This is a genomic window from Mobiluncus mulieris ATCC 35243, from assembly GCF_000160615.1.
GTDB classification, from domain to species: domain Bacteria; phylum Actinomycetota; class Actinomycetes; order Actinomycetales; family Actinomycetaceae; genus Mobiluncus; species Mobiluncus mulieris.
Window position 1 is genome coordinate 322737 of record NZ_GG668519.1, and the last position, 96248, is coordinate 418984.

At 53.9% G+C, this 96248-nt stretch carries 77 protein-coding genes and 3 pseudogenes; 28 read left to right on the top strand and 52 right to left on the bottom strand.

Features of this window, described 5'->3' with window-relative positions; genetic code table 11:
* The first annotated feature begins 155 nt into the window (after positions 1-155).
* Both HMPREF0577_RS06435 and HMPREF0577_RS06440 read left to right on the top strand, forming a co-directional pair.
* Positions 156-374 carry a low molecular weight phosphatase family protein gene (locus tag HMPREF0577_RS06435; RefSeq protein ID WP_036342551.1) on the top strand — a complete coding sequence of 73 codons (219 nt, stop codon included), beginning with the start codon at positions 156-158 and terminating at the stop codon, positions 372-374.
* Between the two features lie 159 nt (positions 375-533).
* Positions 534-1880: a sodium-dependent transporter gene (locus tag HMPREF0577_RS06440; RefSeq protein ID WP_004017134.1), complete on the top strand. Its 1347-nt coding sequence runs from the start codon at positions 534-536 to the stop codon at positions 1878-1880.
* Between the two features lie 149 nt (positions 1881-2029).
* Here HMPREF0577_RS06440 and HMPREF0577_RS06445 read toward each other — a convergent pair whose 3' ends face one another.
* Positions 2030-2278: a cation transporter dimerization domain-containing protein gene (locus HMPREF0577_RS06445; protein ID WP_004012968.1), complete on the bottom strand. Its 249-nt coding sequence runs from the start codon at positions 2276-2278 to the stop codon at positions 2030-2032.
* 61 nt (positions 2279-2339) lie between these two features.
* Positions 2340-4559 (bottom strand): YcaO-like family protein, encoded by a 2220-nt coding sequence (locus HMPREF0577_RS06450; RefSeq protein WP_004012969.1) that lies wholly within the window; start codon positions 4557-4559, stop codon positions 2340-2342.
* Positions 4560-4883: 324 nt separating this feature from the next.
* Between HMPREF0577_RS06450 and HMPREF0577_RS11870 the strand changes: the two genes are divergently transcribed.
* The 3 genes from HMPREF0577_RS11870 (at position 4884) to HMPREF0577_RS06465 (ending at position 8164) form a co-directional block, all read left to right on the top strand.
* Complete coding sequence (locus HMPREF0577_RS11870; RefSeq protein WP_244854484.1) at positions 4884-6038, top strand: prolyl oligopeptidase family serine peptidase; 1155 nt, start codon at positions 4884-4886, stop codon at positions 6036-6038.
* Positions 6039-6366: 328 nt separating this feature from the next.
* Entirely contained in the window at positions 6367-7380 is a 1014-nt protein-coding gene (locus HMPREF0577_RS06460; protein WP_036342554.1) for an ABC transporter substrate-binding protein, read from the top strand.
* Positions 7381-7390: 10 nt separating this feature from the next.
* Positions 7391-8164 (top strand): ABC transporter ATP-binding protein, encoded by a 774-nt coding sequence (locus HMPREF0577_RS06465; protein WP_004012972.1) that lies wholly within the window; start codon positions 7391-7393, stop codon positions 8162-8164.
* Positions 8165-8175: 11 nt separating this feature from the next.
* Here HMPREF0577_RS06465 and HMPREF0577_RS06470 read toward each other — a convergent pair whose 3' ends face one another.
* Genes HMPREF0577_RS06470 through HMPREF0577_RS06480 form a run of 3 tightly spaced genes read right to left on the bottom strand, consistent with a single transcriptional unit; the run spans position 8176 to position 10736 of the window.
* On the bottom strand, positions 8176-8922 hold the full coding sequence (locus HMPREF0577_RS06470; RefSeq protein ID WP_004017488.1) for a methyltransferase domain-containing protein: 747 nt from the start codon (positions 8920-8922) through the stop codon (positions 8176-8178).
* A gap of 8 nt (positions 8923-8930) precedes the next feature.
* Positions 8931-9689, bottom strand: a complete 759-nt coding sequence (locus HMPREF0577_RS06475; RefSeq protein ID WP_004012975.1) for a class I SAM-dependent methyltransferase — start codon at positions 9687-9689, stop codon at positions 8931-8933.
* Between the two features lie 12 nt (positions 9690-9701).
* Positions 9702-10736 carry a FecCD family ABC transporter permease gene (locus HMPREF0577_RS06480; protein WP_036342557.1) on the bottom strand — a complete coding sequence of 345 codons (1035 nt, stop codon included), beginning with the start codon at positions 10734-10736 and terminating at the stop codon, positions 9702-9704.
* Between the two features lie 160 nt (positions 10737-10896).
* On the opposite strand from HMPREF0577_RS06480, the gene HMPREF0577_RS06485 reads away from it, so the two are divergent.
* Both HMPREF0577_RS06485 and HMPREF0577_RS06490 read left to right on the top strand, forming a co-directional pair.
* Positions 10897-12633, top strand: a complete 1737-nt coding sequence (locus HMPREF0577_RS06485; RefSeq protein WP_004014795.1) for an ABC transporter ATP-binding protein/permease — start codon at positions 10897-10899, stop codon at positions 12631-12633.
* A 4-nt stretch (positions 12634-12637) separates the two neighbouring features.
* A complete protein-coding gene (locus HMPREF0577_RS06490) occupies positions 12638-14365 on the top strand; it encodes an ABC transporter ATP-binding protein (protein WP_004012978.1) in 1728 nt (575 codons plus the stop codon).
* A gap of 151 nt (positions 14366-14516) precedes the next feature.
* On the opposite strand, the gene HMPREF0577_RS06495 is transcribed toward HMPREF0577_RS06490, so the two are convergent.
* The 4 genes from HMPREF0577_RS06495 to HMPREF0577_RS06510 form a co-directional block, all read right to left on the bottom strand.
* Entirely contained in the window at positions 14517-15653 is a 1137-nt protein-coding gene (locus HMPREF0577_RS06495; RefSeq protein WP_169765528.1) for a cation diffusion facilitator family transporter, read from the bottom strand.
* A gap of 179 nt (positions 15654-15832) precedes the next feature.
* Positions 15833-17419 (bottom strand): ABC transporter ATP-binding protein, encoded by a 1587-nt coding sequence (locus HMPREF0577_RS06500; protein WP_004012980.1) that lies wholly within the window; start codon positions 17417-17419, stop codon positions 15833-15835.
* Entirely contained in the window at positions 17416-18138 is a 723-nt protein-coding gene (locus tag HMPREF0577_RS06505; protein WP_004012981.1) for an energy-coupling factor transporter transmembrane component T family protein, read from the bottom strand. The genes HMPREF0577_RS06500 and HMPREF0577_RS06505 overlap by 4 nt, the downstream gene beginning before the upstream one ends.
* A complete protein-coding gene (locus HMPREF0577_RS06510) occupies positions 18139-18705 on the bottom strand; it encodes an MptD family putative ECF transporter S component (RefSeq protein ID WP_004012982.1) in 567 nt (188 codons plus the stop codon).
* Between the two features lie 469 nt (positions 18706-19174).
* Between HMPREF0577_RS06510 and HMPREF0577_RS06515 the strand changes: the two genes are divergently transcribed.
* Positions 19175-21019 carry a phosphoenolpyruvate carboxykinase (GTP) gene (locus tag HMPREF0577_RS06515; RefSeq protein ID WP_004012984.1) on the top strand — a complete coding sequence of 615 codons (1845 nt, stop codon included), beginning with the start codon at positions 19175-19177 and terminating at the stop codon, positions 21017-21019.
* A gap of 125 nt (positions 21020-21144) precedes the next feature.
* On the opposite strand, the gene HMPREF0577_RS06520 is transcribed toward HMPREF0577_RS06515, so the two are convergent.
* The 5 genes from HMPREF0577_RS06520 to HMPREF0577_RS06540 all read right to left on the bottom strand — a co-directional run bounded on the left by HMPREF0577_RS06520 (position 21145) and on the right by HMPREF0577_RS06540 (position 27032).
* A complete protein-coding gene (locus HMPREF0577_RS06520; RefSeq protein WP_004012985.1) occupies positions 21145-22371 on the bottom strand; it encodes a MalY/PatB family protein in 1227 nt (408 codons plus the stop codon).
* 171 nt (positions 22372-22542) lie between these two features.
* The gene (locus tag HMPREF0577_RS06525) at positions 22543-22896 is read right to left on the bottom strand and encodes a hypothetical protein (RefSeq protein WP_004012986.1); all 354 of its coding nucleotides are present in this window, start codon (positions 22894-22896) and stop codon (positions 22543-22545) included.
* Positions 22897-22943: 47 nt separating this feature from the next.
* The gene (locus HMPREF0577_RS06530; protein WP_004012987.1) at positions 22944-24824 is read right to left on the bottom strand and encodes a glycerol-3-phosphate dehydrogenase/oxidase; all 1881 of its coding nucleotides are present in this window, start codon (positions 24822-24824) and stop codon (positions 22944-22946) included.
* Positions 24821-25396 (bottom strand): TetR/AcrR family transcriptional regulator, encoded by a 576-nt coding sequence (locus HMPREF0577_RS06535; RefSeq protein ID WP_004012988.1) that lies wholly within the window; start codon positions 25394-25396, stop codon positions 24821-24823. The genes HMPREF0577_RS06530 and HMPREF0577_RS06535 overlap by 4 nt, the downstream gene beginning before the upstream one ends.
* Positions 25397-25427: 31 nt before the next feature.
* Complete coding sequence (locus HMPREF0577_RS06540) at positions 25428-27032, bottom strand: FAD-binding oxidoreductase (RefSeq protein WP_248613729.1); 1605 nt, start codon at positions 27030-27032, stop codon at positions 25428-25430.
* A gap of 170 nt (positions 27033-27202) precedes the next feature.
* Between HMPREF0577_RS06540 and HMPREF0577_RS06545 the strand changes: the two genes are divergently transcribed.
* Together HMPREF0577_RS06545 and HMPREF0577_RS06550 are read left to right on the top strand one after the other, a co-directional pair.
* On the top strand, positions 27203-28267 hold the full coding sequence (locus HMPREF0577_RS06545; protein WP_248613732.1) for a diacylglycerol/lipid kinase family protein: 1065 nt from the start codon (positions 27203-27205) through the stop codon (positions 28265-28267).
* Between the two features lie 244 nt (positions 28268-28511).
* Positions 28512-29552: a lipid II:glycine glycyltransferase FemX gene (locus HMPREF0577_RS06550; RefSeq protein ID WP_004014781.1), complete on the top strand. Its 1041-nt coding sequence runs from the start codon at positions 28512-28514 to the stop codon at positions 29550-29552.
* A gap of 115 nt (positions 29553-29667) precedes the next feature.
* On the opposite strand, the gene HMPREF0577_RS06555 is transcribed toward HMPREF0577_RS06550, so the two are convergent.
* Positions 29668-31233 carry a L,D-transpeptidase family protein gene (locus HMPREF0577_RS06555; RefSeq protein WP_248613734.1) on the bottom strand — a complete coding sequence of 522 codons (1566 nt, stop codon included), beginning with the start codon at positions 31231-31233 and terminating at the stop codon, positions 29668-29670.
* A 2-nt stretch (positions 31234-31235) separates the two neighbouring features.
* Positions 31236-32822, bottom strand: coding sequence for a glutamine-hydrolyzing GMP synthase (guaA, locus tag HMPREF0577_RS06560; protein ID WP_004012993.1), 1587 nt, complete (start codon positions 32820-32822; stop codon positions 31236-31238).
* Between the two features lie 176 nt (positions 32823-32998).
* Here guaA and HMPREF0577_RS06565 point away from each other — a divergent pair, with 176 nt between their 5' ends.
* From HMPREF0577_RS06565 to HMPREF0577_RS06585, 5 genes are all read left to right on the top strand, one after another.
* A complete protein-coding gene (locus HMPREF0577_RS06565; protein WP_004014777.1) occupies positions 32999-33751 on the top strand; it encodes a GntR family transcriptional regulator in 753 nt (250 codons plus the stop codon).
* Between the two features lie 146 nt (positions 33752-33897).
* Positions 33898-34887, top strand: coding sequence for a phosphate acetyltransferase (gene pta, locus HMPREF0577_RS06570; protein ID WP_004012995.1), 990 nt, complete (start codon positions 33898-33900; stop codon positions 34885-34887).
* A gap of 54 nt (positions 34888-34941) precedes the next feature.
* Positions 34942-36129, top strand: a complete 1188-nt coding sequence (locus HMPREF0577_RS06575; protein ID WP_004012996.1) for an acetate/propionate family kinase — start codon at positions 34942-34944, stop codon at positions 36127-36129.
* A 141-nt stretch (positions 36130-36270) separates the two neighbouring features.
* Positions 36271-36837, top strand: coding sequence for a MarR family winged helix-turn-helix transcriptional regulator (locus HMPREF0577_RS06580; protein ID WP_004012997.1), 567 nt, complete (start codon positions 36271-36273; stop codon positions 36835-36837).
* Positions 36834-38414: an MFS transporter gene (locus HMPREF0577_RS06585; RefSeq protein ID WP_004012998.1), complete on the top strand. Its 1581-nt coding sequence runs from the start codon at positions 36834-36836 to the stop codon at positions 38412-38414. Before HMPREF0577_RS06580 ends, HMPREF0577_RS06585 begins: the two co-directional genes overlap by 4 nt.
* Before the next feature lie 193 nt (positions 38415-38607).
* Here the strand turns inward: HMPREF0577_RS06585 and HMPREF0577_RS06590 are convergent, their stop codons facing one another.
* From HMPREF0577_RS06590 to HMPREF0577_RS06640, 11 genes are all read right to left on the bottom strand, one after another.
* Positions 38608-39099: a transcriptional regulator gene (locus HMPREF0577_RS06590; protein ID WP_004012999.1), complete on the bottom strand. Its 492-nt coding sequence runs from the start codon at positions 39097-39099 to the stop codon at positions 38608-38610.
* Complete coding sequence (locus HMPREF0577_RS06595; protein WP_248613736.1) at positions 39099-39830, bottom strand: hypothetical protein; 732 nt, start codon at positions 39828-39830, stop codon at positions 39099-39101. The genes HMPREF0577_RS06590 and HMPREF0577_RS06595 overlap by 1 nt, the downstream gene beginning before the upstream one ends.
* A 1101-nt stretch (positions 39831-40931) precedes the next feature.
* A complete protein-coding gene (locus HMPREF0577_RS06600; RefSeq protein WP_050750053.1) occupies positions 40932-41795 on the bottom strand; it encodes a carbohydrate ABC transporter permease in 864 nt (287 codons plus the stop codon).
* A gap of 26 nt (positions 41796-41821) precedes the next feature.
* Positions 41822-42787, bottom strand: a complete 966-nt coding sequence (locus HMPREF0577_RS06605; protein WP_004013003.1) for a carbohydrate ABC transporter permease — start codon at positions 42785-42787, stop codon at positions 41822-41824.
* Between the two features lie 184 nt (positions 42788-42971).
* Complete coding sequence (locus HMPREF0577_RS06610; protein WP_004013004.1) at positions 42972-44276, bottom strand: ABC transporter substrate-binding protein; 1305 nt, start codon at positions 44274-44276, stop codon at positions 42972-42974.
* A gap of 386 nt (positions 44277-44662) precedes the next feature.
* The gene (locus tag HMPREF0577_RS06615; RefSeq protein ID WP_004013005.1) at positions 44663-47635 is read right to left on the bottom strand and encodes a type III restriction-modification system endonuclease; all 2973 of its coding nucleotides are present in this window, start codon (positions 47633-47635) and stop codon (positions 44663-44665) included.
* 3 nt (positions 47636-47638) lie between these two features.
* Entirely contained in the window at positions 47639-49486 is a 1848-nt protein-coding gene (locus HMPREF0577_RS06620) for a site-specific DNA-methyltransferase (RefSeq protein WP_248613738.1), read from the bottom strand.
* 145 nt (positions 49487-49631) lie between these two features.
* Positions 49632-50435: a TraX family protein gene (locus HMPREF0577_RS06625; RefSeq protein WP_004013007.1), complete on the bottom strand. Its 804-nt coding sequence runs from the start codon at positions 50433-50435 to the stop codon at positions 49632-49634.
* Positions 50436-51347, bottom strand: a complete 912-nt coding sequence (locus HMPREF0577_RS06630; protein ID WP_004014770.1) for a sugar ABC transporter permease — start codon at positions 51345-51347, stop codon at positions 50436-50438.
* Positions 51344-52747: a carbohydrate ABC transporter permease gene (locus HMPREF0577_RS06635; protein ID WP_004013009.1), complete on the bottom strand. Its 1404-nt coding sequence runs from the start codon at positions 52745-52747 to the stop codon at positions 51344-51346. The genes HMPREF0577_RS06630 and HMPREF0577_RS06635 overlap by 4 nt, the downstream gene beginning before the upstream one ends.
* A gap of 111 nt (positions 52748-52858) precedes the next feature.
* A complete protein-coding gene (locus HMPREF0577_RS06640; RefSeq protein ID WP_231282772.1) occupies positions 52859-54118 on the bottom strand; it encodes an extracellular solute-binding protein in 1260 nt (419 codons plus the stop codon).
* A 352-nt stretch (positions 54119-54470) separates the two neighbouring features.
* Here HMPREF0577_RS06640 and HMPREF0577_RS06650 point away from each other — a divergent pair, with 352 nt between their 5' ends.
* Positions 54471-56060: an alpha-amylase family glycosyl hydrolase gene (locus tag HMPREF0577_RS06650; protein WP_004013012.1), complete on the top strand. Its 1590-nt coding sequence runs from the start codon at positions 54471-54473 to the stop codon at positions 56058-56060.
* Positions 56061-56205: 145 nt separating this feature from the next.
* On the opposite strand, the gene HMPREF0577_RS06655 is transcribed toward HMPREF0577_RS06650, so the two are convergent.
* The 7 genes from HMPREF0577_RS06655 to HMPREF0577_RS06685 all read right to left on the bottom strand — a co-directional run bounded on the left by HMPREF0577_RS06655 (position 56206) and on the right by HMPREF0577_RS06685 (position 64190).
* Positions 56206-56631 (bottom strand): RbsD/FucU family protein, encoded by a 426-nt coding sequence (locus tag HMPREF0577_RS06655; RefSeq protein WP_004013013.1) that lies wholly within the window; start codon positions 56629-56631, stop codon positions 56206-56208.
* A gap of 16 nt (positions 56632-56647) precedes the next feature.
* The gene (locus tag HMPREF0577_RS06660; RefSeq protein ID WP_004013014.1) at positions 56648-57301 is read right to left on the bottom strand and encodes a class II aldolase/adducin family protein; all 654 of its coding nucleotides are present in this window, start codon (positions 57299-57301) and stop codon (positions 56648-56650) included.
* 53 nt (positions 57302-57354) lie between these two features.
* Positions 57355-58770, bottom strand: a complete 1416-nt coding sequence (locus HMPREF0577_RS06665) for a rhamnulokinase (protein WP_036342562.1) — start codon at positions 58768-58770, stop codon at positions 57355-57357.
* A gap of 18 nt (positions 58771-58788) precedes the next feature.
* Positions 58789-60567: an L-fucose isomerase gene (locus HMPREF0577_RS06670; protein WP_004013016.1), complete on the bottom strand. Its 1779-nt coding sequence runs from the start codon at positions 60565-60567 to the stop codon at positions 58789-58791.
* 61 nt (positions 60568-60628) lie between these two features.
* A complete protein-coding gene (locus tag HMPREF0577_RS06675) occupies positions 60629-61609 on the bottom strand; it encodes an ABC transporter substrate-binding protein (protein ID WP_004013017.1) in 981 nt (326 codons plus the stop codon).
* A gap of 65 nt (positions 61610-61674) precedes the next feature.
* Entirely contained in the window at positions 61675-62685 is a 1011-nt protein-coding gene (locus HMPREF0577_RS06680; RefSeq protein WP_004013018.1) for an ABC transporter permease, read from the bottom strand.
* A complete protein-coding gene (locus HMPREF0577_RS06685) occupies positions 62682-64190 on the bottom strand; it encodes a sugar ABC transporter ATP-binding protein (RefSeq protein ID WP_169765535.1) in 1509 nt (502 codons plus the stop codon). The genes HMPREF0577_RS06680 and HMPREF0577_RS06685 overlap by 4 nt, the downstream gene beginning before the upstream one ends.
* A gap of 280 nt (positions 64191-64470) precedes the next feature.
* On the opposite strand from HMPREF0577_RS06685, the gene HMPREF0577_RS06690 reads away from it, so the two are divergent.
* The 5 genes and pseudogenes from HMPREF0577_RS06690 to HMPREF0577_RS06710 all read left to right on the top strand — a co-directional run.
* On the top strand, positions 64471-65460 hold the full coding sequence (locus HMPREF0577_RS06690; RefSeq protein ID WP_004013020.1) for a LacI family DNA-binding transcriptional regulator: 990 nt from the start codon (positions 64471-64473) through the stop codon (positions 65458-65460).
* A 269-nt stretch (positions 65461-65729) separates the two neighbouring features.
* On the top strand, positions 65730-67055 hold the full coding sequence (locus tag HMPREF0577_RS06695) for an ATP-binding protein (protein WP_248613740.1): 1326 nt from the start codon (positions 65730-65732) through the stop codon (positions 67053-67055).
* Between the two features lie 345 nt (positions 67056-67400).
* The gene (locus HMPREF0577_RS06700; RefSeq protein ID WP_004013024.1) at positions 67401-67991 is read left to right on the top strand and encodes a type IV toxin-antitoxin system AbiEi family antitoxin domain-containing protein; all 591 of its coding nucleotides are present in this window, start codon (positions 67401-67403) and stop codon (positions 67989-67991) included.
* Positions 67988-68836: a nucleotidyl transferase AbiEii/AbiGii toxin family protein gene (locus HMPREF0577_RS06705; protein ID WP_004013025.1), complete on the top strand. Its 849-nt coding sequence runs from the start codon at positions 67988-67990 to the stop codon at positions 68834-68836. Before HMPREF0577_RS06700 ends, HMPREF0577_RS06705 begins: the two co-directional genes overlap by 4 nt.
* Before the next feature lie 112 nt (positions 68837-68948).
* Positions 68949-69068, top strand: a pseudogene (locus HMPREF0577_RS06710) (integrase); the annotation flags it as partial.
* Between the two features lie 178 nt (positions 69069-69246).
* Here the strand turns inward: HMPREF0577_RS06710 and HMPREF0577_RS06715 are convergent.
* A complete protein-coding gene (locus tag HMPREF0577_RS06715; RefSeq protein ID WP_036342652.1) occupies positions 69247-70017 on the bottom strand; it encodes a nucleoside/nucleotide kinase family protein in 771 nt (256 codons plus the stop codon).
* Positions 70018-70244: 227 nt separating this feature from the next.
* Positions 70245-71231, bottom strand: coding sequence for a malate dehydrogenase (locus HMPREF0577_RS06720; protein WP_004013028.1), 987 nt, complete (start codon positions 71229-71231; stop codon positions 70245-70247).
* A gap of 14 nt (positions 71232-71245) precedes the next feature.
* Here HMPREF0577_RS06720 and HMPREF0577_RS11420 point away from each other — a divergent pair, with 14 nt between their 5' ends.
* Positions 71246-71440 (top strand): hypothetical protein, encoded by a 195-nt coding sequence (locus tag HMPREF0577_RS11420; protein WP_004013029.1) that lies wholly within the window; start codon positions 71246-71248, stop codon positions 71438-71440.
* Between the two features lie 14 nt (positions 71441-71454).
* Here HMPREF0577_RS11420 and pgi read toward each other — a convergent pair whose 3' ends face one another.
* Positions 71455-73134, bottom strand: coding sequence for a glucose-6-phosphate isomerase (gene pgi, locus HMPREF0577_RS06725; protein ID WP_004013030.1), 1680 nt, complete (start codon positions 73132-73134; stop codon positions 71455-71457).
* A gap of 113 nt (positions 73135-73247) precedes the next feature.
* Positions 73248-75548: a 6-phosphofructokinase gene (locus HMPREF0577_RS06730; RefSeq protein WP_004013031.1), complete on the bottom strand. Its 2301-nt coding sequence runs from the start codon at positions 75546-75548 to the stop codon at positions 73248-73250.
* A gap of 184 nt (positions 75549-75732) precedes the next feature.
* Here HMPREF0577_RS06730 and HMPREF0577_RS06735 point away from each other — a divergent pair, with 184 nt between their 5' ends.
* Positions 75733-77334, top strand: coding sequence for an alanine/glycine:cation symporter family protein (locus HMPREF0577_RS06735; RefSeq protein ID WP_004013033.1), 1602 nt, complete (start codon positions 75733-75735; stop codon positions 77332-77334).
* Positions 77335-77478: 144 nt separating this feature from the next.
* Here the strand turns inward: HMPREF0577_RS06735 and HMPREF0577_RS06740 are convergent, their stop codons facing one another.
* The 11 genes and pseudogenes from HMPREF0577_RS06740 to HMPREF0577_RS06795 form a co-directional block, all read right to left on the bottom strand.
* Positions 77479-77808, bottom strand: coding sequence for a type II toxin-antitoxin system RelE/ParE family toxin (locus HMPREF0577_RS06740; protein WP_004013034.1), 330 nt, complete (start codon positions 77806-77808; stop codon positions 77479-77481).
* Positions 77805-78011: a hypothetical protein gene (locus tag HMPREF0577_RS06745; protein WP_004013035.1), complete on the bottom strand. Its 207-nt coding sequence runs from the start codon at positions 78009-78011 to the stop codon at positions 77805-77807. The genes HMPREF0577_RS06740 and HMPREF0577_RS06745 overlap by 4 nt, the downstream gene beginning before the upstream one ends.
* 218 nt (positions 78012-78229) lie before the next feature.
* Positions 78230-79036, bottom strand: a pseudogene (locus tag HMPREF0577_RS11040) (transposase).
* A gap of 289 nt (positions 79037-79325) precedes the next feature.
* Complete coding sequence (locus HMPREF0577_RS06760; RefSeq protein ID WP_004013041.1) at positions 79326-80075, bottom strand: succinate dehydrogenase/fumarate reductase iron-sulfur subunit; 750 nt, start codon at positions 80073-80075, stop codon at positions 79326-79328.
* On the bottom strand, positions 80072-82045 hold the full coding sequence (locus HMPREF0577_RS06765; RefSeq protein ID WP_004013042.1) for a fumarate reductase/succinate dehydrogenase flavoprotein subunit: 1974 nt from the start codon (positions 82043-82045) through the stop codon (positions 80072-80074). The genes HMPREF0577_RS06760 and HMPREF0577_RS06765 overlap by 4 nt, the downstream gene beginning before the upstream one ends.
* A gap of 20 nt (positions 82046-82065) precedes the next feature.
* Positions 82066-82863, bottom strand: a complete 798-nt coding sequence (locus HMPREF0577_RS06770) for a succinate dehydrogenase cytochrome b subunit (protein ID WP_004013043.1) — start codon at positions 82861-82863, stop codon at positions 82066-82068.
* 223 nt (positions 82864-83086) lie between these two features.
* Positions 83087-83842: a tRNA (adenosine(37)-N6)-threonylcarbamoyltransferase complex dimerization subunit type 1 TsaB gene (gene tsaB, locus HMPREF0577_RS06775; RefSeq protein WP_004013044.1), complete on the bottom strand. Its 756-nt coding sequence runs from the start codon at positions 83840-83842 to the stop codon at positions 83087-83089.
* Between the two features lie 9 nt (positions 83843-83851).
* Entirely contained in the window at positions 83852-84919 is a 1068-nt protein-coding gene (locus HMPREF0577_RS06780) for a hypothetical protein (RefSeq protein WP_004013045.1), read from the bottom strand.
* Positions 84916-85482 (bottom strand): tRNA (adenosine(37)-N6)-threonylcarbamoyltransferase complex ATPase subunit type 1 TsaE, encoded by a 567-nt coding sequence (gene tsaE, locus HMPREF0577_RS06785; RefSeq protein WP_004013046.1) that lies wholly within the window; start codon positions 85480-85482, stop codon positions 84916-84918. Before tsaE ends, HMPREF0577_RS06780 begins: the two co-directional genes overlap by 4 nt.
* The gene (alr, locus tag HMPREF0577_RS06790; protein ID WP_004013047.1) at positions 85479-86852 is read right to left on the bottom strand and encodes an alanine racemase; all 1374 of its coding nucleotides are present in this window, start codon (positions 86850-86852) and stop codon (positions 85479-85481) included. Before alr ends, tsaE begins: the two co-directional genes overlap by 4 nt.
* Before the next feature lie 98 nt (positions 86853-86950).
* Positions 86951-87838 carry an ADP-dependent NAD(P)H-hydrate dehydratase gene (locus HMPREF0577_RS06795; protein ID WP_004013048.1) on the bottom strand — a complete coding sequence of 296 codons (888 nt, stop codon included), beginning with the start codon at positions 87836-87838 and terminating at the stop codon, positions 86951-86953.
* Positions 87839-87990: 152 nt separating this feature from the next.
* Between HMPREF0577_RS06795 and HMPREF0577_RS06800 the strand changes: the two genes are divergently transcribed.
* On the top strand, positions 87991-89163 hold the full coding sequence (locus tag HMPREF0577_RS06800) for a hypothetical protein (protein ID WP_004013049.1): 1173 nt from the start codon (positions 87991-87993) through the stop codon (positions 89161-89163).
* A gap of 2 nt (positions 89164-89165) precedes the next feature.
* Positions 89166-90380, top strand: a complete 1215-nt coding sequence (gene coaA / locus HMPREF0577_RS06805) for a type I pantothenate kinase (RefSeq protein ID WP_004013050.1) — start codon at positions 89166-89168, stop codon at positions 90378-90380.
* A 153-nt stretch (positions 90381-90533) separates the two neighbouring features.
* On the opposite strand, the gene HMPREF0577_RS06810 is transcribed toward coaA, so the two are convergent.
* Together HMPREF0577_RS06810 and glmS are read right to left on the bottom strand one after the other, a co-directional pair.
* A complete protein-coding gene (locus HMPREF0577_RS06810; RefSeq protein WP_004013051.1) occupies positions 90534-91370 on the bottom strand; it encodes a DedA family protein in 837 nt (278 codons plus the stop codon).
* A gap of 7 nt (positions 91371-91377) precedes the next feature.
* On the bottom strand, positions 91378-93381 hold the full coding sequence (gene glmS / locus HMPREF0577_RS06815) for a glutamine--fructose-6-phosphate transaminase (isomerizing) (RefSeq protein ID WP_004013052.1): 2004 nt from the start codon (positions 93379-93381) through the stop codon (positions 91378-91380).
* Positions 93382-93687: 306 nt separating this feature from the next.
* Here glmS and HMPREF0577_RS06820 point away from each other — a divergent pair, with 306 nt between their 5' ends.
* The 3 genes from HMPREF0577_RS06820 to HMPREF0577_RS06830 all read left to right on the top strand — a co-directional run bounded on the left by HMPREF0577_RS06820 (position 93688) and on the right by HMPREF0577_RS06830 (position 95726).
* Entirely contained in the window at positions 93688-94119 is a 432-nt protein-coding gene (locus tag HMPREF0577_RS06820) for a hypothetical protein (RefSeq protein WP_004013054.1), read from the top strand.
* A gap of 594 nt (positions 94120-94713) precedes the next feature.
* Positions 94714-95394, top strand: a complete 681-nt coding sequence (locus tag HMPREF0577_RS06825; protein ID WP_248613743.1) for an antitoxin — start codon at positions 94714-94716, stop codon at positions 95392-95394.
* 2 nt (positions 95395-95396) lie between these two features.
* Complete coding sequence (locus HMPREF0577_RS06830) at positions 95397-95726, top strand: PIN-like domain-containing protein (protein ID WP_004013057.1); 330 nt, start codon at positions 95397-95399, stop codon at positions 95724-95726.
* Between the two features lie 338 nt (positions 95727-96064).
* Here the strand turns inward: HMPREF0577_RS06830 and HMPREF0577_RS11875 are convergent.
* Positions 96065-96248, bottom strand: a pseudogene (locus HMPREF0577_RS11875) (hypothetical protein); the annotation flags it as partial.

Consider the following 96248-nt stretch of genomic DNA (forward strand, 5'->3'; position numbering starts at 1 on the left):
TGAATTTGCTGTTCAAGTGGCAGTGGCGGCTTCAGCTCCACGGATTTCCTCCAGACATGAACGTCTCCCCTGGGACACATCGTTGAGAGGTGCGGGGAGTCCTGTTATTTAAATATTACCAGAGACTGCGAACGAAAAGAACCGTAGGGTTTTCAGTGCGCGAGCACCCCAGACAAGCGCCTCATGAACCCGGCAAAAACCCCGACCACCCCAACAAACCCGGCAAACGCACCCACTATTCCGACCAATACAGCTCGGATGGAGACTACGACGTGCCCGACCCCTGGTACGGCGGCCTCGACGGGTTTTACGACACCCTCACCGTGGTCGAAGCCAGCGCCACCGGCATAGTCAAGTACCTGCGCCGCCGCTGATTGGGCGACTTCATGAGGTGCCATCCGGGAATCGGGACGCAATTTCTGGGATTCCGCTCAAATTTATTAGTATTTAGTGCGATGCGTTGGCGGCAGATTCCAAGTGGCCACTCATGAACCGAGACAACCACCCGCCACGCGGAAAGTAAAGGAACAGCCTTGGAAAACCGAGACACCTCGTTAGCCCCCCACGCACACCGCTTCGCTACCCACTGGGGTTTTATTCTGGCCTCGGTCGGGTCAGCCGTCGGCATGGCCAATGTCTGGGGTTTTCCTTATAAAATTGGCAATAACGGCGGGGGCACGTTCCTGTTGATTTATATTTTCTTTGTCCTGCTGTTTACCTATGTCGGCCTGCCCGCCGAGTTCGCCAACGGACGCCGGGCGCGGACCGGGACACTGGGGACGTATCGGGCGGCTTGGGCGACTCGCGGGGACACGGCTGGGAAGATTGGCGCTGCCCTGGGGTGGCTGCCACTCGCGGGTTCGCTGTGTATCGCGATTGGTTACGCGGTGATTGTGGCCTATGTGGCCAAGGCTCTGTTCGATTCCCTGACCGGGGAACTAATGGGCGCCAACACCGAAAAATGGTTCGAGGGCTTCGCCTTGCAGGGATTCTCGGTGGTGCCCTTTCACGTGATTGTGGTGATTGGCACGCTGGTGACCCTGTTCCTGGGGGCGAAAAGCATCGAGAAAACCAACCGCATCATGATGCCGGTGTTTTTCGTGATTTTTGTTATCTTGGCGGTGCGGGTGGCGTTTTTGCCGGGCGTGGCGCAAGGGTACTTGTTCATGTTGACTCCGCGCTGGGAGGCGCTGGTAAACCCCACCGTGTGGGTGTGGGCCATGGGTCAGGCCTTCTTTTCGCTTTCGATTACGGGGTCGGGCATGATTGTTTACGGCGCCTATCTACCTGACGACGAGGACGTGGTAAAGGTTTCCCAGCGCACCGGGTTTTTTGACACGCTCGCGGCGGTGGTCGCCGCCTTGGTGATTATCCCGACTTGTTTCGCTTTTCAAACCGACGTGGGGGCGGGCCCGGGCTTGCTGTTTGTGACGCTCCCGGCGATTTTACAAAGCATTCCTTTGGGGCAGCTGTTCGCGGTAATCCTGTACGTGGCCATGATTTTCGCGGGCGTCAGTTCCTTGCAAAACATGTTCGAGGCCGTGGGTGAATCCTTGTTGCATCGTTTTCCGCGATTTAACCGCCCGGCGGTGCTGGTGGTTTTGTGCGTGCTTGCTTTGGGCGCGGGACTGGGCATGGAGGCAATCACGTCTTGGGGTCCGTGGATGGATTTGGTCTCGATTTACATCATCCCGATTGGGGCAAGCCTGGGGGCTATCACCTGGTTTTGGGTGATGCGCCGCGAGGAGTTGCTCCGAGCCATCAATACCGGGGCAGCGCGTCCCCGGGGCAAGTTTTGGCTGACGGTGGGGCGTTTTGTCTATGTGCCAGTCGCGGTGGTGTTGTGCGTAATTGCCCTGTTTGGCCACGTCGCGTTCTAGTTGTTTTTGCGCGCGTAATCGACGGGTTCACGAGGAGCTTGCCGGGATTCCAAGCGCGGGGTTTTACGCCCGGATTTTCGGCTAGCACCTCATGAACCCGAACAGAGGAACAACCGACCCCCAGCAACCGAACAACCGACCCCCAGCGGCTACACCTGTTCCTTCCAGTTGTGGAAGTCCGCACGCGAGGCCGGCTCCAACTGAATCGTGGTGTGATAAATCGAGATTTCGTGGTGATGCTGCAGACAATCCTCAATCTGACCCAGGATTTCTACGGTGTGTCCGTCGTGGAAACACTCGTCTTCCAAGATGACATGCGCAGTCAAAACCGGCAGCCCCGTGGACACGGTGGAAGCATGCAAATCATGCACCGCCACCACGTGTGGCAATTGCAGCAATATAGCGCCTAGCCTATAGAAAATTCAACCTGCCCATTTCGCTACGGTCGGCAAGAGTAAACTATGCGTGCGGCATAGGAAATATATTCATCTCAGAATCTGATTTAGGAATTTCAAACCATCCTAAACGAACAGCTTCATCTGCCACAACATTATTTCCTAAATATGGAAAAGCGGCAGGTGTGTTACCTACAGTACCAGGTATAATTGTTCTGACAACTTTCCATCCGCAAGATGCTACGTCAGGGGAAGTTATGTCGACTACAATCACCCGCATCCCTCGACGCGCAATTTTACTAAGATAAGTTTCCAAACGGCTATCGGGGAGTTGATTTATAGAATCTATATCACGCGAAGGGGGCAGATCTAAAAGCGGCGCTACTTTTTTGACAGCGCGAGGGTCAAGGTATAATTCCTGTTGCACCAAAAGATCATCTACATCTTTTAAATCTGAACGAAAATCGTCTAAGTAATTGCGATCTAGACGCCACCTCTTGTAAGAGCGTCCCGGGAGTAGGCCCTTGTTAATAGCCTGCCAGTGTGTCCCATTGGGGTTATTAAGATCGTGTGCTCCCTCTTGAAGAGTTAGAGCTTCACTCCATGCTTTAAAAGCAGCTTCTTTGACGGTCGAACGACAGGAAAACCCAATATGCACCAGCTTAGAAGTATCATTATGCACGACACCGGCCACTACAGGAATTCCAAAAGTATTGTCTAAATGAATCAGGCTACCACGAAGAGTTTCTTTGACTCCATCAAACAAGTCGCTAAAGTGTCCACGTAAGTTGATGTGACTAAGAGGGTAAGCATTAAGCCACCAGACCATCGTCGCGTGACGTTCTATGATTTCACTAATTCCAGATAAACACGCTTGCTCAAAAGTAGTTCCTGCCGCTACACCTGCGAATGCCGGAAAATTAACACGAGGAGATGTTGCATATTGTTTAGAATACCAATTTACATATACCATAGAAGCAGGAACAAAAATAGGTGAATCATCATCTAAATATCTGCCTTCTACCCACTCAACTGGTAAGTCCCTGTCAAAAGGAGTAAATGGAAAACCGTGTTGCTTATACTGAGACGAGGAGAATAATACCAATTCTCCGGGATTCAGTACCGGTATTCCACGTTGCGATAGCGCCTGATACGACCCCTGTAAAACTGGCTTAAGGTCTATTAGATTCGAGCAATAGCGCTCTATAGATTCACCAATAGCTGCCTGCCGTGTATCTAAAATCAGCCTGTCCTTTTCTGTCTGACTCAAACTATCGGGTATCAATCGAGAACCTTGACAAAATACAGTATTTAGATACCCACCGATTCTGCGTAAATCGCATGTTCGGGCTTGAGTCGTGTGTAGCGTTTTAGGCATATACGATGTGTGCTTTACCTTAGAAATGTGTTTAACAATGCCGTAATCGCTATCGACCACAAAAGTCGACGGGTGGCATTGCTCTATGTTGTTGGCAGTCATAATAAATTTACATGGTAGTGCTGCATGTACTTCCAATTCACCTGCTAAAGATATCTTCCATATGGTATCAACACTGGTGTTTTTTTGTTTATCTACTTCACATTTAGCTATTGATTTTAGCAGCTGAGCAGCTGATTCAAATACGCGCTGCGAAGTTCCAATATATTTGATAAAATTCCCCCACACTGATGCACCCAATTTTGCTTGAAAAGCCTCTATTTCTACGGAATTCGCCTTTTTCCGAACAAGAGAATCTTCATATGAAGCACCGACGCCTTCCCATATAACCGGACCTATATTTAAAAGCGTTGCTTCGTAATCAATTATTATTAGCGAAATACACAAACTTGATATATCTGAAATCGCTTCTGAAAATACCTGTGGAGACTCCTCTCCTCGACACGCTACAAGAATTATGTCATTATCGAACGCGCTATATGCACATTCTCGAATTGAGCTTTCGAGATAATTTGCTACAACCCCTTGTTCACGCAAACAACTAGTAACCTTTAGTGCAATTTCAGGACATCCACAGACGAGGATTTCCGGCTCCTCTAGTCTCTCTATGCTGGTCTCTGCTCCACTAGGTAGCAGTTGACTTATCTCCACGAAGCAGTCGTGCTTGGATAACGCTGCTGCAAGATTCGCACCAAGTGGATTTTCTGACTGAGATTGCTCCGCTTCAGACAACGCCTGAGCAATCTCTGGTGCCCCCATGAAGAGCACTAAATCAGTGCCATCGGCGCAGGTTAAGAGACTTCTTTTACAATCAAGCGGACGCAACTCCGCACAAATTCCCCACATATTTTTCCTTACAGACTGAGTACCTTAATAAGGCGGGGCTAGCCGGACGAGCTAGCCCCGCCTCGAAACCACGCCTCGGGCTATTTCCACGCAAAGGTTTGCGGGGTTGTTCCGTGATGGCAGTGAGGAACTGCAATCTGGTCGGTTCGAATCTCCTCGATTTCAACGATTTCAAGCTTATCCATACTAATCACCTCCTTCCTCTGTTACGAGGTACAACATCCGGTTAGCCAAAATCCCAAAATTAGGTTAGCCTAACCAAGGGCAATATTTGCATATTTTCCAACCCTACGCAAGCATCTAGAGTAAAACCGGAGAGTGGAAATGCCAGTTACAGACATAAGACCAGGTCAAAACCTTGTCAGATATGTTCGAGGAGAAATTAAGCTCTCTGACGGAACCGCCTTCTTTCCATCGTGGCAAACAACCACGCATCCAACCGTGTTCGGAGGATATTTACATGGTTGCGAAGCCTTGATTTGTGAAACATACAACGGGAAAGCGAAAATCTGTAAAACTGGAGAAATTTTCCCATCTGGACATCATCTGCGACCGGTGCAGACATCACCTGGCGCTTTGATTGTACAGTCCGAATCGTTTCTCGACCCCCCAAGCCTTTACCGCGTGGATTTAAACACAGGCAGTGTTATCACGCTCCAGCAGAGCACCCATACCAGCAATCATCTAAACTGTCATTGGATTACCGTAGCCAAATCCCAAGACGATACCCCGATTCCTGTAGACTGCTACGGCACGCCTTCCGAGTCGTGCCCCACAGTTGCGATTGTTTATGGGGGCTTTATGCAGGCTAACCACAGTTTTTACTCCCATGAAATCCGCCGATTCTGGCTTGACCAGGGATTTAACATTGCACTCATACACAGTAGAGGGGGCTACGAGTACGGAAAGGCGTGGCACCAAGCAGGAATCAAGAACAACCGTTACTTAGTGAGAGCAGATGTGGTAGCTGCCCTTCGCCATCTACACAAAGCACAAATTTGTGACCCCAAATTCACCTTTCTTCATGGCATGTCTCATGGAGCACTCGTTGCGGCGATAACCACTATTTATCACCCAGAGCTTGTCAGCCATGTAGTTTGCCGCGTTCCAATTAGCGCAACAAAGAATCTCCCATCAACAGAACAGGGAAAAAATTGGATGAAAGAATATGGAGACCCCCGTACGCAAGACTGGGAAGAGTTCATGCAAAAAGAGGATCCACTGTGCTGTCCAGCCGCGAGGGGCTGCTTAGCCAACACATCTTGGCTGATTACCGGCTACAGCTCCGATGTCATAACCGGTATTTACCACGCGGATTGTCTGGCGGCACGAGCGGAGAGCCTAGACGCTAAAGTGACATATTGGCGTTACAGTGTCGAAGGAGGACATGAGGGGCCTCTCGACCCAGTGGTACGCAGGAATCACGAGCAAAGACTGTGGAAATACCTGAATTATCAAGCAACCAAGCTGTACACATGAAACGGTTACGGGGTCAACCCATGCACGTTATCTCTGGAAACTTAGTCTCTATCGAGACAAGTTGTGCGCGAGAATTGCCTCTGTTTCAGGTCTGAGCAGGCCTAAGAGGATGCAGGCTTCAAAATACAGTCCTCGAACTTGACATTTTATTTAGGTTAGGCTAACCTTGTCTCGGTAGTAGCGTGAAGTCTACTACCTGCAACGGTTATTAATACATTAGGAGCGAGTTATGCTTCATCCGCAGTTCGTTGTCTGGAATTTGAAGCTTTATTCAGATGCTGCTGCCGGTTTGTGATGAGCTCGACATGACACGAAAGGAATTTGAAAAGTGAGTCCGACGAAGAAAATAGTTGCAGCATTAAGTGCAAGTTGTTTGACAGTATCGCTGCTTTCAGGATGTGCTCAAAAAGATACTACCTCCACTACAAACAATGCCACAATGGCCAAATCCGACACATCGATGCCGATGACGATTAAGAACTGTGGAGTGGAAACGACATTTGATAAGCATCCATCAAAAGTGGTGTCTATGGGCGTAACAGGATTAGCCTACTTAATTGCTGCAGGAGCAGATGAAAACAAAGTTATTGGGAGAGCTAATGAGTGGGGTGAGCAACCTGCAGAGTGGATTTGTGACAGAGCCGATAAAATTAAACTTTTGAGCAACGACCAGCTTAGTATGGAGGGCTTGGTGTCGGCGCAGCCTGATCTCGCTTATGGTGGTGGATTCAGCAGCGAGCAATTATCTCCCCAAGATGTCTCCGCAAAAGGAATACCTGCAATCGTCGATGAGTCCGAATGCCACTATTTCTACAAAGAGCAGCCTCAAAATGAAAGCTTTAACACTATTCTCAGAGAGATTGGCCAAGTTGGGAAGCTACTTAACACTTCTGAGGTAGCAGACAAAACAGTCAAAGACTTAAAAACACAACTCGATAAAATTAAAAAAGATAATCCTGGTAATGGAAGAACTGTTGCCTATGCGTACTATTATGGAGACGCCGATGAGGATTTATTTAGCTACGGAAACCAAGGTGTTATTGGCGAAATTAACAACGCATTAGGTGTCAAAGTTGCGATTGACCCGAATTATCATCCTCACCAAGGAGCCATCGCAAAAGAAGCTTTCGTGAAGTCAGATCCGGACATGATTTTTGTTCTTACGGGCATGGGCGGAGCAACGAAGGAAAGTACCATGGCAAGACTAGAAAAGATTCCAGGTTTCAAAGACTTAAAAGCTGTGAAGAATAACCAGATATTTTATGCCGAATCGGCTATTGGCTATGCTTCACCGTCTGCCATATATGGCACGATTGAACTAGCAAAACAAATCACCAAGTAAGGCGCGTGTTATGGCTGATTTCCCCCTTAGTTTACATCAGGTATCTATCCGCTTTGGCAATTTTATTGCGGTGGATGAGGTATCGTTTGAGATACCTAAAGGTAGGATAGTTGGGATAGCTGGTCCCAATGGATCTGGTAAAACAACATTACTTAGAGCAATGTTCGGTGCTCAACATGTTAACGAGGGGGAAATCAAGGTCTTTGACAAGCCGATTGACACATTACGAACCTCCGAGATAGGTCGCAAAATATCAGTTGTGTCACAATTTGAAAACACCACAGACAGGATGAGAGTGTGGGATTTAGTCTTGCTGGGTAGGTCGCCACATAGGCGTGACACCCAGGGATACTCTAAGGAAGATATGATGATAGCTAGCAATTCTCTGGTGGAAGTTGGAATGTTTGATGCTCGAAATCGTTATGTTGATACTCTTTCAGGTGGTGAGCGTCAACGCATACTGATTGCACGATCTCTAACACAACAAAGTTCATGCATGCTACTCGATGAACCGACTAATCATTTAGATGTGAAGTATCAACACCAAATTTTGGAGTTAATTCGCAGAGTGGCGAAAACAGCTGTAATAATTCTGCATGATTTGAATTTGGTTTCCAGATATTGCGATGAAGCAATAATATTAAGTCGTGGTAGGGTTCATTGTAAGGGGAATCCGAATGAAATTCTTAATACTCACCTCATTAATGAAGTGTATTCAGTAAATGCGAAAGAAGTAGTAGATGACGGTGTTAAACAATTTGTTTTCAGTGGAAATATAAATTAATATAACCTCTTTTATACTCGCACAGCTAAATAACCTTCAAAGTTTAGAAACCTGATTATCGGCAGAATTTTTTGAAATCCTGCTTCATGGAGTAGGTTTAGCATGACATGCTGTGGTTCCGGTTTAATCACACCGTAAACACTCTCAGATTTAGAAAGAACGTGACTTGGAGATAATCCATTGGATATTTTGAATCTGTTATACATCACAGAAGATAAATCCTGAAAAAACGAATCCTCTTGTAATATTTTAGTGTACAGAAAAAACGCACCTCGTTCTTTTAAACTATTATATATCTTACTGAATAATGTAAGTTGAGTCGTTTTGTTTAAAAACTGGCTAGTAAGGAAGTCCACAACATAATCGCAGGTTTGAAGTTCGTAATCTACAATATCTCCCAAGATTATTTCAATATTGTCAAACTGTTTACAGGATTCACGAGCTTTTTCAACCATCTCTATAGAATTATCTATACCAACCCAATTTACTGACTTGGTACGCGAATTGTAATTTGCCAATTTGGTAATTAATTCACCGGTTGAGCAACCCAATTCGTAAGCGAATCCTCCAGGTAGGGTAAAGCAAGAAGCAATTTCTGCTGCCATTCTGTGCCCGTGATCATACAGAGGAACAGACTTACGAACATGAGATACAAACGAATCAGCAACACCATGTTCAAAGCTCCAAGTTCCATTAGTAACCTGAATATCTACATCTACTTGGGCGCCAGACTGCGCAGGTATCTCATAATTTTTCATAGTACAACCTACTTTCGCTGATAAAGTCTAATCATATTTGGCGTTTTATTCGTAAGTGAAATCTTGCCCCATGAACCATATGCTTGTACAAAGTCAAATCCTGCTTCCCCTGCCATTGTATCTAGTTGTTCTGTCGTCCAATAATGAGATGCTGAAGTGTGTACTCTCGGTGTTTCATTATCTCTGAGAAATACATAAGTATTTAACAACAGTTGAGCATCCAAATTTCTCATTTCTCCGGAAAGCACCGCGAGACCTGTATCCATACCGGCAATCTGCAAAGTTCTATCACTAAATTTATATCCTTCATAGTGCATACATTCTATGACAAACAGTCCGTGATTATTTAAATGCTTGTTCACAGATTCAAAGCATCCTCTTACTTTTTCTTCACTCAATAGAGCATGCAAACCCCAAGATACAAAATATACTAAATCAAAATCTTTGTCTTTCAACTCAAATTTTTCTGCATTTCCTACTACCACTTGCACTGCATTTTTTTGATCGTTCTTCTGGAGATAACTGAGCATCGCTGTTGATGAATCTAGTCCAGTAACACGCATACCGCTTTCTGACAACGGTAATGCAATTCTACCGGATCCTACTCCAAGTTCTAGCACTTTTCCGTTAGGCGCTAGTTCCGAAAGAAATTTCACTGCGTCGTTAGTAGTTGGTCGATAAGCAAAATACTTCTGCCAAAGATTAGCCCATTCGTCTCCATATATATATTTATTCATTTCTTCCAAATTCGGTTTCATAAATAACATTTTATCTCCTTCTTATCTTGCATATTTCCTAATTAAGGCCATAAGCATCGGTGTGCCAACAATAGCTGTCAATATTCCTATGGGCATTTCAGCTGGTCTAATAATTATTCGAGCAAAAATATCTGCAATAACTAAAAGTATCGCTCCTGTTAACCCAGCAATAGGTAGGGAAATTCTAGTCATAGAACCTACCAATAATTTAGCTAAATGTGGAATAACTAAACCTATAAAACCAATAGATCCGGTCAGGGAAACTAAAATCGCTACGGTAAAAGCCACGATGCCAAATAGCACGTCACGAAATAATTTCGGGTTCGTACCTAGTGATCTTGCAGAGTCGTCACCTAAATTTAGGACATCAACTCTTCTACCAAATAGAGCAAAAAGTAGCAACGCCACTACAGTTGTGCTCAATCCTATGCCCACATCATTCCATTTAGCCGACGCGAGCGACCCTAATGTCCAGAACATGACTGATTTATGTCCCGCAGCCGTACCGGCCATCAGCGTTACTAAGCTAGTTACCGCAGCAAAAAAGTAGTTAACTGCCATACCGGCAAAGATAATTCTTGTAGGTGTTATACTTCCCCCAGCGCTAGCTAAAAGTGTTACAAGCACAATCGCCACCACAGCCCCCAAGAAGGCTCCTAATGAGACGCCTACTGCTGAATGAAATACACCTGTAATACCGACCACTATTACAAATGCTGCTCCAGCGGAGGCGCCGGACGAGATACCTAGGATATATGGATCGCCAAGTGGATTACGCAGCAAGGATTGCGTAATTAAACCGCAAACACCTAACCCCGCCCCCGCAGTGGCACCTAAAAGCACCCTTGGCGCACGAATTTCTTGAATTACCTGGATATCAGGGGTGCCTGTGTACCTGTCTAAAACAGCACCGTCAAAAAAGGCTCTCAGCCCGTCAACAGCAGTGACCAACGGTATGTCAGTTGCCCCTACTGAAACGCCCAGCAGTATACATAACAACAGAACTAGGGTCAAGGATACTAGCAAAGCCACTCGAAGCTTCCACGTCGTTATCATCCCGATTTCCTTCTCCTTGTAGTTAAATCTGTTGCTATAATGACTCACAGAGCACCGCTGGGGGAAGTTGACAACTCTACTCAGATGTGCAAACCTTAAACTAAGGATAGCTTACCCTTAGTAAATACGCAAGTTTACGGCATCAGGGAAGGAATCGCTTGTGTTTACCAATCAAATACGCATCATGCGTGCCGGTGGAGTGACCGCTTGGCTCCTGCTGCCCTCCATCCTCGCAGGTCTGATTTCTTCAGCTACCTACATCGGCGCTGCTGTGCTCAATGCCTTGCTCTTCACTGAACTACTCACGTCAAGGAATCTCGAGACCATCATCTATTTGATTTCCGGTGTAGCAATAATGCTGATTCTTCGTCCTTTAGCAGATGTTGCCGGCCAGTTATTGCAAAATAGAGCAGGCCTGAAATTAAAGACACGTCTGCGTGGGGCACTGCTAGATAAACTTGACAAACGCGGCCCCATGCGTGCTGGCCTCGGTAGATCAGGGAAAATCCAATCCGTCTTGACCGATGGGGTTGAGGCCATAGAGCCCTACTTCATTAAGTATTTCACCCAGTTAGTAGTTACTCTCGTGACAGCAATCGCACTAACCATCGGCATGGGGCTTATCAGCCCACTGATTGCAATCGTGCTTCTGCTATGTGGCATTAGCATCGTGGCGATTCCTCGTCTTTGGGACAAAGCACTGGCTGAAAGAGGGCAAAGTCACTGGATTGCCTACGAGGATCTCAACGCAGATTTCATAGACGCGATGATGGGAATGTCAACGCTCAAGTCCTTTGGTGCTGCGGATAGATACGGGAAAAGACTCCAAGACCAGTCAACCAGCTTGCTGCAAACCACTCTAAACCAGCTCCGTCTCTCCCTGGGAGAAACCGGTCTCAGTGGAGGAATGAAAGTATTAGGGCCGGCATTAGGACTAACGATTGCAATTTTCCAAATTGGACACCAGCAAATGGAGCTTAGTCAACTCTTCGTTATAACGATGCTTTCAATTGAAATTTTTAGACCTTTCAATACTTTATCTTCATGTTGGCATGAGGCATTCTTTGGAATTTCTGCTTTACCTGCTATGAATGCCATCTTTAGCGCCGCTGATGCTACGCCTCCTGCGAAGCTAACAGAACAAACATCCAAGACGTGTGGGAATATAAGCTTCCAAAATGTTAGTTACACATACTTAGGAGCCAATGAACTTGCGTTAAACGGAGTTAGCTTCACCGTCCCAGCACAACAAATCACCGCGATTGTTGGCTTGTCCGGCTCAGGAAAATCTACAGCACTCGGACTAATGATGGGGTTCGACCAACCTAGTAGTGGCACCATTTCTTTAGCTGGGAACAACCCCAGACAAATTGATATTACAAGAGCTATGACTTTGGTTCCACAAGATCCAATTATTTTCCCTGGGACAGTAAGAGAAATCTTACTTTCTTCCAATCCGTCTGCTACTGAAAAAGAAATGCTAGACGCACTCACCTGGGCACATGCAGTCAATTTGCATCAGGAAAACGCAGACGACGCTTCTTCTGTGTTAAATCTGCGTGTCTTTGAGCATGCCACCAATTTATCTGGAGGACAAAAACAACGCCTTGCCATAGCTCGAGCATTGATTAGAGACACTCCGATACTGATTCTCGACGAGTCAACCTCAGCCCTCGACAGCGATACAGAATACTCTGTGCTAGACGATATACGTCAGGCAAAGCCAGAACTCACAATGCTAATCGTGACCCACCGGATCGATACAGCAGCCAGGACAGACCACGTTATTGTTTTAGGAAATGGAGAGATTCTTTGCCAAGGATTTCCCGCAGAATTGGCAAAAAACCCAGATTCAGCCTGGTCAAAACTCTTACATACACAAATAGTAGAAGGCTAGTAACATGAAGAACACTATAAAAGAAGTTTGGAGCCTAATGTCCATGTTAAGGGAATGCTTTCCTTTATTTATAGCAGCTACCATTGTTACCGCATTTTCCCAGATAACTACTGTTGGTGTTGCTGTTACCTCAGTGGGGATTAGTACCTCGTTTTTTACTAATCAGGATTCTTCCCTCACCGGACTCTTTGCGCTCTTATTTTCCTTAGTACTGGTAAATGCTATTTCCACCTTGTTAGACGTATGGTGGTCTCATGAAGTGGCGTACCGAATTTTACATGTATTTCGGGTGCACATTTATAAGGCTATCAAACGTATCGCACCACTCGGGCTTCAGGGTAAACGCACGGGTGATGTTGCATCTGCCGCTATGAACGATGCTGAAACCCTTGAGTGGTTTTATGCCCATACCGCATCAACTGCAATTTGTGCAGTACTAAATTCAGCAGTATTCATCATAGCTTTATGCGTCCTAATTGGATCAGTTGGTTTAATCATGGCGTTGCCGATAGTTGCAATGATTCTTATACCCCTGTTTCTTCTTGACATTCAGGGGAGACAGGGAGTTCACCTCCGAGATGCGCTTGTAGAACTCAGAGTTACCGGACTTGATTCTATTCAAGGACAACGTGAACTTCGATCACTTGGAATGGTTGCACAGCAAAATAGCCTTGTGCTGCAAATTACTAAAACAGTCCAACACGTAAAGAACCGCCAAACAATTCGTAAAGCCTGGGAATCAGCTTTTTCTGCCATCGCTACCTCGTTCGGTTCTATCTCAATTTTAGTCATTTTAACCGGTCGTGTGCTCGATGGCACCCTGGATGCCAAGCTACTACCTGTTTCTATTGTGCTTGCTGGAATGTCCACTATGCCTGCACTCACATTGGTCGGAATGCTAGGTCGAGTTGGAGAAATTGGGGCGTGTGCGCACCGCATCAGGCTCATTCTGCAAGCTAAAGACCCTATTCCCTCCGTCCCAGATACGAATCTGCCCAACTACCAAAATGAAAAGGAGACTCTGGTTGCTCAAAATCTGGAGTTTAGCTATGAATCTAACAAACCTGTTCTCCAAGGAATAAACTTATCCGCTAAGCCTGAGCTGTCACTGGCTCTGGTAGGAAAGTCGGGAGCCGGGAAAACCACCCTCGCTAATCTAGCTATGCGATTTCTCGACCCCACAAATGGACAGGTTCGATTCAATGGCCAAAATTTACGCAGTCTCGAACCGGATACATACCGCGAAAGCTTAGCTCTTGTCCCACAGGATTGCCATATTTTTGCGGGAACTATCCGCCAAAACCTTGAATTAGCCAAAGAAAACTCCACAGATGCTGAAATGTGGGAAGCTCTCAGAGCGGCAGACATCGACGAATTGGTTACCTCGCTGGGGGGTCTCGATACCCGAGTTGGAGACCGCGGAACTACTCTATCAGGCGGAGAACGTCAGCGAATTGGTATTGCACGCGCTTTCTTACGCAATCCACAGGTGCTGATTCTTGACGAACCACTAGCCAATATCGATCCATTCCTAGAAGCCAGTATTGCTGAAAAAATCCGCAAGCTTCGCTCTAATCGAACCACTATCGTTATTGCTCACCGACTCGCCTCAATCCGTATAGCAGAACAGATTGTTCTCTTGGATTCCGGGCAGATAGCAGCTGCTGGTACTCACGCAGAATTGAAAAACAACGATTTGTACCGAAATCTTCTCGGGGACCAAATCCAGTGAGTCCAATGCCAAACGTAAGTGGGGCGATTTCGGCTACATCTTCGCTATATATGACGACATGACCGAAATCGCACCACTTACGACAAAAGCCGTCCCAGCCAAACCCAGCAGAGTCAGAACCAACCGGAACCGAACAACCGACCCCCAGCGGCTACACCTGTTCCTTCCAGTTGTGGAAGTCTGCGCGCGAGGCCGGCTCCAATTGAATCGTGGTGTGATAAATCGAGATTTCGTGGTGATGCTGCAGACAATCCTCAATCTGACCCAGGATTTCTACGGTGTGTCCGTCGTGGAAACACTCGTCTTCCAAGATGACATGCGCGGTTAGCACCGGCAGCCCCGTGGACACGGTGGAAGCATGCAAGTCATGCACCGCCACCACGTGTGGCAGCGTCAATAAATGCTCCCGTACCTTTTCCAAATCCAGGTCTTTGGGGGTAGCCTCCATCAAAATTAAGCCGGCGGGACGCAGAATCATCACTGCGCGCGGCACAATTAAGGCCGCAATCACCAAGGCCGCCACCGAATCGACCTGCACCCAACCAGTGGTCTCCATCACCACCGCGCTGACAATTACCGCCACCGACCCCAGGGAATCGTTCAAAACCTCTAGGAAGGCTACCCGCAAATTCAGGTTCCCGCTTTTGGCTCCAATCAGAATCGTCAGGCTCGCCAGATTCCCCAGCAGGCCAATAATTCCCACCGCCAGCAGCATCTGAGCCCCGATAGGCTCCGGGGTGACCAGACGTTTTATCGCTTCGATACAGGCGTAAACCCCAATCAGGATAAGCAACAGGGACTGCAGCGCCGCCGAAATCACCTCGGCGCGACGCCATCCCCAGGTACGCCGGGTGGTGGCTGGACGGCCTTGCAGGTGTGCCGCTATCACTGCCAGGGTCAGCCCCGCACAGTCGGTGAGCATATGTCCCAGGTCTACCAACAGGGTCAGACTGCCAGTCAAAGCTGCCCCCACCAGTTCGGAAAGCATCACCGCCAAGGTTATCGCCAGAGCGGCAATCAGCCGGTTCTTTCCGACACCTTCGCCGTGGTTGTGGGAATGCCCGTGCCCGTGGCCATGTGCATCCCCGTGCCCTTTTTCGTCGTGCTGGTGGGGACAGGCGGGGGCGTGTTCGCGTGTCTGGTCGTGGTGGGGTTTCTGGTGGGGTTCATGAGGCGCGGGTTCTCGTTCCAGCGTTTCGCACGCCGCACTCCCGGTTTTGTGGGGTTCATGAGGCGCGTGTCCGTGTTGCGGCTCGTTCTCAATATATCCCATTTCTGTATGACCCATCAGTTCCCTCTCCGTTTCCAGGCTAAACCCCCAATTACACGTGTTCCCTATCGGTTCTATCGTTTTCATTGTACCTAAACCCGGCTAAAAATCTAAGGATGACCTTAGTTACAGAATTCATTATCAATAAGCGGGGTGGGCTGCGGCTTCACGCCACAGCCCACCCCGTGTTCCGCGTCTCAACGCTGCGCCATCGCCGCGCCGAAAACCTGGATTTGTCCTCGGCCGGTGACCTCGCGCAGCGGCGAAAGCCGCAACTCTCGGTCGGTGACTTCGTTGAGAAACTCCCAATCATGGCTGATGACCAGCACGGCTTTCCCTCGCGCCGCGAGCCGGCGAATCAGGTGGCTAATAGACTGGAGGTGCGCATAATCCACCCCGGAGGTCGGCTCATCAAACACATAGAGTTCCGCATCCCCCGCGATAGCATTGGCGATAACCAGGCGCTGTTTTTGTCCCCCGGACAGGGTCATGGGGTGGCGTTCCTCCAGGCCACCTAAGCCCAGTTCCGTGAGGATTTCCCGGGCCTGCCCGACACTGACCTCGGTGTTTCCCAAGGTGACTTCCCCAAGGACACTTTCCCCAAACAACTGCCGGTTCACGTCTTGCATCACCAAGGCGGAACGCTTGGTGCGCTGATGCGAGCGACACCGCTGGCCGTTAAAGTAAATGTGCGCGTCTTTCTCCGGATGCGCCAAGCCAATCAAAGTCCTGGCTAAAGTGGTTTTTCCAGCTCCGTTAGCCCCGGTCAAAGCTGTGACAGCCCCGGCGGGAACCTCCAGGCGGGGAATATCCAGGATTCGGGTTTTCCCGTAGCTAAACCGCAGGTTTTCCGCCACCACGCCGCTGCCCGAGGCGATTTTACCCGGTATCGCGCGAACTGGCGTCTCCTGTGTTGCCTCCTCGTGAATCGGCACGTCAGTCACGTCCACTCGCGTCTCCTTGAAACAGTGCTGTTGAGGTGGGGTGAGGATTCGTAGCCCGAGTTCCCGACGCCGCGTGTCACTGCTGGCGAAAAATTCTGCGGCCGGTTGGTCGGTGACTACCGTACCGTCGCGCATCACCACTACCCGATCGGCGAGTCCACGCAAGGGGTAAAGCCGGTGTTCCGCGACGACCACTGTCCACCCTTCGCGTTTCAACCCGGCGAGTACCGCAACGAAACCGTCGATGGCCTCGGGTGATAGGTTCGAAGTGGGCTCGTCCAGTAGGACGATGCGTTGGGGCCCCATCAGGGCGATAGCGGAGGCTACAAGCTGTTGTTCGCCGCCGGAAAGCTGTTTGAGTTTACATTCCAGCAGGGGTTCTATCCCCCAAATGCGAGCCACTTGTTCGAGGCGCTGTCGAATCACGGCGGGCGCATCCCCGGCGTTTTCACAGGCGAAGGCGAGTTCCTGGTAGACGGTGGCGGTGAAAAACTGGGAACGCGGGTTTTGGAACACGGTTCCGGCGGCGCGCCCGAGTTGCTGAATATCCGTGCCAACCGTATCCAGCCCGCCTAGCCGCACATCACCTTCCAGTTTGCCGGAGAACAGTTCAGGAATCAGCCCGTTCAGCAGTTTCAGCAGGGTGGATTTTCCCGAACCGGAAGGCCCGGTGACAAGAGTGCAGGAGCCGGGCGGAAACTCCAGGTTAATATTTTTCACCCCGGTGACCGCGAGGTCGGGGGTATCGTCTTCGTCGGTCTGGTATTCGAAAGTAACATGGTTGATGGCGGTAACCGCATCGTTACTGGCGGTCGCATCGTTCGGAATTTCTAGATTCATGAGGAGCCTCCGGGAAATGCCGGTAAATCTTTAAGCCACCAAGTGCTAGCCACCAAACCCACCACAATCAGAATCCACAGGGCGTCCAGCCCGGAAAAACCCAGGCGGGACAGGGTCGTGGGTTGCTGTTTAGAGCCGAGCCCCCGCACCATGCCGGCGGCAGTCATCTCGTCTGCAATCCGGGTGCAGGAGGCCAGCAGTGGCACCAGGACAAATTCCAGGAATCGCAACGGGTGTATCCAAGCACGCCACCCCATTGACAGTCCGCGCAGCGCCATGGCTTCACGCACTGCGTGGTATTCCGAAAACACGGTGGGAATGAACCGCAGCAAGACAATAACCGGCACGGTTATCGCAATCGGGATGCGCATCCGGCGCAGAGCGGCCACAAACTGTCCCGGCCGCACCAATATCACCAGGTAGGAGGCGATACCACCGGCGGTGGTGAGTTTAAACATCCAATATCCCATCAACGCGAGGAAAGCCACGAACCCGTTTTGCCACAGGTGTGGCAAAACGAGGAACAGTATCAGCCATCCGGCTTCAACCCCTAGGAATCCCGCTAGGAATCGCCACCGGCCGGTGGTTGCCAGCGCCACTGTCGCAATTGCCAGGCAAATCAAGGAAATCGTCATACTGTTGCGTCCCATCACCAAGGCGTTTACCACTAGCAGTACCAGGATAGCGGTGCGCGGGTCGGGTTGGTGGTGTGCACGCATTTACTTAGCGATACCGGCTTTACGGAAGTGGCGCACCAAAACCGACTCCCCGAAAATCCCACCGATTAGCCCCAACAGGAAGATACAACCCATCCAGGCGAAAATCGGAGCGGGGGAAAGGAACCAGTCCAGCTGTACGGCGTAGGCTTCACCCATTGATTTAGTAATCATCTGCCGGTATCCCGCCGCGTCTGTCAATACCGGAAACCACGGGGTGACATACCACAGCGAGAACAGGGCGTAGGCCAGAATATTGAAGCCTTTTTTCCCCTTGGAGTACAGGAAATCTCCTATCAGACCTAGCAGCGGGGTCAAGATAACCACTACCCAGGGGTGTCCAGTCAGCATCATCAACACTCCCACCAGCAGTCCCAGAATAGCCAGGGCGCCGATTTTACGCACCCGAGATTTGAACAAGCCGATTACCACCCCGTTGGCGATAATTCCCAGCGCGAACCCCACGAACATCATGAGAGGATTGATAATTCCGAGCATCCCGCTAGCAAAAACGAGCACAAAGTAGATAGCGGTAAATACCCCAATATTGATAAAGTCACGTGTTTTCATAACTGTAAATGCCCTCTTTCAAGCTTCGATTTTATTTAGGCGAGCCTATCCTAGCGTATTTATGAGTGGGGGTGGGGTAAAGCGCACCGTAAGAACCAACCAATTTAGACAACCCCACTGCGCTTATAAGTCAAAAAATCTCTTAATCCGCAAGTCACCGTCAGAATGAAAACCCCCGTTTCACCTGGCATCACGAGAAAATATTTGCTAGATAGCCTCCATCTAGCAAAGACGCTGGTTCTGATGACCGCGCCGCATTTCCAACTGCCCCCCGAACACGACGAAATTAGCTAAGATTTTGAGCCATAGGGTAAAAAACCCACTCCCGAACACCACAACTAACTTGCCACTGCTGTCAGACTCACGAAAATTGGCTCTATTGCTAGCGGAGGCAAAATGAGTTAGGGTAGCCTTAGTAGGGCTACCATTGGCTGCTCGGGAATCTTTACGATGAAGAAGGAAGTCAATAATGGAAAACATTTCCGAAATACTCGCCGCAGCCGGGCTGCATAACGAGGCCGTCGCCCGCTATGTAGAGCACTGGTCGGGAATCACCCAACCCGATAAAATTGAGGTGATTTCAGCGAAAGACGATGATCGCCTGATAGCGGAAGGGCTCGCTAGTGGAGAGATTGCCCCAGCCGGTGATGGACTGTACTACTCCCGTTCCTACTACAAAGACACCGCCCGCAGCGAAGAGCGCACCGTGGTAGCCACCCACAGACCCAGTGACAAGGGGGTTTACAACAACTGGCGTGACGCTGACCAGGTAATCGCCACTCAGGTAGAGCACATGCGCGGTGCTTCCAAGGGCAAGACCATGTATGTCATTCCCTATTTGATGGCTCCGCCAAAATCCCCGCTGGAAAAATGGGCTCGCGGGGTCGAGTTGACCGACAACTTGACCGTCGTATTGCACATGATTCGTATGGCGCGGGTAGGCGTGGAATACCTGAACAACCTGTCCAATCCCGACGAATTCGTCAAAGCCGTACATGTTACTGGCGATTTGGAAAATCTTGGTCAAGGCACTCCGGAGGACAAGCGCCTATTCGCCACCGTGGCTGACGACCGCACGATTTTGCACTTCGGTTCGTCTTACGGCGGCAACGCCCTGCTGGGCAAGATTGCCCACGGCCTGCGCCAAGCCGCCTATGACGGCTGGGATTCCAAGGAATTCCTCTCCGAGCAGTTCATGCTGATTGGGATTAAAGACAAACAGGAAAACCGCACCTACTACGTGTGCGGCGGCTTCCCCTCGGCTTCTGGCAAAACCAACCTGGCGATGATGCTGGCTCCCGATGCTCTGGGTGACCGCTACGAAGTGTACTTCTACGGTGACGATATTGTCTGGCTGCGCGTGGGTGAAGACGGCCGTATCTACGGCATGAACCCCGAATACGGTGCTTTCGGGGTAGCCAAGGACACCAACTGGAAGTCCAATCCCACCGCCATGGAAGCCATCAAACCGGGCACCAAGACCCTGTTCACCAATGTGGCCTACAATCCCGACACCCAGGAACTGTGGTGGGAAGGCAAAACCCCGGAGCACCCCGAGGATGTCGCCGGATGGATTGATTGGAAGGGCAACAAGATAGCGGATCGCCCGGTCGAACACCAACGTTCCAAGGCCAAAGGCGACGAATGGGCGCATCCGAACTCACGTTTCACCGCTTCGCTCAAGAATGTTCCGAATGTCGCCCCGGATTACGAAGACCCCAAGGGGGTGCCGATTGACGCGATTATTTTCGGTGGCCGTGTGAAAGACCGCGAACCCCTGATTCGCGCTATTACTGATTTGGCCGAAGGTGTCTATGATGGTTTGACTCTGGGCGCGCAAGCCACTTTCGCAGCCGAAGGCAAAGAGGGCATTCTGCGCTACGACCCGATGTCGATGCGCCCCTTCATGTCTTACCCCGAAGGCGAATACGCCCGCCACTGGCTGCGGATTATTGGTCAGGCCAAGCACCAGCCAATTTTCGCTCACGTCAACTGGTTCCAAAAGGATCCAAAGGATGGCCATTTCCGCTGGCCGGGCTACCGCGATAACTTGCGCGCCCTGCTGTGGCTGTTGGATTTAAAGGAAGGCCGGGCTCAGGGTAAGCAAACCCCGGTGGGGACTATCCCACTGAAAGAAGAGCTGAACCTGGATGGTTTCGAAGGCGACCCGGCTGACTTGGATGCCGTGTTGAGCATTGACACCGAACTGTGGAAGCGCGAAATGGGCTACCGCGAGGAGCACCTCAAGCAGTTCGAAGGCCTGCCGGAAGAAATCTGGGAGGCTCACCGCCGGGTAGCGGCCGCCCTAGGATAACCGGGGTAAACCGGGATAACCGGATAAATATCGCTCTTTTCGTAGGAAAATTGCATTGAAACGCTGGGGGTGCTGGTTTCGGCCAGCGCCCCCAGTCTATTTCGGGTTATCCAGTGTATTTCGGGCTAAAGCGGCCTAACGCGTTTTACGGCGTGGGCTGCGGGTTCATGAGGTGCTATCGGGCTCGCGACCAGTGCCGAGGCCAGACGCTGCACCATTTCGAGGTACAAATGCCTAGGAGTGGCGGCGTTCAACCGCAACAAAGTGGGATAGGCATCCCCCAGGATCGTCCCGCCGTTCACCGCTACCCCGGCCTGTTCTTCGGCGACGGCCACCGGGTTATCGCTGTAAGCCGCACAGTCCCAGGCTTGCAGATAGGTGCCCTGCAAGGCCGGTGCCTGCAGTTTCGGGGCAAGTTGACACGCCAAATCGCGTCCTTGGGAAAGGTTTACGCTCAAATACTCTCGCACTTCCTCCAGCCACTCGCGGCCTTCCCGGTAGGCCACGGTGGTGGCCAACACCCCCAGCGGAGTGGCACCGTGACTCATCCTGGTAGCAACTTCTTGCCAGGCCTGGCGCAGATTAGCATCGGATATCACCAGTTGGGCGCAGTGCAAACCCGCTAGATTCCAGCCTTTCGAGGCTGCATGAGCCGTTACCGTCACCGCCGCGACTTCCGGGCTCAAAGACGCGAAGGGAATGTGGCGAAACCCCGGCATAGTCAAGGGCGCGTGAATCTCGTCGGCAAAAACCTGAACCCCGGTCTCCAAGGCCAGTTGGGATACCTGTTGCAGCTCCGCTTCCGACAGAACCCTGCCCGTAGGATTCCAAGGATTGCACAGAATCAAGAGTTTTGCTTGGGGTCGGGCAAGCGCCTCATGCAAAGCCACCATGTCCAAAGACCACTGCCCATCAATGAAGCGCGAGGGTACCTGGACGCATTCGCGCCCGAGCTGCCCGGGAATGGTCAAAAACGGCATATAAGCCGGGGTGGGCACCACGATTTGTTCCCCTGGACTGGTAGCCAAAGTAATATGTTCACGCAAAATAGACAGCACATCCACCACGGGGGTAATCGCCTCGGGCTCGACCTCCCAGCCGTAGCGCTCCCCCAGCAGCCGCGCGGTTTCGGTGCGTAAATTCTGGGGCAGCTGCGGGGGCATGTATCCCAACAAGCCGCTGGTGATGGCGGTGGTGAGCGCCTCGAGCACGGGCGGGGCGGTGACGAAATCCATTTCCGCCACCCAGCATCCCATCAGGGCTTCGCCGGTTTTCGGATTGGTTTTCCCGGTCCACTTCAGGGAACCGACTTCGCGCAATTGCGCGGCGCTAACCTTGCTGAAATCTAACATAATTCCACTATATTTCGTTGCGGACGCATAGGGGAAATTCTCAGGAATTCTCGATGACATGACTGCGAGGCATTGTGACTGGTTGATATGCAATCTCGCTATGCTCAACGCGCAACGCAGTATCTCGAGGTCGAGAAACCTGAATTTTTGCCTTATACGTCCAGGATGGTTTTAGCGCGCCCCGGGGATTCGCGCGGCGTAGTTCGCGGCGAGAATCCCGTTGGTGCGTTTCGGGTCGCGTGGCGGCTTCGGGGCGGGCGGTGGTAGCGTCGCGGGAAGCGAGGCGGCGCTGGCGGTTACGCTGCCCGTTGGGGTTGCGCATTCATGAGGTGCCAACCGGGAATCCCCCCGCAGTGTTCCTCCGGTGTCTTTCCCTGGCACTCCAACCATCCCAGCGCCACAACCTGTGCCACCATGTTTGTGATGTGTCAGCTTCGGGATAGTGGAAGTCGCCAAGCGCATCAGCCGCCCCACCGCCCGGGGATGACGCGCCTGGGCTATTGCAAACCATTTATAGATAATCATTGTTTAACCTTCTTGCTTGAAACTAAAACTGCCAGTTTCCCCGGAATTTAGACTGCGACAGGGGGTTTGGCAGAGCCCTGAATCGCGACTGGCACCTCAGGAACCCGCGCCTCTAAAGCCGTGAAGATTTCGGTGACTTCGCCGCGTGCCGCCTCGGCTTGGGCGGGAATCATGGTCAACCTGGTGCGTCGCTCTAGGATATCTTCCACGCTCAAAGCACCTTCGTGGGTGATGGCGTATTCGATTTCGGCTCGTACCAACGCTAAACCCGCGATTCGATCCAAGGGGCGTTCAAGAACGGCTGATTTCACCACGTTAACGGCTTCGTTCCCGAAGCGGCGCCACAGGAATTTTGGCACCGCGATGCGCCGCCCCAGGGTTCGGCCGGATTCATGAGGTGCTATCCGCCAATCCGTCGTTTCCCGGGATGGCGCCTCGTGAAGACCAAGAATACCAAGCAAAATAGCACCCACGCGGCTCTTTCCGCTCCCCGGCATGTGGGCGTGTCCGGCGCTCCCCGCGCCGAACACGCCCAAACCCGGGCTATCGCCGGTGCTTGCGCCCCGGCGATAGCCCGGTGCCCCCACCAACGGGAAATTCCTGGTTCGGCACGGTCCGGCCGGTAAACCCCGGAGATTAACCACCGCGTCCACGGCTTGTTCGGCCATCAAACGGTATTCGGTGAACTTGCCGCCCACAATCGACACCAAGCCGTTATCAGCCAAAACTGTGGCGTGGCGTCGGGATAAATCAGCGGTGCTCGCAGTGCCATCCATCGCCAGCAGGGGACGCAAACCAGTGAAGACTCCGCGAATATCCGCGCGGGTCACCGGACGGGACAGGGCGCGGTTGATGTTTTCCAACAGGAAATCGATGTCTGCTTCGGGGGTAGAGGGCACTTCCGGAATCGGGCCAGGCTGGTCTTCGTCAGTCAATCCCAGGTAGCAGCGTCCTTTATCGGCGGGTAGCACGAAGAGGTATCGCGACACCGAGCCGGGCAGGGGAATTGTCAAAGCCCCCTTGGGGTGGCCGAAAACTGCCGCGTCGAACACCAGGTGGGTGCCGCGCGAGGGGCGAATCTTGATGCTGTCGTCCAGGCTGGCCGCCCACACTCCGGTGGCGTTTATCACGGCTTTCGCATGCAAATACAGTTTTTCCTCAGTCAGGGTATCCGTCAGCCACGCCCCGTTCCCGGTGGCCTCGGTGGCTTCGCAATATGTAAGGATGCGGGCGCCTTCCCCAACGGCGGTGCGCGCCACCGCCAGAGTCAATCGGGCATCGTCAATCATCTGTCCGTCATAGTTCACCCACGCGCCTTTCAGGCCGTCGCGCCGCGCGGTGGGAACCAGGCGGCGGGTTTCGTCTGGCCGCGCAAAACGTGTGTGTGGCAGGGTGCGGCGACTGGTGCCGGCCGCTATTGCCAGTAAATCTCCCGCGCGGTATCCGGCGCGGGTTGCCAGGATTTGTAAAGGATTAACATAGTTATTCAGCGGGGTGACTTGCGCGAGGGGGCGCACCAGATGCGGGGCGGTGCGTTCCATAATAATCCGACGTTCCCGAGCCGAGTTAAAAGCAATGCCGACCTGCAGTTTCGCTAGGTAGCGCAGCCCGCCGTGCACCAGTTTCGACGACCAGCGCGAGGTACCGAAAGCTAAATCACGTCGCTCTACCAGCGCCACGCTCAGCCCGCGCGTCGCCGCGTCCAGGGCGATGCCGGCACCGGTGATACCCCCGCCAATCACCAGCAGGTCAACATGGGGATTTTGGTTCAGTTCCCACCATTCGGTTTGGCGGCGCGTGGCGTTCAAAGCGGTGGGGTCGAACGCGGACGTATACGCGGACGTATACGCGGAGGCATACGCGGACGCGCAGGCAGCGGGAACCGGAGCCGCTGCAGTATCCGCCTCAAAATCGGTATCTAGCATCATTGCAGGTATCCTTTCAACATTTTGCGCAGTTCTTCTTTCCAGCTGGCATCGTCAAAGTACTCTGACACGGTGTTAGCCATAAAGGCCACTGACTGTACCAGCATCAAAATAAACAGAGCCTGTTGTTTCGGGTTTTCCGAGGACAGACCGGGCAGCGCCCGCAGCATCCGTTCCAGAACATCGATAATCGCTAGCTGGCTGCGTCCCAATCGATGGAACTGGTAGGTGACCAGCAGTTCTGGTTCTTCACTCAGGATGGCGCGCATCAGCTCATTGCGTCGCACCCGATTGGTGACATCCACAATGATTTCAATGAATTCTTTGGTTGACGTGGGGTTAGCTACGTCTCCCAGCATTCCCACCATTTCTTGAGTCAGGGTTTCGGAGATAATCTCTTCCAGGGTGAAAAATTTGCGGTACACGGTGGGGCGGCTCACTCCGGCGCGGCGGGCGACGTCGGTGATGGTGGTGCGCATCCCGTTGCGTATCAGGCAGACTCGGGCGGCCGCGATGATTTTGGCGGCGCTGGGGTCGGGTTCGCTGGTATCTAGTGAGGTTTCGCTTTGGTTCATGAGGTGCCTCCCGGGGATTTCTGGCGTAGCTTCAAAACAGCTTGCCGGGGTTCATAATTCCCACCGGGTCGAGCGTGTCTTTAGCGGCCTGTAGCAGTTTGATTCCTAGCGGCCCGATTTCGGATTCCAGGTAGGGGCGGTGGTCGGTGCCAACTCCGTGGTGGTGGCTGATGGTGCCGCCGTGGGTTACTATGGCGCGGCAGGTGGCGGCTTTCGCTTTCCACCACTGTTCATGAGGTGCCGCCGATTGTCCCGAGATTATCGTGAAATATAGCGAGGCTCCTTCCGGGTAAATATGTGAAACGTGACACATGACGATGCTCGGAGAAGTGGGCAGGTTTACCCCTAAAGCCTCGACCACGGCAGCGCGCAATTTCAGGATGTTGCTCCAGTCCGTGGCGGTTTCCAGGGTTTCACAAATAACGTGGTTGTCCAACAGTGCATCACGCAACATAGGAGCCCCGAAGCGGCCTTGTTCCCATTGGCGGGCGGGTTCTTCGCCCAGGCTTTTCGCGCCGTGTGCCAGCAGCACCGCCCGAGTTTCAGCGTGTCTGGATTTGGCGTGTTCCGGGCTGCCCTCAAACATGGTGATGCAGGTGCACCCGGAATCACCTTTGTTGGTTTCCCCGATTTTGTCGGTGGAGGACAGGTTGATAGAGGACTCGATGTCATCCGACAGGCGGATTACGGTCGGCCCGGTGCCTTGTTGCGCTACGGCACGGACGGCCGCGACCCCAGCCTTGAAATCCCGGAAGCTAAAGGCTTCGTAGCGTTTTACCTCCGGGATGGGATGTATCCGCACCCGCACCCGGGTGATTACCCCCAGGGTACCCTCGGATCCCAAGAACAGCTGGCGCAAATCCGGTCCGGTGGCCGAAGCCGGAGCGGGACCGCCGATTTCCATGATTCCTTGCGGGGTGACAACGGTAAGCGCTCGAACCATCGAGTCGAAACGCCCATATCCGCTCGAGCTTTGACCCGACGAACGGGCAGCGGCGTAGCCGCCAATCGTGGCGTAGGGGAAGGATTGAGGGTAATGCCCCAGTTGTAGCCCATGTTCCCCCAGCAGCAGCTCGGCTGCCGGCCCGGTCAGCCCCGCCCCCAAGGTGGCCAGTGCGGAAACCATGTCCACATCTTCTAACTGGGTGAAACGGTTCACGTCCAGGCTGATAACCGCCGCGAATTCCCCGCGTACCGGATTTACCCCGCCCACCACCGAGGAGCCGCCCCCGAAGGTAACCACGGCGATGCGTTCACGCGAACAGTACTGTAGAACTTCCAGCACTTCCGCCTCGGTTCCGGGGGCAATCACCGCATCGGGAGCGGCGATTACCTTGTCGGTGCGCCAGTCGAGCAGGTCGGGATAGGATTTGCCGTGCGAGCGACGCAGGCGCTGTTCGTGGTCTTGCGACACGTAGTCCGCGCCGACAATATTTTCCAGGGCGTGCAGCTGCCCGTCGGTTAGGCGTGGTTCACTGAGTTTGATTTGCGCGGCGGGAATCCGTGAGGCTGCATCCGTGGGTTTCGCCCCCAACAGCAGCCCCAATAATTTTTTGACCGAGTTCGACAGGGGTTTGCCTTCTTCGGCAGTCCCCCACAGATTGTGTTCCATCGGTGGCAGTGTAATTTTACTCACCCTTCTATTGTTACACATTTACAGCTTTCGTAACAATGTTTCAGGCTGGATTAATTAAATACTTAGAAGTCTCCGTTACAGAAAATCAGGCGAGCCGGTCTTTTCTGCCGCTAAACCACTTCGAGAACACCGCAATCCCGGTAGAATGCTGGAAAACAGGCAAGCACCTCATGAACATGAACGAAAAAGCACCCACAGACCAAGCCGAATACCGCCACGGCACCACCACCTTGCGACGCGTCGCATTTATCACAAATCCGACGGCCGGCAAGGGACGCGGGCGCAAAACCGCCCGGTTGGCGCGCGAACACTTGCGGGCGCGGGGACTGGAACTGGCGGAATTCCCAGCACACACCCCCGCCGCCGTGATTGAAGCCGCCCGAGCGGCCAGTACCGACCCCGCGATTGACGCGATTGTATCTTGCGGCGGGGATGGGATGCTCTCCTTAGTGTTGCAAGCCCAGGTGGGCTCGGGCAAACCGCTGGGAGTGATACCGTCGGGAACTGGCAATGACCACGCCAGGCACTACGGGATTCCCCTTGACCCACGCGGAGCGGCCGAGGTAATCGCGGCCGGACATTGGCAGGAAACCGACCTGGGGCTCGCAACTTTCAACACTCCCCCCGCCCTAAACAACACATTCCTCGGCTCGCCAGCGGCGGGTCAGGGTCAGCGGCCCGCGAACAACCACGGCTCCAAGCCGGATGATAACCCCGCCCAGACCCAACAACGCTGGTTTTCTACGATTGCCTGCGTCGGTTTTGACCAGTTAGTCAACGAAAAAACCACCGAGATCTCTTGGCCAAAGGGGTCGCTGCGCTATATGCTCGCCCTGCTGATTATTATATCTCAGTTTCGTCCTTATCCGGTGCGGGTTTCGATTGATGACCGCGAATTGCCCTATCGGGAACTATCGCTGATTGCCGTGGCGAATACCTCCAGTTACGGCGGGGGAACCCGCATTGCCCCACAGGCCAGCACCCGTGACGGACGTTTCGCGGTAACCGCCCTGCCGGCTATGGCACGCCGCCGCGCGATACGCCTATTAGCGGGGTTGAAATTCGGGGACATCACCGGGGATTCACGCTTTATTTTCGATACGGGACAACGCGTGGTTGTGCAAATGGGCGACCTTACCCCGATCGCGGATGGAGAACCGCTTGGCTCGGGTCAGGTCACGCTAGAGGTTCGCCCCCGCGCCGGGTTGTTTCTGGTGGCGCCCCCGGGTTCATGAGGTGCCAGTCGCATTTCGACGCCGCCACCACATCCACCCCCATCAAATCGACAGTATCCGCAGTTCAAGGTAGCTTTGCCTGAAATCCACGCCGGAATGAATTACCGGGACAAGCGGCTTTGGTAAACCTAGTCGCCACCCTCGGGCTGGCACCTAGTGATACCCTAGTAAAAACAAAGTAAACCCCGGAATGGTACCCCCCGCAGCCAACCAAACCGGCCATCCCTACCTTGGAGAAAGAATTATGCCAATCCTGGATTATGACAGCCCCCAAATCGCAGCCTTCGACGACTTCGTGCGACATTCCCCCTATGCGCGCTGCCCCCAGGATCGGCAGTGGAGTCAAGTAAAACAGAACTGGGATTCACATTTTGTGTATCTGGAATCCGAGGGGCACATTACCGCTGCCATGTCGGTATTGTCCTTGAAAGTAGCCAACGGCAAACGCCTGTTTTATGCCAACCGCGGCCCGGTTTGTGATTTCTATGACACCGACTTGGTTACGAGGCTGATTGCAGAGGCCACGCCCTTAATACGTGAACGTGACGGCTTTTTATTGCGTCTCGACCCAGAAGTGCGTTGGGATGGGGAATTAGTGTCGCGCTACCGGGATTTGGGCTATGTGTTTCGCAGCCGGGAAACCGACTTGGGGGATTTCATCCAGCCGCGTTTCAACATGATTTTGCCGCTATCCCCAAACACCACCCCTGCGGAACTAATGGCTGAATTTAACCAAAAAACCCGCTATAACATCAGGCTTTCCCAACGTAAAGGTTGCACCACCCAATATTACAGTTGGCAAAGCCATCGCGAAGCAGAAGTTTTAGCTGCCATTGATAAATTCTATGAACTCACCGAGATTATGGCGCAGCGTAACTCGATTACCTATCGAAATAAGGCTTATTTCGTGGGTCTGATTCGCGCCTTCCCTCAATCCCGGATTTACTTGACTTTCCACGAAGGCGAGGCGCTTTCGGCGGCTATCGCAGTGCCCTATAACCAAAAACTTTTCTATATGTATGGCGCCAGTTCCAACGAAAAGCGCAACCTCATGCCCAATTACAACATGCAATGGGAGATGATTCAGTGGGGACTGGAACTGGGAATGGCGGAATATGACTTTGGTGGAGTATTCCGTTTTGTGCCCGAGGACGGCTTGTTCCGGTTCAAAAACGGGTTTTGTCACACTTGTGGCCCCACTGAGTTCATAGGGGAACTCGATGTGGTTTTCGATGAATCGGCCTATGAACAGTTCAAAAGTACCCAACACAAGACGCACCACTAGCATAACGCGGGAAAATGACCCGCACCTCCGGAACCCTCCGGAACCCTCCGGAACCCCACCAGCGCCGAGGCACCGCCCCACCGGCTAGCAGCTACACCGCAACCGGCGGGCGTACCTAATTGTGAACCACCACGGGGGTTCCCAAGTCGGCAAAGTCATAAATCGCCTTCGCGGTGTCCTCTGCCATGTTTACGCAACCGTGGGATCCCCCGGGGGCTCCCGGTCCGAAAGTGGACCGCCAGTTACTGGCCGAGTGCGTGGCATAGTCCCCGTGGAAGTACAGAATCCAGTGAATATTGGGGAGCTCATAGCGGGTGCCATCAGGATTGAAGCCGCGCATGGTTTGGGTGGAGCGCTTGATATATACCTTGAATTGCCCCGTAATCGTGGGGGTGCCGGGGTTTCCTGGCACCATCGGATAGGGACCGGACACTTTCTCGGTGCCGACATAGCCGGTAACGGTACGCACCTCGGGAGAGGTATTAATATCAATCCACTTTTCCCCCGCACTGGCCACAAAAGGCAGAGTTTCCGCCCCCGGAGCCGCCACTTTATCTTCCCATTTGGCCGGAACGGTTTTTAGCTCCATGTTCTGAACGAAGTCTTTTTTAGCGGCAAAGCTCTCGGCTGCGCCGGTTTTTAGCTGCGTTAGATTGCTGACTTCTTTACCGTCTTTTTTCTCGGAGCGGACGGTGATAATTTTCCCGGCCGCGTTTAACATCCGAATTCCGTTAGTCCCCGGAGTATTTTCCGCCTCGCCTTGTTTCTCTACCCATTTGCCGATAGCTTCCCGGTCAATGTCGACGTGTTCAGGCAGCTTGTCCACACCAGAAGGAATCTTGACGAATCCGATTTTTTCCGAAGTTTTGGCTTGATAGAGTTCCTCTTGACCTTGCAATTCCAATTTCACTGTCAAGTAGCCATTGGCCTCGTCAACCAGGGGCTGCAGTTCCGCTTCCCGGTGGAAGGGCTGAACCACCTCGTTTTTCACCTGGACTGTTTTCGGATCGTTTTGGTTCAAGGCCTGCATCATCTGGTCTTTGAGCCAATAGGGATTAATCCCGAATCCGGGTTGCCCCGCAGTCACCTCAAATTTTTCGGATTTAGCGTCAGCCTTGATGGCTGGTTCTATCGGGGCGCGGCTTTGTCCCTGAATGGGAGTCAAGGCTACCGCTTTGGCATAGAGAGTGGCGTAGTCCACCTGGAGTTTCAAAGGCACTTTTTTCTCTTGGAACATCGCGGTAATGAAAGTTGCTAACTGACGGTTTGGTTTCAGCACTTCACGAGTTGTTTGCTTACTATCAACCGTAATTCCCAGTTCCGACGCGCTCACAGCGGGAACGGCGGCTCCTTGGAGTTCCAGTTTCGTATCACGCACCTTCGCATCAAAAAACTTAGCTAATTGCGGCTCGTTCATTCCCGCCACCGATTTTCCGGCGACGCGTATCCCCGGTAAGGCCAACTCGCGGTTTTGATGGTGATACACCCCAAAAGCAGTTCCCACACTGCCCAGCATCACCGCCAGTATCCCCAAGGTGACCCACAGCTTCACGTGACGTTTCCGAGGCGGTTTCCCCGGCGGAGGTGGCGGCAAGGAGGGTCGTTTAATCCCTGAGGGGAGCGGGGAATCCAGAGGCTCTGGCGGTCTTGAGGATCCCAGCCCTTGTTCAAGTTTGGCCATTCTTATTCCCATTCAATCGTTGCCGGTGGCTTGGAGGTGCAATCCAGGACAACTCGATTAATCTGAGGCACCTGATTAGTAATCTGGTTCGATATTTTAGCCACTAAACCCCATTCTAGTCGTGACCAGTCAGCAGTCATAGCGTCCTCGGAGGAAACCGGGCGTAACACAATCGGATGTCCATAAGTTCGCCCATCCCCCTGCACTCCTACGGAACGCACGTCCGCCAGCAGCACCACGGGGCATTGCCAAATCTGGTCATCCAGTCCTGCGGCCGTCAGCTCGTGACGCACTATCCAGTCGGCCTCGCGCAGCACATCGAGGCGTTCCTTGGTGACTTCGCCAATAATGCGAATCCCGAGTCCTGGTCCAGGGAAGGGTTGGCGTTTCACGATTACTTCCGGCACGCCCAGTTCCCGCCCCAGGGCTCGCACCTCGTCTTTGAATAACTGACGCAGGGGTTCGATTAGCTCAAATTTGAGGTCTTCGGGGAGGCCGCCCACATTGTGGTGCGACTTGATGTTCGCAGTGCCGGATCCCCCACCGGATTCCACTACATCAGGATAGAGGGTACCTTGAACCAGAAACTTTACTTCTTTGCCCGCCGCGCCTGCCTCGGCGATAACCGCCCGTTGGGCAGCTTCAAAGGAACGAATGAATTCACGGCCGATAATCTTGCGCTTTTGTTCCGGTTCAGTCACGCCTTTCAGCGCGGTCAAGAAGCGCGCGGATTCATCCACGTACTTGACGCGAATTCCCATCCCTGCTGCGTAATCGTGTTCGACTTGTTCTTTTTCCCCCTTACGCAGCAGGCCATGGTCGACAAATATGCAGGTCAGCTGGTCACCAACGGCTCGGTGAACCAGGGCGGCAGCCACCGAGGAATCCACCCCGCCGCTGAGCCCACAGATAACTTGGGCATCGCCGACTTGTTCGCGAATCAAGGCGACTTGGGTGTCAATGATTGATTTCGCGGTCCACACCGGTTCCAAACCAGCGCCGACGTACAAGAATTGCTCTAAGAGGCGCTGACCTTGAGTGGTATGTCGGACTTCAGGGTGGAACTGCACTCCATACAGGTGACGTTCAGGGTTTTCGAAGGCAGCTATCTGGGTTTCTTTGGTGCTGGCTGTAACTTGGAATCCGCTGGGAGCCGCCGTGACCGCATCGCCGTGACTCATCCATACAGCCTGTTCAGCTGGGATTTGTGCAAAGAGCGTTCCCGGGCAGGAAACTGACAAATCGGTGTGCCCATACTCGGAAGTACCCGTGGCGGTAACCACTCCACCAAGGGCTTGCGCCATCACCTGGAAGCCGTAACAAATGCCCAAGACCGGCACATTTGCGTCAAAAATAGCCGTGTCAAAGCGCGGCGCATCGGGGGCATACACCGAAGAAGGCCCACCTGAAAGAATGATGGCAGCCGGATGTTTGGCTAAAATCTGGTCAGCTGGCATCGAATACGGCACTATTTCCGAGTAAATCCGGGCTTCTCTCACCCTTCGAGCGATTAACTGGGCGTATTGTGCCCCAAAGTCGACAACAAGGACAGGACCAGCGGGTTTACCGCGCGACACGTTTTCTTCCATACCCCAATTCTAAGCCATATCCAGACCCCAAAATTTCACTTACCATTTGGTTAATTAACAGGGATATTTCGTTGAAATTTCAGTGCTTTTGGCCTATCATTCAGGCATTAATTGTCGATACAATAGGTGTAATCGAGGTCAAAGGAGTTGACCATCAAGGAAACGGAGGAACCAAAATGGTACAGGCACCAACTTACTTCGAAGCTGATGTGAGGCTGGATCGGAACTCTCCCGTCCCCCTCTATCACCAAATCGCACAACCAATAGAGGAACTAATCCTTTCCGGGCAGCTCACCCCAGGAACTCGCCTCGAAGACGAGCTCTCTATGGCACGCCGACTCAATGTCTCACGCCCCACCGCACGGCGGGCTCTGCAACAACTAGGTGATCATGGGCTGCTGGTACGCCGTCGTGGCATTGGCACCCAGGTGGCTCCCACCCGGGTGCACCGTCCCAACCAGTTGCAAACTGTTTTCGACCAGATGAAATCAGAAGGACGCAAACCCACCACCGAAGTGCTTTCCTATGGGTCGTCACCCGCCTCTAATGAAATCGCAGCTAAACTCGAGCTGCCAGTAGGCACCGATATTTCCACCATTCGCCGGTTGCGGCTGTGCGAACAGCAACCCGTGGGACTGATGTTCGACGTGATTCGAGCTGCCATCGCCCCGGCTGCTGTGGCCTTAGAGCGGGATTCTTTCGAATCCGCCTTGGCTGAACGTGGAGTGATTGTAGCCCAGGCTCGCCAGACCTTTTCGGCGCGTAAAGCCACCACCCCAGAGTCGCAACTGCTGCGGATTCCCGTGGGATCTCCGGTTTTGGCGGTTCAAAATGTGTCCCTGGATGACACCGGACACGTCACAGCCTACGGCGAATATTTATTCCGCCCTGACCGTTTCGCTTTCAAGTGCACCAACTTTGCCCACTGAACATACTAAAGTCGCTAAAACGCTTCCATCCGAACCCCAAAACAATTTTCGCGGTACAACATTTTAGCTCCCCCACCACTTGCGTTAGGATGAAGGGGATTCCCGTATGGATAAATACCGTCTAACAGACAGTAAAGGAGCTGGATATGAGTGGTTTTAAGGATTCATTTGTGGCCAACCTGGCCAAGCGAGCGGCCGCGAATCGGAAGCGGATTGTACTGCCCGAGGCCACTGACGAACGGGTGCTGCGAGCCGCAGCTCAGGTGTTACAAGATGGTTCGGCCGAAGTCATCTTTATCGGCGAAAAAGCTGAGATTGACACCAAGGCTCGAGTGCTTGGCGTGGATTTATCCGCTGCCACGGTGGTTTCATTGGACGACACCACCCGGCTGAACCGCTATGTTCCTAAACTGGTAGAGTTACGCCAGCATAAGGGGATGACCGAGGAAAAGGCTCGGGAAACCCTCAAGGATATTTCCTTCTTCGCTACCATGATGATTGTGTGCGGGGATGCCGATGGCATGGTGTCCGGCGCGGCACACACCACCGCCCATACGATTCGCCCCGCTTTGCAGGTTATCAAGACCCGCCCGGGCGTAAAACTGGTCAGCGGCGCATTCCTGATGGTCTTCGACGACCACTTCGATGTGTATTCCGACTGCGCGGTGACTATTGCTCCCACGGCGGAGCAACTGGCTGATATCGCCGTGGTTTCGGCCGCGACCGCCACCCAGTTCGGCTTAGAACCTAAAGTGGCGATGCTGTCTTATTCCACAATTGATTCCGGAACTGGCCCGATGGTTGACCTGGTGCGCGAGGCTACCGCCTTGGCCAAGGCGGCGGCTCCAGAAATGGCCATTGATGGACCGCTGCAGTTTGACGCAGCCGTGGTGGAATCAGTGGCCGCCAAGAAAGCACCTGGTTCAAAGGTAGCGGGTCAAGCCAATACCTTTATTTTCCCGGATTTGAATGCCGGCAATATCACATACAAGGCGGTACAGCGCACTTCCGGTGCCTTGGCTATCGGCCCGGTATTGCAAGGCCTCAACGCCCCGGTCAACGACTTGTCGCGCGGCGCCACGGTGGACGACATTATCAACACCGTGGTTATCACCGCTATCCAGGCGCAAGGCTAGTGGATAATAAGCTTGTAAACATAACCCAGACTCAAAGATATAGATAGGCAATTCATGACTAAACAGACAGTTTTCGTTATCAACTCTGGATCCTCTTCCTTGAAGTACCAGCTGATTGAGCCCGTTTCCGGTGAAGTGTTGGCCAAGGGTATCGCTGAACGTATCGGCACCGACAAAGGTGAAATCACCCACGAGGCTAACGGCGAAAAACACCATGATGCCTTGCCATTACCCACCCACAAGGAAGCCTTTACTCGTATCGTCGAAATGTTCAAGGAAAACGGACCTGACCTAGATAGCGCCAATGTGGTGGGCTGTGGACACCGCGTGGTGCAGGGCGGGTGGTATTTCCGTGGATCTGCGGTCATAAACCAGGACACTCACGCTAAAATCGTGGAACTGTGTGACTTGGCTCCCCTGCACAATCCCGCCCACCTGATTGGGATTGACACGGCGATGGAACTGTGGCCCGATTTGCCCCACGTCGCCGCCTTTGACACGGCGTTTTTCCACGACTTGCCAACCGAAACCCAGACCTATGCCTTGGAAAAAGATACCGCCGCGAAATACCACATTCGCCGCTACGGGGCGCATGGAACATCCCACGAATACGTCTCGGGTCTGGTCTGTGATCACCTGGGACGCGACGATGTGAAGCAAATCACTCTGCACCTAGGCAACGGGGCTTCGGCCTGTGCGGAATTGGGACGCAAAGCCATCGATACTTCGATGGGCTTGACTCCCCTGGAAGGGCTGGTGATGGGGACTCGCACCGGCGATATCGACCCAGCTGTGGTGTTCCACTTGCTGCGCAAGGGCATGAATGTGGACGAACTGGATACCTTGTTCAACAAGAAATCCGGCATGTTGGGGCTGTGCGGCGACAATGATATGCGCGATGTGTGGCAACGATGCCAGGCCGGCGACCCCGATGCACTCCATGCCCTGCAGGTGTACTTGCAGCGCTTGTTGAAGTATGTCGGGGCGTATACGGCGGAACTCGGCGGTCTGGATGTACTGACATTCACCGCCGGTATCGGCGAAAATGACCCGGGGATTCGCGCGAAACTGTGCGAAAAACTGGCGTTCATGGGGGTCAAGCTTGACCCCGAGCGCAACGAAAACCGCGATCGCGCCGCCGAGGTATGGCAGATTTCCGCCCCGGATTCCCAGGTTATGGTCTTGGTGATTCCCACGAATGAAGAGGTCGCCATCGCCCGCCAGGTGCTCTCCTTGATTTAGGGTTTCTGGTGCCCTTTTCATGAGGTGCCACCCGAAATTCCTGGCGTAATCCTTAAAATTTATCCCCAAATCCTTCGGGATTTGGGGATAAATTTACTCCCCTCTTGATTAAGTATCTTAACTATCAATATACTTAACTACATGAGTGGAACATCCTACCAAAACAGAAACCACGACCCGGACAGCAACGTCGTAGCTGACTTCGCGACCAGCGCTAAGACCGCGCGGGATACTGCCAGCGAGGCTGCCCCGGATGCCGCGCGACATCGCATAGTCTTCGAACTGCACCGCCTGATTTTCTCCTCCAGTGCCTTGATTAACAGCTACACATCGCGGCTGGGTCTGCATGGCAAAGACGGCGAGGCCGTGCTGCTGGTGTGGCAAGCGGAACTGGAAGACAAGCCGCTGACCCCCTCCAACCTCGCGATGTCCCTGCACATCACCCGCGCGGCCGCGTCCTACCAAGTCGAGCGGCTGGTGGAACAGGGGCTGCTGCAACGCCACTCCGACCCGGCCGACCGGCGGCGCACTCTGTTGGGTTTGGGTAAGAATGCCGCAGATGTTGGCCACTATTTCACCACGCCCCTATCCGAGAGTATGGGGGAACTGTTTGCCGGGCGTCGACCCCGGGAAGTACAGCTATTCACCGAGATGCTCGGGGAACTGGCCGATGCCTTGCAAACTTGGCACCAGGGAGGCTCGCGATGAAAAGCGCAACGCTTGATACCCAGATGGCACCTCATACAGCCGACACAACCGACACAACCGACACAACCAACGCGACCAACGCGACCAACGCGACTTTCACTCCCCCGCGACACTGGAAACTGATTTTGGCGCTCTACCTGGCGGGAATCGGGATGGGCGCGCTGGACACCGCGATTGTGAACCCCGCACGCACCGTCATCCAAGAAAGCCTGGGGGTGGGCGACCAAGTCAGCGTGTGGGTGTTCACGATTTACACCCTGGCCTACGCTGCCGGGATTCCGGCAATCGGGAAACTCGCGGATTTATGGGGCACAAAACCGGTATTTCTGGCGGCAATTGGTCTGTTCGCGGTCGGTTCGCTGGGATGTGGCCTGTCCCAGACCTTCGAGTCTTACGGGATGCTGCTGGCCTCGCGCGTGGTGCAAGCCCTGGGCGGGGGCGGGATTATGCCAGTGGCGACGGCGGCAGTGACCACTGTGGTGCCACCCGCGAAGCAGGGTCGCGCCCTGGGGCTGGTCGGCATGGTTTACGGGGTGACCTCGGTGCTGGGTGCCGGGGCGGGTTCCCTGGTGCTGGCGGTGGCCGGGGCGGGGAACTGGCAGTGGATTTTCTATATCAACCTGCCGGTGGCCGTGGTCGTGATTGGACTGGGTGCGTGGGTGTTGCCTCGAGGAGGTGCGCGCGACACGCGACGGCTGGATTTAGTGGGAATTGCGGTGCTGGTGGTGATGATAATCGCGCTGCTGTGGGGATTTCAGCACCTGGATTTCGGGGATTTCCTGGGCACGGCGCGCCAGCCGAATGTGTTTTTGGCTTTGGCGAGCTGCGCAGTGTTGGCACCCGTGTTTTGGTGGCGCGAAACCCGGCTGCAGCGGCGCGGGGGCGACCCGATTATTAACTTCAAATACTTCGCCACCCTGCCAGTTTTGACGACTTTGCTGGTTGGGGGGATTGCCGGGACTTTAATGATGACCATAATGTTCATCCCCCAGTTTTCCGAGTTCACCTTGGGTTTGCCCCGGGGCGCGGGCGGTTTCCCCACCGTGTTGGTCGGGCTCGCTTCGGCAGTGGGAGCACCGCTGTCGGGACGCTTGACGGACAGGTTTGGACCGCGTTTCGTGTTGGGCATGGGGCTGGTGATTTCGGCCGGATCCGGGGTATTGCTGGTGTTTTGGGCGACCCCATTCCCCGGGCTGGCCTCGACCTTGGTGGCCTTGGCCTTGATGGGACTCGGCATGGGGTTTTTGATGGGGGCACCGCTGAGTTATTTGGTATTGCACTTGGTGCCGGCGCGCGACGCGAATTCCGGCCAGGCCACACTGTCCTTGGTACGCTCGATTGCGACTACTTTGGCGCCGGCGCTGCTGGTGGGTTTCTTGGCCACCGGCGTGACTGCCGACGGGTCGGATGCCTCGCCCAGCGGCGCGGGTTGGTTTTCCCTGTTTCATGAGGGGCTATCCCTGGGTTTTGCGCGTATGTTCGGGTTCTATACCCTGGTTTCAGTTCTGGGCATGGGCTTGTTAGCTGCGCTGCCGTCTAAATCCCGATTGGCGACTCATGAACCCGTGGAAAGATGACCGGGGTGCCTTTGGCAAGCATCTTTTTAGAGATATACACCCCAAGGAAGCTGCTTTAACGTACTCTAACATTGTTAGAGTACGTTAAAGCAGCTATTAGAGTACCGAAAACTCCTTGAAATTCCAAGGAAAACCCCGGACAGCTACTCTAACATCGAATGTTAGAGTGGCTTTAGAGTAGTCGGAACCACAGTCAGAACCGCCGGGTAATCTCGCGCAAGGCATTGACGTGCCCGGCATAGGCGCGCCGCCCCGCCGGGGTCAGTGCCACCCAGGTGCGCGGGCGTCCGACCACTTCGGGGCGTTTTTCCATCGCCAGGTAACCCGCCTCGGCCAGCAGTTTCAACTGTTTGCTCATGAGTTGCGTGGTGATTTCCACGTTTTCCTCCAGCGTGGCAAAGTCGATTTCCGACACCGCCGCGAGTGTCGCCATAATCCGCAGCCGGTTCGGGGAATGAATCAGTTCATCAAACTTGGCCGGGGTAGCCTCCGCCTGCCGAGCCGCGCCAGGTTTGTTCCGCCGGGCGGGTTTTACGGTTTCATGAGGTGCTATTTCGGGGGGCGAGGCGGGTTCCTGCTGCACAACCCCTTTTTCACGAGTCGCAGATTCGGGCGTTTTGCCCGGATCGACGGGCGGCACCTCATGAATCCGCCGTACCCCACCAACCCCGGAAGTACCATTCATCACCGAACACTCCCCCGGCGTTTAGCCTTTTCAGCGGCCTTGACCGCAGCGATGCGCCGACGAACCTCTTCGCGCGCCGAATCCCAGATTTCCTCCGACTCGGTGAAGTCAAAAGCCCTGGCCAGCACCCGCACCCGGTACCAATGCAAGACAACCTGGGCATAAAATCCCAAAACCACCGCCACCGCCACAAACACGATACTCGCCAGCAGCCACGGGGAATCGCCTTTACTTTCCCACAGGATATTGGCCGTGGCAGTGCCCCCGACCGCGAGGGGCAGCAAGAACAGGAATTGCAAGCGCAGGCGTTCGTCTTGCCCCAGTCCGGTGCGTATCAGTTTGGGCCACATCAACGTCAACAGCGCATACGTGCCCAGTATTCCCCCGGCCACGGTTGCGACATAGACCCACTCGTTTTCCAGCAGCAGGGGAAACGACTGAATCGCGGCCGGCAACAGCATGTATAGCGTCAGCCACCAGCGTGGGAAACGTTGCAGAGTCAACACCCGGTCGGCCGTCCGGTCGACAAGTTCTAGCAGCTGCGCGGCTTCCTCGGGGCTCGGTTTCGTGGCAGCGAGTGCTAAATCGGCCGGGTCTGTCTGGGCTGAATCTGCCGCTGTTGGGGTTGTCTCGACTGGATTGGCCTCACCTCTTGCAGCTTTGGGGGTAGCACCCGGAATGGTCATCCCCGCGCCAGGCTCTTTACTTGCATCGTTCGCTTCGTCACTCATTGGTTCGTCGCCTTTCATGAGGTGCCATCAACTTTGCCGGCTCACTCCCTAAGTTAGTTGCCAACATGGCAAGCATAACAGCTTGGTTGCCACTTTGGCAAGCAACTCATGTTTATAGGTTTATGCCGGATACCCGGATACCGCGCGTTACTCTAAATCAATCGGGGTGCCAGGCTGAGCCTGGCACCCCGATTGATTTAGTTGCCTTTTTTACCGCTTAGGCTTGCCGTCGCGGTGGCGCCGCCTACTGTCGCTGCGGCAGTTCTCGCGCTTGTTGTCGCGGTGGCGCTCTGGGGTGGGACGGCCGGGCTAGCTATGGTTTGTCCGATTTCTCTAAGCGGCAAAGCCGCTAAGAGAAATTACGGAAACCATGAATCGCCCTACGCCGTCCCGCCCCGGACGCGCGCCACCGCTAGCGAAGGTGGTGCCGCGAGGTGCGCAGCGCAGCGAGACTGAGAGGTGAGACTTTGCGGAGCAAAGTTGAGGGGAAACCTCCTCCCGTGATGAATTCGAGCTCAGGACAGTTGGAGTTCCTGGTATAAGCTTCGATTGCAATTCCTACATCAGCTGTGGTTTTCAGTTCTCCCGCAACTGTAGCAGGGGTGGTCGCTTTGTACTATACCTTCACCGGAACAGTCTTATCGGAGTTGTTAATAGTCGGTTCACTTGCGAAAACCACGTTGGCGAAGGTGGGGGTGAGGCCTACTATGAGCAGGCCGGAGAGCGTGGCTATGCCCAGTCTATTTAGGCTGCCCCACCCCCCGCGATTTTCTAAGTTCGTGTTTCATTTACATTTCCTTTCGGGTCTAAATATAGGGCAGCATAAAGCTGCCTGCGGGAATATCCCGCTGGGCAACATTACTACACACTTCTTGCCAAAAATTTAGGGTACAAGTTCCCTCAGGCTCCCGGCTCAACCCGAAAAACCCACAATCCCCCCAGGTCAAACCCGTCCCACCAGAAAAACCCCAAGAAATGCAGCAAAGCAGCGCCGGCGCAGCAGCGTAAAACAAAGGCAAGCACCTCATGAAACCGAAACAAAAATACGCAGCGAAACCTGGCGCGGCGAAAAACGCCACGGAAAACGACGGAAAGTGAAGGCTAGCCTTTGACTGAACCGGCCATCATGCCGCCCACAAAGTACTTCCCCAGCGCAATATAGACCAGCAATGTCGGCACGGAAGCAATCAAGGCACCCGCCATGGAACCGCCATAGTCGGCCATAATCGACCCGTGTGCCAGTTCGTTTAGAGCCAAGGTAACCGGGCCGTTTTGGGCTCCGCCCCCAAAGAAAAGGGCAAAGAGATAGTCATTCCATGCGGCTGTGAACTGCCAGATTAGCACTACCACAAAGGAAGGAATCGAAATTGGCAACACTACCGAGAAGTAGGTGCGCAGCATCCCGGCTCCGTCAATCCGGGCGGCCTCTATTAAATCTTTCGGAATCGACTCGTAGTAGTTGCGGAAAATCAGGGTGGTAATCGGGATGCCATAGACAATGTGCAAGAAAATCAGCAGGTGAATCCCGAAACCAATATTGGATGACACCACGATTTTCATCAGGGGAATCATCACTGCCTGGTAGGGAATGAACATTCCGAACAGAATCAGGGTAAAGACCACATTTGCCCCGGGGAAACGCCAGCGGGACAGCACAAAACCATTGGCCGAGCCCAGCATGGCCGAGATAATCGAGGACGGAATCACCATCAGCAGCGAGTTCAGCAAACCGCCTTTTAACGCCTCCCAGGCGCGAGCCCAGTTATCGGTGTTCCACTCGGTAGGCAAGAACCAGGTACGGGAGGGATCCGCATCACTCGCGCCTTTGAAAGAGGTAACAACCAGGACATAAACCGGCATCAGCACGGCGGCCAAGAACAAAATCAACAGCACGTAGCGCACGGTTTTCCCTATCGTGGTGCCGGTTTTACCTGGCACTCGGGTTTGAGGCTTCGTTTTCTTCATGGTCTTTTCCTTAACTGCGGTGTTGGTCATCGTGCCGACTCCTTTGCGTCGCGAATCAGGTAGGGCACGACCAGGCACGCCACAATCACCAGCAGCACCGTCCCCACGGCGGCAGCATTGGAATGGTCGGACACCGTCATAAAGTTATACATATCAATGGCGGGAACCTTGGTTTGATAGAAAGTCTGCGAGGCAATCGCCATAATCAAGTCGAAGGATTTGAGCGACATGTGTCCGATGATGATGACAGCCGACAAGGCCACGGGGGCAAGTTGCGGGAAAATAATGTGGCGGTAAAGTTGCCATTCATTCGCTCCATCCATGCGGGCAGCCTCACGCAGGTCGTCGGGAATGCCGCGAAAACCGGCCAGGAACAGTGCCATTACGTAACCAGAAAGCTGCCACACCGCAGGAATACCAATGGCTAGAATACCGAAGCGAACATCAGATATCCACTGGTTTTCCAAGGCTTTCAACCCTGTCATTTCAAACAAGCGGTTCAGCCCCGAGGCATTATCCCCGGTGGCCGAGTTCAGCAGCCAGCGCCACACCACGCCCGAGGCAATGAAGGACACGGCCATCGGAAACAGGAATACCGAGCGAAAGAAGCCCTCGCCTTTCATGGGTTTCTCTAAAATCCAGGCCCACAGGAAGCCCAACACCAGGGTTCCTACCAGGAACATCACCGTGAACATTAACAGGTTCACCAAGGAATGTTGGAAGTCTTTGTCGGCGAACAGCGTGCTGAAGTTTTCAAAACCGATAAAGTGCACGGGTGCCTTCCCCGAGACTTGCGGCGGGGTGTGATTATCCTGCATCGAGGTAATAACGTTGGTTCCCAGCAGTCCGTAAACAAAAATCGCCACCAGTATCAGCGAAGGTGACACCAGCAACAGTCCCGGTCCCCACTGTTTGATACCGTTTGAACTGCGAGCCTTTCTCGGCTTAGATGCTGCGGCTACTTTGCTCACAGCGGCTTGATTGTCTGACATATTATCCTCAATTCAAGGCAGATTTTGCGGGTTACCATCCCGGCTGTTTTCCACTGCTTGTTTTATTTTTAAAAGCCCAAATCCCCTGTTTTAGGAAGGTGCGTCCCATGAGGGGCTTACCCGGGGGTCGAGTGGCTCCTCATGAAGTCGACCCGACCCCCGAAACAAACCCTTGGAAGGGGAATTACACGGCGCTCTTTACGGCAGCCACGAAGTCCTTTTGCAAGGCATCAACGTCTTTGGCTGCCATGAACTTGCCCAAAGCTGCTTTCATGGCTTCGGTGGCTTTCAGTGGCAACGCCGCCCCGTGGGCGATGGAGGACACTATGGTGTCCTTACCGAAAGATTCCATGGCGGACTGCTGGTATCCGGAGAACTCTTTAATCTGTTCCGGGGTCAAATCCGAACGAGATGGAATAGAGCCCTTGGCCTTGTTGAAAGCAATCTGGCCTTCCACCGAAGAAATCGTTTGCAACCAAGCCTTGGTGCCCTCGGGATGCTTCGCGCCTACCGGCATGGTGAAGGAATCCGCCAGGAAGTCAAACACGCCTTCGTTACCCGGAACCGGGAAGGTTACGTAGTCCTTGCCCCATTCCATATTGGCGTGCTCGAAGGCTGGCGGCGCCCAGTCGCCCATCACGTTATAGGCGCTCTTGCCTTCCAGAATCGGTTTCATGGCCGGCTCCCAGTCCTCGGTGTAAAGAGAGGGGTCGGTGTAGGAAATAATCTTGGCGTAATCTTCGAGTGCCGCCTTTACGTCCGCACCAGCCCAGTCGGTTTTGCCGTCCATGAGCCCGTTGTACTTGTCCACCCCCAGGTCGGAAATCAGCACGGTTTCCAGCAGTTCTAGCTGAGTCCAGGTGTCACCCACGGTGATGGGGAATTTCACCCCGGCACCCTTGAGTTTCTCCATGTCAGCAATCCAGCCTTTGATGTCTTTGGGGGGATTCTTGGGGTCGAGGCCGGCCTTTTCCATAACCTTCGGGTTAGCCCACACCACATTCGCGCGGTGAATATTAGAGGGCACCGAGTAAATCTTGCCGTCCACCGTCAGACGGTCAATCAGGGATTTCGGGAAGGCTTCACGCAGTTTGAACTCGTCGTAGAGCGAGGAAACATCCTCGACATAGCCCGAGGCGATATCCGCTGAAAGTTCCGCCCCCGCGTGGGACTGGTAGGTGTCCGGCGGGTTTTTGGCGGCCAGGTCAGCAGCCAGTTTTTGTTTGGCGTTAGTGCCGCCACCACCGGAAGTCGCCAGATTTTTCAGGGTAATATCCGGGTGCTGCTCTTTGAACACCTTGGACAAAGCCTCAAAGCCGTCTTTTTCTGAACCGGCCGACCACCAGGTGGTTACACCGACTTCTTTAGCTCCGTCAGCGCCAGAGTCGCCGGAAGCCTTACCCGCATCCCCGGAACCTCCTGAAGAACCGCACGCGGTCATAGTCAAAGCCAGTGCTACGGCACCGGCAGCTGCAAATAATTTTCGCATTGAAACTCCAATCCATTAAACATCGTTGTCTTTCCAGCCGGTAGGAACCAGCCGCGCCAGAGGAAACCAGCTGCGACTATTATCTATCATAAATGCTCCGAAGTGTTAGCTTCATGCAGCTTTTTTGAAAAAAACCAAAATTTTACTTCATAGTTCATCACCTACATGAAAGTCACGTGAATTTTGTGTTCATTTTGCAAAGGCTATTGAATATAAAATCGCAATGTCGGAATGGTTACCTTTAGGAAATTTCCACAAAAATCACAGCCAAAGTCGAGTCGGTTATATCCGCGAAATCTTGCCCCGTCAGCTAGGCGACCGACATCATGAACCCAACCTGGAGAAACACCGTCGCTGCGCGGTTAGCTTGAACCAAAGGTACGCACTCACTGTGCGGCCAGTAGCTGCTGAAGCATTACGACGATGTCGTCTTGTTTCAGCTGTGGTTCGAAGCGTACTCTGATTCCCTGCTGTTGCATGAACTCGAAGAATTTTTTAGCCGCTTTGATTTTGAGCACCTCTACCCCACGCAGGTCGTTTCTGGTTTTGACATCCTTGGTTTCCACGATGAAATTCAAGCTCAAGGCACCTTCAGGAGTACGCAGCACATACATGAAATCCGGACTGGTGGTGCCCCCGAAATACAGGGGAACTTTGATGGAACGACGTGGAATCTTGCCGAAAACCTCGACCTCCTTTAGCCCAGAGTTTTTGATATTGGCTTTTTCCAGGTCTGAATCATAAACGAAAGCATCATAGAGATACTTGTCTGAAACTTGGAAGTGCTCCGTCCGGTGTATTCCCAAGTTTCCTTGGATGATGCTTTCAAGCGGTTCCCCGTTGGCTTCGGTCAGTGCTGTCGCCCCGAGCACACCGTCAATTCTGGTGTAAGAGAAGCGGCTGACGAAACTGTCTTGCATCCAGGAATGGAACTTAGCGACGAACCTTGACAGGGTAGCTTTAGAGAAGAAATCCTGGGGCAGCGTCTTGGTGGCGTTTCGACGCGTTAAACCAGCGTGAACTGCGGAGATTGGCAGGAATGTCTGCTGGTAGACAGCCTTCAGCCACTCACCATAAGACAGCGTATCTTCGATTCGGTAAGTATCAATCGCCTCTGATTGGGTAACCAGGTTTCCCGTCGCGTCACTATGGATACGGTTGCGCCTAATCACCCCCAGTTGTGGAGTGTAAATGTCATCTCCGGGGTCGAGAATATGGTCTATACAGGCTGTAAATTCCGCCTCGCTCAGTTCATCCAAACGGAGGTAGTATTTCTGGTTTACCAGCTCCCAAAGCTGCCTAATCTTGGCAAAGTTCTCTTTCCGGATTCGCACTTGCATCGGTTTTTCGACTACCTTGCCGCTATGAAGACCCGTGTTGAACTCTGGGTAGTTGGCAAAGAGCTCCGCCGCCCGGACTTCGATAATATTCTTGTCGGTGTCAACCAGTTTCTTTTGCAGCAGCTCGATAAACAGCTCTGTTTCGTCCAGACCATACTGCTTCGCGACCTTTTTCAGCATGGCGTTAATATTGCGGGGATTGCTTGGCGCCTCGGCGTTAATCTCCCGAATCAGCTTGTTAGCGAAATCGGCCTCGGTGAAGTCAATCAGATAGATCAGATAGAACTGTTCATCGGCAATCCGGGTGCCGTACTCGTCTACCGGGAGCCGCAGACCGCGTCCCACCTCCTGTAGCTTTGAGATTTCCGAACCGGAGGAACGTAGCTTGACAATTTGGAACACATTGGGATTGTCCCAACCTTCCCGCAGGGTCCACTTCGAGAAGATGAAACGCATTGTGTTCCACCCCCCATCGGGTTTACAGAAAGACAGCAACGCTTCTTTGTCGCGTAAGATTGCGTCCACTTCGGCCTGGATGGCGGCATCGGTAGAGGCGTTATCAGCCGAGAAATATCCGCCGTTTGTGGCCGGCAAGTCCGCCAGGGAGGCGCGCAGATAATCGGCGTATTCTTGCGCCTTGGGACTAGGGTTGGATTGGTATTCCTCTAGGCGTTGCTTGATTTGCTTCATGAGGAGCTGCTCAAATTTGTGGCGTAAATGCCCGGGATGTCCGTCTTTGCCACGGTAGGACTCGATGGAGTCGATGAAAAACAGGCTCAGTGTTTTTATTTTGCGACCACGTTTGAAGTTTTCCCACTCGGTGTCAAAATGGTTGACCAGGGCACGTTCTAGCATTAAAGCCTGGTAGGTATCCGAGTATGCCCCAGAAGTAATAGTGTCGCCCCGAGCCAAAATCTGGCCATTGGACAGAGTAATCCCCGACTTGATGTTGATGCTTTCCGTCTTACCAATGCCTTCCACTGTGATACCAGCGAAATCGCCATCTATGCTCCCCAAAGAATCACCCAGATTTAGGGTGTGACTTTTCTGCGTGTCTTCATCCTTGAAGGTGACGGTTTTGGGTTTGGATGCAGAGAGACGTGTTAACTTCAAACGCACGGTTTTTTCGGTCGACTCCTGAGGATATTGCACCGCCACACCCTTGACTAGCTGGCGGTTAAACGCTTCTATGGAGCCCAGGTTGAAAATTAGGCTGTTATAGTCAATCCGACCTGTTTTCTCGCTGCGAGGGAAAGTAGCTCCAAAGCGAATCACCACCTGCGGACGGATGCGTTCCATGAGAGTTTCCCAAGCCTTGTTTTCCTTACGGAAACGGTGGGGTTCATCTATCAACACAATGGGGCGAGTTTCAGCCAAGGCATCGTAAGGCACCGAGGAAACACCCAAAACAACCTGGTCGTAGTTGGTGGCCATCGTTGCCTTCGACTGCAACATCCCATCGGTCATTAGCAAACAGTTGATACGGTTACGTTGTAGCCGCGAAGCACTGACGAAAGAAGAGATTGCCGTGGGGAAAACTTTGCGCCCATTGGAGCGTTTCTGGGGGTCGAGTACTTCGAGCGCAAGACGCGTCTGGGTACCGTAAATATCCGCAAAGTGTTCCCGGGCATAATCCGAGGCAATGAACTTCCTGGTTCCTTCTTTGATAGGCGTGGAGGGCACCAGGATAATAAACTTATTAAACCCATAGCGTTTATGCAGCTCAAACATGGTTCTGGTGTACACATAGGTTTTGCCGGTACCGGTTTCCATTCGCACGTCGATACCCAGGTATAGGCCTCTCTCTTTGGTGTGCAGTCCTTCAGCTATGGCCGGTACACCTTCTACACTGCCGTGTTGGATATCCCAGATATTTTCCTCAATTTTCAAGCCTTTCATATCGATAACCGGGTTGGCTTCACTCGAACCGGTTTTGTCCAACGCTACGTCTTGGAACACGTGGCTCAAAGCGGTGATGGCTGCAGTCTGGTGGGGTAGGTTTTGGAGCCTTATCTTCATCAGCTAAAACCTCTCGATTACTTCCACACTCTGGCCGCTCTTGAGCACCGACAGGTTCTTCTTCAACTCGTGCATCACCGAAAAAATCACTGAGTAAGGAAACACCACGATTCGGTTCAACAGCAACTCATTGGTTTCCAGCAGGCGCACCAGCTCCTGGACATCCTCAGAGGTAATACCTGGCTCGATAAGATAGGCCGAGTCCTCATACACATCCAATGTATAGCCTTTAAGCAGCAGTTTTTGGGGCTTAGCCAGCAGCCCGAAACCATCTTGGTTCAGCCAGGTAGCGAGCACAACATCACGACCTGGAGTCCCGTCAAGGTTGAACTTAGATACGTAGTCACCCGCCAAGGCTTCGGCCGGATTGGGGGTAAATTCATCGAGTTCATCGAGAGTTTTCGCGGCAGGTGTCTCGAGCCGAAACAGTTTGAAGCCGTAGTCGATGTTAACCCCGGTTTCTACTTTGATTTTCGCGGCGGCTCGCTTAATTCGTTCCCGCCCAATTTCATCAATCGTCCGATATCCCGCCTGGTAGGCGGCCTTTGAATGCCGGTTGTCCTTCGGGTTTATTATCTCGGGCAGCTGCACCATAATGTAACGACGGTTCCCACCATCTTCGGCATTCAGTTGCATTACCGCATCAGCTGTCGTGGAGGAACCCGAAAAGAAATCCAGGACAATGTCAGAATCATTCTTGGAAAGGATAGTGCAGCCCTGTACCACAGACTTGACCAGCTCCACCGGTTTTGGGAATGAAAAAAACGAATCTAGCTGCAATGATGACAGGTTAGCCACCCCCAACTTATTCAAGTACTTGGCGTAGCCTTCACCATCAAGTCTCTTCAAAACAGTGTAGAATTTGGAGGTATCGGTATCCACGCGGCGCAAGCGGCCTACGATTGTGAACTGCCCTTTCGGCACTAAAACGTAGTCTCCTGATTCGATTCCAGCATCGATTTCTCGCTTCTTTTCCACACCCAGGTACCGCACTATTTCTTCATAATAGCATGTACCGTATTTACCAAATTCTTTTCGTAACCAATCTGTTTCAATCCAATAGTCGACTCCGTCTTTATTGATGATTTTGCCACGAATATCCTTGGGACGCCCCAGAGGAATGAATTTATCTATATTTTTTGCGTAAGTCGGTAAATAATCATGACCTATCACAGCTTGTTTAGCAAGACCGCCCCCCTCTGACCGCACGATTACAAAGCTGGCTACAAAATTCTGTTCCCCAAAAATTTCGTCACACAGCAGTTTCAGATTAGCCTGTTCATTATCGTCAATACTGATAAAGATAACTCCATCGTCACTCAAGAGTTCTTTCGCGAGAGCAAGACGCGGGTACATAAAGGTCAGCCACGCGGAGTGGGAGGATTTGCCGCGCATATCCAAAACACGTCTGGCTTCATCCTCACTAATGCCAATTTTGTCCACCAGCTGGCGGGCGGTAAAGCCAAAGTCGTCTTGGTACACAAACCCGTCAGACCCGGTGTTATAGGGCGGATCGATATAAATACACTTGACCATCCCCGCATAGGATTTCACCAGGTGCCCCAACGCATCAAGATTGTCGCCCACGATATAGAGGTTCTCGGATTCTCGGTTTTCAGGCTGCGCATTGTGTTCCATATCAGGCACAATCACGGTTTCACTTTCCAAACCGGCCTGATATTTAGCATAGGTTTTACCCAAAAACCGCAGCTCGTAGCCTTCCCGACTCAGATTGATAGCTTCACTTTTAAGCATCTGTTCGAAACGGTCGAGCCGAAAAGCATCCTGCGCATCGAAATATTCCGGGAAAGCCAGACGTAGCCGCTCTATTTCGGCGCTATTAGGCCTCACAGCTTCGTTATGCTCACGGGCTTCACGGTTCATCTGTCCTATTTCCTCTCGGTTTTGGCTACAGCTGCCAGGCTAGGCGCATCCCGGCCACTTCTATGCAGCCACCAGCAGCACCCTCATTATATCTACCCGGCATTGCCGACTATCACGGCATTAGGGCGAAAACCGAGCCAACCAGCAGCTCCACGGGGTAAATCGCATAGAGCCACCACCCGGTGCGCGGGTCAGCGTAACCCTTGGTATCGTTGCGATAATGCAGAAAAGCCACGCCGATAGCCGGCGCCACCAAGGCCAGGGCACCCACCAGACCGGCCAGCATCATCATGGTATTTTCCCGCAGCTCCAACAGGTAGAAAATCACTACCATTACCACCAAAATAGCTCCAACGGGCATCAGGCCTTGGCGGGTTCCCAGGCGCAATAGCAGCGCCCACAGCACCCCCGCCAGCGCGACCACCGCCTCCAAGGCAATCGCACCCGCAGTGGATCTTGCCCAGTACTTTTCCCGCCCCAGTTTCATGAGGCGCAAGACAATCAGAGCCAAGCCCAAGGCCCACACCGGGTTTTGGGATCCAAAATCCCAAGGTCGTCCGAAAGTGACCAAGTCATAGGGCACTTCACAAAGCAAAGCCAGCACCCCGAGCCGGCCCAAATACATGCCGAAAGCCTGGGTTTTACGAAATCCCTCTACCAGCAGCCACGCATAAATCGGGATGGCCGCCCAAGACACTAGTTCACAAATCACTGCCAGGGTCAGGGTGGTCATATCCTGGAAGTCTTTGCCGGTCGCGGCGGGCACCACCGCCGTGGATGCCACCTGGAAGAACAGCATAATACCGGCGATTATCTTCAGACGTTTCCCGCTGAGACCACGAGCTGGGCGCCCCAAATCCTTGGGGTTTACCCCCCCGGATTCTGGACGCCCAGTACGTGATGTAGAATTCTTCATTTAGCCCTTGACCGAGCCGGACATGGACTCTTGATAGAAGCGCTGCATGATGATGAACAGGATGGCAATCGGAATAGAAACCAAAACTGCTCCGGCCGCGAAACGGGCGAACCAGTTATGAATGTATTCCTTTTCCAGCATCAGCCACAAGCCCAACGCCACGGTGTAATCAGACTGGGTACGGGCAATAACCTTTGCCATTACGAAGTCAAGCCACGGCCCCAGGAAGCTAGTGATGGCCTGGAACACAATCATGGGCTTACAAATCGGCAGGATAATCTTCCAAAACACCTGGGAGCGGGTGCAACCGTCCAGGATAGCCGCCTCGTCCAAGGAACTGGGAATGGTATCCATGTACCCTTTCATCACATAAAAGCCCGCGCCTGACCCGGCCGAATACACCAGAATCAGAGCCAGAATCGTGGTGCCGCCGCCCGTCATACCGATAGCCTTCAGAATGAAGTAGATGGCGGAAACCGCCATGATGCCGGGGAACATGCCCAGAATCAAAACCACGCTCATGAAGGTGCGACGCAACCGGAACCGCATGCGACTCATGACATAGGCGACCATCAGCACGAAGAATACCGAGATTACGCAAGTGAAACACGCGATGATGAAGGTGTTCAGATACATACGCGGGAAGTCCATTACCGTTCGATCCGTAAAGAGCTTCACATAGTTATCCAGCGAGAACTCCGCCGGGAAGAAGGTCTTGGTGAAAGGCGCGGTGTCCTTGTTGAAGGACTCGGCCAAAACCCAGGCAATGGGCACCAGCCAGATAACCGCCATAATCGCCAAGAAAGTATGGACAACTACGTCCCCAATAATCCGCCGTTTACTCAAGGATCCCATGATGGTGGGAGCTGATTCGGCATGAGGCGCCATTTCTATATTCTGCGTTGTTTTCATCGGAAGGCCTCCTCATTCTTGAAGGAACCGGATCTCCGGTAGGTAATCAGGGACACGACTGCCAGCACGATGAAGGTCATAATACCGATAACCGCACCCAGGTTGTAGTCATTCTTGTCCACGGTCAACTTGTACAGCCAGGTAATCAGCAAGTCTGTCTTACCGGCGGAATCCCCCACCGGAACCGGTGCCCCGCCCGAGAGCAGATAGATAACATTGAAGTTATTGACGTTGCCGGTAAAGGTGGTAATCAAATAAGGGGTGAGTACGAAGATAATGTAGGGCATGGTAATCTTGCGGAAAATCACCCAGTTATTGGCACCGTCAATCTTGGCGGCCTCGTACTGGTCGGCCGGGATGTTTTGCAAAATACCAGTTATCTGCATAATCGTGAACGGAATCCCGACCCACAAGTTCACAATAATCACGGTGACCCGCGCCCAGGTGGCATTCGTGAAGAACGGCAAAGCCTCGTTAATCCAACCCCAGTCCAGCAACAAGCGGTTGATAGCACCTTGCGGCTGCAGCATTAGGTTAATTACCAGCAAAGACACGAATTGCGGCACTGCAATCGACATCGAGAAGCAGGCTCGCCAAAAGTTCTTGAAGCGCGTAGTCTTGCGGTTAATCAGCATCGCCATGAACATTCCCAGAAAGAAGTTCAGGAAGGTCGCGAAAATCGCCCACACCAGAGTCCACACCAAGACCGACCCGAAAATCCGCAGGTTCACGGTGCCAGTAGCGTTAGTGAAAATCGCCGCAAAATTCTTTAACCCCACCCAATCGAACAGCACCAGATTGTTGTGGTCATAAGAAGTGAAGGCCATAGAAATCATGAAAATCAGCGGTAACACACTGAAGGTCAAGATTCCCAGGGTGGGCAGGAACAGGAAACCAATATGAGCCCGACCATCCAGCATTTGCGCAATATCTTCACGTAGGGAGGGAACTCTGTTGTGTGTCTTCGCTAGCATTTGTGCTTTATAGGCCGAACGCACCGAGAGATTCCACAAACCAACAAAAGCCAAGATAATCAGTATCGTAGCCACCCCGTAAAGCAGGATAACCACCGAGTTATCCCCTGCGGTGTACTGCCAGTATCCATCCACCAGGACTTTACCCTGCTTTTGGTCACCCAGACCCGGCAGTTTAGTTAAGAATCCCAGCCCGTTGGTGAATAAAAATACAAAAAATCCGATTTCCAAGATCAGGAACAGCAAGCCCTTAACTATCTGCCGGTGTGCCAGATTACCCAATCCGAAAACCACGGCTGACGCCTTAGTCAGACCGTCGCCCTCTTGGAAGGCTGCTTTCAAGCTGTAGGGCGAAGGCGAAACATAGTCTTTCCCCAGTTTCTTCCTAAGTCTCGCTTCGCGTTTTGAGGTTAATGTTGCATCCATTCGCGTTTCCTCATTTCGTCAAAAAGACCGGTAATGAGCCTTGCGGCTCTGTGATAAGGCCGCTGGAAGGAAGGCTGTCCTTCCAGCGGCCTTACGAGTGATAATCGTGTCTTAGCCCTTCATTTCGGCCAATTGCTTCGACCAATCCGCCAGTTTCGCTCCGGCGTTATCGGCCGTGATTTCCTTGTTCACCAAGCCCTTACCGAAAGCGGCCGCCGGATCCCACCAGGAACCCATCGCGGAGATAGTCGGCTGCAGGATGGAAGTGCCGGAAATCACTTCCATCTGTGCCTTTGCTGCGTGGTCGTCGGCTTTGATTACACTGGCCAAAGACTTGTCGGTCGGTACAATCCCGCGCATCTCGTAGTGAGCCTTCTGCGCTTCGGTGGAACCGAGGAAAGCCGCGAACTGAGCGGCCGCCTTAGCATTCTTGGCGTTCGGATTGTAAGCCACAGCCTTGGAACCAGCGAAAGCGTCCATCTGCACATCCTTGCCATTCACCTTGAAGGTCGGCAGTTTAGCAGCCGCGTAGTTGCTACCCAAGGCTTCCTTCACGTTTTCAGCATCCCAGGTACCCGAGAATATTGCGTCGGTGTCTCCCGCCTTCAAAGCCCCCAAGCCGGAGCCCTCGGCATCGTTCGTGAAGTTCGGGTTGCTGGCCAAGCCGACCAGGTACTTGGTGACAGCCGTCGCCGCCTCGTCACCATCAGCGAAGGTAATCCCCTTAGAGGCATCATCGCTCTTGTCCCCGAAGAAGGTCAGCCCCGCCCCCTTGGTAAAGAAGGACTGGATGTACCAGCCATTGTCCAGCGGGAAGGACACCTTGCCCTTAGCCAGCATCGCGTCCAGGGATTTCACGTCGTCAGCGCTGAACTTAGAGGAGTTGTAGTACATGAACCAGGTGTTGGAAGTGAAAGGCACCCCGTAAATCTTGCCGTCAGTACCGGTCACAGAGGCCACCATGGATTCTTCGTTCTGTTCCTTGACCTGTTTGGCTTCGTTCTCGCCCAACTCGCCGATAGCGCCCACATCCTGCAGCGCGCCTAGCTGGTCATTGGCGAACATGTAAACATCGGCGGCAGCCGAGGCATCTTCCTTTACCTTCTTGGCTGCGTCGCCCTCGGATACCACGTCGTTCTTCCAGGTAATCTTGTATTCAGAGTGAGCCTTTTCGAAGGCTTCCTCCATCTTAGCCAACCACGAGCCATCACCTTGATCTTCTTGCGGAGACCATACGGAGAGATTAACATTCTCGGTGCCTCCCTTGGCCGCAGCGCCGCCCTTAGCGGCATCGCCGGAGCCACCACAAGCACTCATGCTGAGCGCCACAGCTGCCGCAGCAGCAAGACCCAGGGTTTTTTTCCAAGTCATCAACATTATTTTTCCTTTCGGTACGTGGAGAGCTTTTCTCTCCATTCTCAAGGAGCGCCGCCATGCCCCTCGTCTGACAGCCTCAGGTCTGGCGAAACGTTTTTCGTTGTTGAGGTTAGCACTTTTTAAGCACTGAAAATGCCCATTTCGCAAACTTTAAAGCATTTTTACCTATTCGTAACCTTCCCTTAAAGTTACCAGCTGAGAAACTTCCGCTATCGGTGTCATTTCGGCCAGCACCTCATGAAGCCGACCCGACGAAATCTGCCCTGCCCGCTGCCACCTTCCGCTAAACTTGTCACGGTTCCGTTTCATGAGGTGCCACCCAACAATCCAGCGTAAAAGGAGCATAATGACTGGCCAATATCCACGTCCCCAGTGGTTGGACAACGCAGTTTTCTACGAGATTTACCCCCAAACTTTCCAGGATTCCAACGGCGACGGGATTGGCGACATTCCCGGGATTATCTCCCGTCTAGACTACCTGGCTGACCTGGGAGTGACCGGTCTGTGGCTCAATCCCCTGTTCGATTCACCTTTCAAAGACGCGGGCTATGACGTGCGCGACTATCGTCTGGTCGCACCGCGTTACGGCACCAATACCGACCTAGAGGAACTGTTCCGAGAGGCACATTCCCGAGGGATTCGCGTGTTACTGGACTTGGTGCCGGGGCACACTTCCGAGGAACACGCCTGGTTTAAAAACAGTGCCCAGCCGACCCCAAACGAATTTTCCGACCGCTATATCTGGACAAATTCCTGGATTTCCGGGGGCGATGGATATCCCTTCATCGGCGGAGAGGCCGAGCGGGACGGCACCTATATTCTGAATTTCTTCAAATGTCAGCCAGCCTTGAACTATGGCTGGGCACATCCGAAATACCCCTGGCAAGATCCGGTTTTGGGCGAGGCCGCGCGAAAAACCTGTGACGCAATGGTGGATGTGATGCGGTTTTGGCTCACTAGGGGTGCCGACGGCTTCCGGGTCGACATGGCAAACTCGTTGGTGAAACACGATGATGAAGGCAAACCCAAAACGATTGAAACCTGGAACTATATGTTTGACCAGATTCGCCCCGAATTCCCCGAGGCTGCCTTCGTCGCGGAATGGGGGGTACCCCACGAGGCTGTCGCCGCCGGATTCGACATGGACTTTTACCTGGATTGGCGCTGGGACGGGAATCCCAATGGCTACAACATCTTGCTGCGTAACACCGATACCCCGCTCTTGCGTGAAGGCGATGTGAGTTACTTTAATTCCGATGCCGATACCTCGGTGCGCGGATTTTTGGATCAATACGTTCCCCAGTTACGCTCAGCCGAGGCCGCCGGGGCGTTTTTCAGTCTGATTACTGGCAACCATGACACCTTGCGGGTTTCGCCGCGTCTGACCACCCGCGAACAAAACTTGGCCTGGGCGACGATTCTGACTTTGCCGGGCGTGCCGTTTATCTACTATGGCGATGAAATCGGGTTGCGCCACCAACTGCTGCCTACTAAGGAAGGCGGCTATGTGCGCACCGGCGCCCGCACCCCGATGCAGTGGGATGAAACCTTGAATCTGGGATTCTCCACGGCGGATCCCGGCACGCTGTATCTGCCGGTTGACTCTAGCCCCGATGCCCCCACTGTCGCCTTGGAGCAAGCCGATCCGGATTCTCTGTGGCACTCCTTGCAACGCTTGATTGCGTTGCGTAAGGATTTGCCGGCTTTGCGTGCCGGGGCGGGGTTCGCGGTACGCCCGGGTGGGGATGGTCGAATCTTTGCGTTCATGAGGTGCCAAGGAGACGACAAGCTTATGGTCGCGGTAAACCCCGGCCGAGAAGGAGCCACGCTCCACCTAGAGCCGGGCGAGGCACACGAACCCCGCTTTACTATCGGGGAAGTACACGTCACCGATGGCGAGCTGCGCCTCGAGGCGCAATCCTTCGTGATTTTATGAGCTTCGATTCGTGTCAAGAGTGAACAGTAACCAAAAGTGACCAGAGACACCCAGAAAGTCTTAGATTAACTTGCCTAGGCATCTCCGGTCACTGTAACCCACTCGAAATAAGGAGCGTTGTGAAAAAGAAAGAGCGTGAATTGTTTTAGTTGACTACCACTCCTTTCCTCAGAATAATATTCCCATAAAGGGCAGTTTCCCCTGTTAATACTGTTACCTGTGACTTGCGAGCTTGTTCATAGAAGTCGAAGCGTTCGAAGAGCTTTAGGGTGGCTTGGGGTGCGGCATTTTTGACAATTTTGTCGTAAGTATCCCAAACATCCGGACGCGAATCACCCTCGACCGTATTCATGAGGGCATACTGCCAATCATTGTAAAAATCTAGCGGCAGCAGCTCCAAAACCCCGGCTAAAATATCTGGAATCAACAGGCCATCGGCTCTGATAACTTTTTGGGTCGAGCCATTTTGGGGATAGTTGGCATCCCCAAACGTGATTTCATCACCATGTCCCATTTCCATCATGACTTTAACCAATTCAGGTGAAAGAATATGAGGTATTTTGTATAACATTTAGGCACCTTTCGATTTATAACCCATATTGAGGACGCATAGATATTAATTTTTGGATTTCATCTTCGGGAAGCTGCCGAGACTTGAATCCGAGCTGCTCGCAAAGATACGTGAGCTGCGCCGTGTATTCTAATCGTTCCATATTCTGGTAGGCCGCTAGTAATGAACCACCCCAAGACAGAGCTCCGTGCATTTCCATCAGACACCCGGTATGTCCATGAACAAACGGAGCAATGTTTTCGGCAAGTTGCATTGTGGATGGGGTTGCGTACGGCGCCACTGGAATTACCGGCATAGCTAGAACATTTTCCGGCATCTGTTTGTTGACCAATTCTTTTCCACCGATAGCAAAGGCGGTGGCGTATATAGGGTGTGCGTGTACAACCGCATTTACCTTAGAGTCTTCTTGGTAGAGCCGTAGGTGTACCTTTACTTCGGAAGAGGTCTTGTAAGGTGGATTTTCGCTGATAACCGAACCATCAAGCCTTACTTTACATATCATTTCCGGGATTAGAGCACCTTTAGAAATTCCGGTGGGGGTACATAGTACCGTGTTGTCAGACAGTCGTACCGATATGTTTCCGTCATTGGCTGCAACATATCCGCGCTGCCACACTTTCATACCAATTTCGCATACTTCTTGGCGTTTTACTTCCTCTTCTTTATCCATTACATTAATCCTTTCTGTTTGTTCATAAATACCACTTTAAAGCAAATTTTCATTTAAAGCGTAATAGGTTGCAACACCTCGGTATAGTCGCTAGTGTCAAACCATTTTTGTGTTGCCCCTTTGGGAACCCCCAACACGTGAAGCTGAGCCAACATATTTCCAATGATGGAAGCCTCGCACTTGGCAAGCCTGACGGGCTCTCCCAACAAATTTGTGATTTCCTGCATCAAGAAAGTGTCGTAAGTACCTCCCCCGGTAATATGCACAACCCCCTCGCTTTTAACCAAGTGTCGCAAGTCATTTATTCCGGCGACAATGGAATGTGCTAGCGATTCTTTGATGGTGCGTAGCAGTTGTCCATCGCTGCATTCGAGAATACCGAACTCTGATTCCAGTTTCGCCCGGAGCCGACTCGGCATCTCGCCCGGAGAGATTAGCTCCGCATCTGAGGGATTAATGAACACCCCCAAAGATTTCGCTTCCCAACATTGTTTGTCTAACTGGGAAAAACTCACGTCTTTACCTTCTTTAGACCATTGCCGACGACATTCTTGTAATAGCCACAGCCCAGTCTGGTTTAGCTCCGCGCGGTTGCTCCCCCCGGTAGCGGCCTCATTGGTAACACCTTTTTCATAGGCTTCATCTGTTGTCAGGGGTTTTGGCGTTATTGCCCCAATCACCGCCCAAGACCCGCAAGATACGAATATATCCCCTACATTGGGGGCAATACAGTAGGCCGCACAGGCCGTATCATGGGAGCCACTTAGAGCCACATTGGTTCGCCCACGTTTTACTAGTAATGAAGGCTCTCCGTGGATAGGAAGCAGAATTTTGGGGTCTATCCCCGCTGCCTTGAGAATCTCGGTATTCCATTCAAAGCGGTTGACATCCATCATCGCCGATGTAGAGGCTACTCCCTGCGAAGCCCAGGGAGCGCAAGCCACGGGAGCGTCCCAGCCGGGAATGTCAGCGGTCGCCAGAACACGCGTAATCATATCTTGGAGGAATAAAATGCCCGCGTACGGGGCTTTACCCACCGCGTTCGCCCCAGTTAACCGGTTTACCGAATTAATGTCTTGCGGCATCACTCCGGTAAACCGGTACTGGTGGCGTCGTGTAATTTTTGTGTCTAAGGCTGCTTGTCCGATGTGACCGCACGTATCTCGATAGGCCACGGCCTGCGGTTCACATTCACCAGAGGCAAAGATTTTGACAAAGTCAACTCCCCAGCCGTCCACTCCAACTGAGTCCGGGGCATGGCCGAGAGTTTGCGCCGCAACTGCGGCACATTTCTTTGCAATCTCGGCGAACTGCGCCACCGGCCATGTCAGATGGTTATCAGCGTCCACCTGCACCTCGATGGGCTGTCGGTAAATTTCTTGCAGGCTCAGTTCATTTTCCGCAGTGTTCCAATGCCCTAAAAAGGCACGGATTGCAGAGGAACCCATATCGATTGCGAGCACATCCACAACAACCAACTCCAAAAATTATCGATACAGAGCGCCGTATGCTTCACACGCCCGATAATCAGCAGATTCTAAGTTATCAGTTCCGAAAACATTCCAGTTTCGAGGTCGATAAATTTGTCCAGCGCTGAGATTATGCATCATTACCGGAATGCGCAGCATCGCCGCTAGCGTAATCAAATCGGCTCCAAAATGGCCATACCCGATGGCACCATGGTTGGCGCCCCAGGCATCCATGACATTGTACGTGGAATCAAACGGGTACTTACCGGTCAACCTGGGGGTAAAGAAGGTCGTAGGCCAGGCTGGATCCGTACGGTTTTCAATGATTTCACGGGCTTTATCTGGAATCTCTACACTCCACCCTTCGACAAACTGAATTACCGGGAGGCTATGTGCTACTAGGTTTATCCGCACCATAGTCAACGGCATATCCCCTTTGGTTACAAAGTGGGTAGAAAACCCGCCACCCCGGAAGTATTCCTTGTTGGAAGGATGGAAGGTGGTGGCATCAAGTGCTGCCTGAATATCCTTTTCAGTTACTTTCCACCACTCCTTCATCACTGGCTTACCGTTTTCATCTTGCATAGCCCCAGTGGCATCAAGGGTGGTGGCACCAGAGTTGCGCAAATCCAGGAATCCCGCAGCAGCTTTACCTTCTAACTCGCAGCCCGTAACTCGCTTTACAGCCTCTGGCGACCAGAAGGTTCGCACGTCAGAGAACATCTGGGTACGGTTGGTAAGCAGGTGGTTGAACAACATGGTGATGCCATTTAAGACGTCGTTTTCGGTAGCGAGGGTCAGGGGTTCACGCGGACCATTCCAATCAAAGGTGGTGTTGGCAAAGGTTTCCAACAAATCACCATTCGGCTTGTAGTCGGTCCATTGACGCTGGCCTTGGAAGCCGGCCACAATAGCGTTGTGCCCTGCGGCTTCTTCATGGAATCCTAGGTCAGCCAGTTTGGGGTTACCCTCCATCAAGTCACGCCCGATAAGAACCATCTTGGTTACGTAATCCCACTGCGCCTCCGTTTCCTCAGGGCTGAGCGCATACTCTGGCTTGTGATTGACGATATCTTCGCCTTTATGGAGCTTATCTTTGACCCAGGCACGCGCTTTAGCGTACTCATCAGGGTCAAAAATCCCCTGGGTGATGCGACGATCCATTTCAATCATGTCAACGGATTCAACGCCCATCCCGAGGTAATCGCGCATGAACTGACGGTCGACCATAGATCCGGCAATACCCATACACTGCGAACCAATCTGGAGGTAGTTCCGGTTGCGCATTTCACCAACCGCAATGGCCGCACGGCAGAACCGCAAAATTTTCTCTCTAACTTCTTCAGGAACGCGGGTGTCGTCAGCATCTTGGACATGTTCGCCGTAGATGCCAAAAGCGGGGATACCGAACTGCGCATAGGCCGCCATAGCGGCCGCTAGAGTGACCGCACCGGGACGTTCTGTGGCGTTAAGACCCCAAACCGCATGCTGAATAGCAGGATTCATGTCGATAACCTCGGTCACATAGTCCCAACAAGGGGTTACCGTAAGTTCTGCACAAACATTGAATGGCGAGAACTGCTCGCGAACCTTTTGGGATTCACCGGCGCGACCAATGGTACGGTCGGCTACGATGGTCTGGACGGGGGTACCGTCAGTGTACTTGAGGTTCTCTGAAATCAAGGCCGCAGCGGTCTTTGCCATCTGCATCGTCTGTTCTTCGAGTGACTCGCGTACGCCACGCCGCCTCCCATCAATGATTGGCCGAATAGCGATTATCGGTTTTTTCGTACTCATATTAGATTTTTCCTTTCTACTCTAACGCCTTCATGCTTTGAATAAGTTTTACAAAAGTAAACTATTCGTAAATATTGGATTGAATCTCCGGGGTATCAATATTTGATTTGTCGTACCAGGCAAAACCAGAGTCAATAATTTTCTCAAGGCTCTCGCCCTTTATAGCCTTATCTGCCGCCGCAACAGTTTCAGCACCCATTTTCACCGGAGCCTGAGTAATGGCTCCAGCCTCGTCACCGCTCTTAATGGCATCGATTTGGGCTTTACCCGAATCGAAACCAACAATCGTGATTTGCCCCATCTTGCCGGCTTCCTTCACACCCTGTAGCACCCCGGCAGCGGTTACCTCATTGGAACCGTACATGGCGGTGACATCGGTATTCGACTTGACGATAGCCTTAGCTGCATCGGCAGCTTTGCCTCGCTCATCGGCCCACTGTTCTTGGAGAAGTTTAATATCAGGAGCGTGTTCTTTCATCCAGTCTTGGAAACCAAAACAGCGCCCCTTACCGGTAGTGGTGGCCTGGCCATGACAGACGATACCGACGGTTCCCTTGTTCCCCATGAGCTGGGCGAGTTTTTCGGCCGCCTTAGCACCAGCTGTACGGTTGTCGGTTTGCACCGTCGTCAGAGGAATATCGGAATCAACGCCAGAGTCGAAAGCAATGACGGGAATGCCAGCGTTCTTAATCTGTTGCAGAATAGGTTCTGCAGCTTTGGAGTCTAGTGCCGCCAAGCCGATAGCTGCGGGTTTAGCATTCAAGGCGTTCTTGAGCTGATCAAGCTGTTCGGTAACAGCAGTTTCGTTTTTCGGACCAATGAATTCAACTTCATAGCCGAGTTCTTTGCCCTTTTCGAGAGCTCCTTTCTTGACCGATTGCCAGAATGTGTGTTGGAAACCTTTCGATACCAAGATGATTTTCTTGCTATTAGACTTGGCATCGGCCGATTTACCGTCTGATGATGCTGGGGAGCTTCCACATGCGGTTAGCGAGAGGCAGGCTATAGCACCCAATGCGAGTACTTTGAATGATGTGCGCATTTGATTTACCTTTCTGTTAAGTTTTCTGGATATGAATTGCTAAAAGATAAGAATAATGTTGCATTTTAGGCTGCGTTTTCCCTCCTTTGACGTACGTTGTCAATGAATACGGCCAGTAGGACGACTACACCAGTAATTGGAAGTTGCCATTCATTGGGCAGACCCATCATTTGCAAGCCAGTGGTGAGGGTGTTCATGATTAGGGTGCCAATAACTGTGCCCGAAATGTTCGCACGACCACCAGCAAGGGAGGTTCCACCGATTACCACCGCCGCGATGGCGTTAAGCTCCATCCCCAGGCCTTCGGCCGGTTGCGAGAATCCAAAGCGGGCAGAATAGAGAATAGCCCCCAGCGCCGTGAAGATACCGGCAACTATGTATACAATCATAAGCCAGAATTTCACATTAATACCGGCCAGTTGCGTTGCCTCTTTATTGGAGCCGATAGAGAGAGCATACCTTCCAACAAGTGTCTTGTTGAGAATAACAGCAGCAATAATCGCGCTGCCAAGAAATACTAGAGCCGAGTTTGCCAAACCGGGAATGAGGGTACCGTTTGCTACGGCATAGTATCCAGGGTTACTGATTTGAATAGTTGAAGCACCGGAAATAATCAAAGCTATACCCTGACACGCCATCATCATTGCCAGCGTGGCAATAAAGGGAGGAATATTTAAATATGCTACGTTGATACCGTTAATCGCACCTAGGAGTACACCAATCAGCAAGGTCAAAAAGATGCCAAGAACCAGATTTATCCCGAGGTACCGTTCCCCTAGAAAGACCCCGGCCATAACCGCACAAACCGTCATCCCCGTCCCAACCGAGAGGTCAATACCGCTGGTAGCGATAACAAACGTTGCACCCAGTGCCATCACCCCAATGGCTGCCGACTTCATGAGGATGTCAGAGAGGACACTAGGTTCAGCAAAGTTAGGCGCAGCAATCATAAAGAAAATGTAGATGACAACCAGAGCGCCAAATGTGATGAGCTGCTGGGCGTATCCTTTCACAAGAAGGGCTAAGTTGCCCGTAAACTCATTTGAAGATTTCTCATTGATAGTGTCCACACTCATTGTTTTTCTCCTTGGTTTTCATTGGCTGCAAGATGCATAATTTTTTCCTGATCGGCATCCTCATTTTTGAGGATGCCAGTAATACGCCCGTTGGACATAACAGCTATCCGGTTACTCATTCGTAAGACCTCAGGCAGTTCCGATGAAATCATAATAATCGCTTTACCTTCCGCAGCCAGCCTTTCCAATAGATTATAGATTTCTTCTTTTGCTCCCACATCGATACCTCGAGTGGGTTCATCAAAAATAAGAATGTCACAGTTTCGCAACAGCCATTTAGCAATAACCACCTTTTGCTGGTTGCCGCCTGACAAATTACGCAGTAGCTGATGCACTGACGGCGTTTTGATTCGAAGTTCGTCTTTATACCGCTCCCCATACTTTTTTATTAATTTCTCATTTATGAAGCCCGCATGAGTAAACTTGTACATGGAAGCGACCGCAATATTGGATTTCACATCCTGATTCAAAATCAGACCGTAACGTTTACGATCCTCGGAGAGATAACCAATTCCATTACGCACTGCATCGGCCGGGTTCTTTATACGTACTTTTTTACCCTTAATCTCGATATCACCAGATACCCGCGGATCGGCACCGAACACGCAGCGCATAGCCTCAGTTCTGCCTGCACCCATCAGTCCCGCAAATCCAAGAATCTCGCCTTTTCTTACCTCAAAACTAACGTCTTTCAAAAGTTTCGAGGTGGATAGGTTCTTTACTTTCATCACCACTTCACCAATTTTGGCCTTGCCAGATGGACGTGCATCGACCGGAACTTCACGCCCAACCATCATCGAGATAATTTTGCTAATCGGAGTGTCCTTTGTAAGGACGGTATCGATATATTCTCCGTCTCGCAGCACAGACACACGGTTGGTAATCTCAGTTATTTCATCCATGCGGTGTGAAATATAAATCAGCCCCGTCTCGGTACTGACATAAGATCTAATCATCCGAAACAAAGTGCGAATTTCTGCCTCGGTCAGAGCCGCTGAAGGCTCATCCATAATCAATATACGCGAATTTCTATTGAGTGCTTTGGCTATTTCAACCATTTGCTGCCTCGCCACCGTTAGGTCACGAGCATATAACCGCGGATTTATATCTATATCCAGTCGCTCAAACAGTTCTGCAGCCTTCTCAAACATTAATTTGTCATTCAAAATCCCATGTCGATTGGATTCTTTTTGCCCCAGAAATATGTTTTGTGCAACAGTCAAATCCGGAACCAAGTTAAGCTCCTGGTGAATAATACTCAACCCCAAGGCTTCCGCTTCCCTCGGCCCACTAACAGTTACCCGTTTTCCTTGCAACCAGATTTCTCCTCCGGGATCGGATTTATAGATTCCCGTCAGGATTTTCATCAAAGTCGATTTACCAGCCCCGTTTTCGCCACACAGACCTAACACTTCATTAGTATTCAAATCTATGTTCACGTCAGACAGGGCTTTAACACCTGGGAAGGTCTTGCTAATCTTCTTGAGTTCTAAAAGTTTTGTCATATTCGCACCTCTATGTACGTTAGCTAACTGGAATGTTAGCGCTAACATCTTCAATTTAGCCGACACCTTCCTTAATGTCAAGCTTTTTTTATAAAATCTTATAGCCGCAGGTCAATAGCGTGTCGCGCCTGTTCCAGTCGCCTCTCCAGGACCGAAAGCTCCCCTGTTCCACACCGTCCGCCGACCACCACAGAGGTACCTGACACAGCATCATCACGCAAATCAAATTAAGTTAGCATTCACCTGTTGTAAACTGTATACCGTGGGCAGGGATGTTTTGATGCGAGATGTAGCTAACTTAGCCGGGGTATCGTCACAGACAGTCTCACGGGTTTTATCCGGAAAAACCAATGTTAGCGACTCCACCAAGCACAGAGTCCTCCAAGCCGTAGAGGCTCTCGGATACCGCCCCAACCGACTCGCCGCTTCCTTGGCCTCGGGAGAATCTTCCCTGGTAGGGGTACTACGTGTTGGGCACTTGTCCTATGGCCGGGCGCAATCGTATATCCATTTTGAACGTATCCAGAACTCCAATGGACTCTATGTCGTCTCGGCCTCCGTAGACTACGACGATCGTGACGACTGGAAGCGAGGTTTGGATTATTTGCAGTCAATCCGGCTTAGAGCCCTGGTCATCATGAGTCAAAATGTCACTATCGCCCAATACCTCAATCCTCTTTTACGACAGCCTACCGTCTTGGCCATGAACGAAGCGGATGCATCCTGCAAGCTAGCGCGGGTGGAGCTAGAACAGCTTCAATCCATGGAGAAACTCCTAGCGCATCTTTACAGCCTCGGATGCCGTCGAATAGTACACATCTCACCTGAGCACAACGAAATCGATGCCAACCTGCGATGCCAAGCCTACCTAGATTTTTGCGAAGTACATGATTTGGAACCATTCGTTCTAAAAGTTCCCGACTGGAGCTCCGAATCCGGCACTTACGCTGCGCAGCAGTTATCCACCTACACCTTCGACGCTATTTCGGCCGCCAACGACTGGATTGCTCTAGGTGTCTCTACCAAGCTTTTCAACTGCTATGGTATGCTTGCCGGCCGCGACTATGCTTTAACCGGATACGACGACACCGACTTCGCCCCCTATGTCTCCCCCGCCCTGACGACAGTGCGCCAAGACTATACGCAACTCGCTATTTCCATCTCAGCACAGATTGATTCTCTTTTGTCCGATAAAAAACCAGGATGCACCATACTAGAAAACACGCTGGTCATTCGAGAATCAACCCTAAACTACCAAGCTGCCCGGTAGATGTCATTTAGCCCAAATTCAAATGGCACCTCATGAAAAGCCGATAAAACCCGACTAACTAAGTGCCAACAAAACAAGGGTAACCCCAAGGTAATGGTTTTCAAACGTGCATGCAGTCGACGCCAAGACCTAGGAAACGTGCAAAAGTGCGCTATGCTTACCCCTAGGAATTGTGTGTTTTCTGTGGGTGTTGAAACCTAGGAAACGTGCATAACTGGAGCGTTTATGGAGGTGAACGGGTGTTTCATCGTAAGGTTTATGATCAACTATTGCAGTGGAAACGTTCCAGCAACGGAACCAGTGCGGTGCTAATCGAGGGTGCCCGGCGAGTGGGAAAGTCCACGGTGTCAAGCCAGTTTGGTCGCCAGGAATACGCACAGAGTCTGCTGATTGATTTCACCACGGTGTCACCCGATTTTAAGCAGCTTTTCTTGGATACGCGTTCCGATTTGGACAGTTTCTTTCTGTACCTTTCGGCCACATTCGCGGTGACCTTTAAAACCCGCGATACCTTGATTATTTTCGACGAGGTACAAGCTTTCCCGGAAGCACGCCAGTTTATCAAGCACCTGGTGGCTGATGGCAGATACGACTATCTCGAAACCGGGTCGTTGGTCTCGCTACGCAGCAGCGCGGAAAAAATCCTCTTGCCTTCCGAAGAAGAATCGCTACTCATGAAGCCCCTGGATTTCGAGGAATTCCTGTGGGCGCTAGAGGAACACGGCTTGGCTGAACTTATCGGACAATGCTTCCAAAACAGTCGCCCCCTACCGGATGAACTGCACCGCAAAGCCACCCGATTGTGGAACGAATATATGCTGGTGGGAGGGATGCCGGCAGCAGTGGCGGCCTACGCGCAGGGACGCGACTTGGCCGGGGCACAAAAAGCGAAACAGCTGGTGGTGAAACTCTATCGGGATGACATCGAGAAATACGGTGGAACCGAAGCGAAACGGGTCAAAGCGGTGTTTGACGCTATCCCTGGCCAGCTCTCGAAACGGGAAAAACGGCTCGTGTACACCCAGGTCGATGAGGGTTCGCGGGCGCGAGACTATCAGCTGGCGTTTTCCTGGATGAAGGATGCGGCAACAGTGAACCTGTGCACCGCCGTAACCGACCCCACTTTAAGCATGGAACTGAGTGAGGATGAAACCACCGTGAAATGCTACCTGGCTGATACCGGGTTGCTCACCAACATGGCCTTTGCTAATGACGAGGTTTTGCTGCAGGCCAGCCGACAAGTACTGCGAGGAGACGCGGATATTAATCAAGGAATGCTGGCCGAAAACGCGGTGGCACAACAGTTGGCGGCGCGAGGCCATGAGCTCCATTTTTATTCCCGCTATTCCCGCCAAGCCGCCGAGCGTATGGAGATTGATTTTTTGATTAGCTGCCCGTACTGGAATGCTGCGGGGAAACCACGAATCAGTCCCCTCGAAGTGAAATCCGGAAAACGCTACACCACGGTATCCCTGGATAAATTCAAAGCTAAATTCGGGAAACGCGTGGGCACTCAATACGTTTTACACCCCGGTCAGCTCCGTGTTGAGAGGGAGAGAATGTTCCTGCCGCTGTATATGTCCGCATGGCTGTAGCATTCAAAGCGTAGCGCTAGCGGCGACTCGTTAGCGGGTTGGAAGACTGGAAAACTAGCGTCGCCGGGTTCATGAGGTGCTGGCCGGGGTTGCGGGCGATGTTCCGGGGTTGCGGGCAAGGGAAGTCAGGGATTTTTGTGGCGTTTGCGCTGGTGGTGAGGGTTTAGAAATTTCTTTGTGGGGTTGACCGCAAGACTCGCTGTTCAGGCAAATTCAAGCAGAAAAAAGCTCGCCACCCCGGCTGGCACCTCATGCACCCCGCCATGACGACCACAACCACAGTTTTTGATTTTAGCGCTTATTTCAAATATACTATAAGCACAATAGTCAAGAAAGGTGCACGTAGTGATTCCCCTTGATTTGCGCACACTACTGGAGCACGGTGGCAACGTTGTCACCACGGCACAAGCCAACCAAGCCGGAATCTCCAACGAACGACTGAGACTGTTAGTGAAATCAGGTGATTTACAACGAATAGCGCATGGTGTTTACATGGAACCTCATGAACTGGAAGACCGAATGTACACCTGGCAGCTGCGGCGAGCGAAACTCATCTATTCCCACGACACCGCTCTGTTCCTGCACGGCCTGACCGACCGTGACCCACTAAGTTACACCGTGACCGTCCCCAGTGGATACAACACCAGCGGACTGCGAATGGCAGGATTCACGGTATTCACCATCAAACCCACACTGCATGAGGTGGGGATTGGGGTGGCGGACACCGTGTTTGGAAACCCGGTGCGAGTCTATGGATTGGAGCGCACCGTATGCGACATTGTACGCAGTCGCTCCCGGCTCGACCCTGCGATAATTAGCGAGGCAGTGAAACGCTACGTCTCACGGCGCGACAAGAACCTGGGCTTGTTGATGCCCCTCGCCGAACAATTCGGCATCGCCAGGCTGTTGCGCACTTACCTGGAGGTATTGCTATGAAAACTTCAACCCAGCTCAAAGCCCTGATTCGTAACCTGTCGAAACAATCCGGCGTAGAGACCGAGGTATTACTGCGCGGTTTCATGATGGAGAGATTTTTAGAACGCCTCGCCATCTCCCGATACCGAGACAACTTTATTTTGAAAGGTGGGTTGCTAGTCGCTGCAATGGTCGGAATTAGCACACGCACCACTATGGATATAGACGCAACACTCAAAGGGCAATCCCTATCAAGAAATACCCTTGAATCAATCATGACCGAAATTGCTAATATCCCACTGAACGACAACATTCGGCTGAACCTTTGCGAAATTGAGGAGATCCACGAAGAGGCAGATTATCCCGGATTCCGAGTATCTATCGCGGCGACGCTGGATAAAACCCGGCAAATGCTAAAGATAGATATAACCACCGGCGACCACGTGACACCCAAGGAAATCGAGTACGGATTCAATCTAATGTTTGAAGACCGCCATATCCAGCTTTTGGCGTATAACTTGGAAACCGTGCTGGCCGAGAAATTAGAAACCATCGTAACGCGCAGCGTCGCCAACACGCGGATGCGCGATTTCTACGATATCCACATTCTCACCGCCACCCAGCCATATGACACCGATGTGCTGCGGACTGCCCTGACCAACACCGCTGAGAGGCGTGGCACCATAGGACAAATGGCCGACATTATGGTGGCCGTTGAAATGCTAGAAACCAGTCCGGTAATGGCCAGTCATTGGCAACGCTACCGCCAGAAATACCCCTACGCCCAACAAGTGTCATGGGAAACCGTCACAAACGCCGTCAAAACACTGGCCGTAAAAATCCAGGCCGTACATGATTTATCGTAAATAGCAAGTAACAAACCAACCGTTATTGTGAATGGCAGCGTAGTCCCCTAGCCAGCCGCCGAAGCTGGTTTCAAGGGGTTTGCGTCGCCGGGTTCATGAGGTGCTGGCCGGGGTTGCGGGCTGGATTGAAGGGTTTTACAACCGTAAACGACTGCATTCCAGTATCGGCATGATGCCACTCGTGGAATACGAACTCAAGATGAGTCAAACCGCCTGGAAACAGGCAGCCTAAACAACCAACCTGTCAACAACTTGCGGCCAACCCCAGTTTGCGCCTCATACTCTCGGCGCTGCTCCGGCGACATTTCCGTCAGCCTCCGAGCCTGCGCTTCTTTCCAACTAATCATTACGCTTCCCCTCTTCACGACTGCGCGGGTAAAAGGCTCAGCACCGTTAGTCACGTCGCCAGGCTAGTCAATCAGGGTGATGATGCGAGTAGCAAGATATTTGGTGGAGGCGATGAAATCCGCGTTGCGTTGATCGGAGCCATACGCCCACTGGCGGGCAAATTCCGGGTCTTTGCCGAATTCTATGTGCCGTTTAACCAGCCGGCTCATTCGAGTAGCATCGTCAAGTTCGAGGTACCAGATTTCGGTGAAGAACTGGGCAACCTGGCTCCACGGCTCGCTTTGTGCCAGTAGGTAGTTCCCCTCACTGATGACCAGCTCTATATCCCCGGTCACCTCGATTTCAGCAGCAATAGCTTCCTCAAGTTCCCGGTGGTACACCGGGGCATAAACGCTGCCATCCCCCGGTTGTTGCGCTTTGAGACGCCGCAACATCTCCGCGTAGCCAGTGGCATCAAAAGTTGCCGGGCTGCCTTTCTGGTTTCGCAGCTGTTTGGCTTCCAACACCCGGTTAGACAGGTGGTATCCATCCATGGGCAGTAAAACCGCTCGCTTCCCCAGCTTGGCGTTGGATTGAATTCCCTGACATGCACTCGGTTTATCGTTGGGATTAGCATCCAGCTGCACGCCGCGCAACTCGCCGTGCAACTCGCCTAGTGACTCGTCGAATGACTCGGTTAACGACTCGTTTAGTTCTGCCACCAGGCGCGCCGCCAGGGTTGACTTCCCCGCCCCAGGCGCACCAGCAATTCCCAGCAGATGCCGCTGCCCCGGGACACAGAGCCGCCTGGCCGCCGTAACCAGCTCGGAAAAACTCCGCGTTTCGCAGTTCATAAGCCCAATAATACCGGAGAGCATCAATTCTCGGTCTCAAGAGGAACCCCTCGGGTTCCGCAACCCCTCGATCCCCCCATTCCCCCGGGTCCTCCGATTCTCTCGGGTTCCTTCGTGATAATTTGCACAAACAAAGTGGTGGGTGTCGGGACGTTCCCGACACCCACCGCTTCAAGCACCTCATGAAGCGAAAACAAACGCCACCAGGTGAATCACGCCCCCAGGACTTACAGAATCCCCAGGGACTTCACGGTGTCAATTTCTTCGGTGGCGCGCGCCGCGTTGAACGCAATCTTTTCTTTGGTCTTGGCGCTCAATTCCAGGCCTTCCACAATCTTCCACGCCTTGCCGTCCGAAGTCACCGGGAAGCCGTAAGACAGCCCCTCTGGCACGCCGTATTCGCCGTGAGACGGCACTGCGGCCGTAACCCAGTCACCCGCCGGGGTACCCAGCGCCCAAGAATGCATGTGGTCAATCGCCGCCGAAGCCGCCGAAGCCGCCGAGGAAGCCCCGCGCGCCTCGATAATCGCCGCGCCGCGCTTGGCCACAGTCGGTACAAAGTATTCATCCAACCAGGCCTCGTCCACCAGACCGGTCGCCGCCTTGCCGGCCACCTCACAGAAAGAAACATCCGGGTACTGGTCGGCGGAGTGGTTACCCCACACGATCATCTTTTTAATGTCGGCCACAGCCGCACCGGTTTTCTCGGCCAACTGGGAAATAGCCCGGTTGTGATCGAGGCGCATCATGGCGTTGAAACGATCGGCGGGCACATCCGGGGCAGAAGCCGCCGCAATCACCGCATTGGTGTTGGCAGGGTTACCCACCACCAGAATCCGCACGTCATCCGCCGCGTGGTCGTTAATCGCCTTGCCTTGCGGCCCGAAAATCCCGCCGTTGGCGCTGATCAAATCCGCGCGCTCCATGCCTTTCTTGCGGGGCATCGAACCGACCAACAGCCCGAAGTTACAGCCTTCGAAGGCCACCCCGGCGTCATCGGTAATATCAATGCCCGTCAACAGAGGAAAGGCACAGTCATTGAGCTCCATCGCGGTGCCCTCCGCCGCCTTCAAAGCCGGGGGAATTTCCAGCATTTTAATGCACACGGGTTGATCCGCACCCAGCATCGCCCCGGAAGCAATACGGAACAACAGTGCATAACCGATATTGCCAGCAGCTCCGGTAACGGTTACATTGACGGGATTTTTTACCATAACAGGACTCCTTTGTGTTAGTTAATCCAAATGCCCACGGGGGCATCACCAGGCTCTATTTTAGTCCAAGGTCGCCCCACAAGCTCACCCAAAAGTCCCGCGAGTTTCGGGGGCTGCCACGAGACTTGCTCCGCTCGGTTTCGGTGTTCCTGTTAGGCGCGGGTTTCATGAGGTGCCAGCCCTTTTGGCTCGCACCTCATGAACGCTAGCCCTTTCAAATCACTTACTTGCGGTCAAAGAAATACTGCAGCAAGCCCCGTGTCGAGGGATCCGTGGCGGCCAGCGCCGCCGCGTCTCCCGCGATTGCCGGCTTCAAATCAATCGCCATGGCCTTGCCCAGTTCCACGCCCCACTGGTCGAAGGAATCAATGCCCCAAATCACGCCTTGCACGAAAGTAATCATCTCGTACAGAGCAATCAGTTCACCCAAAACCCGGGGAGTCAGCTGCGCGGCCATGATAGATGTCGAAGGCCGGTTCCCAGGGAAGGTTCGATGCGCCACCAAGTCCTCGGCGGTGCCTTCGGCGCGAACCTCAGCGGCGGTTTTCCCGAAAGCCAGGGCGCGGGTCTGGGCAAAGAAATTCCCCAAGAACAACTCGTGTTGCCGCACGCCGCTCTCCGTGTCCACCAAATCCCAGGTTGGTTTAGCGAAAGCAATAAAATCGGCCGGAACAATCCGGGTTCCCTGATGCATCAACTGGTAGAACGCATGCTGACCATTCGTGCCCGGCTCGCCCCAGAATACCTCGCCGGTGTGGTAGTCCACCGCCGTGCCATCCCGGCGTACCCGCTTGCCATTGGACTCCATGGTTAGCTGCTGTAAATACGCGGGGAAACGGTGCAGATACTGGGAATACGGCAAGACCGCGTGGGTGTGCGCTCCCAAGAAATTCACGTACCACACGTTCAACAACCCCATCAAGAGTGGCACGTTTTCCGTCGCTGGCGCTGTCCGGAAGTGCTCATCTAACGCGTGGAATCCCGCTAAAAAGTCTTCGAAGCCGGAACGCCCGATGGCCACAGCCAAGGCGGTTCCCACAGCGGAATCCACCGAATACCGGCCGCCCACCCAATTCCAGAATCCGAAAGCGTTCTTCGGATTAATCCCGAAGGCCGCGACCTTGTCCAAAGCGGTGGAAACCGCTACGAAGTGCTGACCCACGGCTGCGGCAGCCGCGTCCTTGGACCCGTCAATCGCCCCGGCTCGTTGCAAACCCGCCAGCAGCCACGCCCGCGCCGCCCGCGCATTCGTCAAGGTTTCCAAGGTGGTGAAAGTCTTAGAGGCCACAATAAACAGCGTGGTTTCCGGGTCAAGATCCTTGGTTTTCTCGCCCACATCTGTGGGGTCAATATTGGACACGAAACGGCATTCCAAACCGGGTTGCACATAGGGACGCAAAGCCTCGTAAGCCATCGCCGGCCCCAGGTCTGACCCGCCAATTCCGATGTTGACCACGGTTTCGATGCGTTTGCCGGTAATCCCCTTCCAGGAACCGTCGCGCACTGACTCGGCGAAAGCATAAATCCGGGTAAGCACCTCATGCACGTCCCTCACCACGTCTTGACCATCGACTACCAGCGACCCGGCCGCGTCCGCCGGAGCCCGCAAAGCCGAGTGCAGCACGGCGCGATCCTCGGTGTTATTAATATGTTTGCCGCCAAACATCGCCTCGCGCCATTCACTCACCCCGGTTTGCTCAGCCAGCTCCAGCAACTTTGCCACCACCGGCTCGGTCACCAGGTTTTTCGACATATCAACGTGCAAATCCGCCGCCTCAAAACTCAACGCGGCGGCGCGTCCCGGGTCTGCCTCGAAAGCCTGGCGTAAATCGAGGTGAAATTCCTCGGCCAAGTCACGTAATTCTTGCCAAGCCGGCAATGTCGTTGGGTTCTTCGTTTCCATGGTTTTCCTTCCGTGTTTTCAAGTATGTTCTTTTGTGAGTTTACGTCATTTTGGCGGCTGGCACCTCATGAAGCCGTTTCATGAGGTGCCACCACCGCCACGCCCAAACGCACCTATCTGTCCTGGTCTTGGGTCAAATCAACCAGGGGCAGCGCGAAATCCTGCACCGCCGCGTTACTGTTAGCCATGACTTCGAGCAACGGACGCATACACATCCACCACTGTTTCTTCGGGCGGCGCTTGACCGAGTCAACCTGGGCGGGCATATCGGCAATATCGTGGAACACTACGCGTCCGTTTTCCTCGCCCAAATATTCGATATGGGCCTCACCCCGCCCCAAGGCTTCATCAACGCGCGCCATCGCCCGGTACATCAGGCGTGTCGCCAACAGGCGGTCGAAAGGCGTGGGGGCGCCGCCTTGTTGCAGATAACCGATTTTGTCGGTACGTACATCGTAGTATCCGTGGGATTCCTGTTTGAACACATCCGCCATGAAATCCAGGTCATAGCGTCCCCCGGCCAGTTCGTTTCGCACCACCAGAGCCAGGCGGCGTCCCTCGCGGAAAGACTCCCGCATTTCCGCCGCGTCTTGCCCCAGACGGTCAAGGCTGATGGAGTCTTCCTCGAGGTAAACGGTTTCCGCGCCGGAAGAAAGCCCCCCCATCAACGCGAGGTATCCACAGTGGCGCCCCATGGCTTCCGCCACGAAACAGCGTTTCGCGGCCGCCGCCGATTCCTTAATTAAGTCCATCGACCACGTCAGATTATTCAAAGCCGTGTCGGCACCAATCGAAATCTCTGCCCCCGGCAAGTTATTGTCAATCGAGGCCGGCACCAGCAGCATCGGAATCCGCAACGCCGGATAGCGGCTCAGCTCCCCCGCGATGGCTTGCGCCGAAAGATAGGCGTTATACCCGCCCACCAGGATTAGCGCGTCAATCTGGTGGTTTTCCACCGCACGCCCGATGGCATAGAATTCCTCAACGACGGGGATTTCGCGTTTGGTGCCCAGTTCTGCCCCGCCGCGATACCCCCAGCCTTCCACATCTTCCCAGGCCAGCGGCTTAATGTTGCCGTCAATCAAACCCTGGAAAGATCCTTGAATCCCCAAGACTTCCAAGCCGCGTTGCAAGCCAAACCGCACCGCCGCGCGCGAAGCCATGTTCATGCCCGGAGCCAGACCCCCCACATGCATAATCGCGACTCGTTTCGCCTTGGATTCCAGGGGGGTCAACAGGGATGGCGGGGTGGACAACACCCGGAAAACCTCGACCATATCAGTGAAAGACCGGCCGCGTGACTCGACCGCGGCCTCGTATTCCCCGGCTTCAATCAGTTTACGGACGTGGCGGGTTTCGGCTACTGTCCGGGTCAAGTCCAGGCGCGCAATCCGGTTGTAGCGCACCCCCAGCACCTTCGCGCTGTCCCCGGGCTGGGCTTTAATGACTTCCTGAGCCGCCGCATAGCCCAGCAGGGTTGGCATCCACCGGTCATAGGCGCTGGGAGTGCCGCCGCGTTGGATATGTCCCAAAATGGTGACCCGCGCGGATTCACTGGTGCGTTCCTCGATGGCTTTCGCTACATAGTCGGCGGTAATCCGCTGGCCTTGCTGGTCTTGGGCGCCCTCGGCGACAATTACCATGGATTCGCGTCGTCCCTGTTGGCGCCCTTCGGCCAGTTTCTTGCACATGTCGTCTTCCCAGCCGGGGGCGGGGGGATTTTCGGGCACCAACACATAGTCAGCCCCGCCCGCCACGGCGCTCATCAACGCCAGGTAGCCACAGTTACGTCCCATTACTTCCACCACGAAAGTACGCTGGTGTGAGGCCGCCGTGGATGACAACTGGTCTAGGGCGGTCACGATACGGTTCAGCGCGGAATCTGTGCCGATGGTCATGTCGGTGCCGGTCATATCGTTGTCAATGGATCCCACCAGCCCCACCACTATCAGCCCCGGGTGTTGCGCGGCTTGGGCCTTGGTCAGGCGTCCTTCGGCTACCAGTTCTTCTACCAGTTCCGGCCACAGTTGGCGCAGTTCCTCGGTGCCGGACAGGGAGCCGTCGCCCCCGATGGAAACCAGCCGGTCGATACCGTTGGAAATCAGGTTCGCCACCGCATCCTTCATACCTTCACGTTTGCGGAATCGTTCGGATCGGGCGGTGCCGATAATCGTGCCCCCCTTTGAGATGGTGTTGGAAAGGTCGCCCCAGGCCAGGGGGTGAATCAAGTCGCCCCCGTTCACCGCCCCGTACCAGCCTTCTCGTATCGCATAGGGGGTGGCTCCCAGTACTATCGCGGATCGCGCTACGGAACGTACCGCCGCATTCATGCCTTGGGCATCGCCGCCGCTGGTCAGGATGCCGATTCGCACCGTGTTATCACGCGGTGTTGTGTCTTTTTTCTCACTTGTCATAGTTATTCGCGGCTTAGAGCCGTTTCCTCCCGTTATCTAGTTGTTTGTGTGCCGGGTGGCAGTTGTCTGGTAACAATCCAACGGTTCTATTGTGTCAAGTGTGCGGGGTTATCGGGGGATATTCGGGGGGTTTTCTTTCAGGTTCATGAGGCGCTAGCATTAATTCCAAGAAAGGATTAAAAATATGTTTAATTTATTATCAGTTTATGATTCGGCTGCTTCCACGCCCGAGGAAGACCCATTCACGCAGGTCAACGACGTAATCGCCGGCTGGCTGAACACTGGGTATGATTCCTCGATTGTCTGGGTGCTCTCGGCACTTTTGTTGGGAGTCGGTCTGTATTATTCAATCCGCACCAACTTCATGCAGATTCGCCTGTTCCCTCACATGGTAAAGGTGATTTTCAAGTCCCGCAAAGGCGCCAAGGGGGGGATTTCTTCCTTCCAGGCCTTCACGATTGGTATCGCCGAGCGGGTTGGTACCGGTTCCATTGCCGGTATCGCTTTGGCGGTGGTGGCGGGCGGACCGGGTTCCGTGTTTTGGATGTGGGTGGTGGCGACCTTGGGGATGGCCACGGCTTTCATCGAGTCCACCTTGGCGCAGTTATTCAAGGTGCGTAACGGGGACGGCACCTTCCGGGGTGGCCCTTCGTATTACATCATGAGGGGCTTGGGTTCGCGTCGCTGGGGCATGATTTTCTCGGTGTTGCTGATTTTCACTTATGGTTGCACCTTTGAGATGGTACAGGCTAACTCGATGGCTCAGTTGGCTCACGTGTCTTTTGGGATTCCCACTTGGGTTTCGGCGTTGATTTTGGTGGTGATGATTCTGCCGCTTTTGGTGGGCGGGATTCGCCGTATCGCGCGTTTTTCAGAGTGGTTGGCTCCCTTGATGGCGGTGATTTACATTTGTATGGGCTTGTTGGTTTTGGTAATCAACTTCCGCGAGATTCCCTATGTGTTCGAGCAAATCTTTGCCTCGGCTTTCGGCCAGGGCGACTATGTTCCCCCGGCGGTGGCCGGGGCGGGCGGCGCATTCATTGCCGCTTTAACCCAGGGGGTCAAGCGCGGCTTGTACACCAACGAAGCCGGAATGGGGGCGGTGCCTAATGCGGCCGCCACCGCCACGGTGGAGCACCCGGTGACCCAGGGCATGATTCAGTCTTTAGCTGTTTTCGTGGACACCGTGATGATTTGCACCACCACCGCCTTTATTATTTTGCTGTCCACCCCGTTTTGGGATCCGGCGCGCGGTTCGGACGTAAACGGCACGGCTTTGACCAATGATTCCTTGGTTTCCACCTTGGGCTATGACAATCCGGCGATAAAGACGGTGATTGCCGTGGTCATTATGGTGATGATGATTGCTTTTGGGTATTCCACTATCTTGGGCAACTACACCTACGCCGAGTCCAACTGGGGCTTCCTGGTAGGTCGCAGTAAATCCACGGTGCCGGTACGTTTGTTGGCGATTATTTCTTCTGCCCTGGGGGCGGTGCTCCCCCTGGCGGCGGCGTGGGCATTGTCTGACTGGGTGTTTTCAGTAATGGCCGTGGTGAACCTGGCGGCTTTGGTGCTGCTGGGCAAGTGGGCCGTGGGGGCTTTGCGTGACTACGAGGCGCAGCGCCGCGAGGGCAAAACCCCCGTGTTCTGTTCGCGCAATAATTCCTATCTGCCGGGGGTGCTGCCCACCGAAGTGTGGGAGGTTCCCGGTGGCCACGATCCGTCGTGGGTCACCGCCGACGAACCTCCCGTCGGTTCTGTTTCTCCCGGTTCCGCTTCCTAATCTTTGGCGGCAGGCTGCTAGGGTCTTTGAATCGCTTGTATGCGCCGGCACGGGTCATACCGAGGTAGTTTCCGATGAGTTCCCAGAGAACGCTTTTGTAAACTGCTGAGGTTAACCGCAAGTTGTGGACATTTAGCGCGGGCGCTAGCCATCCCGGGCGGCGAGCGCCAGAAGATTCCTGCCACTATAAACAACACGAATCACGGTCACCAAGCGAATGGGTTCATCTATCGTATAGAAAACCACATAGCGGTTAACCGGAAGGCGATGCACCTCCTGGCTGCGCCAAGGCTCCCAATCCACCACTGCATGTCGGTAAGGCATGAATTCCAGGGTACTAACTTGGTCTTGGATGCGGTCAATCTGGTTCTGGGCAGCATCCGGGGATTCCAAATCCAGCGCAATATAGGCATAAATATCACGAAGATCAAGGTAAGCCAGAGGGGCATAGATGACCCGATAAATGTCACTCATAAGGAGAATTCCACAGCGAGTTTCCTTTTTACCTCCTCGGGAGTGAGGTAGCTGCCAGTGGCTTTACTGGCCATGCCTTCCGCTAGAACCGCATCAAGCTGCTCTCGATTCATGACTCCCAGCGCAATCGGTGGTTTCACGGTGGGCAAACTGGACGCAGCAGGGGAAGCGGACGACGCACCCTTCACCATCGTATTCAACATGACCAACACCCTACCTTCCCTATTGCCTCACTATTACTAAAGCTACCAGCCGCAAAAAGTCTTTGCAAGGATACATCCCGTCTTCTTCGGGTTCATGAGGCGCTTGCTCGAATCTCAGGCGTAAGTTTTCGAGGTGCCACCCTGGTTTCTAGGCGTAAGTTTGGAATGTGAACTTGCTCACATTCCGCAGACATTTAGCGCAACACACAAGTCCCAACTTAAGCGGCTCTTCGATTTTGAGGGTGTAGTTGGTTTTTGAAGCCTCCGGTTTCGAGGAGGCTGCGGATTCGGTAGTTGATGAGGTTGCGGATCCGAGGGCGGAGCCCCTCAGGTGTTCGAGGCGGCCGTTGATGGCTTCGGTTGGGTCGTTAGAACTATGGGGATGGTCGAAGTAGGCCAGGATGTCGGCGGCGCGGCGTTTCAATGTGAGTAGGTTTGCCCCGGTTTTCAGGGTTTTACGCGCCCCGTAGAGCGGGTCGCCGTTACGACCGCGCCGCCCCGGTCTTGTCCGCTACGGGAGTCAAATCGATTATCACCGTAACGAAACGCGGCCCACGCGGGGTATGCCGCCAAACATGTTCATCCACCCCGATAACCCGCACTCCTTCTAGCCTAGCGGGGTTGTTTATCAATACTTCCAAACCCAACTCGGATATGGCATCGTTAGCAGCGTGCCATGTCACGCCGATGGTTGCGGCTACCGAGGAGATAGACAGGTGGTCTACCACCACCAGCCGCAGCGCATGTAGAACGGTTTTCAGGGTCATTTTCCCGCGTGGCTTAGCGATATGCTCGGTGTTTTACCGCCATACTTTCCCGCAGGCTGCACACCCCCAACACGGCACTCGTAGATTCAATATCGTGGGACGTGACCCGTAGGGCAGATGAGCCAACCTGTGTAATCTTGTTCCCCGCGCTACGCCCTGTACGCCACACAACTGGCAAAACTCGCCTTTCCTTGCTATCTTACAGTTGAGTACCGCTTGATGTGGGTTGACCTGCTGGGAAACAACGGTAATCCCCATCTTATCGAGCTCGCAAAACGCCTCCAGGCTAGGAGCGGTTACAGCAGGCGGATACGGTAGAATTCTGCATTGTCGGAGTCTTTCTATGAAGGTTTTATGTTTAGACACCATCATCGTAAAGGCTACGACACCTAATCCAGGCCGCCACACCACCGAACCCCAAAAACCCGCCTATCCCCAACCCCCTAAAACACCCTCAAAATCGAAGAGCCAGAAAAGCTTGTTCCCCGAGGCTGACGAAAGCCAACCCCGGGGAACAAACCGGATAGGAAAATTGCAAAGAAACGCTTTACTTGCCTTTAAAGAAGGCCTTACCTAACTGACGGTTGAGGTAGCTGATGCAATCCAAGGGAATCTGCTTGGGGCAAACCTTGGCGCATTCCCCAATGTTCTGGCACGCCCCGAAGCCCTCGGCGTCGTGCTGGTTCAACATGTTCACCACGCGGTCATAGTTCTCTGGCTTGCCTTGTGGCAGCAACCCCAGGTGCATCACCTTCGCGGAAGTAAACAACATGGCCGACCCGTTGGGACAGGCCGCCGCGCAGGCTCCGCACCCAATACACGCCGCCGCTTCGAAAGCCATGTCGGCATTGTCCTTGGGTACCGGCACCGAGTGTGCCTCGGGGGCAGCACCGGTATTAACCGAGATATATCCCCCGGCCTGGACAATACGGTCATAGGCCTCGCGGTTAACCACCAGGTCACGCAGAATCGGGAAAGCCTTGGAACGCCACGGTTCGATAGTAATCGTGTCGCCATCCTTAAAGGTACGCATGTGCAACTGGCAGGTGGTGGTGCGATCCTTGTGTGGCCCGTGGGGCACCCCGTTAATAACCACCCCGCACATCCCGCAGATGCCTTCGCGGCAGTCGGAGTCGAAAGCAATGGGTTCCTCGCCAGCAGCAAACAGCTGTTCGTTGAGAATGTCCAGCATTTCCAGGAAGGAGGCATCCTCGGATATCTCCGTAAGGTGATATTCGTGAAGCGCCCCTTTAGCTTTAGGGCCGTTTTGTCGCCAAACTCGTAATGTAATGTTCACTTGTAACTCCGTTGCTTCAGCTGAATATCCTTGTAAATCAAATCCTCTTTGTGCAGAATCGGGGCAGCATCCGGTTTCCCGCCGTATTCCCAGGCCGCAACATAGAGGAAGTTTTCATCGTCACGCTTCGCTTCGCCTTCCTCAGTTTGGGATTCGGCGCGGAAGTGACCCCCACAAGATTCCCGGCGATGCAGGGCATCGATACACATCAGTTCACCCAACTCCATGAAGTCCGCCAAACGATAGGCTTTCTCTAGGGACTGGTTCAACTCGTCGGCACGCCCCGGCACCCGCAGGTTCTTCCAGAACTCTTCACGCAAGGCGCGAATCTGGCCGATGGCTTCGCGCAAACCGGCATCGGTGCGTTCCATGCCGCATTTCTCCCACATGATTTGGCCGAGCTCCTTGTGGAAGGAATCCGCCGAGCGGGTGCCTTGAATCCCCATCAGGGTGTCTATCTTGTGATGCACCCGCCCTAGGGTTTCCGTTACCGCCGGGTCGTCAACCTCCAGTTTCGGCATCGCCCCGCGCGCCAAGTAATCAGACAGGGTAGCGGGCATCACGAAATATCCATCCGAAAGACCCTGCATCAAAGCAGAAGCACCCAGGCGGTTCGCCCCGTGATCCGAGAAGTTAGCCTCGCCCGTAACGTAGAGCCCGGGAATGTTGCTCATCAAATCGTAGTCAACCCACAGGCCACCCATCGTGTAGTGCACCGCCGGATAGATACGCATCGGTACCTCGTAGGGGTTATCCCCGGTGATACGTTCATACATGTCGAAAAGGTTGCCGTACTTCTCGGAAACCTTGTCGCGCCCCATCCGGTTGATGGCCTCGCTGAAGTCCAGGTAAACCCCGCGTGCCACGCCGCCAATCTTGGGGCCAACTCCGCGGCCTTCGTCACACATATTCTTGGCCTGACGCGAGGCGATATCGCGAGGCACCAGGTTACCGAAGGACGGATAGATGCGCTCCAGGTAATAGTCGCGGTCTTCCTCGGGGATATCACGCGGATCCTTCGAGCAGTCCTCGGCGCGTTTCGGCACCCAAATCCGCCCATCGTTACGCAGGGACTCGGACATCAAAGTCAGTTTCGACTGGAAATCCCCGTGTTGCGGAATACAGGTGGGGTGAATCTGGGTGTAACAGGGGTTTCCAAAGTACGCGCCCTGTTTATAGGCATTCCAAACCGCAGAACCGTTACATCCCATGGCGTTGGTGGACAGGAAGAACACATTGCCGTAGCCACCGGTAGCCAGGATTACCGCATCCGCAATCCACGGTTTAATCTCGCCGGTGCACATGTCACGGGTCACGATACCCCGCGCCCGACCATCTTTGACAATCAAATCCATCATTTCGCAGCGCGAATGCGGAATTACTGTCCCGGCTTTTACCTGGCGGCTAAAGGCTTGGTACGCCCCAATCAAAAGCTGCTGGCCGGTCTGGCCGCGGGCATAAAAGGTACGTGCTACCTGTACCCCGCCAAACGACCGGTTGTCCAGCAGGCCGCCGTATTCACGGGCGAAAGGCACCCCCTGGGCGACGCACTGGTCGATAATATTGGCTGAAACCTCGGCCAAGCGATACACGTTGTTTTCGCGTGCCCTATAGTCCCCGCCCTTAACCGTGTCATAGAACAACCGGTAAATCGAGTCATTGTCGTTGCGATAGTTCTTGGCCGCGTTGATACCGCCCTGGGCGGCGATAGAGTGGGCGCGCCGCGCGGAATCCTGGTAGTAAAACGCATCAACGTGATAGCCCATCTCGCCCAGCGAGGCAGCCGCTGCCCCACCGGCCAGGCCAGTTCCCACCACAATAATGTGTAGCTTGCGGCGGTTGGTGGGGTTCACCAGGCCACCACGGAATTTACGTTCCTCCCAACGGCGGGCAATCGGCACATCCATTGGCGCTTTGGTGTCGGCGACTTTCTCGCCTTCGTAATAGAAACCGTCAATCAGTTCACTCATGTTTTCTCTCCCTCAAAACCCTAGGCCACCGGAGCGGGCGCAGGCATCAACCCGGCCAGGAAACAAACCGGAGGCAGCAAGAACATCACCAGCACCGCCAGCCCGACCAGCCCGGAAATAATCTGTACCGGAACCTCGGTGTTGCGTCGCAACCAGCCGACGCTTTGCAGCGCGGACCACACCCCGTGGGCAATGTGCAGACACAGCGCGGCCACAGCGATGCCGTAAATCAGCACCATCCACCAGTTGGAGAAAGTGGTGTACATCATGGCATAGGGATAGCCCTCGGTGACGGTGATAACAGCGGAATCTGCCCCTTCCGGTACTACCGCGCCAGCGGCATCAAGCGTCACCTGATGCGAACCATAGGCGGCCGGATTCCCAATCTTGGCCCATTTCAAGGTGAAGTGCCCCAGGTGGAACAGAATAAAGAACAGTAAAATCACCCCGCCCCAACGTACCGTGCGCGCCGCATAGGCGGTGGCCAAGGATTTCTTGACCATATAACGCGAACCGCGAGCCTTTGCCGAACGATGCCACAGGTAGAAAGCCGCCACCACGTGCACCAAGATGCACACCAAAAGCACGACCCGCAAAATCCACAACAGCCCCTCGTAGGGCAGAATCGGCATCAAAAATGTCCGCAACGCTAACGCATAGTCGTTGTAATCTTTTTCGCCCAGGAACACCTTAAGGTTCCCATAGGCGTGCAAAATCACGAAGGCCACAAAAAACAGTCCGGTTACCGCCATGGCCTGTTTGATGATAACCGTGGTTTTGATTGCTCTGTTATCTGTACTCAGTTTCGTGTCAGTCACGATTTCGACTGTATAAGATTTAGTTCCTCTCTCCGAGGGTCACTGGTCCCAAAGCCCGATTCACCATCCACAAAACCGTCATTACCTGCGGTTTTACCGGGTTTCGGGGATTAAAATGCGACACGTTTCAGCCCCATAAAAGCTATCCTTTACCTATTCTTACGGGCGTATTTCGCAACCTTTGGTTATCTAAAATAATTTCGACCCGAAGGTACCCGCGCGTTCACTTCTTTTCCTGTATGTCGGGGCGACGCAAGTACTCCGGTTCGGTACCGAGCCCCCGCTTCATGAGGAGCAACTCGGATTCCCCGCGCAATTTCTCTAAATCAAAGCCGCCCCCGGTTTCCCCGTCACTCCCAGCTAAACAGCGCGCCACCACGGTTTGCGCCGCGCGCGCCAAATCAGCAATCCCCGGCTGCAGGGTCGCGGCTGTGGGCACCGCGTCAGCCTTATTCCCCACGAAACGCACCAAGTCCCCCCGGCCCGGGAATTCCGGATCCCAAGTCGTCAACTGACCGGCCAAAACCTCTAGGCTCCCCACCCAGTCCTCGGACAGGCGAGACACCCCCGCATCGGCAGCAAACAAAGCCGCGTAAACCTCGTGACGACGGGCATCCATCACCGTGACAATACGCCCGTCATCCGGGATGGCACCTCGTGAAGCCGCGTCCCACAGCGAAACCGCCGCCGTCGCCTGCACAGTCAACTCGTCGACGCCCAACACCGGCACCCCCCAAGCCGCCCCCAAGGCGCGGGCGGTCACCAAACCCACCCGCAACCCGGTGAAAGGCGCGGGACCGCGCGAAACCATAACACAGTCGGGCACCACGCTCCCCGCCAGAACCCGCGATATCAAGCCGGAAAGCGACTCAACTTGGGAACGACTATCCGCCACTTCGGCGGTTTTCACATCAGAAGTATCAGTATCAACTAAAGCCACGGCACTAGCCGCGCAGGTATCTATGTATAGGTAACGCACGGTTCTAGTTTAGTGCGTCGCTTCAGCGGCGGAAACCGTGATAGTTGGCACGGCGGTAGTAGGCGGCGGGGGCGGCACGATAATCAGCTCCGTGTCCTCCAGCGGCACGACTTCCTCGTAAGCCTTGGCTTGGCGCTGCAAAGCCACAAAAATCAGCATCGCCACCAGTCCCGCCCCCAAAAAAGCCGCGACCACCACCCAAATGGCGGTGGGAGCGGGGGTAACCGCCGCTTCGAGAGCCTCCGGGGCGCGGGTAACCGGCGCGGTACCCCACCAGGATTGAATCGCCTCGCGCACCTGCCCCAGCGAAGCACTACCTGACAGACGCGCGCGAGCGGTGGCAGAGACCGCCACCAGCTGGTCATCGGTGAGCACGAACCAGGCATCCACCACCGGATCGTAAATCGGCACCGCGACACGCTGCGAGTTCCTCGCCCCATTTATCAAGGCGCGCGCCAAATCCGGCAAGATATACGCCGCCCCCGGAGGCACAGTCTTCACCGGCAAATGCGAGTTTTTCGGTTCCACCGCGCCCCAGCTATTACGCGTGTCACCGGGTTTCACAGTGGGTTCCGGGGTTCCCTCGGTGACTCTGGGAGCTAAAGTCGAGTTTTTCGGCACCGCCACCGGATAAAGACCCTGGTCAGAGCCGGTATAGACAACCACTCCCAGGATACTGCCGCCTTGAGTCACGGGGCTTATCCACATATTGATACGCTGCAAGGCGTTCTGGGGGGAAAAGGCACCCTTCAGCATGGATTTTGACCAGGTCGAAACCTGGGTGATATCCCCAATCTCGGGTTTCGCATCCGGGGCGGCGGCATCGGTGGGTAGGTATCCTGTGGTGGAAGCAGCCAGCTTATTCCCCTCGGCGGCAAACCACTTGCGGGCAGCGGAAGCATCGGACGGGTTCGCCGCACTTCGACTGGCCGTCATATCGGCCGTGGTTCTGGTCGCAACCGCAGCCAGGGTGGCACACCTTGGCACGGCGGGGTTCGCCCAGCTCGTCTCAGTTGTCCCAACAGTTATCGGGTTCACGAGGAGCCATCCGGCAATCACCGCCGCCAAGAGCCTCATGCCTGTCTCACCAGGGCTTCCCAGGCAGCCGGCAATCCGGATAAATCCCAAGCTCCCGCCGAGGCACGGAAAGTCAAGACGCACGGGGTATCTTCGGGAATATCCGCAAAATCAGAACCCGGCGGCAAAGTAGTTTCCGGCCGCGCGATTTCCACCATCAAGGTGTGGGGGGAAATCCCCTCGGCCTTGCCTTTACCCCACTCCACCACCACAATGGAATCCTCAAGAGCAGAATCCAAATCTAGGGATTCAATGTCGTCGCCAGCCTGGAGTCTATAGGCATCCACATGCACCAGGGGAACCAGCCCCGAACCGGGAGCAACGGGATGGGTGCGGGCAATAATAAAGGTAGGCGAGGTCACCCGCTGTTGCACCTGGAGCCCGGCACCCAGCCCCTGAGTGAAAGTGGTTTTCCCCGCTCCCAGTTCGCCTTCCAGAATCAGCAAATCCCCAGCTTTAAGAAAGGGCGCGAGAGCCTGACCCAACAGTCGGGTTTCAGCAGCGGTTTTCGTTTCAAGAGTGGCCAACACCGGTAGCGCGGCCGTGGTTTCTAAATCTGTCATTTCTCTTTCTTGGTCTTGTCCACATAGATTCGCGGCGTGTCCTTGTCTACAGCAGTGAGAATCTCGTAAGAAATCGTGTCGGCCGCCGCCGCCAGGGCATCCGCTGATGGCACCGGGTCGTGATTCCACAAATCCGCTACTGTGGATTCACCGGCGGGTTCCCCGGGAGGAAATCCCGGGGGCAGGCGGTTCGGATCACCGAATATCACCGCTAAATCCCCGGGCTTTAGCGGTGGAGGAATCAAGTCCCCCGCCCCGTCAATAGCCGAACCGAGATTCAAAATAATCTGATCCATGGGGATGCGTCCCACCACTGGCCACAGGTGTCCCGCCACCCAGACTTTAGCTTTACCTTGCAAGCGCCTCATGAAACCGTCAGCGTAACCAATCGGCAGCAAAGCCAACCAGGTCGGCTCAGCGGCCACCCACTCACCGCCATAGGAAACCGCCGAACCAGCCGCCACCTTTTTGACCTGAGCCACCTCAGTTTCCAGGCGCATCACCGGGCGAATCCCCAGGTTTTGCGCACTGGCAATTTGCGGATTGGGCGACAGGCCATAAGCCGAGATTCCCACTCGCACCAGGTTAAAGTGGCTCTCGGGGTACCACAGAATCGCCCCGGTAGCAGCCATGTGACGCAATTTGGGTTGCAAACCGTTAACCAGAGCAATGTCGTAGGCCTGGTTGAAAGTCGCCAACTGGCCTTGGGTAAAGGCCTCGGCTTCGGCGCTGGGTTCGTCGCTGCGCGCAAAATGCGACCAAATCGCACTGACTTCCGCCAGACCGGAACGCTCGCGAGCCCGCGCCAGTTTGCACAGGTTTTCAAACTCGCTCAAAGTAGCGCCACCTCGACACAGCCCCGTGTCCACCTTTAGGTGAATCCGGGCGCGCAAACCCGCCGCATCCGCCGCGTGCGACACCTGGTCAAGCTGGTCAAGAGTGGAAACCGACAGGTCAATCTCGGCTTTAATCGTGGATTTTAAATCGGTGCTGGGGGTATAGAGCCACGCGAAGATGCGCGGACGTTGCACCGTGGGTAGCCCGGCGGCATCCGACTGGAACATGCGTGAGCGCAACAAAGCGGAAGTGGGAGTATCCCCAAAGTGGTCGCGCGCCACCCCGCTCTTGTCTAAGAACTGGCGCAAACGATAGGCCTCCGCGACTTTCGCCACGCCCAGCCACTGGGCACCAGCTTCAATAGCCGCCAGGGAGACCTGTTCCATACCATGCCCATAGGCATCGGCTTTCACAATGGCCATCTGTTGGCTGCGCGGCGCAAACTTCCGCATCCGCGCCAGATTCGCCCGATATGCGGCGAGATCCACCACGGCCCGCACCGGCCAGGACACCTGATTGTCTGTGTGAGTCATTATTTTCCTTTTCGACGAACCTTGACTCTAATAGTTTGTCACGTTTTGCCCCCCAGTGTGACCTACCATGGGACAAAAAAACCACGCGAAGGTAATACCTATCTTAGCGCGTAGCGTTTGCGCAGCTGGAGGCGCTTTAACGCGGGGTGAATCGCGGCCGCGATTTTCGTGGCGGATGGTGTGGGGGCGGCGAGTCGCCCCGCTTCGGCATGAAGCCAGGCACCAATCGCGGCGATTGTCGCTAAATCCAGATGGCGCCTCGTGGAGGCCAACAGGAATCCGACGACCCCCGCTAACACGTCGCCCGAACCCGCCGTCGCCAAGTCGGCAGTACCGTGCGTAACCACGAACAGCTCCCCGTCCGGCGCAGCGATAACGGTAATTTCCCCTTTAAGCAGCACAGTTGCCCCGGTTTCTCGCGCCAGCCACCGCGCCCAATAGTAGGGCCTGGACTCGATGTCTTCGCGCGTGGTGTGGTGGCCGAGCTGCTGAGCCAATCGGGTGGCTTCCCCGGCGTGGGGGGTCAACAGGCAACGTTCATGAGGTGCTATTTCGCTTCCAACCAAGGCGAGAGCCCCGGCATCCAATAACACGTAGCCCCCGGCTTGGTGTTCCCGCCAGGTTTGCCCCAGTTGCGCCCGGTGTTCGGGAATCTGGCCATCGAAACCCGAGCCCATTACCAGAGCCTGAGCCTGACCCGCCCCCAAAACCACCTCGGGGGCGGCGGCGAGCACCAGGTTTTGCACGGCGGGCTCACCCAAGTAACGAAGATAAGACTGACCCGCGTGGAGCGCCGCCGTGGCTACCAGCACACCCGCCCCGGGATATTTCGCGGTTCCCGCCACAACCGCAAGTACCCCACGAGAGTATTTATCGTCACTGAATTGCGGCCACGGCCACAGTCTTGCGACGTCTTGGCGGGTCACCAGATTTACCAAAGGCAGTTCTAAATCCGTTCCGAATTGTGGTGCATATCCCCGAATCACCCTTACACCCTACGGGAAAACCAGTCGGGACGCGAAATGAAGCAAGACGCGGGCACGGAAAGACCCGGCTAGCGCTTTCCGCTGGGCAAAAAACCCAGTAATCTGGAAGCTAGTTTTATGCTTAAAAGTGAAACTGGCGCAAGGAAAGAAGAATGCCCGTCAAAGACAAAGTGGAATCTTGGATAGTTGAAACCCCGAAACACCTGGTGACGGCCATGTTTGCCCTGGCCAGCACGGGGATTGTCCTGGTGTTGGTCACCCTGTTTGTAATCGCCCCTCGGATTGCGGCTATCCCCGACGAGACCGGCCAAAACCCCGAACCCAGCGCCTCGGCCAGCGCCCCCACCGACTCCCGCCTTTTGGTGGAAGTGAAAGGGAGCAACTATCGCAATCACTCCACCTTGAATATGGGGATTATCGGCCAGCCTTCGCCGGAAAACTTGGCGGGGAATCCCGGAAAAGCCCCTCATGAATCCCCCGATGCCAACCCCAACGAGGTTCCGCCCGGAGCGACACTAAACCTCGCCGGGCTCGACAACCTCCAGTTCCCCACCGCCTTGACCAGCGACGACAGCGATACTGATGCCGAAACCATCCCCGAAGTTACCTCAAAGTGGCAGCGACAACGACTGGAATCCAGCGTGAAAACCAACCAGGTTTCCGCCGGACAAAAGGTAGAGTGGCTGGGAATGCAGGCTTTTTTTGACGACTTGGCTAAGGGAAACTTCACCCAGATGCAACGCAACTGCTGGACTATTACCCCCGAAGTATTCACCGACCGCTACGCCACCAAACCCGCCCAAGTCGCGCTGGTGCAAGCCCTGGGAACCAGCCCGAAAGTCACTGACACAGGCGTGAAGTGGCACGGCAACCGCGTTGACGTCACAGCCCCTTGGACGGAACTCGCCTCTCGATACACCTGTCCCAACGTGGCCTACGGCGGGAAAGTCGACGCGGTAACCACCCAAGACGTGAGCTATGTGATGGAACGCTTGATGACCCGGCGTACTACCCCGGTTAGCCCCAGCGACCGCGAGGATATCTATCCCCTGGTGTGCCCTCACTGGAACCCACCCGCCGCCATCACCGAGTTCAGCCCGAAGGCACGGGAAAAACTGGTCTTGGACGAGAATAAACAGATATCACCCGAAGCCTTTAAGGTTTTGCAGGCGATTCGAACCCGCAGCCTGCATATTTACGCAGTAAAGGATGAATACCCCATGTATCTGCGGGTTTCCGAGTCTCAGCTCAAGGAGCCTTCGGCGTATTTCTTCCGGGATGCGGCTGGATTTTTGTGTATCGGCTCGATTGTGGGGTTGTCGTAAATATGTTTGAAACCAGGGTGCTATCCGAGCCGAACCCGACTGGGGGGCAGGCACCTCATGAACCCGACAGTAACACCGCGACCGGGACGGACAACGGAAACGCCCCCATCCCCGAAGACCTCTCCGAACCTAGCTGGGCACCCAGCACCGAGTTGCTGCGTGACTTCATGGCTGACCCCACCGCCACCCAGGCTCGCTACAGCCAGGCTCGCTACAGCCAGGCCATGCGCGAGGTGCTTTCCGCCCGCCCCCATCTCCCGCCAGCAGACGAGTCCGCAGCGGCAGCCGCCTCGCCTTTCGTGATGTACAGTCGTGAGCAGTGGTCGGCGCTGTCCGACCAAACCCCGTTGCCGCTGCGCCAAGACGATGTGAACCGGCTCCGTGCCCTGGGAGACCCCCTGGACTTGGCCGAGGTCGACGCGATTTACCGTCCGCTGACAGCTTTGCTCCAGATTTACGCCACCGGAATGGTGAAGTTACGCGGACAACGCGCGGATTTTTTGGGGGAATCCAGCCGGGTGCGCACGCCTTTCGTGATTGGGGTGGCCGGTTCGGTGGCAGTCGGCAAGTCCTCGGTGTCGCGGTTGCTGCGCGAGCTCATGAGTCGCTGGCCGGGTACCCCGCGCGTAGATTTGGTGACCACGGACGGGTTTTTGTATCCCAACCGGGAGCTGGTAGAGCACGGGATTATGGATCGCAAGGGATTCCCGGAATCCTATAACCGCCGGGCTTTGCTACAGTTTCTGGCGGCGGTGAAATCCGGGGCACCCGAGGTCAGCGCCCCGGTGTATTCGCATGTTACTTACGACATTGTGCCGGGGAAATCCCAGGTGGTGCGAGCCCCAGATGTGTTGATTATCGAGGGCTTGAACGTGTTGGCTCCCCCCCGGATAACAGTGGCGGGGAATTCCTTGGCGGTGTCGGATTTCTTTGATTTTTCGATTTATTTACACGCTCGCCCCGCCGACATTGAACAGTGGTACATTTCGCGTTATCGCCAGTTACGCCGCACGGCTTTCAAGAATCCCCAGTCGTTTTTCCGCGAGATTGCTTCCTGGCCCGACGAGGAGGCCGAACAACACGCCCGCCGAATCTGGCGTGATGTGAACCTGAAGAACCTGGTGGAAAACGTGGCACCGACCCGGTCGCGTGCCACGCTTATCCTAGAGAAGGACTCGGATCACCGGGTGCATCGCCTGCATTTGCGCAAACTGTAGCGAGGGCGCTCGCCGGGGACGAAACGGCGTAGGGCGATTCATGTTTTACCAGAGTTTTTCTTAGCAACTTGTTGCTTAGAAAAACTGGACAAAACATAGCTAGCCCGGCCGTTTCGACCCAGAGCACCGAGCGGCAAATTTAAGACAAGCACCTCATGAACCCGAAGAGTCGGGTGCGGGCTTGTCCCAAAAACGCTTTTGCACCCACGACACCAACCGATCCATCACCAGGCTCAACACCAGCCCGCCGATAATCCCCACCGCTACCGCGAGCAACGGATGCACCCCGCCCACGATTTTCCCGGATACTGCACCGATTGTCATCCCGTAGGCCACCCAGCACATCACCGCCATGAAATCCGTGCGCAAGAACCGCGCATAGCCAAAATTCGTTGCCCCGGCACAGATATTGACCGCGATACGCCCCCCGGGAATGAAACGTGCCGCGAAGATAAACGAGGTACCGCGCCGATGCAGGGTACGCCGGGTCAAGTCATAGGCTGTCTTCCCTTTGCCCCGGTTCAGGAAGGGGATTTTTTCCACCGGGATGCGCGTGCCCAGGAAGAACGCGAAAGAATCCCCCAGCATCGCCCCGACACCGGCTGCCAGGAACACCGCCCACAGGGGCACCACCGCGCCCGGCGGCGAGGCGATAAACCAAGAGGTCAGCCCGATAACTATCGACTCGGAGGGCAGCGGCGGAAAGAATCCGTCAATAAAGCACAAGGCCGTGAGCACCACCAAAACCACGGGGGAACCAGCGGCGTGGTGGAACCAGGCGGTGATGTTATCGCTCAGCGAGCCGCTGGCGGCAAGATGCCCGAGCGGGGCGACGCAGCCGGTATTTAGGGCTTCGCTGGCGTGGCTCAGCCCGGTCAGGTGACCGGTGGCGGAGAGGATGGCGATTACGGTTGCGTTTGCGGCGGTTATGGTTGGGGTTACGGGTGCATGAGGTGCCATCCCCGATGCCAGCGTTGCCAATAATTCCATGCTTGTCCTATTCCACGGTGACGGACTTGGCGAGGTTGCGCGGCTGATCCACATCGAGTCCCAGCTGTTGGGCTTTACGCAAGGCTAGCAGCTGTAAAGGCAGCACATCAACCAGGGGGCGCATCAGGGTCGGGGTGGGCGGCACCCGCCACACGACTTCAGCGAATTCGGTGACGGTTTCGTCCCCGTCCTCGGCTATCACCAGGGTCATGGCGCCGCGGGCGCGTACCTCGGCGATATTGGACACCACCTTGCGATGCAGTTCGGGGCGGCGCGGGGTGGGCACGATAATCACCACAGGCTGGTCGGGTTCAATCAACGCTATCGGACCGTGTTTCAGTTCCCCGGCGGCGAAACCTTCGGCGCGCAGATAGGCGATTTCCTTCAGTTTCAAGGCGCCTTCCAGGGCCACGGGGAATCCGACATGGCGCCCCAGGAAGATTACCGAAGAAATCTCTGCTAGGTTTACCCCCAGGTCTGGCGAGCTGGCATAGCGGTCGAGTACGGTTTGAATCTTGGCCGGCATTTCCTGAAGTTTTTCCAGGTAATCCGCGATTTCATCGGCATACTTGTTGCCGCGCACCTGCGCCAGGTACAGCCCCAACAGGTAGCAGGCCGTAATTTGGGCGGTGAAGGCCTTGGTAGAGGCCACCGCGATTTCCGGCCCGGCGTGGGTCAACAACACCGCGTCGGATTCCCGGCTGATAGTGGAGCCGGGCGCGTTCACAATCGCCAACACCCGAGCACCCTGTTCGCGAGCGTGGCGGATTGCCATAATCGTGTCCATAGTTTCCCCGGATTGGCTGATTGCCACCACCAGGGTGCGCACACTCACCACCGGGTCGCGATAGCGGAACTCGTGAGCCAGTTCAACTTCGCAAGGAATGCGGCACCAGTGTTCAATGGCATAACGCGCGACTTGCCCCGCATAAGCCGCCGTACCGCAAGCTACGATAATCACTGAGTCGATACCCCGGAAAATATCCGCCCCGATGCGCAGTTCATCCAGAGTCAAGGCTCCATTGACATCCAGGCGTTCCTTGAGGGTTTCCGCCACCGCGCGGGGTTGTTCACGGATTTCTTTTTCCATAAACGTGTCATAGCCTTCCTTGGTAACCCGGTCGGTGGCAAAATCCACTTCAAAGCGGCGATTTTGGTTTTCGGGGTCGGCGGCAAAGACTTCCAGCCCGCGCGTGTGCAGGATTTCGTGGCCTTCACTGTCCAGCACCAGTACCCCGGCCGGGGTGACCACGACGATTTCGTCCTGGCCGATTTCCAGGGCTTGCTTGGTTTTGCTGGCAAAGGCCAGCACATCGGAACCCAAATAGTTCGTGTCTTCGTCCAAGCCCACCACCAGGGGCGAGGAGCGGCGTGCCGCGACGATGACCCCGGGAGCCTCCTCATGAATGGCCAACAACGTAAAAGAACCTTCCAGATCGCGCGTCACCCGACTCATGGCACGTACCAGCCGGGTGGCGCCCGAAGGATGACGGTTTTCCGGGTCTATGTCACGCAACGTGGCAGTTGCGGGAAACACGCTTTCTTCGCGCTCGCCCTTGGGTTTCGGTTCCGCCAGGAAGGCGCGTTCCAACAGGTGGGCGACGACTTCGGTGTCGGTTTCCGAAACCATGGTGATACCCGTGGCTTGCAGATGTGCCCGGTAAGCATCGGCGTTTTCAATAATCCCGTTGTGTATCAACGCCAGTTTCCCGTCAAAAGACAGGTGTGGGTGGGCGTTTTCGCGGGTTACTCCCCCATGAGTCGCCCAGCGGGTGTGCCCGATAGCGGTGGTGGCCGCCGGTAACGGCTTGGTTTCCAAGGCCGCCCGCAGCGCGGCGAGTTTCCCCACTTCCTTGGCTACGTGTAGTTTTGGGTTCGCAGCGCTGGCATCGACAACCGCGATACCGGCCGAGTCATAGCCGCGATATTCCAGGCGGGCAAGGCCTTCCAGTACCGTTGCTTGCGCCTCTCCCCCAGCGGTTTTCCCCGCCACCCCAACAATTCCACACATATGGTTCCTTTGCGTTTAGCTTTTGTTCCGTGACAGATTTTACCGTCTGGTGGGGGCGTTGTCGCTTTGACCGGTGGGCTCGGTTTTTCCGGCTTCATGAGGTGCTTGCCGGGATTCCCGGCGTCAGCTTGGGCACTGCCCCGGCCAAAATCCCAGCTTCCGTGCTCCCATTTTGAACACAGGGTCGCTACGCCGAAAAGTGAACTTACGGTACAATTACTGTGAAGCCCCGGTGGAGCGCTGCCTGGCAGAGCAATCTGGCAGGTAAACTTACCGGGGTATTGACTTTTTACGAAAGACCAGCAAATGAGTGCAGATTTGAAATGGGTAGCATCGTGGCTTTCCCCGGCACGTTGGCAGGCTTACCTCGATTATTGTGACGGGCATCAAGAGCGTTCACTAGCACTCTACGAATGGAACCTAGACCTGGCAGGTGCGGTGCTTCACGACGTGGCGCACGTAGAAGTGGCTATCCGCAACGCCTTCAATCAGGTTTTCATAGCCCACTGGGAAGGTACACAGAGCTGGATGGTTGATGCTTCCTCTCCGGTGCAACAACCATTACAACGTCGCCGGCGTGGCCAGCTAATAGATGTGAATGCACGCAACCGAACAAGTATCAGTGAAGCTCTAACCCGAATCCACTCTAAGCAGCCGACCCTGGATCAGGTTATAGCCGAGTTACCTTTTGGATTTTGGCGACATATGACTGATGCCGCTCACGAAAAGACCGTGTGAATTCCCTACATCAGTCGGGTATTTCCGCCTGGAACCAGCCGCAAATTGATTGAACAGAACCTGGCAATAATCAATGTGGTGCGTAATCGTGTCTCACACCACGAACCACTGTTCAGCTCAAGCCGCCGTCAGGAAGTCGAGCAGGCTCACACAGCAATTACGCACTTAGAGAGTTTGTTGCTACCTCAACTCGCAGACCACACTGATAGAACCAGCCGAATCACGAAACTGCTCGCCTCGCAGCCTGGATACTTTCCGAGCAGCCGCAAAACCAGCCTGAAAATTGTCGATGGTAGTCCCGAAAATCTCGCTTCGGCGACAACCTGATGTACATCCAGATAAAACAGCGTGCGCAAATGAGCGTCACACGCCCGACACTTAGCGCTTACCGACGACTTCCGACTTCCAGACATCTGCATCGCCTCAGCTTAGGCACACGGCTTCATGAGGTGCTTGCCGGGATTCCCGGCGTAAGCTTGGGCACTGCCCCGGCCAAAATCCCAGTTTCCGTGCCCAAATCAGATGCGGCACGCCGGCGTCTAGGCAAAGAACTCTGGGTGTGTGAAAATGGATTGTAAAGGGAAGGAGGGAATCATGAACGCACATGACATTAAAAGCCTGGTTGAAAGCACCCCGCTGTACTCGGTGTCGGATGTTGCGCGGATAGTGAAAATGAACCCTTCCACGGCTCGTCGTTGGACTCAGCCGGACGAGAGCGGCCGTGCTATGCTTTACCGTTGCTCCGTGCCCAGTGGTGAATTGTCTATGCCTTTCATTAGCTTGGCGGAAGCTTTTGTCGCCAAAGGCTTCCGGGCGGCTGGAGTTCCGTTGCAGCGGATTCGTCCCGCAGTGCAGGTATTGCGAAAAGAACTGGGAATTGAGCACATCTTGGCGTCTGAGCGCCTGTACACTGATGGTGCGGAGGTTCTCTACGATTATGGGCAAACCGAAGATGGGCAATACGTTAGAAACTTAGTGGTGGCTGGCACTGGGCAAAGAGTTTTCAACGAAGTTGTGGAACAATTTTTACGCAAGATAACTTTCGAACAGGATTTTCCAGTCAAGATTAGTTTACGTAAGTACGGCGACGAACTGTTGGTTGTAAATCCGCTGATTAATTACGGTGAACCGATGTTGGAACGCTGTGGAATTCGTATCCGTGACATTGTGGGCTATGTCCAGGCCGGGGACAGTTACGAAGCTTTAGAGGAAAACTTCGGTATTCCGGTCGACACAATCAGAGATTTGATGGACGACCTCCCCATGGCAGCGTAATCATGCCCAAAGCGCGCTTTTTCATTGACCGGTGTTTAGAGAGCCCCTCATTGATTAAAGGGTTGTGCGAGGCTGGCCTAGATGTAGTAACCATGAGGGATGCTTTTGGCGACCGTGGTGAGCAAGTCACTGACTTGGAATGGCTAAGGTATTGCGGACAACACAATTTGATTGCCTTGACAAAGGATTCCAGAATATCCAGGAACCAAGTTGAACGTGAGGCGGTTATTGCCAATAAGGTTCGATACGTGAGAACCACTGCAGCCGGATTGCGTATAGACATGATTCAAGACCGCATTTTGCAACACCGGAAAAACTGGAAAATCTCATAAATCAAGCCGGTCCCACATTTCACAAGATTGATGGTTCCGGCTTCACAAATGAGACTCGGAAAATGCTCAAAAAGAGTCAGCATCCCTCGAATCAGTAGGCTTCTGTCTGACTTCCACAATTACGTAGCATATGGCGTATTTTTGTTTTGTTTGTGCTGGTAGACTGGTTTTGCTAGCGTTTTTGACACCCTAATATCCGAAAATTAGAGGATTCTAGGTTGCCGTTACAACACCAATTACAATCTCAAATTATCAAAAAACAACAGCAACTTCTGAACCTGGCGGCAATATTCGTACCCTGTCGTGACAAATTCAGGAAAAACCGCCTCCACCATGAACTAAATCGGCCACCCTGTCTTGAATTTTCCTGATTTTGCCACAAACCCCTTCATGCTACCCCCAAAATTTCCTGATTCTGTCACAACCCAGACTGAAGTGTCCCAGGTTTTGTTTCTAGGTTTTTTTGAGAGGATTGCTTTATGCCTAGGAATTATTCGCAGGAGTTTAGGGATCGTGCTGTCA

What these genes read in the sequence shown, in the direction of transcription:
- HMPREF0577_RS06450 (WP_004012969.1), bottom strand. Translation starts at nt 4,559, where the DNA reads ATGTGGGGAATTTGTGCGGAGTTGCGTCCGCTTGATTGTAAAAGAAGT.
- HMPREF0577_RS11870 (WP_244854484.1), top strand. Translation starts at nt 4,884, where the DNA reads ATGCCAGTTACAGACATAAGACCAGGTCAAAACCTTGTCAGATATGTT.
- HMPREF0577_RS06465 (WP_004012972.1), top strand. Translation starts at nt 7,391, where the DNA reads ATGGCTGATTTCCCCCTTAGTTTACATCAGGTATCTATCCGCTTTGGC.
- HMPREF0577_RS06470 (WP_004017488.1), bottom strand. Translation starts at nt 8,922, where the DNA reads ATGAAAAATTATGAGATACCTGCGCAGTCTGGCGCCCAAGTAGATGTA.
- HMPREF0577_RS06475 (WP_004012975.1), bottom strand. Translation starts at nt 9,689, where the DNA reads ATGTTATTTATGAAACCGAATTTGGAAGAAATGAATAAATATATATAT.
- HMPREF0577_RS06480 (WP_036342557.1), bottom strand. Translation starts at nt 10,736, where the DNA reads ATGATAACGACGTGGAAGCTTCGAGTGGCTTTGCTAGTATCCTTGACC.
- HMPREF0577_RS06490 (WP_004012978.1), top strand. Translation starts at nt 12,638, where the DNA reads ATGAAGAACACTATAAAAGAAGTTTGGAGCCTAATGTCCATGTTAAGG.
- HMPREF0577_RS06495 (WP_169765528.1), bottom strand. Translation starts at nt 15,653, where the DNA reads ATGGGTCATACAGAAATGGGATATATTGAGAACGAGCCGCAACACGGA.
- HMPREF0577_RS06500 (WP_004012980.1), bottom strand. Translation starts at nt 17,419, where the DNA reads ATGAATCTAGAAATTCCGAACGATGCGACCGCCAGTAACGATGCGGTT.
- HMPREF0577_RS06505 (WP_004012981.1), bottom strand. Translation starts at nt 18,138, where the DNA reads ATGCGTGCACACCACCAACCCGACCCGCGCACCGCTATCCTGGTACTG.
- HMPREF0577_RS06510 (WP_004012982.1), bottom strand. Translation starts at nt 18,705, where the DNA reads ATGAAAACACGTGACTTTATCAATATTGGGGTATTTACCGCTATCTAC.
- HMPREF0577_RS06515 (WP_004012984.1), top strand. Translation starts at nt 19,175, where the DNA reads ATGGAAAACATTTCCGAAATACTCGCCGCAGCCGGGCTGCATAACGAG.
- HMPREF0577_RS06520 (WP_004012985.1), bottom strand. Translation starts at nt 22,371, where the DNA reads ATGTTAGATTTCAGCAAGGTTAGCGCCGCGCAATTGCGCGAAGTCGGT.
- HMPREF0577_RS06525 (WP_004012986.1), bottom strand. Translation starts at nt 22,896, where the DNA reads ATGATTATCTATAAATGGTTTGCAATAGCCCAGGCGCGTCATCCCCGG.
- HMPREF0577_RS06530 (WP_004012987.1), bottom strand. Translation starts at nt 24,824, where the DNA reads ATGATGCTAGATACCGATTTTGAGGCGGATACTGCAGCGGCTCCGGTT.
- HMPREF0577_RS06535 (WP_004012988.1), bottom strand. Translation starts at nt 25,396, where the DNA reads ATGAACCAAAGCGAAACCTCACTAGATACCAGCGAACCCGACCCCAGC.
- HMPREF0577_RS06545 (WP_248613732.1), top strand. Translation starts at nt 27,203, where the DNA reads ATGAACATGAACGAAAAAGCACCCACAGACCAAGCCGAATACCGCCAC.
- HMPREF0577_RS06550 (WP_004014781.1), top strand. Translation starts at nt 28,512, where the DNA reads ATGCCAATCCTGGATTATGACAGCCCCCAAATCGCAGCCTTCGACGAC.
- HMPREF0577_RS06555 (WP_248613734.1), bottom strand. Translation starts at nt 31,233, where the DNA reads ATGGCCAAACTTGAACAAGGGCTGGGATCCTCAAGACCGCCAGAGCCT.
- guaA (WP_004012993.1), bottom strand. Translation starts at nt 32,822, where the DNA reads ATGGAAGAAAACGTGTCGCGCGGTAAACCCGCTGGTCCTGTCCTTGTT.
- HMPREF0577_RS06565 (WP_004014777.1), top strand. Translation starts at nt 32,999, where the DNA reads ATGGTACAGGCACCAACTTACTTCGAAGCTGATGTGAGGCTGGATCGG.
- pta (WP_004012995.1), top strand. Translation starts at nt 33,898, where the DNA reads ATGAGTGGTTTTAAGGATTCATTTGTGGCCAACCTGGCCAAGCGAGCG.
- HMPREF0577_RS06575 (WP_004012996.1), top strand. Translation starts at nt 34,942, where the DNA reads ATGACTAAACAGACAGTTTTCGTTATCAACTCTGGATCCTCTTCCTTG.
- HMPREF0577_RS06580 (WP_004012997.1), top strand. Translation starts at nt 36,271, where the DNA reads ATGAGTGGAACATCCTACCAAAACAGAAACCACGACCCGGACAGCAAC.
- HMPREF0577_RS06585 (WP_004012998.1), top strand. Translation starts at nt 36,834, where the DNA reads ATGAAAAGCGCAACGCTTGATACCCAGATGGCACCTCATACAGCCGAC.
- HMPREF0577_RS06590 (WP_004012999.1), bottom strand. Translation starts at nt 39,099, where the DNA reads ATGAATGGTACTTCCGGGGTTGGTGGGGTACGGCGGATTCATGAGGTG.
- HMPREF0577_RS06595 (WP_248613736.1), bottom strand. Translation starts at nt 39,830, where the DNA reads ATGAGTGACGAAGCGAACGATGCAAGTAAAGAGCCTGGCGCGGGGATG.
- HMPREF0577_RS06600 (WP_050750053.1), bottom strand. Translation starts at nt 41,795, where the DNA reads ATGAAGAAAACGAAGCCTCAAACCCGAGTGCCAGGTAAAACCGGCACC.
- HMPREF0577_RS06605 (WP_004013003.1), bottom strand. Translation starts at nt 42,787, where the DNA reads ATGTCAGACAATCAAGCCGCTGTGAGCAAAGTAGCCGCAGCATCTAAG.
- HMPREF0577_RS06610 (WP_004013004.1), bottom strand. Translation starts at nt 44,276, where the DNA reads ATGCGAAAATTATTTGCAGCTGCCGGTGCCGTAGCACTGGCTTTGACT.
- HMPREF0577_RS06615 (WP_004013005.1), bottom strand. Translation starts at nt 47,635, where the DNA reads ATGAAGATAAGGCTCCAAAACCTACCCCACCAGACTGCAGCCATCACC.
- HMPREF0577_RS06625 (WP_004013007.1), bottom strand. Translation starts at nt 50,435, where the DNA reads ATGAAGAATTCTACATCACGTACTGGGCGTCCAGAATCCGGGGGGGTA.
- HMPREF0577_RS06630 (WP_004014770.1), bottom strand. Translation starts at nt 51,347, where the DNA reads ATGAAAACAACGCAGAATATAGAAATGGCGCCTCATGCCGAATCAGCT.
- HMPREF0577_RS06635 (WP_004013009.1), bottom strand. Translation starts at nt 52,747, where the DNA reads ATGGATGCAACATTAACCTCAAAACGCGAAGCGAGACTTAGGAAGAAA.
- HMPREF0577_RS06640 (WP_231282772.1), bottom strand. Translation starts at nt 54,118, where the DNA reads ATGACTTGGAAAAAAACCCTGGGTCTTGCTGCTGCGGCAGCTGTGGCG.
- HMPREF0577_RS06650 (WP_004013012.1), top strand. Translation starts at nt 54,471, where the DNA reads ATGACTGGCCAATATCCACGTCCCCAGTGGTTGGACAACGCAGTTTTC.
- HMPREF0577_RS06655 (WP_004013013.1), bottom strand. Translation starts at nt 56,631, where the DNA reads ATGTTATACAAAATACCTCATATTCTTTCACCTGAATTGGTTAAAGTC.
- HMPREF0577_RS06660 (WP_004013014.1), bottom strand. Translation starts at nt 57,301, where the DNA reads ATGGATAAAGAAGAGGAAGTAAAACGCCAAGAAGTATGCGAAATTGGT.
- HMPREF0577_RS06670 (WP_004013016.1), bottom strand. Translation starts at nt 60,567, where the DNA reads ATGAGTACGAAAAAACCGATAATCGCTATTCGGCCAATCATTGATGGG.
- HMPREF0577_RS06675 (WP_004013017.1), bottom strand. Translation starts at nt 61,609, where the DNA reads ATGCGCACATCATTCAAAGTACTCGCATTGGGTGCTATAGCCTGCCTC.
- HMPREF0577_RS06680 (WP_004013018.1), bottom strand. Translation starts at nt 62,685, where the DNA reads ATGAGTGTGGACACTATCAATGAGAAATCTTCAAATGAGTTTACGGGC.
- HMPREF0577_RS06685 (WP_169765535.1), bottom strand. Translation starts at nt 64,190, where the DNA reads ATGACAAAACTTTTAGAACTCAAGAAGATTAGCAAGACCTTCCCAGGT.
- HMPREF0577_RS06690 (WP_004013020.1), top strand. Translation starts at nt 64,471, where the DNA reads ATGCGAGATGTAGCTAACTTAGCCGGGGTATCGTCACAGACAGTCTCA.
- HMPREF0577_RS06705 (WP_004013025.1), top strand. Translation starts at nt 67,988, where the DNA reads ATGAAAACTTCAACCCAGCTCAAAGCCCTGATTCGTAACCTGTCGAAA.
- HMPREF0577_RS06715 (WP_036342652.1), bottom strand. Translation starts at nt 70,017, where the DNA reads ATGAACTGCGAAACGCGGAGTTTTTCCGAGCTGGTTACGGCGGCCAGG.
- HMPREF0577_RS06720 (WP_004013028.1), bottom strand. Translation starts at nt 71,231, where the DNA reads ATGGTAAAAAATCCCGTCAATGTAACCGTTACCGGAGCTGCTGGCAAT.
- pgi (WP_004013030.1), bottom strand. Translation starts at nt 73,134, where the DNA reads ATGGAAACGAAGAACCCAACGACATTGCCGGCTTGGCAAGAATTACGT.
- HMPREF0577_RS06730 (WP_004013031.1), bottom strand. Translation starts at nt 75,548, where the DNA reads ATGACAAGTGAGAAAAAAGACACAACACCGCGTGATAACACGGTGCGA.
- HMPREF0577_RS06735 (WP_004013033.1), top strand. Translation starts at nt 75,733, where the DNA reads ATGTTTAATTTATTATCAGTTTATGATTCGGCTGCTTCCACGCCCGAG.
- HMPREF0577_RS06740 (WP_004013034.1), bottom strand. Translation starts at nt 77,808, where the DNA reads ATGAGTGACATTTATCGGGTCATCTATGCCCCTCTGGCTTACCTTGAT.
- HMPREF0577_RS06745 (WP_004013035.1), bottom strand. Translation starts at nt 78,011, where the DNA reads ATGTTGAATACGATGGTGAAGGGTGCGTCGTCCGCTTCCCCTGCTGCG.
- HMPREF0577_RS06765 (WP_004013042.1), bottom strand. Translation starts at nt 82,045, where the DNA reads ATGAGTGAACTGATTGACGGTTTCTATTACGAAGGCGAGAAAGTCGCC.
- HMPREF0577_RS06780 (WP_004013045.1), bottom strand. Translation starts at nt 84,919, where the DNA reads ATGAGGCTCTTGGCGGCGGTGATTGCCGGATGGCTCCTCGTGAACCCG.
- tsaE (WP_004013046.1), bottom strand. Translation starts at nt 85,482, where the DNA reads ATGACAGATTTAGAAACCACGGCCGCGCTACCGGTGTTGGCCACTCTT.
- alr (WP_004013047.1), bottom strand. Translation starts at nt 86,852, where the DNA reads ATGACTCACACAGACAATCAGGTGTCCTGGCCGGTGCGGGCCGTGGTG.
- HMPREF0577_RS06800 (WP_004013049.1), top strand. Translation starts at nt 87,991, where the DNA reads ATGCCCGTCAAAGACAAAGTGGAATCTTGGATAGTTGAAACCCCGAAA.
- coaA (WP_004013050.1), top strand. Translation starts at nt 89,166, where the DNA reads ATGTTTGAAACCAGGGTGCTATCCGAGCCGAACCCGACTGGGGGGCAG.
- HMPREF0577_RS06810 (WP_004013051.1), bottom strand. Translation starts at nt 91,370, where the DNA reads ATGGAATTATTGGCAACGCTGGCATCGGGGATGGCACCTCATGCACCC.
- glmS (WP_004013052.1), bottom strand. Translation starts at nt 93,381, where the DNA reads ATGTGTGGAATTGTTGGGGTGGCGGGGAAAACCGCTGGGGGAGAGGCG.
- HMPREF0577_RS06820 (WP_004013054.1), top strand. Translation starts at nt 93,688, where the DNA reads ATGAGTGCAGATTTGAAATGGGTAGCATCGTGGCTTTCCCCGGCACGT.
- HMPREF0577_RS06825 (WP_248613743.1), top strand. Translation starts at nt 94,714, where the DNA reads ATGAACGCACATGACATTAAAAGCCTGGTTGAAAGCACCCCGCTGTAC.
- HMPREF0577_RS06830 (WP_004013057.1), top strand. Translation starts at nt 95,397, where the DNA reads ATGCCCAAAGCGCGCTTTTTCATTGACCGGTGTTTAGAGAGCCCCTCA.